The following is a 115,343-nucleotide window of genomic DNA, read 5'->3' on the forward strand; positions in this document are numbered from 1 at the left end:
TTTTAAAAAAAATTAAACTTTTTGCATTTTTTTTAAATCAATAGCAATTTCAATACCCAAAAGCACCGTTTATACAGCTTTTTCGCTACTTCATAGCACATCTACCTCGTTTTATAACATAATAAAATTTGAGCTGTAAAACATATAGAAATATCAATGCGCTTATGTAAAATGTTTTCAACTAGGTATTTTAATTAAATAATTAGGCGATGATAACTGTTAGTAATATAACCGACTTAAATATACTCAATATAATCAGTCAGTTAGCTTCGGATGTTACAAGTGATAGTATCGCCCCTTCGTCTGCTCAACTTGCCTGTGAAGTTAATGATTATATAACTACTCATGAGTTAAAAAACATTGATGTTATTAATTTACAACTTAAAACAACTAAGACACTTTATAAAAAAAGATTCATATCCATACTTGAATATAGGAAATATCAACAATACTGTAAACTTACTCAACTAAAAGACAGTATAGATCAATTTACATTATATTTTTCATCAAACAATAAAGATTCCAAAAGCCTAGAGTTAGCCATTTCAGAATTAAAGAAGTCATGTCAGTCAGATTTGATTCTTGAATTACCTTATGATTACATCAAAAAAATAGACAACCTCCTAAACATTATTGATAATGCAATTCAAAGATCTAGCTCTTTGAATAAAACTCTTCTAAAACAGTTTAATAAACTAAAAAATATTCTTTCAAAATATATTGCCTACAACTCAGTAATACAAAAACAAGAATTTGTAATAAATATAAAACCTATTAATGAAAGTTTTGAAGCTCAAAACATTAACTTCATATCTACAAATAACAAACAATACTTTAAACAAAATTCTCTTACACTCAAAAACTCACATATTAAAAATCTAAAAATATGTGAAAATATCTATGGAATAAGCGGAGATTTAACTTTTAACTTAGCATATGTAAATAACCATAAAGATTTTGATTTTTTGTTGACTCCAAATCAACCTATATTGATAGATATTCAAATTAATGATAGCTTCAATTTCTATAAAAAAGACTCTAAGAAAGAGCATCACGTTAGATCAAGTCGTTTTATTGTCATAGGATTTAATTCAAACAATATAGATATTAATGAAGATTTTGAGTACAGCATTTACTCTTACTCTAAAAATACCTCTTCAGGCGTCAAAGAATTTAAAATAAGATTTCACGATCCTTTGAAAGCATTTTGGTCAAAACATAAGCCTTCTTATATTGATATTAATAAAAGTTTGGATGATATCTTTAAAGACAACTTTTTCTTTAACAGTTTATTTTCTCTAGATACAAACAAAAGCGATAACTTGAAAAGCCGAATACCTCAAGTATTTATTTCAACAGTAAATAGAAGTTTTTATGATTTTTTTATTGATCAACTTGAGCAGAATAAAGCCTACTTAAAATATTTCTGTGACAAAAAAAATGGTAAGGTAACGTACCATGTTGCTGATAAGGTAGATAGCTCCTTACAGAATAGTATTTCAAACTCTGATGAGAATTTAAAAACTAAGCTGTCTCCTTATGATATAAGCTGTATTAAGAAACAATCTCTAATAGCTAATAAGCCAAATCTTTATATTAAAGAAAATGATACATCTCCTGATGTAACTATTAATAACAAAAGAAAAGAAGAACGAAAAACTTCTAATGCCTCAGCAAAACCCTTCTCATCAATATATAAAGATAATTTCCAAGCCGTACAATACCTACAAAATAGTAACAATGAAAATAAAGAAGTTAGCTCTTCAGAGTTTCAAATATTATTAACCTCAAAAAACACCCTTCCATTTATGGATAGTGAGGTTAGTTTATCCAAATTAGAAAATGATAATAGTTTTCTTTTAGGAACGACAGCTATAAAAAATCTACTTATATATGAAAGAAAATTATCATTTTCAAGAAGTAAATATACTACTAGAGAGTTATACAAGAATCTAGATAGATTACATTACAAAACTGATTCTGAATCAGATGTATATGAGAAAATAGCTTTTACAAAAATTCTTAATCGAACTCATGATAACTCTGTGACATATAGAATTAAAAGCTATAGCAATATAGCTCCAGAGTATCCCAACTATAAAACATTTGACAGATTTTATATTAACGGCAAAATAACAATCGGAGAAAACGTTAATAATGATTCAAAAAAAGCTTATAAATTCTTTAAAAACTATAAACCTGAAGAAAGTTCACTCTCAGAATTTCAAGAAAGTGGAGAAAAAGGAACCTCCATCATACAAAACAGTAAGACCAGTATTTTTTATGCAGTAGAAATCGCTAAAGAGATATTGCCTGATAAATCTTCTGAAAAGCCGATCATATATCTACCTATGAAGGTAAATATGAATTCTGCTAACAACCAATTTATGCCTCTAAGACATAATGATATTATCTTAATTGAGGTTCAATCACTTGAAAGTGTTGAGATAATCCAACTAATCTCAAATTCAGCAATTTCAACAGAAAAAGCACAGCAACAGCTTTTACAAAGGCAGCTTCTTGGAGCTAAAGAAAACTGTGAAATGGCATATACACAAACAAGTGATGGCGAGACATTCTCACTAACTCAACTTAATGAAGCTTGTGAGAATTCTTTTTTAATAAACAATAAAAAAGGGATCTTTCTTAGATACAAATCAAAAGGGAATTAAAATATGACTTTTATAAAAAATCATCAAGTATTAATAATTTCTCTAGCAATAATAGTAATTATCTTGTCAGTTATGGGTATTTTTTTTATAAGAAGATGGCTAAAAGCACCAAAATCTTCTAACAAAAAACCTATTTCAAAAATTGTAAAACGGGCAAGATCAGTTATCAAAACAAATAAGATAAAAAATAACTTGGGTGAGCTCTATATATTCTATGGAGACCATTTAGCAGCAAAAGATTATATAATGAAAATAAAGCCTGATGCTCAAATCATTGATAATGATGAATTACCTCTAATAGTTATTGATAAAAACAACCCTTCATTAGTATTTGCAAACAATGATCTTTCGAATCTATACAAATTTAAAAACAAGTTAAACTTACAATTTTATAAGCTTAATTTTTGTATTGATATTTCTAATACTCACGAAAATAACAATATAAACGAGATTTATAAAGAACTATCAAAACTAAGATTAAAAAACTTTATTATATCTTTCTATACATCATCTGAACATTACCAAAGCTATAATAATGCTATTGGTAAGAAGTCAATATTTAAATTAACTTCAAATGAAAATTCAAATAATGTTGATGAAGCCATACTCTTAAAAATCCTTAGCTCTAGAGATGATGTTGATGATAAATATCATAATACTAAAATATTAAATCAAATAAGAAAATCGTTAAAAAACATTTATCCTCAGTTAAAATCGATTGATAAAGAAATATTCCTTAACGTTGGTCTAAATATACCTGATAATATAATAGCGAAAAGAGACACAATCTTTTTTAGCAGTTCTCCTAAAGGTATTATCATAAATCTAGTATCTCTGCTATTTAGCTTTATATTTATTATTAATATTTTCCAAGAGATTGGACTTAAAGAAAAAGTATCCATAAAAGACTTAAAGCCACTCTCTGAGAGCAACTCTCACGAAATAATGAGAGAAACTAGAAAAAAAATTGATGATGCTATATTTCTGGATGTGTTATATCCAAAATCCATAAAGTACCGTTACATTTATGAACAGTATGCCGATACAATACTAAAGAATGTAATTTTACCAAAATATAATGACTCATATGATTTATCAATGGTCACATCATTCTTAATATTTTTTGAGTACTTAAACAATAAAGATGTAAATCAAGAAACTGATGGCATGCTTAAAATAATAAGTAGTTTCACAAACCTCTCTGAAAAACAGTTAGAGGTTGTAATCAAGTATACAAATCGCGATTTAAAAGTTGAAACGATTAAAGCTGCTATTGGTAGAGCTAATAAGCTATATACAAATCGCTTATTAGTTGTAGGGGAAGATTCTGAGAGTTATTTAAGTACACAGGGCTTCAATGCTGAGTATCTAGGAATATCAAATACTAAAAGAGCGAAATTCATCAATGATATATATATAAAGTATCTATATAAATGTACTATAGACAACTCTATATTAAATTTAAAAAATAATTATATAATACCCATTGAAGTAAACAATATTTTCTCAATGTATCAAGAACAATTTGACACATCTTCAAAGAAACTATGTAACTCATCATATATAAGCTCAGTTACAAAAAGTGTCTCTTTAATATTTAATCAAGAGGAAAGCGAAAGAAAATTTGAAAGCTTTAGTGATATGCTAGATCACATTTACTACTTGGTAAAATCCTTAGAAAAAAATGCTAATGACGTAACTGACGATGGTAAAGAACAAACTGGATCAATAACTGTTTCTCTAATAAATTATGTTCTGAATAGTGTCATCAACTCTACATATAACAAAGATGAACTTCCATTAATAAATCCCATAAGTAAGAAACTGTATATGGAGTTTGCACCTAATTTCTATAGTAAAAGAATATTAATATCGCCTATATATTCGAAAGAATATATTAAAGATAACATAGATCCTATCAACAAAAAGTTCGATAGACTTCTTAATAATCTTAAAAGTAACTTTAACATAGAGCCTGACTTTATGATTGCTATTTATAAAAGCTCTATAAACGACTACAATGCAAAATATATAAATTCTTATAATAGAATGATAGATCGACTCAATAATGATACTGAATTTAATAAAAACATCTCGAATAAAAATGCTCTAAATCTTTATTTGCTAGCTATGTCATCGAAAGACTCTTCTTTCAATAGTTTAATAGAGTTCTATAGCTCAAATACAGATTTAGTAAGCGATGAGTCTGAAACAAATCCAACTAAAAAAATTAATAAGCTTCAACAGTTCTATGGAAAAATAGTTAAATTAAGCAAACAAAATGATTCTAAAGAACAGAATGATGTTTCACTTTGGACACCTGTAGATAATTATTTTAAAGAGAATGACGAATACCTTAAATCAAAAAATTATACTGGCTATAGAGAAGTCTATAAACAGTTAAACAATTTAATAAGAGAGCAAGGTTATTCAGCTACTTATAAAGAAATTAAGCAAGGATATAAACCTCTACAAAAAGTTTATTCTGATCTTTCAGAAATAAATAATCCAAACAACAATAACTTGTATAAATTACTGAAAAAGCATCTCGATGTTGCTATTGACACTATCAAAACCATAGCTATACAAGATGCGATAACTAAACTTGATAATACTGTCAATATTGAGTATGAATTTATAAATAGTCAATTCCCATTTAATAAAGATAGTAATACTATAGCCACAAATGAAATGATAACTAAAGATTTTGATAGTAATGGTTATATATATTCAGCATTTGTAGAACAATTATCTCCACTACTATCTTATGATAAGACCGATGATAAGTGGCATAGTGAAGATTTTTCAACTTCTGAGCAAATAGATTACTTAAATAAATTTAATAAAGTTTACTTATTAAACAAATTATTATGGGATGAAAAAAGAAATCCTCAATCTATCAAGTTTGAGATAACTCCTATACCAAATAAGGATAATGATTATACCTTCTTTAGTATAATCCTCGATAAGCAAAATTATGTAAATTCTCTGAATATAGCATACTCAAATAGTATGGAAATTAATTACAATTGGAACTCACTTGAATCAACGACTATAACTATAAAATTTGAAGATGGCAGCACTGATCAAATAAGCTACCATGGTAAATGGTCTATATTGAAAGCAATTAAAGATGCAAATTGTGATGGAAATAATATTTGTACTTGGGAGGTTAAACATAATGGTAAAACATACCCCGTAAGCTTTAAAGTCGAATCAAAATTTTTACAAGTATTAGGTTGGCAAAAACAAGGAGATACTGATGTACAATAACTTATTTAAAAAAGTTTCATTAATATTAGTTATAGCCCTAGGGCTTAATAGTTGTGCAAGTGATGGTTTGTATATCAACAATAATGTGCCTAAAACAAAAATAGTCCTAGAGTCAAAACCTAACAAAAATACTTTCTACTCTGATAATTATCAATCAATTTCTCAAAGAATATATGATGATAATGTAAAAGTGTTAAATCTAAAAACTGGAGACAATGAATTCCCACTTGATAAAGATAGTAAAGACTACGCTTTGTATTTCATATTACCTGATAATAAGAGCATTGAGAACTGGAAATACATAATAAGCTCAGACTCTGTAAATGAATTTACTATAAAAAATGATAGTAATATAGAAAAAGACTAAGAGGATAGCGTTATGTCAAAAGCAGACCATATTTTTAACCTAGAAGAACAAGGTTTACTCATAGATATAAAAGATGAGTCAAAAGGCTGTACTACTAAATTAGAATCCTCAGGAAAAATTTCTCATAACGCGACAGAATCTATAGAGTCAACAGCTGAAAAACAAATAACTGAAAATGTCAAAGATTCAAAAATTTCTATAACTGAAAAAGAAATATTATTGGCTACTAAAAAATCAAGTATTATGCTCAACGATAGTAAAATCGTGATCAAAATAGGTAACTCGACTATTGTGCTTGATGACTCAAGTATTTCTATAGAGTCTGGAACTATTAATATAAAAAGCTCTGCTAATACAAATATCCAAGCATCACAAAATATTGGAATAAAAGGTTTAAACAATAGTATAAAAGCCGATGTAAATCTGAATGCTGAAGGTGTAAACGTAAACATCAAAGGAAGTGCAACAGCAAGCATAAAAGGATCTGCAGCAACAATGGTGGGATAATACTTATGGATAATACTGTCGATAAAGAGTTTAGAAATTTATTTGAAAATATCAGTATATACTATGATCAAGAAAGATCTTTTAGAATAAACAAATTTGACGAATGTATCGACAATATTATCAAATTTCAAGATAAAACTAGTTATACAAAATTTGATTTGTATAATCTTAAATATCTTATTGAAGATATTAAGTATTCAACAAATCTTATATTATCTGATACATCAAAAAGACTTTGCAAGCAAATACTGAAGGTTACAGATAATATTTTAGATTGTACTGATACTAAATTATTTATAAGTCACTTTAATCGTTTAAAAAAATTACTTAATGACTACAAATCAGTAATTAATAAAGATATATCATATAGAATAGAGCTTACAAAAACTAAAAAAATTAATGAATTAGAGTCTATACTTTTTAATATTTCAGAAACTGATGATTCAGAAAGTTATAGTGACAAGCTTATCCTACTATATACTAGAACCATTAATAATCCTGAATCTGAGAGTCTTATAGAGAAATATAAAGAATATTTTTATTCACTCAAGAATTTTATAAAAAATTATCAAGGTATAAATAACCTTCTTCCTTTTAAAGAAAATCCTCTACTAAGCTTATTAGACTTAGCTTATGTAATCAAAAATGGAATTTACAAAACAGATACCCTCTTAGCTAGTGATCTTATACTTTTAAGAGCTTTTTATTCGACGATACAGGATACTACAAAATTAAATATCATTAATAATAAAACAAATACAAACTTTATTACTTCATTAGCATCTATAAAAGAAGAACAACCTTCAGAAAATTTAGAAAAAATTGTCGGTTTTATAGATTTACAAATTTTTAGCATATCTCGATATTTTGATGATTTTGACCTAGATGATATTTTTTTTTACAAAACTATAAAAAAGACTCCCAAACCAGAATCATTTGAACAACTAGTATTAAATCTAAAAAATATCCCAAACATTATTTTTGATGAAGAAACTTTGTACAAAATGATTAATCAAGAGAGTGATCTTTACAAAAAATTATTCGTAAATGACAATTACAATAGTTCCATAGAAAAAATCATAGAAGAATCGCCTGCAAATTTACTGACTAAAATATTTAACAAATATTTCCAAGCTTTATTAGAAATAGCTACATCGATAAACCTTGCATTATTTGATGAAGATTTTGAACTGATATACCCTTTTGTCGAATTTGAAAAACATCTAAAAATAATTGCTATGGAAATAGCAAACAAATCCAATTTTAATCGAGAAAAGATAGAGAAATCTATAAAAGAAATTCATAAAACATATTCCCTACTAAAATCCAATTACTCCTTATTGGAGGCTAGAGAGCAAAAAATAATTAAAGAAAAAAATGGAAGAGAAAAACTTAGTCTTTTTATTGATAAAAAAAACTTTTTAACATATAAGCAAATCAAAACATCTATACCCAACAATAAAGGAATAAACATAGATAAGCACTTAGTAAAAATAAATAAAAATATTTCTAACTCGAATTATGCAACAGCTACAGAAAAAGCTAAAGAGTTAACTATCTTTCTTTTAAATCAAACATACTATGAATGTCCTTCTCTCATCGGAGTATATGATTTACCCCCGTTTTCGAATAATTACTTCTTAGCACTTAAAGAGATTACAGATAGTCCAATTATAGATAAACTAAAAAATAAGCAAGAAGCTTATTGGAGTGTGTAATGCTAGATATTATAAATGACTCACTAAAACGATTGGAAACAATATCTAACAATGATGAAAATATTAAAGGCTCAATATCTAATCTGGTATCAGAACTCAATAATATAAAAATATTACTAAGTCCAACAAAACTTAATCTGTCCAGTAGTGCTTCTACGTTGACACCTTCGATGTCTGCGCAAATCAAATGCTCATTTAGTTTCGCACCTGGAGTCTATTTAAGCACTAGAGTAAAAACACTGGCAGGTAATTTACCAGCTTCAAATATTACTGATTCTAAACTTGGGGCTAATATACTTCCTTTTGCAGGATGTACCAACCCAGCAAATCCAACAATGAACCCTTTTGTTTTTCCTTGGGTTTGCATACCGAATCTTTCTCCTTTTATACCAACAAATCCAACTACTTTATTAGAAGGAGCACCAATAAATACTATGAATAGCAAAGCAATATGTACATTTGCCCCTGGAGGCATTGTTAACTTCATAAGTAGTGGACAAATTAATGTAAAAACATCTTAAAAGGTACCAACATGAGTGAAATGAAAAATAATCTAAGTACAAATGATGCTGCTATTTTAAAGAAAACTTTTGATAAATTAAGTATCGATATAAAAGGTGACTTTGATAAAAGAATTTCTGACTATAGCAATAGTCTCTTATTCAAATATTATAGTAGTTTATATTATTTTCTCCCAAAATCATGTTTATTAGAAATAAAAGATAAAGGTCATAATGGTTACTATATTCGTCCTCAAGAATATTTTTTTATTGAAGATAAGAGAACTAATAGATCTTTAACATATACAACCAGATCAGAAAGTCTTATCTTACCATTAAAAAATATAACTACAATCAAACAAAGCGATACTTTAATAAACGTATCTTTAGAGTTCGAGAACAATTTTGAATATGACTATATTACTATTTGGCTAGATCCTAGATTATGTGAAGAAGATCCATTTTTTGCAACATATATTTTTAATCAAATATTAGCAAGTAATAGCTCCGTCAAAATTGAATTTTCAGACTATTCCTATACGACTAAAGATATAACAACAGAGTCTATTAACCTACAACTTAAACCTACTGAGAAGTTAGTACTCAATATTCATTCCCCTAGCTTGATGTATGGATTCAATATAAGAATTAAAGATCTGTTTAAATATAAGCACAACAACTTAAAAAAAATAGATCTTAGCTTCAATATTAAAACCGATAATTTTAGTGAAGAAAAATTATCTTCACTGTTTAGAGTAAACTTAGTACCTATATTTAATAGTTTTGATGATTATTCAAGTGCTACATTTACTACATTGAACTTATCAGATAGTAAACTTAAACATCATCAAACAGACAATGCTCAAGCGATAGAAGTATTGTCTGTATATGAAAATAATAACCCCTGTTCCTTCGATGGTTTTCTTTTTTCAGGTCAAAATGAATATTACCTTAATAGAAATACTCAATCACTAAATTACAGCATCGTTTTTCCTGAACTTGATAATAAAATACTAGAAACAAAAATCCATACTTATACAACATGGACACAATTAACTGAGGTTTCAGATCTTATTGAAATTAATTCAAATGCGATAACATCTATAAACTCAAGTATCTCACCAATATTTATAAATAAAGCTATAGAAAACTACAATAGCAACTCTAGAGATATGTTTAATATGGTAGATATGATTATATCTAGGAATATGTACTCAAAAACAACATTTCTAGCTATAGCAAAACTTTTAAAGACTGATGATGATGATATATCATTACTATCAAGCCTATTGGATAAAGTGGAATTAGACTCGGTAATTAACGAACTAATTCTAACTACAAGCGATAGATATAATGAGAAATATAAATATTTCTTAGATTTTTTTATAGGTATTATATGTAAGTTCATAAACCAAAATACCTTTAGCTTTATAAAAAAAATTGTTTTGAATAACTCTTGATAAAGGATATAAAAATGGCAGATTTTGTAGAAGTAGAAATTATTCTAGACATTATAAAAAGTACAAGAGAAATCACTAAAGAAAAACACGTTGATAATGAACAAATTGCGTACTATCGTAACAATATTAGAAAAAGTATATTTTTTCTTCAAGAAGAGCTATTAGAAAAATATAGTGAAACAATATGTAAATACATAACATTTCCAATAATTGCGTATGTCGATGAAAAATTAATGATTCTAAAAGAGGAATCAGGAAGTGGTATTTCTTGGGGATTATTACAATTAGAATACTACGATAGAAAAGATGGTGGCGAATATGTTTTTGAAATAATTGATAACCTATTATCAGATAATATTTATCCACAATTATGCTATCAAACAGTGTCACTGATTCTCAACAATGATTTTTATGGTAAATACTATGAAAATATTTATAACCATAATTTCCTTGCATATAAAAAAGAAGTTATTAAGCATATAGATAGATCTGTAATTGACTCAATTAGTTTTATTGATACTTCCAATAGCCCAACTCCTCCCAAAAGATATCACAAAATTGCAAAATTCTTATTAAGATTTGGTGTTCCTGTTGCCCTATTCCTTATAAGTTTATTAATTTTTTTAAGTTGGTAATATAGGAGACTGTTGTGAGTAAGTTAATATCAGTTTTAAATAACATAGAGCTAGAAACTCAAGATAGAATAAATCTTATCAGTAATATGCAAATTCATGCAAAATATGAAAACGCAGAGTATGATCAATTTATAGAGAAAGTAGTTACTAATACTAATGACACAAAAAGCATAGATATATACACTTTATTCCTTTGCTTAAACTCAGAGATATGTTTGACTTTAGATCAAATTGACAAAATTCCTGAGATTATTGAGAGTTATTTTTCAATTTTAGAAAGCAAATTTTCTAATATTAGTCCCTCAGACTCTAAACAAAAAAATGAACTAGCGGAAAAAGGTATAAATAAGTTCTTAATTATAATGGATGCTAACCTTAGTGAAATTAAAAATTTAGAAACCATATCTTCTACCAAGATAGTCAATATTATAGACCTAATAAATAAGCTAATAGCCTTTTTTAATGAGAATAGTCTAAATTATGATTCTGATTTAAAAATACAACTTAGTAAAACATTAAATAAGCTCAAAAACACACTTACTCTTGAGGAACAAAAAAATCAGAATGAGGAACAAGAACCTATTCAAACAACTGAAAAGGTAACAACGAATAGTAAACAAGCCAAACCAGCTACAATGGCAAATACTCAAGGTTCTGAGAAGTGGCTGTCTCTAGTTGAGAAAATAGAAGTACTAAAAAGCCTAGTAGATAGTCAAAGAATATTTGAGACATCCATAGTTTATGATGATATCCAAAATTTATTAGCCAACTTTGATCCTAAAGAATATTTCCCTGAAGTTTTTTTCCCATTATACAAAAAGATCGCTCCAATCATTGGCGATATACATAAGAATATAGACTATTACTCATCTAGTATCCAATGGAGCGTAGCAAAAAAAATGTATAAAATTGACTATAACCAGTTTTTAGATAATCTTGAAAGAATGTCTGAAAATAGTTTTCTCAATAGCTCATCATCACTAGCTCAAGATCATTTTTATGAAACAAACTCTGAAGCAAAAAAGCAATATAGAGAAAATAATAAAATATTAGAAGATAGTGAGGCCCATAAGTCGAATATAAATATAAAAACAAAGATTAAGAAAACTACGAATGATCCTCAAAATATTATGGATTCGGAGGATGATATTCAAAATACTAATAATGATAATATTAGTGATGATGATTTAAATAAACTATTTGACTTTTAAAAGCATATAAATAATTTATGAATATAGAAAATTTAAATAGAATATGTCATAAACTTTCTCTGAATCATCTTCTTAGAATTTTTTCAGTCTACAATATTCAAACTAAAAATATGAGATTTGAACCAATCTTAATGGATAGCACAGCAGCAGCTACTATCCTTAGAATCTCGAGAAAACAAGAACATATATATATTGATATAAATGTTTTCAAACTCAAACCTTTTGCGGGATTAGAGGTAAGATATCAGGAGTACATCCATGATAATAACGATTTAGCTCTTGAAGTATTAGAGTATGGTATTAGATCCTTATTGTATAGATATATTATAAGAACTAAGGAATTACATAGGTTAACTCAAAACAACTCTTATATTAAAGCAGCTCCTAAGTTTACTATTGATAATACAATAAATGCTTTATATAAAGCCTTAAGTGAAGATTACTGTACTATCATAAACTATGAAAAGGAACTAGTTAAAATCAAAAGATCTCCTTCTCTTGTTGGGCAAAAAAATATTGGCAATATCTATCTTGGTGGATATATAACTTCTTTTATATATTTAATTAAAGTAAATATAATTCTTTTAAATAAAAATCATAAGGATGTAAAGCGAATAAAGACTAGAATTAAGATAATTAAAAAAAATATTAGAAATAACTCAATAAGAATAAAACTAAACATAACTGTAGAAAATAATAAGCCCAATAACAAATATATTGGTAACACATACCTATAACAAAAACTTCTATTAGGTAAATGCTATAAAGAAATCAAAGTTTTCACTACCTTCAAAAGCTGTAAAAACCGCACTACTATCTGCAATTATAAAGTCCCATTCCGAGCCTTTTTGAATTTCATATATTGCATCAATATTATCAACCCGTGTTGTGAAATTCATCATAGAGTGCTCAACTTCAGCGAGTTTCACTCCAGAAAGAGAGAGAGTTACAACGTTTTTATTTCTACTTATACTTGTTATTCTCATAGCTTTTTTATTTTCAAATTTTACATTAGCTGGAGCTGTTGCCTTTCTTTTGATGAAAATATAATATCTAGTAGCAACGAAAAATTCTTCGGGGAAGTTTTCACATAAATATTTTTTTCCTTGCAGTTCAAATTTAATAAAGTTATTAATTTTTCTATATTCACAAAGAGTCAATAATCTATCAGCCAATAAGTTTATCTTCCTTATAGGTCTATAAAAATTAAACTCAATATTATCAACATCCTCAACCTTATCTAAGTTAAGCTGGATTAAACTATAAATATCATGAATTAGATCAAATATTTGCTTAGGAGAACCATTTAACTTATTAGATTCAGCAAATTTAAGTTCTCTTTCTAATTTATTAATTAAGAATACAAGTAAAATTGCAGCATATGATCTTGAAGTTGAGAAAACAAAACGATTGAAAGATTTTAATTCAGAAACTATTCTATTGAGCTTTATAAAAGTATCATGCATCGAATAGTGATTAAGAGTTAGTAAAGGAAAATCATATGTATCTGATATTAACTTGCCTCTATCTAACTTAAATAATGCAATTTGCGTACTATACTTAACACTATAATCATGCTCTAATGAAAGTGATAGTTGATTATATATGTACTTAACACCTTCTTTTTCAACTATCTTCTCCTTAACATTCAAGAATAGAGGGATATCATTAGTTAACTCATCTGTCATTACCTGCAAAGATAGAGGATAGCATTTATCATAAAAAATAAATGTTTTTTCATCTAAGTACAATACAAGATCTTTTATCAGAATAAGTCCCGTCTGCAAACTCTCCATATCTAAATCAAAACTAACGATACCTTTATTAAGATTAGCTGGCAAATAATTTGCAGGCTTTGACCTTTCTAAAATAGACAAATTTGATTGATCTAAGATATCTCTGTCTAATCTTAGACCATCTTCCCAATATATCCTTTCGAGAAACATTTTAATAATATAACTCCTATTTGCTATGCAGCTGCTATGTACCCTATTTTAGCAACTCCTTTATCAGTACTTGCAGCACCGCATACAGGCAAGCTACCTTGTGAGGTTGTGAGTCCATCAATAGATATTATATGATATCTCATACCATCCTTAGATACACCCATAAGCTCTGTTGGTTCTATTTTTATACTAAATGCTTCAGAACTGATAGGATATAACTCTAGATTAGATATATCAATCATGATACCCCAAGCTTCATCAGTTTTATACTCCTGCTTTTTATTAGAGTTCCCAAGCTTAATTTTCATATCTGTTGCACCTGCTTGTAATATATTAGAAACAGCTCCTTCAAGCAAAGTCCTAACACTTGATTTAATTAAAGCCCCAAGTGTAATACTTATTGTTGGATTTATAGAACCTGGAGTTATAGATAAGCGTATAACACTGGCTGCAGCAGTTGCTGAATCAGCTTTTGTGACATCTTCTCCTCCTTCTATAGCAACAATATTCTTATCAAGATTAACTCCTGCCATAGTAAACGAGTCTATAAACAATCTACGGTTTGGATGGGAGCCTATACATGCTGTAGGATCAGTCCTAACATGAATAGTTTCACCACTTGTTACTTGCTGTCTTGTTATCATTTCGCTCATAATCATTCTCCTTGTTTTTAGTTATTATTCGCACCGAATAATTCTGGTTCTAACCTAGTATCAATAGTCATTGTAGTATCCATACCTTCAAATTGAATGTGAGGAATCACATTTATTTTGCATGAGTACCACCCTGGTTTACCCGGTATAGTTTTAACATCAATAGAAACATTTCTAAAAGGATATCTCGCCATCTCTAAAGGTGTTGGTTGATATACTGTAGTAACAAACTCTGATATCCAATCTGAAAGAATATTTTGAATTTGCTCAGCACCAACAACACTTCCTATCTTATCTCTGATAACACACTTAATATAATGTGAAATTCTAGATATACACATAGTATAAGAAAGATTAGCAATCAGCATTGAATTAGCAGAATCAAAGTTATCTACAAATTCTTCGACTTTCTTAGCTGAATTCACACTAAAGAAACAAGCATTACTTGTACCTTTTTCACTCACAAATGGTATTAAACCAATATTTGCAAGTGATAGCTCCATATAATCTGCAAATAAAACATTCAGTGGCGACTTTGTTTCTAAGACACCTTTATTATCATAAACACATGACACTAAGTTTCTTACATAACCACCACTTTCAACACCTCTTATATATTGAAACCATCTAGTTTTATCATACGATCTCATCATATTTTTAGCTAGCTGAATAGACGAAGGCCCCCACAAATAACTATCATTATTCTCATAATCAACAAATTCATTGAAGCCTTCCATAAGCTTATATTGAACTGGATTATTTTCAGGATTATATGGCTGACGTAGCATAAAATCTCCAACTGTCAAACCAACATATGCAGCAACGTCAAGATTCCTAAAGTCATTCCATTCCTTGTATCTAGGGTGTTCTAATAACGATTCAAAACTCTTTATATGAGTTATTTCTGATAAATCTTTAACACCAAAAAATGACTTGTCAATCGATGCTATAAACGGTGCATGAGAGTTCTTTGCTACCATGCCCATCCCCGTTAACCAAATTATATCATTTGTAGTGTTTTCAAAATTATACAGTCCTAGTATTGCACCATACGGTTCACCACCATATTGATCAAATTCTGCGACATATACTTTCTTAAAAAAGTCACTACTAGATATGTCATACAGATTTCTCTCAAAATCATATTGTAACTCTTCTTTCTTAACATCTAATATACTTACTTCTACATTATCATAATCATCTTGACAAACCTCTTGCACCTTCAACCATTCTTGCTCAAGAGATCTAAACTCATCATTTGATATAATAGCATTAACTTGTAAATCAATAAGTTTATCAATTACCGTAATAACTTTCTGGATGTACTTTTGGTTATAATTATTTATACTTTCATTATTTGCTAACACAAGAGATAATGCCATAAGATTTCTAGCATTATAATCTGAAGATAAAGAAAGAACTTTAGATGCATCACCAGAGACATCAAAATCTATATTTTTAAGTACGCTATCAACCTCAGCTGAGCCACCAAAATTGTTTAAAAGTTCATCTGTAAGACTTAAACTATTTTCTGACATTCTAAAATCCTCCTATTTACCCTCTATTGTCTTTTGATTATTTGACTCTTGCGATTCTGCAGCTTCTGCATCATCAGAATCCTTAATCGTATAGTTTGTTAAAGCAGGAATCTTATTCTTCAATGCTTCTAGCTCATTACTATCTGAAAAAATCATATCTATAGTCTTTTTAAGATTGCGATTATTTTCAATATCCTTAGCAAAAGATGCTAATATTTCTTTCATTTCAAGCAAAGCTCTAATCTCGGGAACTTTCTTAGCAACAGCATCAGGCCTAAAATCTTTTACACTTTGAATTCTATAGTTAACTTTTAAATTACTAGGGTCTTTGGAAACAAAATTTGGTGCTTCAAAATCAAAAGATATACTCATATCTTCTAAGGCTCTATCAACACCATTATTTACTCGTCTAACAGCTCTATCAGTAAACTCTTTTTTAGCATCTACCGATCTTCCTTTCGACAAATCACCAACTACTAAAACTCTGTAAGGTAATTCTTTTTTCTTTAGAACCCCATCCACATTAGTTTCATAATTTATCATCAACCTTGAATTTGGAATCTTATTTTTTGCCATTATCACTATCTCCTGTTTTAAAACTTTCTAATAGAAAAACTACATTATCATCTGCTGTAAAACAATTCTTTCTACAGCTAAAATCAAACCCAAATCATTGGTCTATAAATTCTATTTAAATCATCAATAGAAGACCCTTTAGCAGGTATTGTTGCTAAAACACTAAATCCTTGCGAACTTCTCACTTCTTCATGTTCAAAGCCAAGATTAAGCGCCACTTTTGCCTCTACGATATTTTTAATTTTCTTAACGTATTCATCTTTACTCATATTGCTATATGAGTACAAATTTTCATTGTCTTTATTAACGTCAACAGATACATCATTAGTTATTGGGTCATATGTTAATCCTATGTTAAAACCAGTTTTATCGGTATTTGTTGAATTTTCTTGTTTTAATATCCTAAAACCTCTAAATAATCTGTCTAAATCTTGCTCATCAAGCTTAGCGATGTTATCGTAAATATTCTGCAATACTGCTTCAGTATTAGCATCTCTATCAATGCTGGTAAACTCATTTACTTTACCATCACTAGATTTAATAGAAGAACTCTTAATGTTAAGTTTCATATCTTGATTATTTGAGCCAAAAAGCTCTGAAGAATAGCTAAAAGTTGATTCAAATACAATTCCTGTAACTCCACTTTTTTCAACCGTATAACAAATATCTCTCAATAAGTCTTTATTATCATTGACTAAAGCAAAGAAAGAATCACTAGGTACACATATTGAAGCACATAGTCTTTGTACCTCAACAAAACTATCCATAAAATTCAACATATTAACTAATGCAGACAAGAGTTCTGTATCTTCAACCTTTTGTGTAAAGTTTTTATACGGTTCACATAACGATGTTAATATCTGCTTAACCATATTAAGATGACTTTCAGAAACATCATGAGATCCAACTCTTGAGTTTCTATTTTTTGCCATTCTTCTCAATAGCAAATAGAACCCTCTTGTAAGCTTATCTAAAGATCTGATAATACTACAAAGTTTAATTACTGTTTCAGATGATGAACTATCTTCTTCAATAGAAAAATTGATTACTAAACCTGTAAAATATGCATACTCTTGAGATAATTCGAAATCAAAACCGGGAAGTCTATCTTTCAACCATCCAGTAAAACTGAAATTATCACTACTTGAGAATACACTTTTAAAAGACGAGCTACTCTTCCATTTAGCTTCTTTATTCAAAATCACTAGATTATCTAGCAATTTCTTTTGACACTCCATCATTGGTGATACAAATGACCTGATGAAATCAGCTTCATCATCCACACCCATAACTTCAATATATCGCTGAACTGTAAGCTTTGTAAAATACTCTTCAAATGTTACTTTATACTTATTTTTTCTAGTTGAGAAGCTTGATAACTCTTCCAAGGGAGAAGCACCAACCCTTGATACTCTAGAATTAAGCGCGTACATTCTATTGAATTCTGCCAAACTCACAGTAGAACCCAAAGAAACCGAGGATGCTTTATTATTGTCTGTAATAACAGAGCCAGCTCCTTTATTACACAACACATTTATTGAAGTATAACTAATATTTGATTCTGGACTTATTACAGTTGCTCTATTTTCTAAAGATTCAACAAATTGTTTTGTCTTTTCCGCATTTTCTTTTTTACTAAGAAAATTTTTAGCTTCTTCCTTTCCTGACTCACTAGTCATCATTTTACAAAGATTGAATAATATAGGTAAGTCACTACTATCATCAAACTCTACTACATTTATTACAGACATCTGATCTTTAAATTCTTCTTTTTTCAGATTTTGCGAGTAGTTAATCAGAGTATCTTGGACATAAAACGAGTCTGGGCTACTAAATGTTTTAGCTTTATTAAAACTAGGATTATACTGTTGCTGACTAGTTGATAATATTGCCTCAGAAGCTTTTTTCTTTATATCTAAAGATGCAATGTCTTTAAACTTCGACTTAAGCTCATTTAAATCCGCTCCAACATTACCAGATAAATTAGCTAAAGAGGAATTTTTTGACAATACATTAAGAATTTCATTAGAGTCAATACTAGTTAACTGACCTCCTTTAAGCTTATATATTTCACTTAGAGACCCTATTACCGAATCAAAAGTACCCCCTTTATCATATATGCTAGACAATATATTTTGAGCACTTCCATACGCACTTGTTCCTGTTGTTTTAGCAAGATCAAAGTCTTGTTGGGCCGCAGATGAAACACTCTCCATCATCGATCCAGCCTTATTCTTTGCATAATTACCAAAATCAACATAGTCTTTTGTCAAATCTTTAGCTGTTGATGTCAACTGATTCTTTAAATCTAAATTCTCACCTGTTAATAGTCTCTGTGCTGAACTTTCTAATAATCCTTGCTTATATGCAATAGCTCCTTTCAAATCATTTCTTTGAGCCATCGAATATCCCATCCCAGATTTTATATCATATGATCCAGATGTTTGATTAAAATCTAACATTTTGGTAGTCATAGGTATAGAAATTCTTAGCGTTCTAAGCTTGGATGCTGACTGTTTAGAATATAGTCCAAATCTTGCCTTAATCTCCATATCACTAAACTCAGACAAGTTTGGTATCTTAAAAGGTGACTCATAACTTTCACCTATGTTCTTTTTGATGATTGAATCAACCTGATTTCTAAACTTATTTACAGAACCTTTAGCATCAGCAAAACCTATCAAATTATCTGCCAAAATCTTACCTTTTATTTCGCCAGATAAAAGATCAAAACTTGCAGTATTAGTAGAAGTCTTTACTTGAATTAATGGATTTTCATAATCTTTAGAGCTTACTGCAAGAGTCATGAGTCCTTCACCATTTTTCTCAATACCCAGACTCTGTTTTTCATAATTACTTTTTGAATAACCAGAGAGTGCACTTCTACCAAAATAAATCTGCTCAATCTCAGGGTATGTATACTCTCTAATTAAATCAAGACCATCTCTAGTTTTAGGAACTAGGTATCTATATGAACCATCAGGAGTATTCAAAACAAAGCCTAATTCATTCAAGAGTTTATAGTCTTCTTTAAATTTAGGCGTATAAACAAAGCTTTTAGCCTCTTTTGAGCCTTTTGCTGTTACTAGTTTAAGATTCACATTCCCTTTAAAATTATCTAGCAATTCCAAAGATTTCGAATCTGTAAAGTTCAACTTACTTGCATTTGCACCAATATCAACATTGTAACTAAACATTGCTGATGATGCTTTACCACTCATTCTAAGATATAGAGGTATAAATGATTTAACATCTCCTCTTTCACTATCGAATATAGGTAAGTTAGACCAGATATTTATACAAGAGCTACCCATAAAGCTTTTTTCACCAGCAGCAGCAAGACTCGCAGCAGCCGAAGCATTTTCACTATTAATAGATGCTGTTAATTTGGCATTAAACTTAAATTTTGGCAGCGAAGTTAATTGTGCTACATTTCCACCACCAAGCATCTGGTTGACGCTTGATTTTATGAAAAAATTATAAACTTCCGTATCAGTAATACTACTCCACAATTTAACTCTAGTAGGATCTTTATAAAAAGCAAAATCTCTATCTTTAATTCTTGTAAGAATTCCTTTTTGTTTATGAGAGTCCTTCAAAAATTTTTCAAAATATTTTTTTCTTTCTACAGCATAAGTATTAGCCATGACATCTATTGTTTTTAGTTTTTGAGCAACAATAATCTCATCCTCAAAAAACATATGCCTTTCAATGTCATTATAAAACCATGCTTTTATAAAATCAAAAAAGCCTCCATTAACCTTTTCTTTCTTTAGATCATCTGTATCATATAATATATCATTAATATCTTCAGCCATGTAAACCCCAAACAACAAAACATCTGTATTTGTTATTTTTACATGAACCTTGCTACTAATTAAATTGTTTTACAGCACTTCTAATAGATGTTAATCTGCCCCAATATCACTCTATCTTTTGCACCTGTTGCCGATGGGAGATTATTATAGCTATTGTTAAGAGTTTCATTTCCTAGCACGGCAAAGGCTATAGCTTCTTTTGCGTCACTATTATGACCAATATCTTCAAATGTTAAGACTTCAGTTTTGACTAATTTTTTAATAGTTTCTATCAAAAACTTATTATATGCCCCTCCTCCAGTGAAAATTATTTGATCAAGCTTAATTTTATCAAATACAAAATCTCTATAAGCTTTTATTATACTCTCTGCTGTAAATATAGTTAGCGTATGGACTATATCTTTAGGATTGCTTTGCTTATATTTATCAAGAATATAATCCGTATACTCAATACCAAAAAGCTCTCTACCTGTTGACTTTGGAGGCTTCAGAGCTAAATATGAATTTTGCAAAAGCTCTTGCAACATATCTACAATAACTATCCCAGAGGCTGCTATTTCACCATTTTTATCATAATCTCGATTAAACAAAACTTCCATTGCTCTATTTATCATCATATTGCCTGGACCAGTATCAAATGCATATATATCATCAATATTTGCATTTTTAGGGATAATTGTAGTATTAGCTATTCCACCAATATTATGTAGAGCACGCGACTTATTTTTATCACTATACAGGATATAGTCCACATAAGGTACCAAAGGTGCTCCATCTCCTCCAGCTGCGATATCTCCTGCTCTGAAATTTGACACAACTGTTGTTCGACATTCATAAGCTATCGTCGCAGCATCTCCTAACTGTAATGATGATTTAATAAAACCATCTTCATTTTTTGCTTGATGGTATATAGTCTGCCCATGATTTGCTATGAATGCGATATCTTCTAATTTTAGGCCATTTGCAGTTACTAATTTTTTTACTGCATCAGCATATTCAATACCAAGTTTTACATTAAGGCTACATAATAACTGAGCATTACTTCTTGTTAAATCTAAAGACTGTTTAATATCATTTAATAAATCTTCTGAGTATGAGTATGTTCTAAAACTGACTAATTTAATATCAGTATCCAGTCCATGACCTTTAATCTTACATAAAGCCACATCAATTCCATCCAGCGAAGTTCCAGACATAATTCCAATACAGTATTTATACTTATTCATCATTACCATCCCAGTAGTAAAATCTTAATTTTATTATAACCCACTAGCTAATTCACAAACACTGATTATTTCAATTTTTGAAGTCCTATTACTTTTTAGAATTACTCTTTCTTAGACTTGTTTACATATATAACTTTGTTTATCCTAAAGTTAGAAACAATTTTTTGTTAATCATATGAAATATTTTCAACTTAAACTTTCGCTATTTCTCATTTTCTTTATTAGTGCTATTTTACTTAACAGTGTTGGTATTGTGATTCTACAATCAGTTACTCACTATCAAGTCACAGAAGTCCAAGCAAGTATTCTTGAGGCATGTAAAGATCTTACTATAGCAATAGTTTCATTTGCCATTTGTTCATTTATTCCAAGATTTGGTTATAAGAATGCTATGCTTTTAGGACTAGCAATTATTGCTACTGGTTGTATTGCTATGGCTACTTTAGATAGCTTTTTAACAGCTAAAATACTATTTATTCTAATAGGTGTCGCTTTCGCTCTAATAAAAGTTTCTGTATATTCAACTGTTGGTTTAATCACAGATGACTCAAAAGCACATGCTAGTTTAATGAGTTTACTAGAAGGGGTCTTTCAGATAGGTGTTGTACTATGCTTTTTTGTATTTAGTATTTTTATACACTTTGGTAACTGGCTTGGTACTTACTGGCTACTAGCTAGTCTATGTGTTGTAGCATTCTTACTACTTCTATTTACTAAACTTGATGAATCAGCTGTACAAAAATCAAAAGACTCAAACTTCTTAGCAGATACCTTAAGCATGCTAAAGCTCATAAAACTACCTATTGTGATGTTATTTATAATTAGTGTATTTTTTTATGTATTTATAGAGCAAGGTGTACAATCTTGGCTACCTACTTTTAATACTAAAGTTCTTCACTTATCAGCTTCCACTAGTGTTTTTATGGCCAGTGTTTTTGCCTTAAGTATTGCTGCTGGAAGGATCACTTTTGGTTTTATTATGAAGAAAGTTGACTGGAAAAAAATTATTATCATAGGTCTTATATGCTGTGGAATATTAATAGTATCAACCTTACAGCTATCTAAACTAATAAACCCTAATCAAACAGACTCTTCTATGGCTATAATTGTAGCATTACTGTTTCCTATGATTGGTTTTTTCATGGCTCCAATATATCCAACATTATGTTCAAGTATTCTTAGTAGCCAACCTGAAAACTTACAAAGTGCTATGGCTGGTTTGATAATCATATTCTCTGCTCTAGGTGGTACTATTGGTTCTAGAATAATTAGTGAAATATTTGCACACTTTGGTGGTGTAACCGCATTTTACTGTGTACTTATACCTATAGCACTTTTAGTACTATTAATACCTCCTTATGCTAAACTCCATAGGAATAAATAATTATGTCTAATAATCAAGAACAACTAATACAACTATCTGGTGAACTTTTTGAAGCAGTTCAATTAAAACCATGTTTTAATGACTCAAAATACTTTGTTGATATGACTCCTAAAAGATCTTCTCAAGATATCTTAAATGATTACAAAAAGCTCAAAAACTCTGATGATTTTAATCTTAAAGCTTTTGTTGAGAGTAACTTTTACCCTCCAGTATCAGAAAAAACTTTTGATAACAGTAAAGAATTATCTCTATCATCGTATATTAAGCAAATGTGGCATTTTTTACATCAATCATCTGACAAACAAAATTCTCTAAGTTCTCTTATACCATTACCAAAGTCTTATATAATTCCAGGCGGTAGGTTTAGAGAAGTTTATTATTGGGACTGCTATTTTACTTGTGAAGGTTTACGAGTTGATGATGAAATACAGATGATTAAAGATATTGCAAATAACTTTGCATATTTGATAGATACTGTTGGCTTTGTACCAAATGCAAATAGAAAATACTATCTAACTCGCTCTCAACCACCTCTATTTTACTTAATTGTAGATATCTTATATCAAGAACTGGGTATTTCTGCTATTGAAAAATATTTACCAACTTTAGAAAAAGAATATTCATTTTGGATGAATACACAAAGAAAGGTAAATGGTTTAAATAGATATTGGGATGAGTCTGCTACCCCTAGACCAGAGTCATATCGCGAAGATATTGAGCACGCGCAAAATATAGCAAACAAACCAGACTTCTATCGTAACATCCGTGCAGCTTGTGAATCTGGGTGGGATTTTTCTAGTCGTTGGTTTGCTAATACAAATGATTTTAGTACTATTCAAACAACAGATATTCTACCTATTGATTTAAATAGCTATCTATATGGATTAGAGAGTTTATTAGGTAAATGGTTTGCTGAAGTTTTAGAACAAGAAAAAGCATCTCAATATATAAAACTGGCTGAAAAAAGAAAACAGCTTATCCAAAAAAACTTTTGGAATACTGAAAAAGGATTTTTTTATGATCTAAATAGTAAGACAAATAAGATTACTAGCATTACAAGCTTAGCAGGAATAACACCGCTATTTTTAAATATAGCCACTCTAGAACAAGCTCAAAAAGTAGCTAAGATTATAGAAGATCAATTTTTAACAGACCATGGACTTATTACAACAACTGTAGATACATCTCAACAGTGGGACTCTCCAAATGGCTGGGCACCATTACATTTTGAAGCTGTTATAGGTTTAAGAAATTATGGCTATGATAAGCTTGCAGAAACTATTGCTAAAAGATTTGTAAATACAGTTAATGAAAAATTTAAAGAAACTGGAAAAATCCGTGAAAAGTATGATGTAGTCAGCCCTAAAGCAAATGCTGGTGGTGGAGAGTATATAGTACAAGATGGCTTTGGTTGGACAAATGGAGTAGTTGCAACATTTAACAAACTTTATAATTTATAAACTATCTAAACATAACATTATTCCTAATGTTATGAATATAAATAAAATACTAGGATATAAACATGACAAATGTAGTTTCAAGAAAAGAAGCCTTTGCATATTTTTGCTATGGAACAGGACAATGCATTAGCTTTGGATTAGCTGGTTCATTCACTCTCATTTTTTATACAGATATATTCGGAATTACAGCTGCTGTAGCAAGTATAATCTTTCTCTTAGCAAGAGCTTGGGATGCTGTTATTGACCCTCTTGTCGCAGGTTTTATGGATACTGCTCATACATCTACAGGTAAATTTAGAATTTACTTAAAATATATGCCTTTTATTGTAGCTGCTACAACTATCTTATGTTTTATAAAAATAGATGGTTCAGACATTACAAAAATTGCTTACGCTGCTATAACTTATATTTTGTGGGGAACAACTTATGCAATGTCTGATGTTCCTTTCTGGTCTATGTCAGCAGTTATGACATCAAACCCATTAGAACGTTCAAAACTAATTAGTTATGCGGGTCTTGCTGTTTCTGTTGGCATTGCCTTCCCACTGTTTGCTTTTCCAATATTAGTTGAACTTTTTGGACATTCAAGCAAAGCAGTTGGATACCTATCTGCAACTACTCTACTAATGTTTCTTGCATTATTTCTTATGAATTTTGGCTACAGAAATACTAAAGAAAGAATATCTCATAAAGGAGATAAAATAAGACTTAAAGATGTTTTTAAAACCATTCTTTCAAATAAGCCTCTTTTTCTTATTCTACTAGCTTTTTTCACAAACCTTTTTACAAATGTTTCATCTGCTATAGCTGCATACTTTTTTATGTATAATATGCACAAACCAGAATTTCTTTCTATTTATGGTGCTTTAAACATTATATGTGCTGGCGGACTACTAATTGTACCTTTTATCCTTGGAAAAATAAGTAAGAAAAAACTTATTATATATATGTGTTTAGCAGACATAATCCTAAGAATTTTATTCTTCTTCGTTATAGGATATAGCAATGTCTACACATTTTTTATCTTTGTGACTATAACTGGTATCATTTATGCTATTACATGGCCAATGCTATCTGCGATGATTGCAGATACTATAGATTACGCAGAAAAAGCTACGGGAAATCGTTGTGAAGCTATAATGTTTGCTGGACAAACTTTCACAGGTAAATTAGCTATAGCAACATCTGGCGGAGTTGTCGGTTTAATTCTAATATTAATCGGATACATTCCTAACCAGCAGCAAAGTAGCTTTGCCTTAAGTGGTCTTTTTTTCAGCATTGCCTTACTGCCTGCAGTAGGATCTATACTAAAAATAATTATTCTTAAATTCTATACATACGATATTAAATAGGAGAAATAAATAATGAAATGGTCAGAGAAAAAAGCTAATGACTGGTTTAATCAATTTCCTTGGTTAATTGGTTTTAACTATCTTCCAAGAACCGCTGTCAATTGGACAGAAATGTGGCAAAAAGAAACTTTTGATTTACAGACTATTGAACAAGAGCTTTGCTGGGCTGCAAAATATGGTTATAACACTTTGAGAACTAACCTACCTTTTATTGTATGGCAAGATGACAGAAATGGATTAATAGAAAGAATAAATCAGTTTCTTAATATTGCTTCAAAAAATAAAATATTAGTAATGCTTTGTCCATTCGATGATTGTGGCTTTTCAGGAGAAGAACCTTATTTTGGTAAACAAAAAGATCCAATACCAGGACTTCATAATAGCCAAGCAGCCGCAAGTCCAGGTAGAAAAACAGTTATGGATAAATCAAAATGGACTGAATTAGAAAAATATATTAAAGACATAATTTCTAATTTTAAAAGTGATGAGCGCATATTCATTTGGGATCTTTATAATGAGCCTGGTAATACAATGGTATTTACATTAGAAGGCGATAAACCTGTTTCTTCAGATCTTGAGAATTTTTCTCTAGAACTAATGAAACTGACATTTAAATGGGCTAGAGAAATAAATCCTATTCAACCTCTTACAGTAGGCGGATGGCACGTCCCTGTTTTAGAAAACGCAGAATATAATGATATACTTGTTCATCCTATAGATATAAAAGCTATGGAACTCTCCGATGTAATATCTTTCCATGCGTATTGTGTTATGGATCGCATGGAAATGGTTCTTGATATAGTCAAAAAGTACAATCGCCCGATGTTTTGTACTGAATGGCTAGCTCGTCATGTTAAAAGTTGCTTCGAAACTCATTTACCATTTTTTAGAAAAAATAAAATAGTACCTTATCAGTGGGGACTTGTTGAAGGTAAAACTCAGACAACATATCCATGGCCAATTGTAGTAAAGAACGATCCTAACTATCGTAGAATGCCATTTCATGATGTATTAGATAAAAATGGAGAACCTTTCTTTTCATCAGAAATGGATTTAATATCATTACTTAAAAATACATAAAAGCTTACTCTTCAAAATTTATTTATCATGAAAATATTTTTTATATAAATTTGAAATAATAAGAATCAATTTCGATTAGACTAAAATTATAGAAATATTTTATTTAACTATTGGATCTAATTCACCATTTTCATAACGCTGAAACATCGTTTCAAGAGAAAGAGGCTTAATTTTACTAGCCATACCAGCACTACCAAATGCCTCATATCTAGCTTGGCAAATTCCCGACATAGCTATTTTTGCTACAGCATTGTACTTACGTGGATCAAATTCAGCTGGGTTTTCAGCCATGAATTTTCTGATTGCTCCAGTCGCAGCCATACGTAAATCAGTATCAATATTAACTTTACGTACACCATATTTAATAGCTTCAACTATTTCTTCTACTGGTACACCATAAGTCTCACCCATAGCTCCACCATAAGTATTGATAACTTCTAGCCAATCTTGTGGTACAGAAGATGATCCATGCATTACCAAATGAGTATCAGGAATTCTTGCATGAATTTCTTTTACTCTTTTAATAGATAAAACATCGCCTGTAGGTGGTTTAGTAAACTTATAAGCACCATGAGAAGTACCTATAGCTATTGCTAAAGCATCTACTTTTGTTTTCTTAACGAAATCAGCTGCTTCTTCTGGATCTGTAAGCATTTGATCCATTGATAAAGTACCTTCAGCACCAACACCATCTTCTTCACCAGCTTGTCCAGTTTCTAATGAACCAAGACATCCAAGCTCACCTTCAACCGATACACCACAAGCGTGAGCCATATCAGAAACAGTTTTTGTAACATTAACATTATACTCATAATCAGAAGGAGTTTTACCATCTGATTTTAATGAGCCATCCATCATTACAGATGAAAAACCTAATTGAATAGATCTTTGGCAAACAGATGGAGATGTACCATGATCTTGGTGCATACAAACTGGAATATGAGGATACTCTTCAATAGCTGCAAGAACTAAATGTCTAATAAACGGAGCACCTGCATACTTTCTTGCTCCCGCAGAACCTTGTAGAATAACTGGTGAATTAACTTTATCAGCAGCTTCCATAACAGCTCTTACTTGCTCAAGATTATTTACATTAAACGCTGGCAACCCATAACCATGCTCTGCAGCATGATCTAATAGTTGACGCAATGAAACTAAAGCCATGTTTATCTCCTTATCTTACTTGACCTGCAATTATTACTTTAATTTTGTTTGTACTTCCATGTACACCCATACTATCACCACTTGTTAAAACAAGAATGTCACCATCCTTGGCCAAGCCTCTGCTTTCCAACTCCATAGAAGCTGATCTATTGACATATAACTTAGACATTCTAGTAGAGTCAAAATACAAAGGAACAACTCCTCTAAACAATGTCATTGCTCCTAGTGTTGTAGCATTACGTGATAGTGCATAAATAGGTAGCTCAGAATTTACACGTGACATCCAACGCGAAGTATTTCCACCTTCTGTCAATACTATTAAGCCTTTAGCACCAATATCATTGGCAATTTTAACAGCCGCAACTGAAACAGCATGATCAACTCTATCACAATCAGCAATTTTCTGTTTTTTAGTAATATGTGTATATTTGCTTCTTTCTGCAGATTCACAAATTCTTGACATAGCAGAAATAGTTTCAACAGGATACTTACCTACTGCTGTTTCAGCTGATAACATCACAGCATCCGTACCATCAAATACAGCATTTGCCACATCAGATGCTTCAGCACGAGTTGGAGATGAGTTTTCAATCATTGATTCCATCATTTGAGTAGCAGTAATAGAACCTTTCTCATTTCTTCTAGCTGTGCTGATAATTAATTTTTGTACAGTTGGAACATTTTCATCACCAATTTCAACTGCTAAATCGCCTCGAGCCACCATCACAAGATCTGAAGCATCTACTATACTTTTCAGATTATCTTCTAATACAGCCTCTGCTCGCTCAATTTTAGCAACCATTGCAGGCTTCCAACCAGCTTCATTTACAAGCTGACGTGCATACTCCATATCTTTGCCATCTCTAACAAATGAAACTGCTAGGAAGTCTACCTGAAGCATTGCTGCTACTTTGATATCTTGCTTATCTTTATCTGTTAAAGCAGGAGCAGTCAAGCCACCGCCTTTTTTGTTGATTCCTTTATTATTGGAAACTTTACCTCCGATAACAACTTTTGTTACCGCTTTGTTACCTTTAACAGAATCAACCTCTAGAACAATTTTACCATCATCAACTAATAGTATATCGCCCTTCTTAACGTCTTGAATAAGCTCTTTATAGTCAATACCAACTGTATTTTCATCACCATCTTCGATACCAAGATCTGCATCAAGTGTAAATTTTTGACCTTTCTTGATTATCGCAGAACTATTTTTGAACTTCGACAGTCTTATTTTTGGACCTTGTAAATCTGCCAAAATACCAACATAAGTATCTTGCTCTTTTGCTATTTGACGTATAAGATCAACTCTTTTACGATGATCTTCAGCAGATCCATGCGAGAAATTACATCTTACTGCATTAACACCTGCTTTAATCATCTCTGTCAACGCTTCTCTAGATTCACTAGCAGGACCAAGAGTAGCTAAAATTTTCGTTCTTCTCATATAAATAACCTACCGTTATATAGTTGCTTTCTCTTTCAATATTTCTACAGCAGGTAGTTTCTTACCCTCAAGAAACTCTAAAAATGCTCCACCAGCAGTTGAGATATAAGATACTTTATCCTTAATATCAAATTTCTCAATCGCTGCGATAGTATCACCACCACCAGCAACAGAGAAAGCATTTGACTCTGCTATCGCTAAAGATAGAGCTTTTGTACCTTCTGCAAAATTATCAAATTCAAACACTCCTACAGGACCATTCCATAGAATAGTATTAGCAGATTTTAAAAGCTCTGCAATATTCCTTTCAGACTTCGGACCTATATCTAGTATCATTTCATCATCAACAACATCAGCAACATTTTTAACTATTGCAACAGCATTCTCGTTAAACTCTTTTGCAACTCTTACATCTACTGGTACAGGTATGTTTACACCAAGCTCTTTCGCTTTTGCCAAGATATCTTTAGCTTCACCAACAAGATCTTCTTCATATAGTGAATTACCAATATTAAATCCTTCGGCTTTTATGAAAGTGTTTGCAATACCCCCACCAACTATAAGTATCTCAACCTTATCAAGAAGATTGTGCAAAACAGATAACTTTGTTGAAACTTTAGATCCACCAACTATAGCAGCCATTGGTTTCTTAGGAGCCTTCAAAGCTTTTTCTAGTGCTTTGATTTCATTAGCTAGAAGTAGACCTGCACACGCTACAGGCACATACTTAGCTACACCATAAGTCGATGCTTGAGCTCTATGAGCTGTAGCAAATGCATCCATAACAAATACATCACCAAGACTTGCTATTTTTTTTGATAGTTCATCGTCAGACTTTTTCTCACCCTTATTGAAACGTACATTATCGCACATAACAATTTCACAAGCTTTAGCATCAACACCATTTAGCCAATCTTTAGCAAATCTAACTGGTTTTTTGATGATTTGAGATAATGCTTCAGCAACAGGTTCAAGTGAAAATTGAGAGTCATACTCGCCTTCTGTAGGACGACCAAGGTGTGACATTAAAATCACAGCTCCACCTTGATCTAAAATATACTGAATAGTTGGAATAGCCGCCTCAATTCTGACTTTACTTGTAACCTTACCATCTTTGACAGGTACATTAAAATCAACACGAACTAAGACTCTCTTATTCTTAAGATCAACATCTTTTAATGTTAGAAAACTCATTTATACCACCTATAAGTGTTTACAGAGCTCCAAAGTACTCTACTACTCTTACCATTTGATTTGTATATGACATTTCATTATCATACCAAGATACAACTTTAACTAGAGACTTATCTCCAAGTGAGGTAACTTTAGTTTGAGTTGCATCAAATAATGATCCTTCAGAAATTCCTACGATATCACTAGATACTAATTCTTCTTCAGTATAACCAAAAGATTCATTAGCAGCAGCTTTCATAGCAGCATTTACATCTTCAGCTGTTACACTCTTAGATACTACAGCAACTAATTCTGTTAATGATCCAGTAGGAACAGGAACACGTTGAGCAGCCCCATCTAACTTACCTGCAAGATCAGGAATTACTAAACCAATAGCTTTAGCAGCACCAGTTGAGTTAGGCACAATATTTACAGCTGCAGCTCTTGCACGACGGAAGTCATTTTTAGCATGAGGTGCATCTAAAGTATTTTGATCACCAGTGTAAGCATGAATAGTTGTCATAAAACCACTTTCAATTGTTGCTAAATCATGAAGACCTTTAGCCATAGGAGCTAAACAGTTAGTTGTACAAGAAGCTGCTGAAATAATTTTCTCATCTGCAGTTAATATATCATGGTTAACACCAAAAACTACTGTTGGTAAATCATTACCAGCAGGAGCTGAAATAACTACTTTTTTAGCACCAGCATCAATATGAGCTTGTGATTTTGCTTTTGATACATAAAAACCTGTACATTCTAATACTAGATCTACCTTCAATTCACCCCAAGGCAAATTAGCTGCATCTTTTTCAGCATATATTTTAATTTCTTTACCATCCACAACGATAGCATCATCTTTTGCAGTTGTAACAGCTGCTTTTGAAAATCTACCTTGAGCAGAATCATATTTTAATAAATGTGCTAACATTTTTGGATTTGTTAAATCATTGATCGCAACAATTTCTATACCAGCTTTGTCAAACATTTGACGAAAAGCTAAACGACCAATTCTACCGAAACCATTAATTGCAACTCTCATTTTAATCTCCTTAAGATATTATCTTTCGAAAGTTTATTACACATATTTAGCAACTATGTTGCTGATATTTTCTACAGTAAAACCGAAATGCTTAAATAAATCCTCAGCTGGTGCAGATTCACCAAAACTACAAATCCCTTTTACTTCACCACCAGCTTTAGGCATATACTTATACCATCCATCAGGCTGAGCCATCTCAACAAAAATTGCTGGGATATCATCTCTTATTACTGATTTTTTATACTCTTGAGTTTGAGTATCAAAAACGTCAACACATGGAATAGAAGCGACATTAACTTTTATTCCTTTGTCTTCATATTCTTTTGCCACTTTAATTGCTAGCTCGACTTCTGAGCCAGTAGCTACAATAGTTAATCTAGCATCATTATTATTTCTGGCTAAATATCCACCTTTAATAATACCAGAAACTTGTTCTTTAGTCTGAACCACAGGCTCCAAACCTTGACGCGTTAGCACCATAACACTTGGAGTCTCATTAGACTTAACCGCTTCATTCCAAGCAACCATTGTTTCAATAGTATCTGCTGGTCTCCAAACATTTAAGTTTGGTATCAATCTTAAACTAGGCACATGTTCTACAGGTTGATGAGTTGGTCCATCTTCTCCCAAACCGATCGAGTCATGCGACATTACATGCACCACAGGCTGTTTCATAAGAGCAGACATTCTAATAGCATTTCTAGAATAATCACTGAACACCAAGAATGTACCTCCGTATGGTCTTAAACCACCGTATAAACTTAGACCATTCATGATAGCAGCCATACCAAACTCTCTCACGCCATAAGAAAGATAGTTAGCTCCTTTATCAGTATTGTTCAACCAAATTGAACCACTCCAATTTGTATTATTTGATCCCGTTAAATCTGCTGAACCACCAAACATTTCTGGCATATTCTTGCACAACACTTCTAAAGCCATCTGAGATGCTTTACGCGTAGCCACTTTTGCAGGATTCGCTAACTGCGAAACAATATATTGATCAACTTCTTGCTCAAGGTTTGCAGACAACTGTTTTTTCAGCACTCTATCAAATTCTTCAAATTTAGGATTATTCTTATATAAATCATATTGCTTCTGCCAATTTGCCTCTAAAGCTTGCCCTTTTTCTTTAGCGTCCCAGTATTTATATACATCATTAGGAATTTCAAAAGGAGCATAGTTCCAATCAAGCTCTTTTGCAGCTGAAGCTCTTTCTTGTTCACTCAAAGGCGAACCGTGTACAGAAGCGGTACCAGCTTTTTCTGGAGAACCAAATCCTATAATCGTTTTACAACAAATCAAAGTTGGCTTATTTTGTTCAGATTGTGCTTTAGCTATAGCTTTTTCGATAGCTTCAAAATTATGACCATCTACATCCTCAATCACATTCCAGCCGTAAGCTTTGAATCTCTCAACTGTGTTATCAGTAAACCAGCCTTTTGTATTCCCATCTATAGAAATACTATTATCATCCCAAAATGCTATTAGTTTATTTAGACCTAATGTCCCAGCTAATGAACACGCTTCATGAGATACACCTTCCATTAGACATCCATCACCCAAAAACACATAAGTGTGATGATCTATTACTTTTAAGTCAGGCGTATTATATCTATCTGACAATAACTTTTCACCCAATGCCATACCAACAGCATTAGCCACGCCTTGACCAAGAGGCCCTGTTGTAGTCTCTACACCTGGCGCATAACCATATTCAGGATGACCTGGAGTTTTAGAATGAAGTTGCCTAAAATTTTTAATATCATCAATACTTAAATCATAACCACTAAGATGCAGCAAAGAATATAAAAGCATAGAACCATGACCATTTGAAAGCACAAATCTATCACGATTTATCCAGTTTGGATTTTGAGGATTATGTTTAAGAAACTTGGTCCACAAAACCGTAGCGATATCGGCCATACCCATAGGCATACCCGGATGTCCTGACTTTGCTTTAAGTGTTGCGTCGATAGATAAAAATCTTATAGCATTTGAAAATTCTCTAGGGATAGATAAAGACATTATTACTTGATCCTTTTACTATGTTATCAATTTAAAAAAATATAACTAGTAAGATGATACAGTAGAGGCTTTCATAAAACAAGAAATGTATATAGAATAGTATCACAATACAATAATGAAAGCGCAATGTATGAAAGGCAAACATAGCCAAATAAACTATAGCATTTATGCAAAACAAAAAAGAGAGTTAGAAAACATACAAATAACTATAGAGAACTTAAACAACATCTCAGTACTCATAGCCAACACCACACACACATTTAGCTGCTCATTCTCTTTTTTTGAAGAGAAAAATCACGCATGCATTAAGTACAACATAAATGGCACAATCAAACTAATATGCCAAGACTCTCTCGAGCCATTTAACTATCCTATCACAGTTACAAATAGCATAATAATCACTGAAGATGATAGACTAGTTCAAGATAGCTTACACGAGCCTTTTATCTGCGAAAGCGCATTAATAGATTTACAAGATATTATCAAAGAAGAAATACTTCTAGAACTACCATTAGCGCCAAAAAAAGATGCTAGCTCTTGTAAAAAGACAAAAAAACATTCATACTATAGCGAGCGAGAAACTGTTACTGAAGAAAAACCGAATCCTTTCGAGATTCTCAAAAAACTTAAGTAACAAGACATTTAGAATTTAAAATACATAAAAGAGGTTATCTAAAATGGCTGTACAACAAGTTAAAAAAAGCAGATCAAAAAGAGACATGAGAAGATCTCACGATTCTTTAACAGGTCCAACATTATCTACTGACAAATCTACAGGTGAGTTACACTTGAGACATCACGTGTCACCTAATGGATTTTACAAGGGTAAAAAAGTAGTAGACACAAAATCTGAAGACTAATATTACTCCAGTCAAATCTTAAAATCATCTCACACTATATTTATGCCTTGGTTAGTGAGTATTTACAAATATATCAATTAGCGACATAGGAAGTTTTATTTATTATGGGTTACAAAATATCTATAGATGCAATGGGTGGCGATAATGGCTTAAATACCACTATCCCAGCAGCTCTTGAAGCAGTAAAAAAAGACTCTAACTTACAAATAGTATTAGTTGGAGATCATCACAAAGTCAAAAGAGCTTTAGACAGATATTCAAAAGTCAAAAAAATAAAACTGCCTGTTTTACAGAGAATAGCTATTCACCACGCTAGTGAAACAGTTGGCATGGATGAGTCTCCTTCAATAGCAGTAAGAAAAAAGAAGGACTCGTCAATGCGCGTAGCCATAAATCTTGTCAAAGATGGAACAGTAGATGCTTGTGTAAGTGCTGGCAATACCGGCGCGTTAATGGCAACTTCAAAATTTGTCCTTAAAACTGTAAATGGTGTTGATCGCCCTGCCATAGTATATGCTTTACCTGCATTTAATAGAGATACCAAGCAACTAAGCAAAACATACATGCTTGATCTTGGTGCTAACGTTGTCTGTTCTTCTGAGCAGCTTTTCCAATTTGCCATCATGGGATCGATACTTGCTGCTAGCTCAAAAGGCTTAGCCGAGCCAAGAGTCTCTTTACTAAATATTGGTGAAGAAGAAATGAAAGGCTTAGACAATATTAAGAATGCTTCAAAATTATTACAGGGTTGTGATTTCATTAACTATCAGGGATATATTGAAGGAAAACATATTTTTGATGATACAACAGATGTAATTGTATGTGATGGCTTTGTTGGCAATGTTTCTTTAAAAACAATGGAAGGTAGCTTAAGACTTATAGAATCTTTAATTAAAAAAGCTATTACAGAGACATCATTACTAATGAAAATACCAGTAATCATGTCTTTACCATTATTCAAAAAAATGAAAAAAGGTATGAACCTAGATAGCTTTAATGGCGCATCACTCCTAGGTTTGACAGGCATTGTTGTCAAAAGTCATGGTAGCGCAAGTGCAAATGCATTTGAAACTGCTATTTATGAAGCTATAAAAGAAATCAAACATAACATTCCTAAAACTATTCAAGAATCATTAGAAAAAGTTCTTTAATCTCTACCAATCATGATACAATGTTTTTAGACAGTAGGCTTTCTTAGCGATCGCCTATGATAATAACTTTTGTTACTAATCTAACTAAATAGGTATAACTATATAATGTTTGCACAAATACTTGGTACAGGAAGTTACTTACCTGAAAAAATCTTAACCAATGAAGATATAAGTAAGTTTGTTGATACTTCAGATGAATGGATCAAACAAAGAGTTGGTATAGAAAGACGCCATTGCGCGAATGAAACAGAAACAACAAGCTTCATGGCTACAGAAGCAGCAAAAAAGGCACTAGAGTCTGCCAAAATTAATGCTAATGATATTGACATGATAATAGTTGCCACAAGCACTCCAGATTTTATCATGCCATCGACAGCATCTATGGTGCATCAAAATTTACAGATTGATCATTTTAATGTTAGGTGTTTTGATATATCAGCAGCTTGTAGTGGTTTTGTGTATGCTCTTGATATAGCAAAACAATATATAGAAACAGGCATATCAAAAAATATATTAGTAGTCGGCGCTGAGAAAATGACTCGAGTGCTTGACTGGAGTGATCGTTCGACATGTGTGCTTTTTGGTGACGGCGCTGGAGCTGTAGTTATCTCAACAAGTCCAGAGAAAAAAATTCTATCTTCTTTACTTTATACTGACGGTTCATGTTTAGATATGCTTAACGTACCTAACAATCTTCCTACTTCAAGAGGAGAAGCTATAAACATAGATCCATATCTAATTATGGAAGGAAACAAAGTTTTCAAATTCGCTGTCTCAAGGCTTTCATCTCTTGCTGATGATCTAATCAAAGAAGCAGGGATACAAGCTAGTGAAATTGACTGGTTAGTACCACATCAAGCAAACTATAGAATATTAAATTCGACTGCTAAAAAGATAGATATGCCAATGTCAAAAGTAGTAACAACACTTCAAGATCATGGTAATACATCAGCAGCCTCAATACCATTAGCGTTAGACCATGCCGTCAGAACGAATCAAATCAAGCCTGGAGATACTATTATCTCAGAAGCATTTGGAGCCGGTTTCGTCTGGGGTGGATTTATCGCAAAAATTTAATCGTTTTTTTTTGAAAGTTACTTCAATATCTTAAAGGAGAATTGTTATGTCAAAAATAGCTGTGGTTTTCCCGGGTCAAGGGTCACAAAAGCTAGGAATGCTTCAAGATTATTATGAAAATTTTGAGACTTTTAGAAGTATCGTAGATGAGGCAAAGACACACTTAGGTTACGATTTATGGGACATCATACAAAATAATGAGTCAACTTTAAATAAAACCGAGTTCACTCAACCGGCATTACTTGCTACAAGTTATGCCATATACAAAGTATTAAAAGAGCAAAAACCAGAGCTAAAAGTAGAATATTTCGCTGGTCATAGCCTAGGAGAATACACTGCTCTACTAGCGGCTGAGTGCATCTCATATAAAGATGCTCTACAACTAGTATCAACTCGCGGCAAGTTAATGCAAAACGCAGTTACCGATAAAGAATGTGCTATGAGTGCAATCTTAGGACTATCAAATGAAGATGTTATAAGCAGCTGTCAAGAAGCATCTGATGTAGGGGTTGTAGAAGCAGCTAACTTCAACTCGACTGGTCAAGTAGTAATATCAGGTGAGAAAGCTGCTGTAGAAAAAGCTAATGAAATAGCAAAATCAAAAGGTGCTAAAAGAGCTCAAATTCTAGCTGTAAGTGTACCCTCGCACTGCTCACTTATGAAAGCCGCAGCTGATAAATTTGAAGTAGCACTTAACAATGTCGAGTTTAAAAAACCTACGACTGCCATAGTACAAAATTTCGATGCGATGTCGCATGAAACGCCAACTGAGATAAAAGATGCAGTTATCAAGCAACTTTATAAACCTGTATTATGGACTCAATCAATAGAAGAATTAGTTAAACGTGGAATTACAGAAGTTATTGAATGTGGACCTAATAAAGTCTTATCTGGATTAATAAAAAGAATTGATAAATCACTAGCTATCAAAGATACAAGTGGTATTGATAGTTTAGAAAATATTTAAAAGGAGATAATATATGTCTTTAAACGATAAGATTGCTCTTGTTACAGGAGCTAGCAGAGGAATTGGTTTTGAAGTTGCTCAAGCAATAGCTAACAAAGGAGCTATGGTAATAGGCACAGCTACTAGCCAAGGCTCTGCAGAAAAGTTTGAAAATTCCATGAAAGAAAAAGGATTCAAAGCAAAAGGATTAGTTCTAAACATTTCTGACATTGAAAGTATTCAAAATTTCTTTGCTGAATTAAAAGCTGAGAATTTAGCTATAGATATTCTAGTTAATAATGCTGGAATAACTCGTGATAATCTAATGATGAGAATGTCAGAAGATGAGTGGCAATCAGTTATAAACACTAATTTAAGCTCTATTTTCCGCATGTCAAAAGAATGTGTAAGAGGGATGATGAAAAAAAGATGGGGTAGAATAATTTCTATCGGATCTGTGGTAGGCTCTGCTGGCAACCCAGGACAAACAAACTACTGTGCTGCTAAAGCTGGGGTTATTGGATTTTCAAAATCATTGGCTTATGAAGTTGCAACTCGCAATATTACAGTAAACGTTGTTGCTCCTGGCTTTATAGCTACAGATATGACAAATAAACTTACAGATGAGCAAAAATCATTCATAGCAACTAAGATACCATCTGGCCAGATGGGTGAACCTAAAGATATCGCAGCGGCAGTAGCTTTCTTAGCTTCTGAAGATGCAAAATATATAACAGGACAAACTATCCATGTAAATGGTGGAATGTATATGGCTTAAATTTTGCAAAGTTATTGCAAAATTGATTAAAAAATAATATTATTGGATGTGAATAGTAATTTTAATTTTTTCAAAACAAAAATAAGAAGGAAAAAAATATGAGCGCAAATGAAGTATATGCTAAAGTAAACTCTATCATCGTTGAGCAATTAGGCGTTAAAGAAGAAGATCTTAAACCAGAAGCTTCTTTCATTGATGACTTAGGTGCTGACTCTTTAGATACAGTTGAACTTGTAATGGCTCTAGAAGAAGAATTCGATACTGAAATCCCTGATGAAGATGCTGAAAAAATCAAAACTGTTAAAGATGTTTACGACTATATTGATTCTAAAGTAAACTAATCAAAATTAATCTCAAAGTCAGTATGATTGATTAATTCATACTTTTTCTAAATGTATATAAACAGGTTAATTTAATATGAAATCTAATCGTAGAGTAGTTGTTACTGGCCTAGGTATGGTAACACCTTTGGGAAATGATGTCCCTACGACTTGGACTAATATCCTAGCTGGTAAAAGTGGAGTTAAAACAATAACTAGTTTTGACACCCCTGCTCCTGATATTAGCGAGTTTAAAGTTAGATTTGCAGCAAGAATTAAAGATTTTGATGTAAATACGCTTGTAGGTAAGAAAGATGCAAAAAGAGTGGATCCTTTCTGTTATTATGGTATCGCGGCAGCTAATGAAGCTTTAAAAGATGCTGGAATTGACAAAGTATCCGAAGAAGACTCTTATAAGTTCGGAGTTTGTGTTAGCTCTGGAATTGGTGGAATAGAAACTTTAGAAGCTACTAAAGCAACTATTGATAAAAAAGGTCCATCAAAGATTTCTCCTTTTTGTATACCTTCATCAATTATCAACATGCTTTCTGGGATTATTTCCATAAATCATGGTTTACGTGGTCCTAACGTTCCTATAGTTACAGCTTGTACTACTGGTACTCATAACATAGGTATGGCTGCTAGACTAATCGCTAGTGGTGATGCAGATGCTATGCTTGCTGGTGGTTCAGAAAAAGCTAGTAATGCTATTGGTATGGGTGGATTTGCTGCTGCCAGAGCATTATCAACTCGTAATGATGATCCTCAAGGCGCTTCTCGTCCTTGGGATAGAGATAGAGATGGTTTTGTGCTTGGTGATGGTGCTGGTGTTGTTGTACTTGAAGAATATGAAAAAGCAAAAGCACGTGGTGCTAAAATATATGCTGAAGTAGTAGGTTTTGGTATGTCAGCAGATGGCTATCATATGACCATGCCATATGCCCCTGGTCAAGAAAGATGTATACAAAATGCTTTGGCAGATGCAGGTCTTGAGAATGATCCTGATGCTATTGACTATATAAATGCTCATGGTACTTCTACTCCTCTTGGAGATGTACAAGAATCTCAAGTAGCTGAAAAAGTAATTGGTCAATACAGAAAAGATCTTGTAATGAGTTCTACAAAATCTATGACAGGACACTTATTAGGTGCTGCTGGTGCAATTGAATCTATCTTCAGTGTGTTATCAATAAGAGACCAAATAGCTCCTCCGACAATTAATCTACATAATTTAGATGATGGTTGTAACTTAGATTATGCTGCTAATGCTGCTAAGAAAATGAAGATTGATTATGTACTTAACAACTCTTTTGGATTTGGTGGTACTAATGGATCTGTAATTTTCAAAAAGATCTAATCGATAAACCTATAAGACTAATTTAAGGCCACAATCGTGGCCTTTTTTATATAAGGAATATAATAATCATGCAAATCCACATTATAAATTTAAAATATTTAGTCAATGAAGATAAGGTCGCATCTATAAGACCTCTTCATAGGGAGTTTCTAGATATAGGATATGACAAAGGTATCCTTCTAGCTTCAGGACCTAAATCAGATAAAACTGGTGGAATCATCCTTGCTAAAGGAAATATAGAAGATGTTAAAAAGTTTATTGAAAATGATCCTTTTTATACAAATAATATAGCTCAGTATAGTTTTAATACTTTTGATGCTGTCAAGCATATAAAAGAATTAACTAATTAATAAAAGTACCATACATCATTTCTCTCTTCTTACCGAAGCCCGTGTCTTTATTAACTCTAAAACCATATTTCTGCAATAATTTTCTAATTTTTGATGCTGATGTAAAAGTTGCGAAATTACTTTGATTTTTTGATAATTTCATCATATTTGCAAAAAAAGTTTCTTCCCAAATGCTAGTATTTTTTGCTGGAGAAAATCCATCAAGAAACCATGTATCTACAACATCTAAATCATAACCGCTAATATATCTGGTATCATCAATAATCAATTTTAGAATTACATTATTAAATTTGTATATATTTAGTCCAGGTTTAGGATCGTAAACACTCAGAAGTTTTTCATGCCCTGCTATACCATTTAGTGATGTAAATATATCATTTAAATCACTTGGTGAAATAGGATATTTCTCAAATGAGACAAATTCTAATTTAGCATTTTTAGGAGCCATTTTTCCCCAAAGATTCATAGTTAGAATAAAATTTAATCCACTGCCAAAACCAGTTTCACAAATTCTATAGATCTGATAATCAGCTAGCTTTTTAAATCTCTGTTCCAGAAAATTATGCTCTAAATAGTTATATGAGCTTTCATCAATCCCAGATGTACTAGAAAAATAAAAATCATCAAACAATTCTGATTTTGGAGTATTATCTTGCCATATTATTTTTGTATACATTATATCACTTATATTTAAATAAATTAGTCCGAATAATTAACAAGATTAGTATCTTGCTAAAAATAACTACTTATGCAAAAATAATCATTCTATATCCTCACAATATAAAATCAACATGGAAAGTGGAACAAACAACTTATCATCATTTAAAAATAAACTGCTTATAACTTTTATATGTTACCTTTGTTACTTTTATACAGCTAATGTAGTACTAGTTACTGGGGCTGTCATGAAACCCCTGTCTGAATATTTTAATAATAGTAATATAGGTTTTGCATTCACATTTATTAACGTTGCAATGTGGTTTGCCATATTGATTATTGGTATTTTGATGAATAGATTTTCAATAAAACTACTACTTATAGCAGCTGTGGCTATTGGTGTCATTTCATCACTCATAACTGCTATAGTACCTTCCATGTTTACACTTAAAATACTACTAACTTGTGTAGGTATAACAGGTGGATTATTTATGGCAATAGCAAGCTATATGATTGTACATATCTATAACGATCATAAAATTAGAGCTATGAATGTAATTTTCACAGATTTCTTTTTTAGCTTTGGTGGAGCTTTAATTCCAATATTTGCAGCTTATTTGATTACCCAAAACTTTCAATGGTATACTATTTACTCAATCCTACAAATAACTGCTGTTATTATTCTAGTTTTAGTTATTTTTTCTGATTTTTCTATACTGAATAGACACAAAACAGTAAATGACATAAATACAAAACTAAGTTTTTCATCTTGGAATTTAAGCTTATATTGTATTGCTTTTGCAGCATTTTTGTTTCTACTAGCCCAATTAATAATGACTAGTTATGCTCAATCATATTTCCAAGAAATATTAGGTTGGGGCACGATTGATGCAAATAAACCACTTTCTTATTTCTGGACTGCTCAATGTGTAGGCTTATTCATAAGTCCTCTTATAACAAGATTCGTACCATTAAGGTATATTTTGCCTACATTTATGTTAGTTGGATTAATCGCATTATCTGGCATATTATATATCCCTGATATGAGTACAGTAATCAAAGCAGCTATTATATTTGGTTTATTTAACTGCTATATATATGCAGGTTTACTAGCTTATGGTACTTTCCAAATGGAGAATGCTCCTCCAACTCTTATTACAACTATTCTTTTATTTGGCACAACAGGTACAGCGCTATCTACAACAACGGGTGCTTTTATAAATAAATATTTCGGACTTACTAACGTAATGCACTCTGTAGTTATTTTTTATGTAATATCGTTCATACTTGTAATATCAGCTGTTCTATTCTCAAAAGAACAAAAAAACGCATAAGTCTCAAGATATAAATTTTTCTAATAATAGATATAAATACTTTTAGTTATAAAATAGTAGTCTGATAGTATATATTTATACAAAACTTATTTTAATTAAAGATAGAAAATCATGAAAAAACATTTTACTCAACCAATGATTCTAGGCGTGCTCTTAGTAGCGATTCTTGCTGGCATAGCCTATTTTATAGCAAAGATCCCAGCTGTTGAGGATCTTGGAATTAGCCCATTAATTATAGGGATTGTGCTAGGTATGGCATTAACTCATACACCAGCAAGTAAAATTATTCATAAATGGAAAGAAGGCATTGTATTTAGTGCAAAGAAAATCCTTAGATTTGCAATAATCTTTTATGGCTTCAACCTAACTTTCCAATTAATAGCATCTGTTGGCTTAGCTGGGCTTTCAGTATCAATAATCATGCTAGTTTCTACTCTAGTAATAGGTATTGTGCTAGGTACTAAAGTATTTGGCTTAGATAGAGATAGCTCTATTCTAGTAGCTGCTGGTAGTGCTGTATGTGGCGCTGCTGCTGTATTAGCTACCGAAGGTACATTAAAATCAGAACCTTATAAGGCAGCTATGGCTGTAGGTACAGTTGTATTATTCGGGACTGCTGCGATGTTCTTGTACCCTATTCTAATGAAAGCTGGTCTCTTAGGTCATATGACTGATGCTCAGTATGGCATTTTTGCAGGTGGTTCAATACATGAGGTTGCTCAAGTTGTAGCTGCTGGAAGTGGTGTAAGTGCTCATGCTGAAGAAGTTGCTGTGACAGTCAAAATGATCCGTGTAATGATGTTAGCGCCTATGCTAATCGTGATTGGTATATGGATTGCTAAATCTGCAGCAACTGTAGGTGGAGTAAATGGATCAAAGCCTGAAAAAGGATCAATTAAAAAAATCATTCCATGGTTTGCTATTGGTTTTATAATAGTTGCTGGATTTAACTCTTTAGATTTACTACCAGTAACAACTGTTAGTAGTATTAGAATAGCTGACCAATTTTTATTAGCTATGGCGATGACTGCTTTAGGACTTGAAACTCATGTATCTAAATTTATCCAAGCTGGAATAAAACCTTTAGTCTTAGCATTAATATTATTCGCATGGTTATTTTTCGGTGGTATAGCAATCACTTATGGTATTACTAGCATAATATAGTCTCTTATTTGACCAAAGCTATCCTATTTTGAAACTAAATAATGTATCATATCTAAAAATAATAATCTTATAAATTTTCACAACTAATGAAACCTATTCTTAACGCCGTAACGACTATTGCTAGAAAAGCAGGTAAAATTATTCTACAAGCTCAAAATGATCCTAGTACTATCCAAATTTCTCAAAAACCTGATAATACAACTGTCTCAAATGTTGATGTAGCTGTAGAGAACTTCATCATCGATAATATCAAAAAATCTGGATTTAATGACTATTTCATAACTGAAGAAAGTGGTGAATTTGGTAATAAAGATAGTCGCTTCACATGGATTATAGACCCTATTGATGGTACTAATAATTTTGTCCATGGTCTGCCACACTGTTGTATTTCAATTGCAGCAAAAAAAGACAATGATATCGTCTTGGGTGTTATTTATAATCCATTCTTAGATTTAATGTTTTGTGCCTATAAAGGACAAGGCGCCCTACTTAATGGTAAAAAAATTAGAGTTGCGCAAAGTCAAGACTTAGAGAAGACTTTAATTTCAGCGTCTCTAAAATACTCACGTAGAATATTCAAAGATACTTATGTTGCTGAACTTATCAAACTTCAACAAGTAATTTCTGGCTATAGATATTCTGGAAGTATAGCTATGGATATGGCTTACTTAGCGGCTGGTTATATCGATGGATTATGGGCTTGTGGTAGTGTCAAGATATGGGATCTAGCAGCTGGATATATAATCATGAAGGAAGCTGGTGCTATAGTTACCGACATTCATGGTAGTAGCAATCTTGAATCTGGTCTAATCGTAGCAGGCAACAAAAAAGTTCAACCTAAACTTATCAAAATTTTAGCAAAACATATCAAATAATGAATACCCGTGCTGTTGCAGCTAAGTCAATTTTAGATATCATTGATAACAGATACTCTCTGTTAACTATAGAACATAAGCTTATTGAACATAAGCTTATTGAACATAATTTATCAGATAAAGATAAATCGTTCGTAAAACTATTATGTTATGAATTCTTTAGAAATTATTATTCTTTAGAAAATGTAGCTAGTTTATATTTAGCTGAAAAAACTAAGCTAAAAGCTAAGATACTAATAATGCTTGGTATCCTACAGATTTTTGAGATCAATCAACCTCATTATGCCAGCATTAATGAAACTGTAGCAGCTTGTAAAAATCTAAAGATACTATGGGCAAAGAAACTTGTTAATGGCGTACTAAGACAAATAGTTCGTGATTTAGAAGATATTAGACCTAATTATACAGAGCATAAAAACCATGATCTTGCACCATGGCTTAGTAATATGCTTAAAGAACAATACCCTATTGATTATCAAAAAATAGCCAAAGCTGTAAACTCAAAAGCACATATGTTTATTCGCCTAAACGAAGCAAAAGATCCTCAATATGTTATTGATTATTTTGATAAAAACAATATTAGCTATTCAAAAACTGAACTAAAGAACTGCATCAAATTAGATAAAGCCATTGATGTTAAAAATAATACTCTTTTTCAACAAGGTTATTTTAGTGTTCAAGATATATCCGCTCAGTATATGGGACATATTATTAATGTCCAAAATAATGATATTGTACTAGATGCTTGTGCTGCTCCTGGTGGCAAAACAACTCATATCTTAGAATTAGCTCCACAAGCTAAAATTACAGCTATAGATATTATTGATAAGCGCTTAGAGTTACTTAAAGAAAACATAGCAAGGGTAGCTAAGAATAATCACGTAAATGTAATAAAACATGATTTGACACAACCTCTAGCTGGACAATATAACAAAATTATCCTCGATGCTCCATGTTCTGCTCTTGGCACACTTAAGAGAAACCCTGATATCAAAGTATTAAGAAAGCCTCAAGATATAAAATCTATACAAACACTTCAAGCTCAAATACTTGATAATCTATGGTGTAATAATCTTCTGACTAATGGCTATCTGCTATATATTACATGCTCAATATTACAACAAGAAAATCAATTACAAATAAAAAATTTTCTATCCAGACATAAAGATGCTGAAATTATAGAAATTAAAATTCTAGAAAATTATAAAACTAATTATGGTTATCAGATATTACCAACAGAAGATAAAGGTGACGGATTTTATTATTGTTTAATTAAGAAGATTTCTTCTTAGCTGCAATTCTCTCAGCAGCTTCTTTTGGAGATATGGATAATTTTAATCTATTTAATTTATATCTATTATCAAAGAAAATATCATCTATTCTGTCATCGATAATAAACCCTAATGCTGTATAAAATGCTAAAGAGTGCATATCCGAACAATATACATAGGCAGTATCTATATCGTAATTTTCGAATAAATACTTAACCATTGCTTCACCAAGACCTTTACCAAAGAAGCTTGGTAATACAGGGGAAAACAATAGTTCTTTATCTCTAATACATGCAAAGCCTACATTCTTATCATCCACAACTTGTACAAAACACTTAGTTTCTGGAATATTGAAATATTTTTGTTCTAAAACTTCTACTTCTCTATCTATTTCACTTGTTGTTAAAAATTCACAGGTTGTAGATATGCACTCCTTCCATATATGTAACATATCTTTGAAATCTTTAGATGTCGCTTTTCTTATTTTCATAGTAACCCTTCAATAATTTTGTAAGTGATTTAATAAAAAGTATCCACAATTTAATTCTATGATAACGCACAGAAGTTGTAAACTGTTATTAAATACTACCTAAAAAAGTTCTATGAGTAAACTTTTTATCTAATGACAAATTATTAGGATGTGAACCAGGCTCTCCTTGAGGAACCTTTAAACCATGCTCACCATAGAAATCAAGCCAGTATTTCGACACAGCAACATCATCAATTGCAATATAATTAAGCGTATGTTGACTGAAATATTTACCTTTACACATACTATCAAAAACCTCATGAATCAACTGCGAACAATAAAGTTTGTCTTTTAAATCTGGCAAAAATAAATCATTATAAGCAAAACCTATAAACTCACGTGCATTATTAACTACTTCTTGTAGAAACTCTTCACTCTCAGATACACGAGATATTAGAGTTTTTTTATTTGAATATTTAGATAATTTAGTTTGTATAACTCCCGCAACAGGAATAGCTTCTATAATATCTCCATTGCCTATATACAAAGCGCAATGATAGTAACTATAACCACCAAATCCAGTAGATAAATTAGAAATATTCTTCTCAGCTTCATCTACTATGAAAATAACATCGCCCTTTTTTAAGTTATTAATATTCATAGCAAATTCTGTAAATCTTGTTCTAATATAACCGTAACTCCTAAATCTTGAGCTTTTGTAAGTTTGCTACCAGCATTATCACCACAAATAACCATATCCGTTTTTTTAGAGACACTTGAGGTAACTTTTGCACCCATTGATTTAAGAAGTTGTGTCAATTCTGTACGATTGTAGTTTTCAAAAGTTCCTGTAATAACAATTGTTTTATTTGTAAAACTCTCATTATGTGCTTGCTCAATTTTTTCCGGATTTTGGATATTAATAGAATTACCCAATAGTTCATCAACAATTTGTATATTTAGGGAGTCTTGCCAGAATGAAACAATATTTTTAGCAATAATTTCACCAATATCATTAATCTCTATTAATTGCTCAAATTTAGCTTCACGGAAACTTTCTAAACTACCAAAATGATTGGCTAAAGCTTCTGATGATACCTCACCAACATCCTTAATACCTATTGCAAAAATAAATCTTGCTAAGCTTGGCTCTTTACTTTTTGTGATAGAGTCTAAAACATTTTGTGATGATTTATTTCCCATTCTTTCTAAGCCTGTCAGCTGCTCAAAATTGAGTTTGTAAATATTAGCTGGATACTTGATCAAATCTGCAGCAACAAGTTGCTCAATTAGTTTAGCTCCAAGCTTATCAATATCCATTGCTTTACGTGAGACAAAGTGCTTCAATCGCTCAGTAGTTTGAGCCTGACAATGCCATCCTCCTGTACAACGATATATAGCCTGATCGTTAACATTCTCAATTGCTGAATCACAAACTGGACAGTTTGTTGGCATCTCAACCATCTGTGCATCAGACTTACGATATTGTGGTAAGCTTTTGACCACTTCTGGAATTACATCTCCTGCTCTACGTACGATTACTCTATCACTGATTCGGATATCTTTGCGTTTAATTTCATTGATATTATGCAAAGTTGCATTTGAAACAATCACACCGCCAACTGCTACTGGCTTAAGTCTTGCAACTGGTGTAATTGCTCCTGTTCTGCCAACTTGAAACTCTACATTTAGAACTTCTGACTCTACCTCTTCAGCTGGGAACTTATATGCTATAGCCCATTTAGGTCCTCTAGCGGTGTAGCCGATAGTATCTTGTAGTTTAATATTATTAACCTTAAAAACTAAACCATCAATATCATAAGCTAAATCGGCACGCTGATGGCTCATTTTATGATGATACTCCTCAACTTCTGAGAAGTTTTTTGCCAAAAACATATTATCACTGATAGTAAAGCCAAAACTCTGTAATAGATTCATAAGCTCGAATTGAGTTTCCGGATGTACAAAGTCTTTTGAAAAATAGCCAATACCATAGCTAAAAAGTTTAAGTGGTCTTTTAGCTACAACTTTTGAGTCAAGCATACGGATACTTCCAGCTGCTGCATTACGTGGGTTTGCAAAAGTTTTATTCTCATGAGTCTGCATATACTCATTAAGAGATAAAAAACTTTGTTTATCTAAGATAATCTCACCACGAACCTCTAGTTCTTCTGGAGGGTTTGAAGTATTTAGTTTAAGTGGGACATTACGGATAGTTTTGACATTTTCAGAGACTTTTTCACCCTGAATACCATCACCACGGGTAACAGCATAATCAAACTTACCATTTTTATAAAAGATACTAATAGCCAAGCCGTCCATTTTAGGCTCACACTCGAGCTCAATGTCATACTCTATTTTGTCATAAAAATCACGCAACTCCTCTAGACTAAAAACATTGGCCAGAGATGTCATTTTCTTTTTATGCTTGATAGTTTCAAATCCTGCTAAAATTTCTCCACCAACACGGTCTAATACTGAATTTGATGGCTTAAGCTGCGGATTATCATCAACTAAATCTTGTAATAGTCGAAATAACTTATCATAGTCTGAGTCAGTAATAACTGGCTTATCTATAGTATGATACGAATAGCTTTGTTCGCCTAGATACTCTGCAAGATCATCAATATATGATTTTAATTGTGCTTTAGTTAAAGTTTTATAGTCTGTAGAGATAAAAACACTCGGAGTCATTACAAGAAAAGTTTATCATAATTTTTTATAGTGCTTATTTTATACTAATTTAGTAGCTTTTGCATAAGAGAAAGAGCTCTAGATTCATGAACTTTCTTATTTATCTAACTTAGATAAATAGAACAATAATGCTATCAAAATATTGTATGATTTATTGCAATATGTTATAAATCTGCATTACAAAAATAAGACTGTATACAATTTTGTAACGGTACTTATGATTTGTAAATAATATTGACCTTTTAAAAAGGCAATAATCACAGTTTTAGTTTAATTAAAAAATGGACTTGATTTATGCAACAGGTACCTAGATATGTCATTGTCGGCAACGGCAATGTAGCGGCACATATGTGCTATTATTTTAAATGCTTAAAACTAGATTTCAGACAATGGTCTAGAAATGAATCGTTGTATCAGCTTGATAAATTATTAAATAATGCAACTCATGTTTTAGTCTTAATCAAAGACTCAGAGATACAAAATTTTGTAGATAAATATCTCACAAATAAATCAAAAAGACTCATAGTGATTCACTTCTCTGGTCTTTTGGATATCGAAAATGCTTATTCAGCACATCCTTTACAAAGCTTCCCCGATAAGAACTTATACTCCTTAGACGAGTACAAATCGATCGCATTTGTAACTTGTGATAGAGATATTGCATTTAGTGCGCTTTTACCTAAGCTACCTAACGCTAATTTTTGTATCGATAAAAGTCAAAAAGCGTATTATCACGCAATGTGTGTTTTAGCTAATAATGTAAGCACATTAATCTGGCAGAAATTCTATACAGAAATGCAAAATCGCTTCGGTATAAATCAAGAGTATCTAACACCATTTTTAGAAACCACTTTTAAAAATATCAAACATAATCATCATGCCCTATCAGGGCCAATAGCTAGAGGAGATAGCCTTACACTACAAAAGGATCTCAACGCTTTAGTTAATGATGATTTCTATGATGTTTTTAGAGCCATTGTTAATCAGTTTTCAAACAAGGAGAAAAGATGAAATGAAATCAGTTTTAGGCTTCAAAAAAGCTAAAGCGAATCGAGAAAAAATCTCGATGGTAACATGCTATGACTATACTTTAGCTAAAATTATAAACTCAACAGATATAGATTGTATACTCGTTGGAGATAGTGGTGGTATGGTATTACTGGGTAAAAAAAATACTACCTATACAACTCTAGCTGATATACAGTTCATGACTCAAGCGGTAGCTAATGGTGCTACAGATAAATTCATAATCGCTGATTTGCCATTTATGAGTTATCGCCAATCATTAGAAACAACAATGCAGGCTGTAATGGCTTTGATTCAATCAGGAGCTCATGCGGTTAAGCTTGAAGGTAGTTCAGGAAATTTAGATATTATCAAACATATCGTAGATTCTGGTGTTCCAGTCATGGGACATATTGGTATGACTCCTCAATTTATAAATAGTTTTGGTGGTTTTAAAGTTCAAGGTAAAACTGAAGAAGCTGCTAGGCATTTACTTGAAGAAGCTAAGCTTCTTGAGCAAGCAGGATGTTTTGGGATAGTTCTAGAATGTATACCAACAAATATTGCTAAAAATATTACACAAAATTTGAATATCCCAACAATAGGTATTGGAGCTGGTAGTGATACTGATGGTCAGATTTTGGTTCTCCAAGATATGCTGGGTATGAATACTGACTTTCAACCAAAATTTGTAAAGAAATATATAAGCGCATCTGAGATATTTTCTGAAGCTATAAATACGTATGTAAAAGAGACAAAAGCTAATATTTTTCCAACTAAGGAGTATAGCTATGATTATTGCTAAAAATATTGAGCAATTTAATTTGCTAAGAGAAAGTTTCACTAAAAATCAAAAAATAGGCTTTGTCCCAACAATGGGCGCGTTACATAGTGGTCATATAAGCCTAATCAAAAAAGCTAAATCAGAAAATGAAATTACTATTGTCAGTATATTTGTAAATCCAACTCAATTTAATAATCCAAATGATTATCAAACATATCCAAACCAACTACAACAAGATATACAAATATTAGAATCACTCGATGTTGATGTGTTATTTAACCCTAGTGAAAAAGATATCTATCCAGATGGTAACCTATTGAGAATACAATCTGAGCTTGAAATTGCGAATATCCTAGAAGGTAAAGCTAGACCTGGACATTTCAGTGGCATGTTAACTGTGGTACTAAAGCTACTACAAATAACTAAGCCTGATAATCTCTACTTAGGTGAAAAAGACTATCAACAAGTTATGCTAATCAAACAACTTGTTAAAGATTTTTTTATCAATACAAAAGTTATAGTTTGCCCAACACAAAGAGAACCAACAGGACTTCCTCTTAGTTCTAGAAATAAAAATCTAACATCTGCTGACATGGAAATTGCTAATAAAGTATACGAAATACTTAGACAAGATGATTTCTCAGACTTAGAAGAACTAACGAATAAAATTAATTCTACTGGTGCAAAACTGCAATACGTTCAAAAACTTAATAACAGAATATTTTTGGCACTTTATATTGGTAAAGTACGTTTGATTGATAACTTCCTAAAGGAGACAAGACCATCATGTTAATTTCAGTTTTAAAATCAAAAATCTCATACGCGACCGTAACTGGCAAAGATTTATTTTATGTAGGTAGTATCACTATTGATAGTGAGATAATGAAACAGGCAAATATTATTGAAAATGAGAAAGTACAAGTAGTAAACTTAAACAACGGTGAGCGTCTTGAAACTTATGTAATCAAAGGCGAACCAAATAGTAGAACTATCGCACTAAACGGCCCTGCTGCTAGAAGATGTGAAATAGGTGATCAGCTGTTTATAATTAGTTATGCGCAAGTTGATCCTACTAGAGAAAATATAAAACCTAAGCTTGTTGATCTAAAAACTGGAGAATAATAAATGATAGTATGCATAGATATTGGTAACTCACATATTTTTGGTGGAGTATTTGTAGGAGATCAAATTAAGCATAACTTTCGCTACCCTTCTACTACTCCGTGTACCTCCGATACGCTAGGCATATTTTTATTATCATTCTTTGAGAGAAAAAAGCTTGATATAGAAGCTATTGAAGCAGTTGTACTTTCATCAGTTGTTCCTCATCTAGAGTATTCTGTCAATTCTGCTTGCAAAAAATATCTAGGGATAACACCTCTTGAGTTAAAACCTGGCATAAAAACAGGGTTAAAACTTGATATAAAAAATCCTCTAGATTTAGGTGCCGATCGTGTTGCAAACTCAGTTGCAGCAATTTCTAATTTTCCATCTAAAAATATTATTATTGTTGATTTTGGTACTGCAACAACTATATGTGCTATCAAGCAAAATAAATCTTATATAGGTGGTGCAATTCTACCTGGAATTAATCTATCAATGGATAGCCTATCGCAAAAGACTGCAAAACTATCAAATGTGACTATAGCAAAACCTAGCTCTGCCTTAGGTAAGACAACTATATCTCAAATTCAATCTGGTCTTATATATGGTCAATTAGGAGCTATAAAAGAGATAGTTAGTAGAATCTCTCAAGAAAATTTCTCAGATAAACCACCAGTGTTAATCGCAACTGGAGGATATGCTCACTTATTTGAGAAAGAACAATATTTTGATGTAATTATCTCTGATTTATTACTTCATGGGCTTAGAATAATCTGGCAAATGAATAAGTAATCTCTGAGCGATAACCTACTATGTTTAAAAAGTTAGTACGTCATTGTGTCAGGCTTGACCACACAATCTAGCAAATAGCTTAAATCTAAGCTATTTGATCAAGTACTACTTTTATATAATTCTAGGCGTATATTAATTGCTCAAGCTAACTAATTCACTAATATTTGAATTTCTCTTAATATCTTTCTGAGCAATATCTCTTAAACTACTTTGCTCAGAAATAATCGTTAATTTATATTTCGCTCTAGTGATAGCTGTATACAAAAGTTGTTTACTTAGCGCTTCATTATCTTCTAATGGAAGAATAATCACGATTTCATCAAACTCTGAACCTTGAGTTTTATGAATTGTCATCGCATAAACACTTTCATATTTTGGTAGCATATTTAGACTAAAAGCCTTAGCATCTTTACCATCAAAATATGCTCGAAGCTTACCAGTATCATCTGGCCAGATAAGCCCTACATCTCCATTAAATAATCCTAATGAGTAGCTATTTTGAGTTATCATAATTGGCTTACCCTTATAGTTAGAATCTATAGGCTTAGACATAAATTTCTCAATTTTCTGATTTAACTTATCTGTACCAATTTCTAGATTTTTGTTAGCTACAAGTATTCTAAATTTATTTAGCTCAATAAGAGCCTCTTTGTAGTCACTACATTTTTCAAGCTGTGAATATCTCTTTGCATACTTTTTTAAATAAGTATCTAAATTCCTTAAGCTATGAAAATTAATATTCTCATTTTGATGAGTATCAATATTAATATCACCTTTTAGAACTGAGGCTGCAAGATTATTTATATATTGTTGTGAACGATAGTTTTTGATAAGCAATGTTGTATATGGTGTAATATCGCTATCTCTGTGGTGTGTAAAGTTTGCCAGCAGACTACCAGCCTCAACTGATGGTAACTGATTAGTATCTCCTATTAATATCAACTTGGTATTATCAGCTACTGCTCTAATCAGCTTGATAAAAATATTCATATCAAGCATCGAAGCTTCATCAACAATAATCACATCGTATGGTGCTTTTGATTGTTTGTTATATTTAATATAATTAGAGTTTGGTCTTAAGCCTAAAAATCTATGTATAGTTTGGGCTTCTAGATTAGATAATCTTAAATAACTATCATTGTCTACCCTTTTACTTAATGCACTATTTAAGGATTCTGTCATTCTCTGAGCAGCCTTACCCGTTGGTGCTAAAAGAGCTATTCTTTGCTGATTTTGATTAAGCATTTGTATAGCAAGCAAAAGCTTCGCGACTGTAGTTGTCTTACCTGTACCAGGTCCACCTGAGATAATACTAAAATTATAATTTAAACTTTTTATAACAGCCTGTTTTTGCCAATCTATCTCATTAGCAGGTTCAAATAATTTATCTACAATTTCTTCAATGCTGTTATCTTTTTGGGTATTTAGGATTGTTCTTGATTTTATAAAGTTAGCTATTTCAATCTCATGATTCCACAATCTCTTGATATATAGAGAATCATATTGTTTGGTAAAATGTATAGGTAATTTATCATAATCTAAAGACTCTAAAATAATTACAATTTCATCAAAACTTGGCATTTTAAAGCCTACTTTAGCATCGCTTTGATTAGTTTGCTCTGAAGCAAAAATAATTTTATTTGATATATCTGCTATCTTCAAACAGCTATGACCATGGCTATACACATGCATAAGCTTTATCAAAATATGAAATAAAATTTCATTACTTTTTTGTTCTAAATCATTCCCTTTTGCTCCGTGAAGGGGTGGATATGACTCACTTGATAAAGTGGTCATAGACGGGGTAGTCTTTTTGACTAAATCAAACACCTCTTTAGCAAAGAAAAAATCTATAGCTCTAATATCTGCTAATTGCTCACAAGCTTGATGGAAAGTCTTATACATGATAGTCATCTCCATTAAATAGATTAGCGATTTTGTTAATAATCTCTAAAGTTGGTCTAGCTCGATAAACCCCATAACCATCTTTCATACCTCTGAGATAGAAATAATATACTCCACCAAAATGCTTTTCATGATTATAACTTTCAATGTTTTGTCGCAGGTACTTATCCAAGGCAATGCTATATATTAGATATTGTAAATCATAAAAACTTGACTGGTTTTTCTCTTGCATAGCCTGCTGATTATAATCTTCTAATTTATCACCTAGATAATTTGACTTATAATCCGCCACATAAAATTTGCCATCATGTTCAAAAATCAAATCAATAAAACCATGAAGCATACCAAAAATCTTTTGACTTGCAAATTCATCATAATCAATAGTTTGATTACGATATTCTGCTAAAATTTTGACAATATTTTTCTTATATAGTTTTTCATTTACTATAGGAAAATAAAATTCTGCTTCTTTTAAGGTTTTTGTATTAGAGATGTCTTTTAAGCAAAAGCCTTTATCCTTGATATCAAACAAGCCATATTGAATATCATTAGAACTAAAATCTTCAGTTTCTATAGAAGGTATAGACGCGACTAAGCATTCTTCTAACCAAACTTTAAGCTTATCAAAATCATCTGCAGCAACTACTTTATATCTATCCATTTGCTCTTGTAAAAGATTATCATCTATCTTGCCTAGGCTAAAATCAGTATGCTCTAAAACATTATGCAAAATATTACCAATATCTGCTCCTTTGGGAGCTGTAAATCTAAACTCTAACTCCTGCTGAGACTTTTGAGTACTATCATCCTCAGATTCATCATTTTCTTTTTCTAATGTAGTATTTTGCGACTTTGATTTTGATATTTTTGAGAAAGACAACATCTCCCAATTATCATTTGCTAACTTATTAATATTATTTGCTTTGAGGTTTTGTAAAGTATCATAGTCAAATTGGTCATTTGTAATTAGATTCTCACTTTCATAACAATGACTTGTAGTTATATCTATAAGCGAACTTTGATTAGCATGGTTTGCTGTTATATTTTGAATTTTCTCTAACCAATCATCATCTTTTTGATAATCTAAAAATCTTGCTAGCGGACTTCTAAATGAAATATCGGATTTTTTATCTTGGTATTTTGCAACTCCAATATAACATCTATGCTCTGCACGCGTAACAGCCACATAAAATAGACGCATTAATTCCTCTATAACCTCATTTTCTATCTGTGGTTTTATACCGTCATCTTTACCAATTTTATAGACTGTCTGTTTAATATTTTTATCATAGTATTTAGAGAAATCACTCGCCTCAAATTTCTTTTTACTTACATAACTTGCAAATGGTATAAATACAACTGAATACTCAAGCCCTTTTGAACCATGAATTGTAATTATTTTAATCAGGTTATCATCATTCTCTAATCTAAGTTCGCCCTCAGTTGTAGCTGTACTATTTAGCTGTTGGCGATACCACTTAATTAATTGATTTGGGTGTTTATATTTATTCTCAGCTATTTTTATAAGCTCGGCTAAATGGAGAATATTTGTGATAACACGCTCTTTTGAATCAGTTCTTTGAGTGAAGTTCTCATGTATTACCTGCATAATAAATGCCATAAAACCATATTTATGCCATTGTTGTCTTAGAGATTTGGCTTTTTCTATCTCTTCATCCCATGCTGAGACATCATTTTCATCAATATAATTAATAAACTTATCAGTACTACCACCAAGTAAACTAGTTGATAATGCTCTTTTTAGCATAGATTTATTTTCGAGATCGTTTATACCTTCCATAAGAGCTAATATCTCTTTAGCCTCTTGACTATGATAAACATTATCGCGCTGGCTGAGATATACTGAGCTTAGTTTCTTAGCTTGTAGAGCTTTTTGAATAACCTTTGCTTGCTTACCATTCTCTACCAAAATTGCGATATCACTTTCTACAACTTTTTTAGAATTTAATAATCTGACAATTTCATTTGCAGTCCATGCTGATAAATTATTATCAATATCACTTTTATTATCATCTTCAGCCACTTGATAATAAAAATAATTTATTGGTTTAAGGTTATCATCAAAATCTTTTGCTTTCTTATCAGCATTTGGTGATGCTTTGACAAGTTGATAACCTATACCATCGCTAAAAATATTAGCCCCAACTTGCCCCTCTTCTTCTGGCTGATAATCTTGTTTATAAAAAAGTCTATTGTAAGCCTTTATCATCTCACTAGTTGAGCGCCAGTTAGTGTCCATGCTCCACTGATTGTCAGTAGAGCAACTATCTTTAGCCTTTAGATATGTAAAAATATCACCACCTCTAAAACCATAAATTGCCTGCTTTGGATCGCCTATCATTAGTAATAACAAATCATCTATTCCCCTTTGGGACGAAGAGGTGTCAGCCGAAGACTTATGGGGTAGTTTATTACTCTGAGGATAGATAGTATCTAATATCTGATATTGCTCAGCATCGGTATCTTGAAACTCATCAATAAGAGCAACTGGATATTGATGTTGTAATGTCTTGACTAAATCTGGAGATTTTTTGACACTATGACAAAGTTTAGTAATCAAATCATCAAAATCTAAAACACCCTTTTGTTCTTTTGCCTTTGCAAAACCTTGACGTATTTTTAGGCAGGCTTGTTTGATAAATTGGGTTGCATCTGCTCGCTTTATCTCTACCTGCAAATCTCTTAAGTCTTTTACTCCAACAAGAATTGGTTTTATTAGCTTTGCACTTGTTTTCCTGCCATCTGTAATTATAGATATATCGTCTGGAAATAATGTTTCATTATCTAATTTTAACCATTCTAAAACTCTATGATATTCATCTACTCTCTTACCCTGCGGCTCGCCATTTCCTAATTTAGATAAGAAATCATCTACGATATCGTGGTTATTAATAAATAATTCTAACTGTTGTTTTTTAAGTATCTTAAATTCGTCTAAACTTATAGCTTGCTTTGTTAAAATCTCATAATTAGCTCTAACAACATTTCTTAGCTTATCCAAAAACTTCTCTGGAGTATGTAGCTTATATGCTTGCAAATATTCAAAGTTTGTTTTGTTTTTATTGATATGTTTTCTAAAAAAATCCTCTACTACTTTTTGCAAAATATCTGAAGTATCAACCTCCATAGAGACATCCATCTCCATACCGCTTGCAAAAGCTTGCTCACTTAAGACTTTTTTACAAAACCCATGGATAGTAAAAATAGTTGCCTCATCTATCTCAAGTAATGATCTTTTTAGATGCTTATAATTCTCATCACCTTTTTGTATCAGTGTTTCTTGTCCTTTTATAGAAACTTTGACCTCTTCCCCTTCAGAAATATCCTCTAATACATCTCTAATCTTAGCCTCAACTCTACCGATAATCTCTTGGGTAGCATCTTTGGTAAATGTCATAACCAGTATTTGGTTTGGCAAGAGCTTTTTCTCAACTAATAGACGAATATATAACTCTGTAATATTAAAAGTCTTACCAGTACCTGCACTAGCCTCGATAATATGGCGACCTTGTAAAGTTATTGTGTTTGCATCTAGATTAGTCATATTAACCAATTATAATTTTCAAAAAAGTCTTTGAGATATTTTAGCAAATTACTAATTTAAAAATTATCTATCTTTGAAACTTTGAAGATTTATTGAAATCATTTACTCATACATATAAATCAAGTTTTAATTTATTATGACTCAAAATATTATTTCTTGGCTAAATATCCACATGCTAAAATAGTTTCATCCGATTCGTTATTTTAATATGGAGATTATTTATGGCTGATAATTATGTTCGTGGGGGAACTATTCTAGCATCTGTTCTAAAAGAAAAAGGTGTTGAAAATGTCTTTACTCTAGCTGGAGGATTCTGTAATGCTGGGCTAGAGGGCATGATGAAATATAATATAAGAACAATTAACTGTCCACACGAGCAAGTAGCTGGTTTTCTTGCAGATGGCTATTGTCGTTTAACACGTAAGCCCACTGTTTGCTTTGTAGGTCCTGAAGGCTTTGCAAATACTATAGGAGCAATGATTGAGGCATGGGGTGAAAGAACTCCAATAATATATATCACATCATCTAGTACACTAAGAAGAAAAGGTGCTGGAGGATTCAAAGAGATAAATGATGTTGCAATCGCAGAACCTCTAACAAAATATAGCGTAATGGTAACAGATGGTCTAAGAATTAGAGAAGTTGTTGACAGAGCATGGACTATAGCGACTAATGGTTATCCAGGAGCTGTTCATATTAGTATTCCTGTTGATATTATGTTTGCGTCATTCCCAGAAGATGCTGGTAAAGATGAAAGACCAATCAAATGGCATAATAAACCAACTCATAGAGCATGGCCGGATCCTGAAAGATTAGCTAATATTTTAGATATAATTCAAAATGCAAAAAGACCTGTGTTTGTAGTCGGACACGGTGTATGGTGGTCTCATGCTGAGAAGGCTCTAGAGCAAGTCAGCTCTGAGCTAAATATACCTGTATTTAATATGTCTGAGCACAAAAAAATATTACCACAAAATGCTAAAGCATATATAGGGTTTACAGATGAGCATCAAAATCCAGCTGCTAGTTATGCCTTTAATGAATGTGATGTAATTATTGCTCTAGGCTGTGTATTAGATAACACTTTGGAGTTTGGCAATCCTCCTCTATTTTCTAAATCAAGTCACCTAATCTGCATAAATGGTTCTGATGAAGAAATCATCTTTAATAAAAATGCAGACTCAGCTTTATTAAGTGATCCTAACGCATTTTTATCTAGCTTAATGAAATTAAAAACTGATAACAAGTGGACATTATCTTCACAATGGCTAGATTCTATTCAGCAACATCGTAAAGATTGGGCTAAGAAAGTTTTAGCTGAGTTTGAAAATGAAACAGGTAGAGAAGATGGTACAAATGAAAAAGTACATCCTTTAAGACTTTCTTTAGAAGTTCAAAAAGTCCTAGGAGAGAATGACTGGCTAGTTTATGACGGTGGTAATACTCACTTTTGGGCTGAAATTGGCGTTAATATAGCAGGTGCTTTTGATCAGAAATTAGCAGGTATACTAAATGTTTCTAGCTATAGTATGCTTGGTGTTGGAGTTCCTTTTGCTATAGCTGCTAAAGACACATATAAAGATGCTCGTGTTGTTGTAATCAGTGGTGATGGTGCATTTATGGCTGGTGGAATGTCGATAGAAGTAGCATTTGAACAAAATATTCCTATAGTTGTTGTTATCGATAATAATATGGGGCTAGATTGTATTTCTGAACAACAAGAACGTATGTTTCCTAACAAGGCTCATTTTGCAACTGATTTTAGAAACATTCCTTTTGACAAGATGATAGAGGGACTAGGTGGATATGCTGAAACTGTTGAAAAATATCAAGATATCGTACCTGCTTTAGAAAGAGCTTTTGCCAGTAATAAACCAGCATGTATAAATGTTTTGACGAAAGGTGTTATAACTCCTGTGATAGAAGATATGACTATGCGTAGAGATGATGCAAGTATTGAATAAGGATTTATTATGAACTTAATATCATGCCATATACTAGACTCTACTTTTGGTAAAAATGCTTCCGAAATAAGAGTAACTCTTAGATCTTTAAATGATAATGAGCAGATCTTTGTAACTAATGCTACTTCTGACGGAAGGATAAAAGAATCTTTTGAGAGCCAAGAGAATCAATTATTTGAATTAAATATAGCTTCTAATGATTTTTTAAAAGAATACTCTAATATGGATTTTTCAATTATTCCGGATATTCCAATAAAATTTATGACAAAGAAACAAAACTCTCACTATCATTTTTCGGTTGTTTTTTCTCCAAGTAGTTATTCTGTAATCTCGGTTGTAAGTGATCTAGATAATAGTATTTAAGTTTCTGACTAATTGTATCATTATGAAATACAAACCTAATCTGCTAATACTTCATGTATTAATTCTTTTATTAATCTTTTTAAATGTATTTTCTATAATTAACCGCCAACCCAAATTATGAATATATACCCATAACCATATTTACTTAAGGTTTTGTCATGATATACTTTATTATGCATATATATTCATAATGGAGACAAAATGCCAAGACCAAGAATCAAAAGATGTATAGCAAATGAGCCATCGTCATTATTCTATAAACCTCAAGCGATTAGAATGAAAGATTTACAACAAATAACTCTTTCTTATGATCAACTTGAAGCACTGAGACTGGCTGATGTTGAAAATATGAAGCAAGCAAATGCTGCTGAACGTATGAATATATCTAGCTCAACCTTTTCTAGACTTATAGCTGAAGCAAGATACATTGTCGCGAGTGCTCTAACAAAAGGCTGGGCATTAAAAATAGAAGGTGGGAATTTTGAAATTTCTACTAATATAAAAACTCATAAGGAGAAACAAAATGAGCAAACATAATCATTGTTGTAATAATGAAGAAAGAAAAGATTGTTGCAAAAAGGAACATGAAAATATGCATAAATGTCACAAACATAATAAAGGCAAGTGCCATAAACATAAATGTCATGAGTTTGATTTCACCCTTTCTAAATATGATGAAAAAATATTTTTAGAGGAAAAAATTTTACGTACTGAAGAAAAATTAGCTATGATGAAAAGAAGATTGGCTGAATTAAACGAATGATTTTTATTATAAATATTTAATACCTTCAATTTTTATTTTATAAGAATATCAAATATATCCAAAATTTTAGGAGTCTATCAAACATTTACAATAATAAATCATAATTTTTTAGTATTACAAAAAGTTAACATCTCCCAAAAAATACTGTAGTATTATGCAATTCCTCAAGTAAGGGCTTATTAATCCTCATTATGAGACAATTCATTTTAGAACTTTCTGATACTATCAAATCAAATAAATATATAGTAATACTCACTGCAATATCTGCATTCGCAAGTTATGCTTACTTTATATTTTCGTGGAACATCACTATAGATACTGAACTTGCAACCTACGATATAGGAAACAGTGATTTCTTATACCCGTTATATATACAATTTATAAAACTAGGTAGACCAATACTAGGTATTTTCACCTTTTTTTTAAGTGAACCTACTCCATACTTCAACTCTCTATTTGCGGTTATATTTTTGTTCTTCTCATATTTAATCTGGATATTAATCATAACCAAATTAAACTCTGACAAGACACTAATTATTATTTTTGGAGTATTTTATCTAATATCGCCGATCTATATTTTTCAATTTAGCTTCTTTAATCAAAGCATGTTTGTAGGTTTAGGGTTTATTTTTTCAGCTCTATCACTTTATTACCTAACCTTAAGTTACAAAAACTCAAATAGGTATAGATCTATTATTATAAGCATTATATTTCTATATTTAGCATTAGGTATATATCAGGCTTTTATAATTCTTTTTCTTGAAGGTGCTATATTTACCCTGATAGTTAGTGGATTAAATACCGATATTAATACAAAGACTATACGCAATCATCTTTCACTAGTTTTTGTGGTAATACTTATAGCTTTAATTGCATACTTTATAACAACACATATCATATACTTATTCATCCCAAAATCTAACTATCTGAGTTTGACTTTTGATGGTTGGTTAAATAATCAATCATTGTGGGACAATATAGTTAGACTTACTGATTATTTATATAAATTACTAACATCACAATTTACTATACTATATGGCTTGTGCTTTATCTTACTAATTAGTTTATTATTTAAAATAAGATTTTCTAGTTTCTTACTTGTATTAGCAAGCTTGATCATACCGATATTAATGCCACTACTATTTTTATCTCCAATGCCTCTAAGAACCTTATTCGCAATTCCTTTTAGCATCGCATTAATGGCTGTGGTATGCTACAGAGCCTTTCAATACAAAAAGATAATCCTTACTGTAAGCATTTTTATTTCATTAATTAACTTCAATCAAATATCCAAGTTAACATATAGTGAAAATATGGCTCAAAAATACAATGAAAGGATTGTAACATCAATTTATCAAGATATTTATCATACCTATGGAAACAGTACTTACCATACTACTATAGTATTTGTAGCATCAAAAAATATTGAAAATAACTATTTTATAAAAGAAACTCTTAAACAACCGTTTCATACATCTAACGATTTAGATCTTTTTAGTAATATTTTTCCTGATCAATCATGGCAAGATAGTAATCTTAATCACAGAGCATACTATTTCATGCACTGGCTAGGTTTATATTATCAAATGCCCACTCATGAACAAATAAAACAAGCAAAATATTTAGCTACTAATATGCCAATCTACCCAGACAAAGGAGCTATTGAACTGAAGGACAATATTATAATAGTGAAATTAAGTAATTAATCAACTACGAGAAATTCTAATTTAAGCAACTATATCATGTTATATTCTAAGCTGATATTAAAGAGCTAGTTATGTCAGACTTTGGATATGGTAGTTGCTTAATATTTTTAACAAAAGCTTTTGTATGATTCTTATCTAAAGTATCTAAATTTATAGATACTGAATTAAGCGGATTATTATAAATATTTATATAAACAGTATCGTTTGTTAGATCTTTGATACTAGTAAATACTGTATGATCATAATATGTTTTACCACCTATGTTTTCAGCTACTACACCTTTAGGTATATCAGCATTATGCAAGATGTGAGCTACTCTATTTAGAGTACTTTCATCCTTGATATTATCATTATTAGAATAATAGCCTAATACTGCTGTTCTAATAAACCTAGATGGTGGAGAGTAATCACCAGGCATACCCAACATCCCATTGCCTTGACCTAATGCATCCATAATTTTATAAGTATGATTTGGCACTACATCATTCTCATTATAAAGTTTCATACGTGATACAGTCTTATTTGACAAGTTCAGATAATTTCTAATATTTACTAAATGCCAATCATAAGTAGGAGCATTTGTCATAACCTTCAGATCTAACTCTAACTGATAGAAATGTACTTCACCTTTAACATACTCTACGACTATCGCGCTTCCACTTTTATCTGATATCAAAAAGTGAAGTTCTGGAACCACTCCATTTACATCTGTAGACTTATCATTCCAAACTTTGATGTTTTCTAAACCTTTCTTAGCTTCATTAATACTATTATATTGACTTAAAATATAAGTTGCTATTTCTAAAATTGAAGCGTAATTTTTATCATCTTTATCAACTTGTTGATACTGAGTAAAACCAGGTAGATAATTAGCACTAAGACTAAGCCCTTGATTATTTTGTCCATCAAGTATCGCAAAGTTATCTTTATTTATCGCTAATCCTATTCCTAATATAGAATATTTAGATAAATATTTTTTTGCTGGTAAATTTAGATCTACAGGTGCAGTCAAGGTATGTGAAGTTCCTGCTGGAATATATGTTAGACTCCAATCCCAAGTGAATCCCCACTCCATTGTTCTACCTGCGACAACATCTCCATCATTACCTTTGAGTGTAATAGCTGTACACGCCATTGCAGAACTTGCTAACACAGTTGAGAGTAGCAAAGCTGATTTTAAAAATTTTTTCATTTTAAATTTCCCATATAAAAATTAACACTAAACCAAATCATTTAAGCATAGTTTCATGAAATTTAAAACGATATATATTATAAGTAACAAAAGTATTAATATTTAATCAGTTCTTACTTTAAGAACTCTACTAATAAATATAAAAAACAATGCTATTGCTGTACCACTAAATGTTTCTATCAAGCGTAAACCAGTATTTAGAAAAGGTGAATAACTTGGCTGATATAATCCTAATGCAACAATCACCCCTGCATTTGCACTGCTCATTTTGATAGCATTTTCAAGATGTAAAATAGCTGTAATAAGAACGCTAATTGCCACAGCCAAAATCATAACATAATAATGATAACCCAAAATAGATGTGAAAATAAATGCTGTAATTCCACCAATAACCGAACCTGTCAATATCTGAAAAGCTGCCAAATAAGAATCTCTAATACTTAATTGTAAAATTGTAGAGACTGTTATCAAACACCAAAAACCCCCAATTACAGACTGACCTCGGTGCAACAACTCAGATAGATAAAAACCAAACAAAAAACATATACAAGCAGCTATTGCAATTTCTAAACTTATATAAATATCTTTATATATTTTTTTTATTTCTGTAGTTCTATTTTCCATATGATCCTAGACCTTAAAACTATTGATCTCAAAATAGCTCTTTATTTCATGAAATTAAAACTGTATAACATAATTCTATATAAATAATTATCTTAGAAGGAAATCTTTTGATATGTCTACGCAACAAAATCAACACCAAACAATATTTATATCTCACGGAGGAGGACCTCTTCCTTTACTAGGTGATAAAAACCATCAAGAACTCGTTAATGCTCTACAAACATTATCTCAAAAATTCAAAAAGCCTGAAGCAATAATTGTTATTAGTGCTCACTGGGAAGAGCCTATAGTAACAATTACAGCTAAACAAAATCCCTCCTTGATATATGATTACTATGGTTTCCCTGAGGAATCTTATAACATAAAATATCCAGCTTTCGGAAATCCTGAATTAGCAAATAAGTTATATAACATTTTTAATAACCTTAAAATACCAAGTAAACTTGATTTTGATAGAGGTTTCGATCATGGCCTTTTTGTACCTCTTAAAATAATGTATCCCAATGCTGATATACCTTGTATTCAAATATCTTTAAACCAAAACTTAGATCCCTCTCAACATATAAATATAGGTGAAGCAATTTCACAATTAGATCAACCTAATTTATTAATTATTGGATCAGGTTTTTCATTTCATAATATGAGAGCCTTTTTTAATACCTCTTTAGACAAAAATAATGAAATGAATAAATCTTTTGAAAAATGGCTAGTCGATACTTGCTCAAATAGAAATTTGACAGAACAAGAAAGAACCCATAAATTGATTAACTGGGAGGATGCTCCAAATGCAAGATACTGTCATCCGCGTGAAGAACATTTAATTCCCTTACATGTTTGCTATGGTGCAAATAAGACAGCTTGCAAAGAATATCAGACATTATCAATTTTGAATAAAGAGTCTAGTATTTATATATGGTAGAACGTAGAACTTATTTATATCTAATTTACAATACTCTCTCTAGCTTAATATTTTTATATTCCATGCTCTTAAAACCCTTATAATTCAAATCGAATGAAACTTTACCATATACTGAATTAATAGAGTTATCAGCATACTTATACTCTACTCTAAATTTTGAAAAGCTTTTATTTATACTAGATATTAATCCAATTATCTTAGTCTGCAGTGAACTTTTGATGATTCCAACAGGTAGAAAATCATCAAATAAAACTCCATCATTATTAATATATGGTATTCTCGGAGCTAGTATGAATAATTGCTTTAAATAAGAATCCTTACCAATATAATTATAAAAATAAAACTCATTTATATCATTATAAAAATATAACTGATTCTTATGCTCATCTTCTAAATAAAATTCTCCCATACTACTCATCTTAACAGTAAGAATAATCTCCTCCTTAAACAAGCCTTTTTCAAAAACATCATATCTAAATTTATCATCTAAAATAAAATGTAATTTTGCACTAACTCCCCTATCTATTATTACAGAACTAATTTCCTGATATTTACTAGGGCAAGAATTTAAATGTAATCTCTGACCATTAAGATACTCTCTAAAACAAAATTCTCTAGTAGCGCTTCCAAGAGTAGCATCGCTCTGAACTTGAATATGTATATGAGGCTCTGGAGAATAACCACTATTACCACACTTTGCCAAAATATCATTTACTTTAACGTAGTCACCTATTTTAACTTTAAGAGAAAACTGCATAATATGACTAATCTCAACAAAAAATCCTGAATTACTCTTAAGAAGAATATAGTTCCCCCAATTATTGACTTTATCAACCAGACCTATTGGATTATCAATCAAATCATGTCTACATGCTATGACATAGCCTTCTACCGGAGATAAAATAGATTCACCAAAACTTAAATAATTCTCTAAGTATGTTTTATCATTTATATATGTTTTTCCATCTTTTTGTTTAACAAAATCATAAGCAAATTTATATGGTCCTTTATGAGTCCAATCATCATCAAATGACTGATACACAGTCCACTTACCTGCAAATGGTAATGATATCTTTGTATAAACTGTTCCAAATCTAAAGATAGTATTTAAGTAGTACAATAAAGATTTCTCTGGAGTTGTTTCAATTTTGTAGTTAAATTCTTTATAACCTATTAAATAAAGAATAAATATAAAAGAAATGACAACTATACTAAAAGGCAATGTAAACACAGGAATAGAATGATAAAAAAATGCGCTCAAACCATCTGCAATGATAACAGAAACTGCTACTGCTATAAGGGCTATTAAAAAATTCCTCAAAGTTGCTATCAAAAAAATACCACAAATAGCTATAGAAACTAAGATATAGTTGAAAGCATACATATCGTGAAATGCTAGAGTATATGAATTTATCAATGTTCCATGAATAAAAACACCAAAATAATATCCAACTAAAGCCATAGTAAACATAATTCTAGAGAAGAATAAAATAAGCAATAGTAGAACTAAACCAGCAATATTATTTGCTAAAAAGAAAATACTACCTAAAGATTTCAAAAAACCACTAATTTCTAATGGTAAATTAATATCATATTTAGAAAAATCATGGATAAAAAACCCTAAATGCCCATGATATTTAGTGCATGCTAAGTAGACAATTATAGATCCAATTGCAAATGGTAATGACAATACTGGCAACCTATACACACTTAGAAGCTTATTAAATAAAAACGTTAGTATAAAAGTAATAATTGCAGATATAACTATTAGACAAATACTCTCTAATGATAAAGGGAAGATAAATCCAACTGCCATACCTGACAAAAGTGGATTATAGATAAATGCACTTGTTAAGTATTCTCTATTAACACAGACTAATTTTCTAAAAAAAACTACTGTGATTATTGCTAAAACACCACTAATTGCAATATTTGGATTTATAAAGGTTACAAATAACACAATCACTGCAGCAACACGGCTATCTAAAAACAATATAGAGCTATATGATCTTAGTATACCTATTAATGACTCTTTCAATCTTCAGCCTTTCATTAGATTTCTCTAAAGTTAACAGTTTCTAAATTATCCACTTCTTTAATAACACGTGGTTGAGAATTCTTATCAATCAAAATTACAGCTGGTTTATATCTAATAAACTGCATTGATTGGGTATAATTATATGCGCCAACAGGTGATATAGATATGACAGTACCTCTATCTAATGGCGGTAGCATTAAATTTTCTTCAATAATATCAATATTCATACACAATGGACCATTTAATAGTGATGGCTCATTCTCTCCCATATACTCTTTATCCAACTCGACATTAAAGTTATACCATGTTGAAGTATATAGATTATTAACACCTGCATCTAATATGTATCCTTTTTTACCATCAGGAAACCTTTTCCAGCCACACACAGAAGTTAACAAAAATCCAGCCTCATCTATTAGATATCTTCCGGCTTCTATATATAATTTTGGAAATTTGTGACTTTGATTAAGTTCATAAATAGTATCTGTAATTGCCGAAGCGTATTCATCAGCAGATGGTACAACTACTTCTGGGGACTGATATATCCCTTTAAGACTACTTTTACTCGCAAAACCCCCACCTAAATCAATATACTCTATCTCACAATCAAAATTATTTTCTACTTGAGATTTCAATTTCATGATTTTACTAGTTGCTATCTTATAAGCATTCACATCTAACATAAAGGTACCAATATGCGCATGTATTCCTATTAAATATAGCTTATTATTATCATATATACGTCTAACTGCATCTAGAGCATCACCATTTTCGTAATTAAAACCAAATCTACTCCATAAAGGATATATACCAGTATCCATATTTATTCTAATTGCTACTGGGATTTTCATACCTAATTCATCAGCTATCTCTTCTAAGTCATTTAACTCAAATAGATTATCTATATGTATTTTTGCTCCTTCCCTAACTGCTATTTTTAAGCTTTGTTTAGGCTTGTAAGGTCCATTAAAAATGATATCTTTACCAGCTATGCCTAAAGCTCTAGCTTTTTGATACTCAAATTCACTAACTACCTCAGCAGAAGAGCCAAGCTTATGGAATATCTTACATATCTGATTTAGATAATTAGTTTTATAACTCCAGCTAAATTCGACATTGGAATACCTACTTGAAAAAGCATTATAAAGAGTGTCATATTTTTCTATTATTTTCTTCTCAGAAAATACAAATATTGGGCTACCAAATTTTTTTACTAAATCTTCAATTAAAACGCCATCGATATCTTTTCTGACTTTTTGTTTTTTAAAAGTACACCCATATTTTGATGACATTGAAAAATCAATTTTGTTAATGCTTGGTTTGTTATATGCTTTTTTCACAATCATTTATTTCCTTTGCTAAAAACAACTTTTTATAATTATCAAAATCTGTAACCAATTCTTCTACGTACCGAACATACATTTTATTTATTGGATAATCCAAATTTTGCTTAACTTGTTTACCACTCATGATATCTACTACCATTTTAGGTAAATTCACACCTATTTCAGTAGCAAAATATACCCATGATGGAAATCTTGGATTTATTTCTATCAAATGTATATCATTGTCTGAATTTACCATACACTCTAGTTCAAAAGGTCCATTCCATAATGTTTGCTTGACAAAGTCTTTTGCTACTTTTAATAGCTTCTCATTCCGAATAGTCAATCCAAGCCAAATTTTTCCTATATTTGTAGTTGTAAGTTTTTTTATAGCTACTGCACCTTTGAGTTCTCCTTGACCATCGCCAACACCTACTAAATTAAGCTCTTCACCATAAACATGTTTTTGTAGTAATACTGGGAACCCCCATTCATTTGAGATCTTTATAAAAGCATCAATCGCACCATCTAAATTAAAAGCTTCTATAGATTTATAATAAGCTCCTTTAATCATTAATGGAAAACTATGCTTATATGATATTTCTTGAAGGTCTGATATAGAGTTTATCTCCCAAGTTTGTGGATACTTTATATTTAATCGATTCGCTAATTCACTAAGCTTACTTTTATTTCTAAGCTCAAAACTTTCCAGCGATGGTACACAAAGATTTATACCTAGTTTATTAATTTCTTTTTGGTATTTAATATATAGAGGTAGCTCAGAATCAAGATTTGGAATAATAGCTCCAATATCATGATCTTTTTTAATGTGTTGGAGTCTAGATTTTAACTCTTCAAAACCAGATGATGGATAAGGCATGATATATATGCTATCAAACATTTTTTGATAATTACCCGGCTCATTTGCATCATAGCTTAGACCTATTAAGTTGTACTCATTTTTTAGACTCTTTGCGACAGGAATACCTGGGGCAGGATTATCTGTATTATTTAAGCCACTTATCGCTATTTTCATCTAAATTAATCCATAAAACTTTAGCTTTGATATAAAATCACTCACGTCTATATATAGCTCTTCTAAAGAGATATCATACTCTTTACTTAAATGTTTAACTATTTCCATCTTGGTCTTATCTATTTGTAATAACTCTATTATCTCTTTAGCTACACTATTTAGCTGATAACTATTACCAAGATTTGGGTGAAATGCTACATTATCATCACTAAGCAGTAAATTTTCTATAATTGCCATAAAACTAATTTTTAAAGTATTTCTACAAATCACATGAAAATCTATTTTAGTTACAAAACCTATTTAGGTCTATATACATTGAAATTATAATCAAAATTTATTAGCTGTACTTGTACTAGCTTAGACTCAATCTCTATTATTGATGATCTCAAAAAAGTCTCTATAAATTCTTTCACCATCAAAATCATCTATCTTTGGATGCTCACTATAAAAAAGTTTGAAATAACTATTATTCTCTAATGCTTTGTAATTAGACTCTGAAGATTTGATTGCACCCTCCCAAGCTTGTTGTTTTTGCTTAGTTGTTTTTTCAACAAGATTTGCATCTTTTTTCTGACTTTCTTTTATATGCTCTATTATAGCTTTGGCTAAATCTAAATGTACTAAGCTTGGTTTAGATACTATCTTTTCCGCATTTAATAGGTATTTCTCTAATAACTCTTTTGCACCTAAATAACTTATAGCAAAAGTAATATCATCTGCTTGATTTTTGTCTTTATCAAAATAAACATAAGTAGCAGAGATATCTTGTTGCTCTGATAATGCCACTAATAGTGTTGTCAAATACAATTCAAATTGATGCTTAATACCAAGCTTTGAGGTTGTATATAACAAAATTTGATTATCTCTAATATAACAACTAGCTTCTAACTCATATCCTAATATCTCTTGATGAAAATATTTAGACTCATAATTTGCTAAACTCGCCTTATCTAATAACTTTTGAATATTTTCGACTTCGTTATTAATCTCATTTTCAGTAAGTACAGATTCTGGAAGCTTCCCACTTAGCTTAGCTGTTTTTATGGTTAATTCTTTGTCTTTCTCACTCTCAAAGGTCTTTAATAAATCTTGTTTAAATTTATGTTTATCTAAACTATTAATATCAAATGGCTCACTGTCTTCTAACTCTTCGAAGTCGTCTTCTAAATATAGTTCTAAGCCGTAATTTGTATAAGCCTTAATAGGGTCATCAAAGATTTTGACAAGTTTTGAGATACTTAAACTCTTTGGTAGATTAACACCATTATTTAATAACTTTGAATCAAAAAACACCTTAGGCTCTGACTGTAACAACTTCAGCCAAGCCTCATCATAACTTCTGTATTCATCGGCATAGCATTTAGAACTAAAAGGATGTAATGGATATTCTTTAATATCCGCCTTTTCCCAACCATAATTCAAATCCAAATAGCTAGTCAACTCTTTGAGTATTAGACTTGGTTGTTGCTCAACATTAGTTTTAACACTTCTGCCAATATAACTAAGATACAAATAATCACGAGCAGATGTAATAGCCTCTAAAAATAAATATCTATCATCATCTCGTTTAGTTCTATCACCTTTGACTCTACCAAGTCTTGCCATCAAATCAAAGCTAATCGCAGATTCTTGGCGTGGGAACTTACCATTATTTAAACCCAGCATCGCTATCACTCTAAAAGGGACATTACGCATTGGTGTCATTGAGCAGAATGTTACCTTACCATTTAAAAAATGATTATTGATAATTGGTTCAGATAACTGCGAAATCAGACAGTATCTAATTGTATACAAATCAATCTCTTCCTCTAGCAATACATCTTTAGCTGTAGTAACTGTCTTTACGATTATATCTTTGATTTTCTTAGCAATATATTGCTCATCACTAGTTACATCGAAAACATCTTCAAACATCCCCAAAAGATAGTCTTGCCATGCTTCTAAGCTTCTTGGCTTAAGCAGCTCTTGTGAATATTTTTCTAACAGCTCTAGCAACTCATACAAGCCACCAAGTTCGACAATCTCACTACCTTCAATCACAGGTATAGTCATTAGTTTATCATCGATAATATGATTGCTATCACTATAGCTAAACCCTAGCATCAATCTCTTAAGTCCCCAGCTCCATGAGAATGTCTGACCATTATTACCATGATGAATACATGACTCTTTTAACCAATAGCGAATAGTTTCTAATTGCTCATCGGTAATTTTAAACTTTTGCTGAATTGCTGGTACAGCTAGATAATCAAGTATCTTATTAACTTCAAAGTTACTCTCTGGTAATTGCAATAATTCTATAAAACTAGTAGCTAAAGGCTCTGAATCAAGTAGCGTTCTATCAGCTATAGAACAAGGGAGCTTTTTATCTGTTGGAAACCTTGAGAACACACTATCAATATACGGCGAATAATCCTCAATATTTGGACACATTACCAAAATATCTCTAGGCTTAATACTTGGATCTGCTTTGATCATATCCAAAAGCTTATCATGTAGAATCTGTACTTCTCTAAGTGGGCTATGGCATGAGCTAATACTGATGCTTAAATCTTTTTGCTTAGCGTGGTTTTGACAATCTAGTTCCAGTAAATTTCGCTGTAGACTTACTAGCTGTGTTTGGTCATTATCAGCAAGTTTCTCAAAATCTAACGAATTTTTATCAAATTTTTCAAAGATTTCTAACTCTTGCTTTTCTTGATTTTCTAGAAGCTGGTTAAAAAATTCTTTACCTTGTTGACCTAGATTTGCCAAAAGAGGTTGAAGCTCATAATCATCACTATCTAGCCAAGCTGAAATTTTGCTCTTGTGTAAATCATACCAATACTCACTACATGGATTAATATACAAAATATTAACATCAATATATTTAGCCAACTCAAATACAAAGCCAAGATTTTTGGGAGATATGGTATTAACCCCAAATATATAGATATCATTTGGTATATTTAGTTTTTCTAAGTTTTGTCGACTGAGCTTTTGGAGTGCTTCTGCTTGGACTTTGTATGGTGTCTCAGAGACATCTTCAACAAGCTTCTGCCAAAGTAGCATTTGCCAATCTTCATCACTCTCTGATTTAGCAGGATTTATATACTCGCCCTGCTCCCACTTTTGCAACCACTCACTTCGATATGATATATATTTTGAAAATGTTTCTGCTATTTTAACGGATAGTTGATATTTCTTAAGATCACTATTGTAATAATACTCTTGAAGTTTAGGATTATTGATACTATCTAAACTTCTAAAAATTCTCCAAGCTAAAATATTTTTTGTGTATGCTTTTTTAAATTCTTGTTTCGCTGTGAGCTCATAGCAGATATCAAGTATATAACCATTTATCATGTCGTATTTAAGATTCATGGCAATATTACGATATTGTGCTAATTGCATACTTAACCAATGTTGCATACCACGACTACCAACTATTAGCTGTGTCGGTGTAAATAAATCTTTTTTTTCAACATCTAAAAGTTTTGCTAAAACTTGAACTAGATACTCAAGTTTATTTGATGGATAGGTATATAACGCCATATTTAACTAACAAGAATATTTATACTAGTTATTTTAGCAAATCAATATAACAAAGATTAAACATTTATATTGATCTTATATTTAATATTCTAACTTTTAGAAAAAATAAAATAGTTGACCAATTTATTCTTAATATATAGTATTTCGTCTGTATTAAATGTATTTTGGATAATTTCTAAATTACATTTAGCATTGATTTATATCATTTACTATTCACGAAATATACATTATATAGAGGAATTAATTTAAGTGGAAAATTTAAAAATTGATGAAACACATGGAAATATTGCAGCGGAAGAATTTATGCAGCAATATTTTGATATAGAGAGGCCCTTAATTATCCGTGAATTTGCTAAAGACTGGGAAATCTTAAAAAAATGGGATGAAAATTATTTAAGAAATGCTCTACAAAAAGATCCTCGAGTAAAATCTACTAAAGTATACTATACAGCTACTATTGACTTTTTAAAAGATGATTATGAACTTCCATCATTTATTCTTGATCTTATTGAAAATGAATCATCCTTTAAAAATAGTCATCCTGTCAGATTTTGGCTTAATTCTCGCAACAATATTAACCATTTACATTATGATAGTAATTTAGAAAACGTTTTCACTATTCAAGTCAAAGGTGAAAAAGAGTGGCTTTTAATCTCCCCAAATACTCATGTTAGAAATTATCCCATGTCTAATTTCACAATATTTAATCCAATGAAAAATAATTTACGCAATAAACATTATTATAAAATTACTCTTAATGAAGGAGATTTGCTATACGTACCTCCATTATGGCAACACATGACTACATCAAAACATAAAGAGAATATCAATATTAACTGGACTTTAACAAAAAAGCATACGAATACAATATCCTTAGCTTTTAAAAGAGAAATTGAGAGATGTTTAATTCATTTAAAATTCAAAAATAGCAAATTTCAAAAAATTTATTTATCTGTAAATAAGAAACTACCTAGTTTTGCTCGAGTACATTGGAAATATAGTAGCTTAACAGAATCTTCATATAAGCCATCTAATAGCCAATTAATTTTGAGAGTCTTTAAAGAACTATATTCATTAATACCTGCCGCAATATCTTATCCTTACATAAAAAAAGTTTATAAAAATGTCGATAAAGTAAATAAAAATAATTGTAATTTGTAAATATAATTTCTTAATGTATCGAAATTTACTAAAAAGAATCCGCTCGAGCTTTTTCCCAAGATCTTGCAAAACTAGCTGGCATATTACCATCTATCAGACTATTCTCAGGAATAAAATCATACAAATCTATATATGACTTAATCTCATTTACAGATACGCGTTTTTTGAGGTTTTCTGGACCAATATCATTTGTAGATGTTAGACCCATTGCTCCAACGATTTCCAAGCATGAATTAATCGTAGCCTTATGGAAATTATACACACGATACATTTTGTCCTCTACAACTAGTGCTTTTGCAAGACGCTCGTTTTGGGTTGCCACACCAACTGGACAAGTATTGTTATTACATTGGCGTGACTGAATACAACCTACAGCCATCATCATTGCTCTAGCAGAATTACAAGTATCTGCTCCCATAGCAAATAATCTAACCATATCAAAACCTGTTGCTACCTTACTACTTGCAACAATACGAATCTCATCGCGTAAGCCACAACCAACCAAAGCATTATGCACAAATATTAGACTATCTTCTAACGGCATACCTATATGATTAGAAAATTCTAAAGGCGCTGCACCAGTACCACCAGCTGCTCCATCTACAGTTATAAAATCAGGTTTGATACCTGTCTCAAGCATTGCCTTACATATAGCCAAAAATTCTACATGACTACCAATACAAAGCTTAAACCCTATTGGCTTACCATTTGATAAATCTCTTAACTGCTTGATGAAGTGACAAAACTCAATTGGTGTTGAAAAAGCACTATGAGCTGGTGGCGATAAGACATCTTTACCCATAGATACTCCCCTAATTTCTGCGATTTCTGAAGTTATCTTAGCCGCAGGTAACACACCACCATGAGATGGCTTAGCACCTTGAGACAGCTTAATCTCAATCATTTTAACACTATCTAGATTTGCTTTTTCAGCAAATTTCTCAGCAGAAAAATTACCATCTTCAGTACGACAACCAAAATAAGCTGTACCAATCTGAAATACAATATCGCCACCTTGTAAATGATACTTTGTCAAACCACCTTCACCAGTACAATGACAAAATCCACCCAACTTAGCACCCTTGTTCAAAGCCATAATTGCATTAGCTGACAATGCTCCAAAACTCATCGCTGATATATTCAAATGTGATGCCATATATGGTTGTTTACAATCAGAACCACCAAATTTAACCCGAGTTTCAACTTCATCCAAATGCTTCGGCACTAGCGAATGTGTTACCCACTCATAACCGACTCTATCAATATCTTTCTCAGTACCAAATGCTACGGTGTCATTTAGACCCTTAGCTCGGCGATAGATTGTAGATCTTGTCTCTCTACCAAAGGGCTTTTCACTTTCATTATCCGCGATAAAATACTGCTGAATTTCAGGGCGAATAAACTCAAGTATAAAACGCATATGCCCAACTATAGGAAAGTTTCTCAAAATAGCATGTTTGGTTTGGGTAGCATCATATATTGCAATCACTGCCAAAACAGCTATAAAGCCTATACTAACCCAAATTGATGCGTGTAGTAATGAAAGTGATAATAAAACTATTATCACAAAAATAGCAAAGCCTATATACCATTTACGGCGCTCACTAATATGCATAGATTTTGACCTTAAAATTTATTTAAAGAATTAACTCTAAAGCTAATTTAGCATGTATCTCATAAAGTTAAAATCTCTAAGTTTAGATAACACTAGTATTTATACCTTTAATTATCACAAGTATTTAGCTAATTTCATGATATCATCTGCTTAATAGTCATTTATTTAGGACAAAACTATGAATAGAGATTTTTTTATAATACTGTTTGCACTTTCTAATCTTATTGTAGCATCAGTACTCATTAGATATTCAGAAGTTGGTCCTATTGCAAGTTTTGGTTATAGATTATTACTACCTTGTATATTTTTATATTCATTTTTGGCAATCACCAAAGATGAAGAAAAACTATCAAAAAAATCGCTCTATATCGCCGCGTTAACAGGATTTTTCTTAGCTTTAGATTTAGCTTTTTATAGTATCTCTTTGATTTATACATCAATAGCAGAAGCTAGTCTTCTAACCAATCTTTGCCCATTTATTACAACTTTCATAGCTATCATATTTCTTAAGGAGAAAGTATCTCTTAAATATTACTTAGTTTTATTGGTGGCATTTATTGGTTTATTACTTCTTATGAGTCAGGCTGGCCTAAGTTCTCAACACCTTTTAGGTAATTGGCTGGCGATTATATCTGCAGTATTCTATGCTCTTTTTATTATCTTTTCTAAGAAACTTAGAGACTCTTGCTCAACTTTTAGAATGATGTTTATCGCTTCATTAAGTGGTTCAATTGTACTATTTATACTAGCTTTTATTTTCAATGAACAGATAATTCCAACTACTGCTAGAGGTATTGCAATTTTATTAGCTATAGCTCTATTTGGACATTTATTAGGGAATATACTATATATCAGTCGTATCAAACACATATCGTTAGCAATGAGTTCTTTAGTATTACTAGTTGGTCCAGTATTTGCATTGTTATATGGCTATATTCTATTTAGAGAAACATTCTCAATACAACAACTTGTCGGAATGTTTATAATTATACTATCAGTTTATTTAGGCAAAAAAGTTCTCGAAAAACAGGTAATTAAGTAAACTCTACGAGAAAGAAAATTCTCTTATAATTATATCTATATTAGATACTTTTTTGATTGAATCATGTAGATCTTTTGATGAATCATCAGGTCGAGTTTTAATCACAAAATTTAGATCACGAGATTTTTTGTATAATTTATTGATGATACTCTTATTATAGTTATTTTCTAGAAGTGTAACTTGATGCCCAACTTTAGTTTCTAGAACATGCCAACGATCAGCTATATATTTCCTTACATCGTCTTTATACACTCTATTCACGACATGGTTCAAACTAACATCTTGAATAGTATTTTTATTATCAGATACATAGTGTTGTTTGATAACAGATAATAAATCTTTAATTTCTTGATTTTCTACTAAAATACTTTTTCTTATCATTTTTTTAACTCTCTTATTTTATAAAAGTGCAGTTTTATTACACCTTCAATACTATCTACTTTTTACACTAAAGGGAAGTATTATTGCACCATTTTTTAAAAATTTATTGAATTGATGCTTTCATACAAATATACTTAGACTTAGATTATTGTATTTAGGATTAGAGATGTTTGATTACAAAACCGATCTAAAACCAGCCTTAAAAAGAATAGGCATGAAACAAATTGAGTTGGCCCAAAAACTTGGTAAAAGTGATCGCACTATCAAAGGCTGGGTTGCTGGTACAAACTGCCCCTCCTATGATGGACATATTGAAGTTATGAAAATACTAGGTCTAGAAGATAATTACCATCCTAATGATACATCTATAGTAGCTATTGCTAATGTACCAGTATTGAGCTATGTTCAGGCTGGTGAATTTACCGAATCTCAAGAAAGTATAGATCCTATTGACTACTTACAAATTCCTCATTCTCTTGTACCAAAAAATGGTTTTTCATTGAGAGTACAAGGTGAGAGTATGCTCTATGACTCTTCAGAATCTCAACTGCTTGGTCCTAAATATGCTAAATATACTCTCTACGAAGGTGAGAATATTTTAGTTGACCCTAGCGAAATTAGTCCTCAAAATCTAGTAGATAAGATTGTAGTTGCTAGAAACTCCGATGGAGCTACAGTTAAACTATTATTTAAAGATAATAACCGCTTATATTTGATGCCACTAAACTCAAAATTTCAAAATAATGATGAAATCAAATCACCAACTGATGCAGTAATAATCGGTAGAGTCATTAACTCTTTTAATGTTAGAAATTTTTAATTCATCTCTTTTTCATAGTCAAGTAACTACTTAAAACAAATAGTCATATAGCCACATATAAAGTTTTAAAAGTAGATAAGACTTTGACTTAATAGCAGTAAATATAGAATGGTGTGTTTTACTGACCTAAATAACCTGATTTAACCTTACATTATTACTTTTTGAAATAGTTAATATTACAAATTGTCTTGTTCTTGAAGCATAAATTAAATATAGAAATATTAAAATACTAAGTATCAATAAAAGTTTATAACCCCATGACTTTAACCATTACTTGTTCAGTCGCAGTGTCTTCAGCCTGAGATGTTGGCCATAAACCAAGTCCAGCAAAATTAGTTAAGTATTTAGATGTTGAACTAGGTTTAACTATATCACTAGGATTAACTGTTTGCTCAAAACCTATAATAAACTTAGTAGTTAGATTAGGATTATTTGCTTGACTTATAGCTGTTACTACCTGATCCCAACCATACTGTACATTATTTTGATTACTATTATTGTAATTTTGGACAAAAACAGCATCTAAACAATCTTTAGTACCACATGCACCATCTTTCAATAGTGGAACAATAGTATCTACACCACTAGTGCTTGCCCATGAAAGACCATTATATGCTTGTGGAGCTGCCATTATTATTAGACTAGGATCAATATTCCTTATTGCAGGAATGATTTTAAGAAGTTGTGAATTAGCTGCTGCGCCTTTTACATTTTCTAAATCAAAATCAATACCATCAAAGTTATATTTTGTTGCATATTCTACAATTGCCTGTGCTACACCTTCAACGTTATTCATATCAGGAGAAAATACTGTTGTCTGTCCACCAAAAGCTAATATGTTTGTTGCTCCAGAAACTTGGACTTTTGACCACGATGAATATTCTGTATCCAAAGCCGGTCCACCAATAACTTCTCCAATAGATGTTCCATCTATTCCCGCAAATGCTGAATGTACAACATTTACACCTTGTGCTACAGTCTCGGGAGACCATGTAGTATTATAAATAGATACTACTGGAGATGGATATAAGCTAGAATTAACCTCTGTGCTTTGATCTGCAACCGCTACTACAGAAGCACCTAGCAACAGTGTAAACAATATAGTTTTTTTCATATTTTAAGTTCAACATTTTTTAAAAACGTATAGTTGAGTATACCTATTTTTCTGAAAAAATCTATAAACCTAAATAATTACTTATTTGTACAACGGAATTTAATATACTTAAACAATATTGAATTTTTAAAATTTTCTTAAAATATTTTTGTATCACTTTTGCATGTAAATTAACCCTTATTCATATATATAAATATTCATCAATAGTACAAACCAGTTTAATCATTCCTAAATATGCTGGAATGGTTTTATCAAATCTAGAAAACACTCTCCTAAAATGCTTAATTTTAGAAAAGAATTTCTCGATCTAATGTCTTTCTTCTATACATAGTTAGCTATAAATACACTCTTTGGTTGACCCTAGCGAAATCACAGTCCTCAAAATTTCAAAATAACGATGAAATCAAATCACCAACTGATGCAGTAATAATTGGTAGAGTTATTAACTCTTTTAACGTTAGGAGTTTTTAAGAAACTTAAACAAGCACTCTTAATAGTTGTTTATTAAATAAAACAACGTAGTAATTTAGTAGATATTATAATTTATCTATAACTAAAGAATCCATAAAAGCTACTTCTTTTTTGTATGAATATCTGCTGAATCCTACTGAGTTTTCACTAGTTCTGAATGTCTCAGCTATTATATATTCTCTATTTTCAGTATTTGCAATATTATTAGGAGAAATATCAAGAGCTGCTGCATCGATATCATTTCCTTGATTACGAATATTAACTATAGGAGATATTTCAAAGCTTTGCTTATCAAATGTACTCGTATAAATATTATTAGTATCTGTAGCATTAGCAACAATAGCAACATTATTATTTTGCAACAAGCTAGCAAGAGTTGGATTTTCAAAATTACCAGTTTCATTAATACTATTACACTTAACATCATTAAATAGTCCTGGTGTCAAAATACATGCCTTAATATCATTAGTATCGTCATTTTTATATATTAATGTAGACAAAAAGTCATATCCCCTTCCTGGAGTAGGATTTGGACTACTAATTGTACCTAACTCTATATGTTTAGCACTTATGTTTGGCATTTTAAACTGATTTAACTCTTTAAAATCAGAATATACATTATCATTTTTACTTGATTGTAATAAGTATACAGATACTAAAGATGAACCTAGTTTGTCTTCAGTTACTGCAAATGTAAAGTATTGAGCAATATGATTGGACCAATTTTCACCATTATATGTAATTGTAGGATTATAACCATTTGGTAACTTTAATTTGATAAAGTCCTTACTTTTTTCTTCATCTAATAAATCATTAATTGAGAAAATATAAGCAAAATTTGAATTTGATTGCTCATTTGTTGTCAATATAAGTATATTGTTATAACCAATATTTACTAACTGATCCAGCTTTTCTCCTTTATTAGAAATATCTTTAGGAAGCTCTACATCTGTAATAGCTAGCTTATCATTAACTAATACTGCTTTATTCTCTTTGCCAGCATCATAGATTACAAGAAAATCTTTACTGTACTGAGTCTGCTTATCTTGATCTCGACTAAAATAAGCATAAGGATCATCTAAGTTAACTACAAATTGCTCTTTATCGGCATATACAAGACTTATCCCTATAGATAAAAAAAGTATAATTAAATATTTTTTAAATATATTTTTCATATTGAATTTAAATAAAACTTACATTTTGATGCTATATTGACACAAATAAACAAAATGTCAAGATAAATTAAATAAGGACTAAATAGACTCAAATTAATTGGAATAATAAATGGTGCCCGGGGCCGGACTCGAACCGGCACGGAGGTTAAGCTCCGAGGGATTTTAAGTCCCTTGTGTCTACCAATTTCACCACCCGGGCAGTTAGTGGAGGCTGAGGCCGGAATCGAACCGGCGTCCAAGGCTTTGCAGGCCTCTGCATAACCATTTTGCTACTCAGCCACACAAACCTAAGAGTATGGAGCGGGAAACGAGGCTCGAACTCGCGACCCCAACCTTGGCAAGGTTGTGCTCTACCACTGAGCTATTCCCGCTTTATAGGGTGATATATTACCTTATTTTGAGAAGTTGTCAATAGAGATATAGCTTTAATTTTCAAGAAATATTAATTTTTAGTTCTGATTTACATCAAAACTAATCTTAAATAGATTTTGTATATTATTTATAAGCTTAACATCAGGACTCTTACTTAAATCAACATTACCATTATTCTTGATAGGATTATTTCTTTTTAGAGTTTTAGCATCATTGGCTAACATGTTTAATAATGCCATTTCATTAACTGGCTTGTTCGCTTTAGCATGGATACTTATATTCTTAGGGTTCTGTAAGAACATTGCAAATGATGACAGTACCTGCTGTAAGAATCTATCTTGTTGTTGTACTGCAAAAAGCTGTAACAATGCCCCATATGATCCAAGTATTTGCTGTGGAGTAGTATTCGGATCTTGATTTGCAAGTCTAGCTATTTTTTCAAGCAGTCCATAGTTAGCAAATGTAACATTTACATTTTTTAGACATAGTTCATTATTGCAATCATATAAATCTTTTTGATCTTGTGCACCCACACCTAGGTATGGTAGCAAGCTTAATTTATCATTTACCATAGCTTCAGCACTACCATTCAAACTTGCCAACCCCGCCACCTGTATATCAAAGTTAGTATTATATTTATTATTCTTAAATTGACGGTCTGAATTAATTTTCATATTAATATTATTAGTATCAAGTATTGAAAATATCTCTCTTATTGGTGATTTCTCAGGGAAGAAGTCCTTTTGGAAATTAAGCTGAATTTTTGAGTCAGCAGTATTTGACTTCACATAAGCATTATCTAATGCTTTGCTTGTGCCATCAATGATTTGATTGATAGTACTATCATTTAAGTCTATACCATCAATTACAATATTATATTTACCATAGTTATTGGCACCCAATTTTCCATCAAAGTTCAATACTAATTCACCAGATCTCTTACCTAACTCACCATTAAAATCTAATATCGGATCTTGCTTGTACTCTTTACCTAAGTATTTATCTGTTATTTCTTTTAAAACTTCTGAAAAGTTTGCATCAAAACTAAGATTTTGTATCTTCGAGTTCATACATTCTGTCATCAATGCTGCTAAAAAATCCATATCAACACTAGTTCCAGACAAATCTATACCTTTTAATTTAGCATTTGTTTTTATAAATGTCTTTTTATCTATAGTTGAATTTAATACAAAGTCAATCGTACTGTTATTATAGCTGTAGTTAATATCAAGGTTATATAACGCCTGACCTATACTGTTCATTAAAATAGCAAACAAACCTTGATTATTTGCAAGATCTTTTGGATCTGTATTTGAGCTAACCACATTGCTATTAGCAACTGCCGTAGCTAAATTTGCTATACTTAAACCTTCAATTTTTATATGAAAATCATTTTTAACAGTCTGTCCAGCTTTTAAACCTTCAAATGTAGCTTTATTAATACTTATATTTGGATTTTTTGGATCACTACTTATTATCATAATATCTGTTGCTACTAGACTACCACTTTTATCCTGAGAAACACTACCTACTGTTATCTTTGTAGGATATGGAAATAGCGAGTCTAAATTGCTAATGAGCATTTTCTTATTATCATATTTCTCTTGACTAGTTAACTTAGTAGCTTCAGTTGCTGTTGTTGCATATAAATTAGTTGTTGCAAAAGTAGCTAAGCATATTGATGTTAATAATATTTTTTTCTGCAAGCGCATTGAATGTCCTCTTTTTTTAAATTTTTAAAATCTAATTTATAAACTACGATAAACTAAAATTCACTTCAAAAATTCACAAACTCTTTAAGAGCTAATTATAATGCTTATCGATTAGTCTTCAATAATTACAATATTTATTTATTTCAATAAATATACTATTTTTGTTATAACTAAGAATAAAACTCTATATATTTACATAAGTATTAATTATAATCTTTGTTTAGTATAACATTATGCTATTAAACACTTAGCAAAGTTTAATAGATTTATTAAAAAAATTACACTTATGAAAGATCTATCAAGATTAGATATACCTAAAAAATCAACAAAAGAAAATCCTCAAGAACTGCAAAAGCCCAAAGGCCCTAGCTCTAAAAAGAAAAAAATAGTAATTGCTGCTGTAGTATGCTTATTGGTAATAGCTGTAGCATCTAAACTTATAAATAAACATCTAAAAAAAGTAAAAGCTGAAAAAGAAAAAGCAAAAGCTGAGCTACAAGTAGATCAAAGTAACAATTCAACAGAAGCTCAAGATAATAATGATACTACTCAAACAGATGCCACAAACAGTGATCAAAACCCTGATTTCTCTAAAAAAAATAATAATGATAAAATGGTATTTACATTCTACAATAGCCTTAAACATGATAGTGTAGAAGTTGATGTTCAGCCTGATGCACAAAGAGCACAATACAAATACACATACATATACCAGATCGCTTCGTTTAGGAATATGGATGAAACTTCTTGGTATGTCAAAAAGATGAAAGAAGATGGCCTTAACCCACAGTTTCAGCGTGTAGGTAACTGGATTAGGATGTATATAGGACCTTATGATAGCAAGCGTGCTATGGCTCCAGATATAATCAAACTTCAAAGAATCGGCTTAAATGGTGGCTTCCCTCGTGAAATTAGTCGTACAAAAATAGAACCTACAGATACTAAGAAAGATTCAAAAAATGAATCCACAAGCAATCCAAAAGACGCCACTAATGATAAAAATCTTAAAAATTAAACTTAATTTAAAAGTTATTCTTTAACTCTCTAAGCTTAACAAACATTTCTCTCCCTAATGAATATTTAGGTAAAGCCTGTAATAGAGACTTATCATTTATAGATCTGATAAAGATATTAAGTTTACTTTCCTCTGCCAAACTCACTTCAGGTTTTTGCTCAGCGGTAAGCTCCGCAACTTGACTTCTATAGTATTTAAAAGAGTCATCATTAGGCAGTATACTAAGTGCAAAATCAAGATTACTCTGCCAATAATCATGAGCTGGATATGGCTTTATATTTCCATCTAAACTAGAAATTTTGACTACTGAATCATACAGCTGATTTACATCAGCCGAAGTAGCATGTACACCACCAACTCCAGCATTAAACAAAGTATCACCACAGAAAAGAGCTTTCTCTTTTTCAAACAAAAAGCACACATGATCATCTATATGGCCAGGGGTATACATCACCTTACAGCTTGTAAAACCAAAATCTATAAAATCACCATCAGCAACATAGATACTTGGCTTAAAAAGCTCATTATCTGCATAAGCATACACCAAAGCATTAGGATAGATTTCAAGCAACTTCTTAACCCCTGCAATATGATCGCCATGCCTATGTGTAATAAGTATTGCCTCAAGCTTTAGATTTTTTTGTTTGATAAATTCATCAAATATATCTGCTTTAAGAGGATCTATAACTATGGCGTAATTCTCATCATATAATAAATATTGATAATTTCTTAAGCTGTTATTCAAAAACCATCTTTTAACTTGCATCTAACATACCTTTTAGTTATTTTGATAAACTAATTGTGTTGCTGAGATATCTATACCAACCACATCACCATTTTTTATAAAAAACTTACATAATATATGATGATATCTCTCTAACTGTGTGATAGTCAGTAATTCCTTAGTATGCCTTTCAATATAGTCATAAGCCATTTTGAAACTATGATTATCTGACTTGACTACAGCGAGCTCTAGCAACATAAGGATACTATTATAATCATGGTTAGCTCTAGTAAGAACTTTTTCAGATAGTTTAGCTACTGGGATACTAAATGCATTGACATAAATTTTTAGCATTTCTGGCAAGATATTATTTGCAGCTAATTGCTTCTTAGCAAACTTTTCTGCCAACACCATTTCTTCAAAGCCAACAAGTTGCTCTAAATAGACTCTGCTTAGTAGATTTGTAGTATCTGCTTTATTGTATATATCTGATAATTTATCAACATTTTTTGCTTTTCTTAATGCTAAGATAATTAGCTTTTCTCCCAAGTCCTGCTTCAGATAAACATCGTATTTTTCTAAAATTTTGAGAGCAAAAATATCATCCTCATCATCTAAAACAATACTCGCTGCCAAATTTACAATATTAGGCAAAAATCTACTATCATTTTTTTCTAAAAGTAAAGTTACTTTAGAACGTGCTTCTGAGAGTTTCTGTACAAGATAGAGCTTATAAACCTCAAAAAATTTATATACAATTGTATTATTGTTAATCTGCTTAAGAGCTTTATCTAATTCTTTAATGTCTTTGGAGTTTGCGATCATACAAATCTTTTTAAAAAGTACATACTCCTTAAAATGTCTTGGAGATATTTTAGAAATATTCGAAACACTTAGCTTATTGGTTAATCTATTATTTTCCAGAACCATATCAGCAAGTAAGTCTGTAAATCTCTCCTGTTTATCAACCTTAAATAAACCAATAAACCAGTTAAATAATAAATATGGAAGTTGAAAACTTAACTTAATTACCCTAAAGCCAAAAATTAATACAAATAATAATGCAAAAACTATAAATACAAAGGCAACCAAGTTTACTTTGATAGCTTTATCAGCCATCACTAACATAATATATCCATGATTTTTAGTTGCCCATATACCAATCAAAGTAGCTAGAACAACAACTATTATAAGCTTAAAAATCCTTATCATTTATCACTTCCTTGTGCACTTATATTAGTTTTAGTCAAGTTCGATTCTTTTACCAAAAGTTTATTTTGCTGCTCAGATAACTGATTAATCACCTTATCTAAACTACTATTTATATCATCAAGATTTTGCGATCTAATATTTTCTATACTCGTCTTCAACTCTTTTGCATTGCTATCTTGCACAAAGTATCGATCGACAATATTGATCAGGTTATCTTTAGCTTGATCAATGCTATCTTGATCATTACTATACATAGCACTCTGTAGCTGTATCAATGAGTTATACAAATTACTTGCAACAGCTTGTTTAGCTTGATTAGTTGCAACAAGAGTCTGATTCTCTGGTATATTTTGTATTTCAACTACAGAATTTAAAATTTTCATATAATTATTTTGAGAAGATGTATTAACCTCCATAAAAGCATTCTCAGGAGTGATATATTTAAGCTTAACAAACTGCTGTTGAATAAAAGCGAACTGCTTAATAACATCACTTCTTGAAAGAGCCTTTCTTAAAGAATCTTTTACTTCCTGACGCTCACTAACACTTATACTTACAACCCCACTAGCCTCTATTTTATCAAATGCATTATCAACCAGTTCATTAGCCTTTTGAGCATTACCATCAAAAATTGCCACATCTTTCGCTAATACTAAGTAGTTAATAGCTGACTGAATATTTACTATACTCATCTGCAAATACAAATCTTTAGTTGGGACTGCTACTTGATTACCCAATGTTGTAACTTGAGACTGTGTAGCTTTAAGACTCTCTGTTAAAAAATCATTTTGTGCACTTAAATCTTTTATTGCTTCTTTTTGTTCAGCTTGCATTAATTTAAGTGATTCAAGTTGATTTTGTAAACTATTTAAAGCTTGATCGTTAGCACCAAGTTTATTATCACTTCTTTCAAAATCAATAACAGAATAACTAGCCAAACCAATAGCTACTAAAGATATAGCAATACTAGCTTTAGAAAAGATATTAAATGACGTTTTGTTCTTATTTGGTTTTGATTCCTGAGCAACATTATCATTAGTGTTATTGGTTTGCTCTTGTTGAATATTTTTTTCCTGTGACATTCTTAGCCTCAATATGTTCTAGTACTTTTTGATAGATACAGTTATTATCTAATCTCTCAAGCTTCAAAGTATTTCTAAAGCCTTGTTGATTAACAAATTCTAACATTTTTGGGCTTGTTATGGTAATAATTGCAGCTGAGGGAGCTACTATTTCGTCAAAAATCCTATTCAAAGATCTAAAAACATCTATACTTGTTGCAATGATAACATCAGGATGTATACCATCATCAATCACTTTCAAATACGATTGACTAAGCGCAGTAATACTCTCAAAAACTCTCTGATAAGTTTCAAATTTATCGCACTTTGTTAGTTGTGATATTTCTTTAACAAGCAATTCATTTCCAGAAACTCCAGAAATGACTGCAAAACTATCTTCAGAAACATCTTCTTCTATAATTAACTTTAGAAGCTCTTGTGAACCATGATCATGTGGATATATAGCGTCTAAACCATATCTTTTTAGAATTTTTGCAGTGCTTTGACCTACGCTATAAAGCTTTTTATCATGAAACAATACAGGATTATATTGAGCAAACAAACTTTCAATGGCATACTTGCTAGTAAATATGTAATTTGTATAATCCAGTACTGAACTTGCTATTCTAATATAATCTATATTAACACACGGCAAACTTATAGCTGTATACCCTTCAGATCTTAGTAATTGTGAAAGCTTATCAGCATCATCCTTAGGGCGACAAACTAGTATTTTCATTTACTGATTTTCTTGTGCAGTAGCATAGATATAATTTAGCATCGACTTCAGACCATTAGCTCTCGTCGAGCTCAAATTATTACCAAAACCAATTTCCTTAATAAAATTAGTATCTGAATTAAGTATATCTGCTGAAGTTGCATCACTATATACTCTTAACAACATTCCAATCAACCCCGAAACAATTAATGCATCACTAGTAGCTATAAAATGTAACTTACCATCTTTTATACTACTGTCGAACCAGACTTGGGATTGACAGCCTTTAACCAAATTCTCCTCAGTTTTTTTATTTTGAGGAAACTCTGGTAATTGTTTACCCAATGATATGACATAGTCATACTTATCTTCCCAATCTTCAAAGAAAGATAATTCTTCAACTAATTCTTGCTGCCTTTGTATAACTTGATTTTCCATACTAACTATTACTATTTTAAATAATGATATTTTGAAACTTATGATATGTTATCACACACTAAAATTCATATAAACTTGATAAAACATCATATTTTCTCAAAAAATCTAAAAATACTGTTGACAGCATCACAAAACAACCCTATAATACCTCACAAGTTCCCCGATAGCTCAGTCGGTAGAGCAGTTGACTGTTAATCAATTGGTCGGCGGTTCAAGTCCGTCTCGGGGAGCCAACAAATTCAAGAAAAATTTTCCACTATACTAAAGAGTTTTTTTACTTAGGGCTGTTTGGTAGTTTGTATTTTTCTCCTCCTTTCTTATCTCTAAATTTATGAATTCTGAATAGCCCTAAGTGTGCTTATCATCATGATATTAGTTTTAGTTATAATATAATTTAGAAATTTCGATTTCACTTATAGTTAAATTTTGACTATACTCGTTAACATCAGTATTTATAAAGTTTGACAATATGATATTTTTAATCTTTCTAACAACATTTCTTAGCTTGATATTTGCTATAACAAATAAACATAAGCTGGCTATTACTCTTTTTCTTATATCATTGGGATTATTACTAATAGTATTTATCCCTCATACAATTCGATATATAAATATCCAACTTTAAGGGGCTAACTATGAAAGATAATATTTTAGATTTATTCGACTCTTTAGCTATTATTGGTATAAGTATCGTGTTAGCAATGGCTTTTTATTATCAACTTTATTTCCAAGAATTGCCTTGTGCCTTATGTGTATTCCAAAGAATGTCGCTGAGTTTATTAACTTTTGGGTTACTACTAAACTTAGCTCATGGCAATAAATACAAGAACTATTTGTTCGTAACATTAGTAGCTATTTTAAATGCCGCGATGGCAATGACACAAATACTTTTACACATTGTTCCTGGTACTGGAAATTATGGAGATGCTGTATTTTCATTACATATGTATACTTGGAATTTTATTGTAAGTATTATTTTCATAATATATGCAACTGTTTGTGGATTCTTTACTCCAAATGAAGACAAAAAGAAAAATTTAAGCCTATTTGCTAAATTAGCAATATTTTTGATACTAGCTTTAACTCTTGCTAATACGATAAGTGTATTTGTTGAATGTGGTCCTCATCTTTGCCCATCTGATCCAGATAGTTATTGGTTATTAAACCTATAAAAAATAATTGACATAAAATTTATTCAGTATAGAATATACACTCCTAAGCAAAATCATATCCAGCAAGTAACAAAGTTACGCTTTAGGGTTTGATTGAGTCTTAATATATAAAGATTACTCTAGGTGATACTCCTTAGTTTTTTCATATCTCCTTAACTTCCTTCATCTAGAGTCAATTTTTATATTTTATAATTATTTTTTTGCTATAATTTAGCTCATATTTTTATTTTGAAATTTAGATAATCATGAAAGCTACACAAACCCTTATTGCTACTACAAAAGAGCTTCCTAAAGAAGCCGTACTTACTAGCCATCAATACATGCTAAAAGCTGGTTTGATAAAAAAACTTGCTTCAGGAATCTATACATGGATGCCTGTAGGATTAAAAGTTCTACAGAAAATCCAAAATATAGTCCGCGAAGAAATGAATAAAGCTGGAGCAAGTGAGTTATTACTGCCAAGTGTCCTACCTTCTGAGTTATTACAAGAAACTCATCGCTGGGATAAGTTTGGTCCTGAGCTTCTGAAGCTAAAAGACAGACATGAAAGAGATTTTTGCTATGGTCCAACCCATGAAGAACCTATTGTAGATATGGCTCGTGACACTATCAAGAGTTACAAACAATTACCTCTAAATCTTTATCAAATTCAAACAAAATTTAGAGATGAAATCCGCCCTCGTTTTGGTGTGATGCGTGCCCGTGAATTTATCATGAAAGATGCCTACTCATTCCATGAAAATAGCGAATGCTTACATAATACTTACAATAAGATGCATGAAACTTATTGTAACATCCTTGATAAAATTGGCTTAGTATATCGTCCTGTCCGCGCTGACACTGGAGCAATCGGTGGTGATAATAGTCATGAGTTTCAAGTATTAGCTAATGCTGGTGAAGATATTATATGCTATAGCAATAGCTCTGATTATGCTGCAAATATTGAGCTAGCAACCTATGCAAAACCAGATTTAAGCACAAGAGCAATTTCTGAGAATACTATAACAAAAATTCATACTCCAAATATTAAGACTATCGAAAAACTTTGTAGCGAACTTGATTTTGATATCAAAAAAACTATTAAAACTATGGTTATAAAAGATGCTAAAGGTAATTTCTTCGCTTTAGTTATCCGAGGCGACCATGAACTTAACGAGACAAAAATTAATAAACTTGAACAAATTGTAGCTCCATACACTCTTGCAACTAGAGATGAAATCTTCTCTATTTTTAATGCTAATCCAGGTTCATTAGGGATAGTCAACTGTCCTGTACAAATCATAGCTGATTATAGTGCGATGATGATTGAAGATATCTGTTGTGGAGCAAATGAAGATGATTATCATTTTACAAATGTGAATTGGGATAGAGATATCACTAATTATCAAATTGCCGATATTAGAAATGTAGTTACAGGAGATATCTCTCCAGATAATAACGGAACTCTAGAGCTCACAAACGGTATCGAAGTTGGACATATTTTCGAGCTTGAAGATGTTTATTCGAAACCAATGAATGCCAATATAATTGGCCAAGATGGCAAACCTAAACCTATGCTTATGGGTTGCTACGGTTTTGGAGTATCTCGTGTAATGGCTGCTGCAATTGAACAATCTCATGATGAAAATGGAATCATTTGGCCAGAGGCTATCGCTCCATATCAAGTTGCAATATTACCAATCAACTACAATAAGTCAGATAATGTCAAACAAATATCTGATAAACTCTATCAAGAGTTAGTTGCAAAAGGGATAGATGTGCTTTTAGATGATAGGGGCGCAAGACCCGGTGTGATGTTTGCTGATGCAGATCTTATAGGCTACTCACATCATGTAGTTATTGGTGATAGACTGTTAGAACAAGGTTTGATTGAGTATAAAAATCGTAAAACTCAAGAAAAACAAGAAATTACATTAGAGAAATTATTCGACATTCTAGCCTAATTCTTTTCCATAAATCTTACCTCTAAAATTAGAGTTTATTCAAAAATAGAATAAAATATCTAATCTAAATTATATTGTATTAACTGTTGATAAAAATGTATCATAATACAAGTAACTTTATTAGAGAATATTTATGAATAATATAAAATATAGAAGTGATATAGATGGTCTTAGAGCACTAGCTGTAGTATCAGTAATCTTATATCATTTAGAAATTAGTTGGGTTAAATCAGGCTTCCTTGGTGTAGATATATTTTTTGTAATTTCTGGATACTTAATTACATCTATAATTCTTAGAGACCTACAAAACAATTCATTTTCTATCAAAAGTTTCTACCTAAGGAGAATGCGCAGAATCCTTCCTGCTTTGATTTTTGTTTTAGTATTTTCAAGTTTTTTTGCATGGCTAATACTTTTACCACAGGACTTATTAAACTATGCAAAATCAATGGTAAGTGTAATCGCTTCTATTTCAAACCTTTTCTTTTTTAAAACACTAAGCTTTGGCTATTTCGCAACTGACTCCTCTACTATACCACTTTTGCATACATGGTCACTAGGTGTTGAAGAGCAATTTTATATCGTATGGCCAGTGATTTTGATTATTTTGTTCAGACTAAATGCTTCATCTAAGAAATACTTATTAACTATCACATTACTATTTATTACTATTTCAATAGCCATATTTTTTTACAAACATTTTCCAAAGTTTTACTATATACCACTTAACAGAGGATTTGAGCTCTTATTTGGCTGTTTTCTAGCCATTAGCCTAAATAATAGAGAACTTAAATTACCAAATAAGATTCTTTTAAATATTTACTCAATTTTGTCATTAATACTTATGATAATTCCAATATTTTTTATATCTGTAAGCTTTCCAAGCTTTTGGATGATATTGGCTTGTTTGGGCGCTACTCTATTTATCTATTCAGGGAGTTTTGGTTATACTCCCGTTGTTAATAGATTATTTTCAATAAAGCCTTTTGTTGCTATAGGTCTTATCTCATATTCTTTATATTTATGGCATTGGCCAATAATAGCTTATTTAAACTATTTAAGTGTTACTATTACTACCGATATTGCTACGATGGTTATTCTTTTGAGCATTGTATTAGCAACTACATCTTATTTATTTGTAGAGAAACCTTTTAGGCATAAATTTAAATTTGGCTTCTCAAAAAGTTTAATTATCTTATGGATTATACCCTTAGTTATATCAATGGGATTTTACACGGCTGCTAAGTATCAAGAATTTGGTTTTAATCATCCAAATATTGATCAGAATAAACTTACATTCAAATATGGTTTTGAAAAAATAGACAACAATGGTTGCTTTTATAACTTTGCTCAAGACTCTGAGATTAATCGTAATGGACCATACTATGTTTCATATGAAAAAAATTATGATAGTACAAAGTGTAGGATTTTTGATAATGAAAAATCTCATATTCTAGTTTTAGGTAATTCTCATGCGAGATCCGATTGGCCAATGATATCTGAATGGCTAAAAAATATTCATACAAACGCAACTCTTTTAGCAATAACGCCTAATGATAATGAAAATACTGCGCCATATGCTCCATATCCAAATGACCTAAATCAAAATATAAAAAACGATGCTATGAAACAAAGATTTGACTTTATAAAAAAAGCAATAGCAAAGAATAGTTCTTATAAGACTATTATTATTGCGAATATGGGAGGTATAGGAAACAAAAATGAACTAAATATATTTGGTTTAATCATAAAAGAAGCTCTGACGAATAACAAAAATATTATTTTAATAGTTGATACTCCTTACTTGGGTCAACCTGCTTCATATCTACCTGAAAATAAAAATATATCTAACTTATGTGCTATAAATAGAATACATCTTGATTGTAATATAGACTATGGTATATATAGAGAATGGATTAAAACTCAAACTGAGCTATATAAGAAATTTAAAAATCAATATCCTGAACAAGTAGAGATTATAAATCCTAGTAAAATAATTTGCTCTAAAAATGAATGTAAAACAACTATAGAAGGTATACCCATATACGCTGATAGTCATCATCTTAGTTATATTGGTTCTAAACTTATAGGTCAAAAGTATCTAGAAGAATTTGGTAATCCAATAACTAATGATAGATAATTATAATTATATTTCAAAAAAATGTATCATATGTAACAGCTGATTGTAAAAACCAAATACCTCATGAGTAATATTCAGTATAGAAAGGATATAGATGGTCTTAGAGCATTTGCTGTATTATCAGTAGTTCTATTTCACCTTCAAATAAATTGGATTAAATCAGGTTTTCTAGGTGTAGATATATTTTTTGTAATTTCTGGATACTTAATTACATCTATAATTCTTAGAGATCTACAAAACAATTCTTTTTCTATCAAAAATTTTTACCTAAGAAGAATTAGAAGAATTTTACCAGCACTAATAGTTGTGTTATTATTCTCTAGTTTTTTTGCTTGGTTAATATTATTACCCCAAGATTTACTAAATTATTCTGAGTCTCTTATAAGCTCTATTAGCTCCTTAGCTAATATCTATTACTTTATAAAACTTAATTTTGGCTATTTTGGAGCTAGCCCACAGATTATACCTTTATTACATACATGGTCTCTTGGTATTGAGGAACAGTTTTACCTGATTTATCCATTATTTTTACTAGCTTTATTTAAGTTAAATTTCAATCAAAAGAAACTACTATTTTTTTCTATTATTTGTTTAATTATTTCTTGCATACTTTTTCTATCTGGTGAGCTAAATATTCATATTATAGACTCTCCCAGATGGTATTATTCTCCAACACATAGAGCTTTTGAATTGCTATTTGGATGTTGTTTAGCTATTTTTTTATCAGTTCAAAATACAAATAAAATAATTTTAGATAATAAAATAGTGCTTGAGGCTTTATCAATAATCTCTGTGTTCTTGATGATTATACCTATCTTCTTTATTGATGTCAGATTTCCTAGTCTATGGACTATTACCACATGTGTCGGAGCTACTATATTTATTTATTGTGGTAATAATAATCATACTCCAATAGCAAATAAGATATTCTCAATAAAACCTTTTGTAGCTATAGGTCTTATCTCATATTCTTTATATTTATGGCACTGGCCTATCATAGCCTATATAAACTATCTTAGTATTGAAAAAACTACTCTAGTTTGTGTTGTAATATTCATTAGTAGCATACTATTAGCAACATTGACGTATATATTTATTGAAAAACCATTCCGATACAAGATTATTTTTAGTTTTAAAAAAAGTATTTTTATATTATGGATTATACCTTTGGTTACATCAGTAGGATTTTACACAGCGTCTAAGCATCAAGGATTTGGTTTTAATAAGGAGGCAGTCAATTTAAATCTAAATTTTTATAGTAGCCAATCTTTAAATCTAGATCAGTGCAATACCGGTGAAAATTATAATCTAAATGAAATAAATAATAACTGCTTCTTTGGCGCAATTAATAAAGATCACACAGACATTTTAGTTCTAGGAGATTCTCATGCTATGGCATATGAGGGTATGATAAATGTTTGGTTAAAGAATTTAAAACTTAAAGGGTATATTTATACTAAGTCACTGACAGGTGATCCTAAACTCTATAAGTATATGATGTATAGTAATTCATTTGATAAAAATACTGAGTATTACATACACAAATTAAAACCCAAAGCAATTATTCTAGCTGGATATTGGAATTACGATACATATCTCAAAACTGATGCTTTTGAACAAATTGACAGTTCAGTAACGAATTTCATCAAACAAGAAATAATACCTATTATCATGTACGATGTATATGGAGGCCCAAAGTCAACATGTGGATTTACAAAATTAGATAAAATTCTTGACAGACAATGTTATAGTATAATAGATAGCAGGAATGATTTTATAAAAAAATTAAAACATAAATATGGAGAAAAGCTCATTGTAATAGATCCCAATAAACTTATAGAAAAAAAGGATTCTAAAACCGAGCTTCTTACATCTGTCGGCAATACTCCTTTGTATACCGACAATACTCATCTGAATAACATCGGATCAACTCTTTTGGGTAACCTTTATTTAGAGAGGTATGGTAATCCACTATCAATAATTAATACAAAGGCACAATCTTAATGAGCAATATAAAATATAGAAAAGATATAGATGGATTAAGGGCTTTTGCGGTATTATCCGTAGTTCTATTCCATTTAAATATAAGTTGGATTAAATCTGGCTTTCTTGGTGTAGATATATTTTTTGTAATTTCTGGATATTTAATTACATCTATAGTTCTTAGAGATCTACAAAATAATTCTTTTTCTATCAAAAATTTTTACCTAAGAAGAATTAGAAGAATTCTACCTGCATTAATAGTTGTCTTAGTTTTCTCTACTTTTTTTGCATGGCTTATATTACTACCACAAGATTTAATAGACTACGCCGAATCACTTGTTAGTGCAATTGCTTCTTTTTCTAATATATATTTCTTTGTAAAACTTGATTTTGGTTACTTCGGACAAAACTCACAGATAATACCATTACTTCACACATGGTCATTAGGTGTAGAAGAACAATTTTATATGATCTGGCCATTAATCTTAATATTATTATTTAAACTGAAATTTTCAACAAAAGTAAAACTTCTAACTACTTCAATAATATTGCTAGTTATATCTTGCTTGATTTTCCTTTCTGGTGAATTTAATTTATATATTCTAAGCTCTGACAGATGGTATTACTTTCCAACTCATAGAGCATTTGAACTTTTATTTGGTTGCTGTTTAGCTATATATCTTAATAATTCAGCTATTTTAAATAATAACAAACTGACCCTTAATATACTCTCTGCAATAGGTGCTTTAATGATGATAGCCCCTATATTTTTTATTAATGTAAGTTTCCCTAGTATTTGGACTGTTATAGCATGTATTGGAGCAACTATTTATATATATTCTGGTGCCAATACTAATCATATACCTATTATAAATAGAATACTTTCTCTAAAACCTTTTGTAGCTATAGGTCTTATCTCATATTCTTTATATTTATGGCACTGGCCTATTATTGCTTATGTCAACTATTTAAGTATTGATAAAACTGCCACTATTTGTATCATGATTTTTACTACTAGCTTATTTCTTGCTACATTAACATATTTATTTGTAGAAAAACCTTTTAGGCATAGATATAAGTTTAGTTTTACTAAAAGCTTCATATTGCTATGGATAGTACCTCTAATTTTGGCTTGCTGCTTTTACATAGCCTCAACTAATAATAAATTTGGTTTTAATTCCTCAAACCTTATTGATCAAAATAAACTAACTTATAACTACGGGTTTAATAAAATTGATCAAAACAATTGTTTCCTTATGATTCAATCTGCTAGCTTCCAATCAAAACAGCTTCCTAATATTGATGTCTGTTCAATCGGAAGCCCTAAAGCTAAAGATACAAATTTTCTGTTGGTAGGTGACTCTCATGCAAGATCTGAAATACCGATGATAACTACTTGGCTTGATAACATAAACCAGAAAGCTTACGTTGTAACCCAAAAATCCACACCCTTCTTACCAACTTTCAAAAATGTTGTTGAATATGTTTCTGTTACTGATAGAAACAAGGCCATTGCTAATTTGATAAAATCAAAAAAATATAAATATGTTATTCTTGCTGGTGAATGGTCAAATGCCCTCTACTCTAGTTCGGTTAATTCAATACAAGAATCCATCAAGTTAGTAATGGACAATGGTAGTATACCTGTACTTATTCTGGATACTCCAGCACTTAATACTGATGTTACGAATCTTTGTCCATTAGAAAAAAATAAACTACCACTTATTTTTGGAGAAAATTCATGCAAATTAAACATAAAATTCGTCACACAACAACAGTTGATATTTTCTAACCTTGTTAAAAAACTTAAAAAAGAATTTCCTACATTAGTAGTTATAGATCCTAAAAGAGTGATCTGCAATGACAGTTACTGTAATATTGAAATAGATAATATTCCAATCTATGCCGATTCAAATCATCTTAACTATATAGGCTCAGAACTATTAGGAAAAAAATATTTATCGACGTACGGCAACCCTCTTGAATTCACTATAAAGCATTAATATATCTCTATTATTTAGTATATTTTTCGCACAAAATTCTACTTAAAATATATATTTATATTATATACTGTAAATACACTAATAATTTACAACAAAGACTATGATCAAAGCTAAACCTTATATAGATACATCTCCTTCTGTTTATGGCAGATTTGCTACGTTAGCTGCAGAATATAAAGCGCTTAATTTCACTCAAGGAGCTCCTGCATTTGATACTCCTGAATGGTTAATTGATAGAGCACTGTTTCATATGCAGCACGCAAAAAATCAATACTCTCCAATTCCAGGCACTATTGCATTGCGTGATGCCATCGTCACAAAGACTAAAAAATGCTACAATGCAGAAATAAATATTGAAAATGTAGCTATCACTGCAGGAGCCCAAGAAGGTTTATTTACTCTAATATCTGCTTATATCGGACAAGGTGATGAAGTTATCATGTTTGATCCAGTTTTTGATACTTATGTTGGAGCTACAAAACTTAACCAAGGTAAATGTGTAAGACTAAAACTACTAGCAGATGGTAGAATTGATATCCCAGCTATTGCAAATGCAATTACAGATAGAACAAAACTTATTATCTTGAACTCTCCTCATAACCCTATGGGTACTGTGATATCAGAAGATGAATTTAAAGAAATTGCTAAAATTATTAAGAATAAAAATCTTCTAGTAATTTCTGATGAGGTATATGAACATATCTATGCTGGAGAAAGTTTTACAAGTGCTATTGAAATACTTGAGTTAAGAGATAAGCTCATTGTTCTTCAATCTCTAGGAAAAACTTATAATGTTACTGGATGGCGTCAAGGAGTAGTTATAGCTCCAACAGAGGTTATTAGAAATATCTTAGCTGTAAAACAGTTTGCAACTTTCTCAGCAGTACATCCCCTACAACTAGCTTTAGCAGAGGGAATTATTGAACATCCTGAGTATTACATTAATCTCAACAAACTATACAAAAAACAAAATCAGCTTTTAAGAGATAACTTAAAAGGTACTAGATTTAAAGTTCTTGAATGGTATGGTTCCCCATTCCAGATGCTAGACTACAGTAATATTAGCAACGAGTTTGATGAGGATTTTGCCTCTAATTTAATCAAAGAACATGGCATTGGCTTAGTTCCAATCTCATCATTATTTGAAAAACCACAAAATGGGCTACTAAGACTTTGTTTTGCTAAAAAAGATGATGAGATAATCAAAGGTGCAAAGATTCTTGCAAAAATTTAGAATAAAATTTATCTATTAACCGTATTTAATGTTACCTTCAATGATTTGAACTTCTGCAGAAGATCTGATAGAGTTTCCATCTTTTCCATACTTAATCGCTACTTTCGTGAGCTTATCTGATAACTTAACAATCTCTATACGAATAGTATCTTTAAGATCATTATCATTAACACCCTCTAAAATCGCCTTACCATTAGCATTACTGTTTATCTTAAGATCGTATGGAACTCCATTTATAGTATACGTTTCTCCCGTTTTTATTGATTCTAGTGCAGCATTATAAACCTTGTCAAAACTATATGGCATTTCTATTATGTAATAACCCTCTACATACTTTATACCATTACTATTTTCGATGCTTGAACATCCAGCAATCAAAGCTAATATAACGACAGATAATATTGCATAAATTTTTAATTTTATAGTCTTCATAATTTCCTTATATAAGTGTTAAAACAAATTATGATTATTATGTTATTGAGTTATTTGTTTGTCAACAAATTATACTTCATTATATATAGCACTTTGTCCTTAACGATTTAGTAAAATATTGATAAACTCTCAAAAGAGACCTAAACACCAAAATAAGGATAATATATGTCAAAGCTAAAAGTCAGTGTAATTCAATCAGATATTGTTTGGGATGATAAGCAAGCAAACTATAAAGCCATTGAAAATAAAATCGCTAATATTGATAAACATACAGATCTGGTAGTGCTCTGTGAAATGTTCAACACTGGTTTTATAATGAACCCTACTAATGAGGCAAGCTCTGAAAAAGATATTATCAACTGGATGTACAATCAGGTAAAAGATAAAAATTATGCTATCGTTGGTAGCGCTGCAACTTTTACAGAAAATAAAATTGCCAATAGGCTTTATTTTGTAACTCCTGACAAGCAAGTTTATACTTATGATAAAAATCATCTATTTATACATGCTGGAGAAGATAAAAAATATACCAATGGAAATAAACGTCAAATCATTAACTATAAAGGGTTTAATATACTTTTGACTATATGCTTTGACCTAAGATTCCCTGTATTTAATTGTAATAATAATGAATATGATGTACTACTAAATGTTGCTTGTTGGCCAGAGTCTCGCCGTGAACATTGGAAATCATTACTAAAAGCAAGAGCAATAGAGAATCAAGCTTATGTTATCGCTTGTAATAGGGTTGGAAATGACCCTAACTTTAGTTATTCTGGAGATAGTATGATCATTGACTATAATGGAGATATTTTAGCTCATGAGCAATATAAAGAAACTATCCTAACGGCGACTTTAGATAAAAACAAACAGCAGGAACATCGTAATAAGTTTAATTTTCTTGCATCACAAGATAACTTTACTCTTCACCTCTAATCGACTTAGCTAGGTTTTGTAGAACTGCGTTAACAAATTTATACCCTTCTTCTGTCCCCATACTATAACAAATTTCAACATACTCTTTTATAATAATCTGATATGGATTCTCTAGACATTCTATAAGTTCTGCTATAGCGACCTGCAATACAGCATAATCTACATAATTTATAGACTCAATACCATTTTTTGAATTATCTTGTATGTAGTTGTTTATAGCATCTTGATTCTCTCTAACTGCATCCATTAATCTATAAAAAAGATCCCAGTCAGTATAATGTCTCTCTGCATTATCTGCATAGTATTGAGTTTTTAGTTCAGAAAATGTATGATCAGCAACCTTTTTTTGGTACAAAGCTTGCACAGTATATAAACGAGCGTTATTCCTAGCTCTAGCAGTAGTTTTCATAATTGTTATATAGATAATATTTACTAGCGAATTTTATGATTTTAATTATACATTATTAACAATGATATATATAGATCTCATAAGCTATTAATACTTTTAAAATCATGAAGTTTTAGATACCATTATTATGATATCTGTAATAAAATATCCTCGACAAATTACTCCTCATAAACCATAGAGACTATTATGAAATTTAAAACTATATGTCTGATAGGAACAGTATTTATCCTTAACTCTTGTGTAAGTAATACTAACCCACAAGATGTTGGATTTGTAAAAACTCCTTACACTTCTGGTAATGTTTCTTTAACACTTAAAAAAGGTGTAACAACCAAAGATGAGGTTATAAATGCTTTTGGCTCTCCTAATATAGTTACTCAAAATGCAAGCGGAGAATCTGTATGGACATATCAAACAAATGCAACTGTTGAGAATAATGCTTCTAGAGATGGTTTCTTAACACTACTGATAACAGGTGAAAATACTCAAGAATCCGGATTCATGCAATCACAAAAAACTATGACTATTATTATCACATTCAAGGGTAATATTGTCTCTAACTATAAATCATTATCAACTAACTTCTAGATGAGGCTTTTATAATATGCATAAGAAATTTAGGCTTTTAGTTTGCTTGGTTGTTTTAGCTTTATCTGGATGTATATCATCAGGACCACAACAACCAAATTTAACACCTCTACAAATTCAACTTATGCAAACAAAAGTTTTTGATGTTAATTTACGAACAGCTTTTGATGCAACAGTTACTGTTATGCAAAATCTCGGTTATATCATTCAAGATGCTAACTTCAATACCGGTATAATTACCGCTAAAAGTACAGAAAATGCTAATGACTGGGGACAATCTGAATATACTGAAGCTACAGCATTTATTCAGCCTTATAGACAATCAGCTAAAGACTCTAGTATACGAATTAACTTTGTAGTCTATCAATCAACTCCTGATCCTAATCAAGGAGCTGCTCCAATAAATACATCTTATGCAATCCTTAATCCTCAGTCCTACGAAAATGCTTTTGCAAAAATTCAACAGCAAATTTTTGTACAAACAGGTATTTCTCCAGTGTTAACTCAACCAGTTCAACAAGTTTCTTAAATATTCTCTATTAAAACTCAAAATATCATACTGAATTTATAACTATTGATTTTATAGGAATGTTAAGAGTTAACTCAGGATGATAAAATGTATTACTTTTCTTTTTAGACTATATTTTTCTTAAATAATTTAGTTTAATACTTCTCAAATTATCATAGATGAATAAATTATGAGTAAATGGTGGCAAGAAATTGATCTAAAAGATATGAGTAAAGAGCAATGGGAATCTATTTGCGATAGATGTGGTATTTGCTGTTTAAATAAGCTTCAAGATGATGAAACTGATGAAGTATACTATACAAAAGTTAGTTGTAAGCTTTTAGATATTGGAAAATGCCAATGCAGTATGTATGAAAAAAGAAAGCAAATTGTACCTGACTGCATAAACCTAACATATAAACAACTTAAAAATCATGCACACAAATGGCTTCCTAATAGTTGTAGTTATAAGCTTTTACTACAAAATAAAGACCTTCCTGACTGGCATCATTTAAACACTGGCTCTACAGATGAGATGCACAAACAGAAAAAATCTGCTAAACATCTTGCTATTTCTGAATATGAATTAGATGTTGATGAGTATTTAGAAGACTTTATCATAAAAATAGATAACTGATTTTTAGTTTCTGATATATAATTCCTTACTCTTTACTAATTGGGCATTGTATGTCTGATTTATTCGAAATTAATCCTTTTTATGAAAAAATAATTAGTGATTATCTTAGCAATGGTTTCTGTATTATTGATAGTTGGCTAACGAATGATGAAACTACTCAACTACGCAAAGAACTTAATCATTTTTATGATACTGATTGCTTTAAAAAATCAGCAATTGGTAATCGCTTAAATGAAAACTTGGAAAGATCTATACGTAATGACTTTATTTTTTGGCTAGATGAAACAAAACATGCCTCAGTCTTTTTTAAAAAGATAAATAGTTTTATTGAGTATCTTAATAAAACATGTTTTGCTGGAATTGTAACAAAGGAATTTCACTACGCAGTTTATCCTCAAGGATCATTCTACAAAAAACATATCGATACCTTTCAAAATGATGATCGCAGAACAATATCTATAGTTTGCTATCTTAATGAGATTTGGAATGAATCTTTTGGTGGAGAGTTAAAACTATATCTTAATAATCAAATATTACAAATATTTCCAACTAATGGAAAGATAATCCTCTTTGATAGCAAAACCATTGAACACGAAGTGTTATCTGTACTTACAGAAAATAAAAGACTGAGTATTACAGGTTGGCTAAAAACTAGTTAACAAAAATTAAAGTTTTAAACGTTGTAGCCTAATTTATAAAATAAATCACTGCTCCAAGCACAACCAACATAATAGCAAATAATGTCTGTAAGATTTTATCATTAAGCCTCTTTTTAAGTTTAGTAGCTATTAACATCGCAATTACACTGCCAATTATAAACATACCAGCCACATACCAACTCATATGCTCTTCTTCGTAATGCGATATAAACCCAGATATTGATACAACAAATATTACCAATAAAGAAGTATTTATAGCTCTTTTAATTGGCATAGCTGTTATAAACACCAATGCTGGCACTATCAAAAATCCGCCACCAACTCCAAAGAATCCGGTCAAAGTACCAACAATTGCTCCACTTACTAATAATGCAATAATACATTTCGGAGCGATACTCTCACATATTGATTTCTTAGCACCTGACATTACTTTAGCCTTTATCAAGCTCCAAATACCTATTGTAATCATAAGTATAGAGAAACTAACCATTAGCACTTTGTCTGATAAGCCTTGAGATATGTAGCTACCAATTGGAGCAAAAATAACTCCTGTCGTAATCATTATAGCAGCCGCTAAATAATTAATATCATGCTGCTTATAGTTAACTACAAGACCAAAAATAGCTGTAAATCCTACTACAAGGAGAGAAATAGGAACTGCTATATGAAAGTCTAAACCTACACCATAAGTAAGTAGTGGAACTGCTAATATAGATCCGCCACCACCAGTTAAACCCAAAGCAATTCCGCAGATAAATCCAAATATAATCAAAAACATATTACTCTTCTTCTATACCACATTTTAGGTTAGCTGGAACTGCAATATCTATATAGTTTGGTGGAGGTAATTTTAAATCATCCATTATCTTAGCATACTCTTCTGGAGAGTTTATCTGTAGTCTTGGATTATTTCTCTTTTCTTCGGCAACACTACTACTAGTAACACCATTATAATCATGACCAGGATATATTATTGTGCTACCCGGTAAAGTCATAAGTTTAGTCATAATACTCTCATACGCAGCATGAGAATCGCCATTTTGAAAATCAGTTCTACCAGACCCTCTAATCAGCAAAGTATCTCCAGTGAAAAGCATATTCTCTGTTATAAAGCAGTAAGAGTCATCTGTATGACCAGGTGTATATATTGCCTTAATCTGATAATTACCAAATGTTAATATATCTCCATCAAATACTCTTTTAGTTGGGCATTGCGCTTTAGTTTCACCACCTAGCACTATATCACAGCCTGTTTCTTTTCTTAAAATACCTGCTGCTGTAACATGATCTGCATGAACATGCGTATCCACAGCATAGATCAATTTAAGATCAAGTTCTTTCAATAGTTTTAAATATTGTTGAACATTAAATCTTACAGGATCTATTATTATAGTTTCCCTAGTTTGCTCACAACCCAAGATATAAGTATAGGTATAAGTATCTCTATCAATTAGTTGTCTAAAAATCATAGTTCCTCCTAGATATATTTATCTGTTCTAGTTTAAGTTATTGAAATATGACACTTGCCTGTAATGCGCTCAATAGTACCATAATAATTAGAAATCATAGCATAACCACCGGCAATATTATAAACATCATAACCATGATGTTGTAACATTAGAGTCACATTATATGATCTTTGACCTGATTGACAATGTACATATACAGGCTTAGTTTTATCAAGCTCTGACAATCTATTTCTAATCTCAGACATTGGTATATTTTTAGCTCCAACTAACATACCTTTAGATGTTTCACCAAGTTCTCTAACATCAATAATTTGAGCATTCTCGGCTAAAAGCTTTTCAACATCAGTAAATAAAACTTGTTTAAAATCTCCATTTAAAAGATTATTTGCAACATAGCCAGTATGGTTAACTACATCCTTACCTGTTGAGTATGGCGGAGCATAACATAATTCAAGATCTTGAAGATCTTCTACTGTCATACCTGCTTTGATAGCTGTTGCAAACACATCTGCCCTCTTATCAACTATACCTTTACCAATTGTCTGAGCACCTAGAAGTTTACCCGTATTTTTCTCAAACAATATTTTTGTAAATACATTTTGAGCATTAGGCATAATACTTACTCTATCAAATGGCGCTGTATATGCTACCTGATAATCGATATCTAAATTATGAAATTTAATCCAAGCTTCGTTCAAGCCTGTAGCCGCGCCAGTATAATTAAATATCTGGATGATCGATGAAGCAATATAGCCTTTGTTTACAATTTTTCTACCATTTATATGATCTGCGATTAAGCGACCTTGTTTATTAGCGGGTCCTGCCAAAGGCAAATTAAAATCTTGTCCAGTAAGAGCATTTTTAACTAATATAGCATCTCCTGCTGCATAAATATCTTTATCTGATGTTTGATAATTTTCATTAACAACAATATGACCACTCTTAGCTAGATCAATGCCCACATTTTTTAGAAATGCAGTATCTGGTGCTACACCAATAGCCAAAACTACTAGATCTGACTTAACTTCTTTACCTGATTCAAGCAGAACCTTATCAGATTCAAAACCAACTACTTTCTCAGATAACATCAAGTTTATATCATGGTCTAATAACTCTTTTTCTAGATACTTAACCATTTCATAATCAAACGGACGCATAATTTGATTAGCCATTTCAACTATAGTTACATTAAAACCTCTTTCTTTAAGATTTTCTGCGACCTCAATACCAATGAAGCCTGCTCCTATGACTGTTACATCTTTGACAGGTTTTTCACTATTGAAAACAGCTTCGTGAATTTTTTTGACATCGACAACATTTCTTAAGATGAAGTGATTAATTGTCTCAAGACCTTTAAAAGGAGGAACTATTGGCTTAGCACCTACTGCTAACACAAGCTTGTCATAGCTTTCAGTACACTCTTCTCCAGTTATATGGTTTATGACTGATACAGTTTTATTTGATTTATCAACACTAATCACTTCCGAATTTGTACGAGCCTCAATATTATATCTTGTATCAAACTTCTCTGGAGTCATTAATATCAGTTTTTCAGCCGGCTCGATATGCCCACCTAAATGATAAGGTAAACCACAGTTAGAAAATGATACATGCGGTCCTTTTTCAAACATTATTATCTCTGCTTTATCATCAAGCCTTCTTAGTCTTGCAGCTGCTGATGCGCCTGCAGCAACACCACCAACTATGAGATATTTTTTAGCCATTATAAGCTCCTCTAGAAATATTATATAAAGTGTTATTTTCTTTTATTATATGGTAAAAATTCTAACATTATTGCTAAACCACATGTGCCTGTTAAGCCAGCGAATAAAAGTCCTGCACCAAAGAACCCACTCAAAATCGCAAAATATTGCGATACTGTAAACGAAAGCACTACACCCAACAGTACCATAAAACCAACTATTATCTGTACTTGACGCATTATTGGTAGAGGCTCTTTAACATTTTTTTTTGTAGGTTGCTTGTGCTGTTTCCAAGCATTCAAACCACCTTCTAACAAGTATACTGCCTTCGCATTTAGGTCTTTTACCTTAGTTGCTGCTTGATTAGTTCTATTACCAGATTGGCAGTGAAGTACTACGATTTCATCAGGCTGAATGTCTGCATCATATATTTCATCGACCATTATATTCTCAGCGCAATCAATACATTCTCTATTATGTTCACCAGTTGTTCTGATATCTATTAATTTCACCTTTTCTTTCTTTTGTAATTCTAGAAAATCTTTAACTGAAATATTTTTTACTTTACTCATTTTGCTCTCCTTTATGTTAAGCTTTTTCTAATTTAGTTAACTCTAATATGTAATTTAAATTTTTTACTTTTTTTCTTCGCCGCAGTATATGCCATATAACGCTTCTAAGATTTTTATCACGGAAGAATCTTTAATAGTATAATAAACATTTTGCGATTCCTTTCTACATTTAACTAATCCTTTATTTCTAAGAACAGATAAGTGTTGAGAAAAAGCCGACTGACTTAAATCAGAATATTCTGCAAGTTCTCCAACAGTCATCTCTTTCCTTAATAACAAACAAAGAATCAACAATCTAGACTCATGAGATATTGCTTTTAATAAAGACGATGCTTTACTAGCGTTATCTTTCATCTGTATCAAATCCATAACTATGATAAATGTTTGTAATTTCTAATCATTAATATTAGCAAATTCTAATTTAGAAATCAATAATATAATTAAATATATAGAAAATAATTAGTTTGATTTTTTCTTAGTAAAGAAAATACTACTTACAAAACTAATTACTATTATTAATACGATAATAAACAAACCGCTATTAAACTTATGCCATTCATTATGAATGCCCGTGTCATATAGCCATCTTGAGTAAGGCGAAGATTGGTTAAAATAGTGTACAACCCTCGTTTCACCTATAATATACCCAGTCAATGGTTGTATAACAATACCATTAAATAAATAAGCAAAAGTTAATACTAATGAGTTAGCTAATGGTCTTATTGAGAACTGCTTAAATAACAACTGAATCTCTTGGAACGCTAGCATAGCTCCACCACATCCAACACCATATAAGAAATTAAACAAGAAAGCTATTTCAAATCCAAAACGCCTATCTGGCCATCTTATATACATAATTAGGCAAAGGAAAATAAGTGTAATTAAGCTAAAACATATAGCTGTTAGCCTATTATTTTGGTATCTTGATACCAAAAATCCAGCAATGACACCCCCTGTTGCTACTCCTATGGGTACTAAACCATTCATCATAATAGCCATATCATGTGGCACACCAAATACTTTCATTTCATAGGTGACATTATATAAGTCTGCAAATGTCAAAATTGATCCAAACAAACCTGTAAAGTAAAATGATGCTAACCAAAAGTTTCGTTTGGAAAGAATACTCCACATTCTAGATATTACTGGTTCTTGTGGATCACTGTCACTCGTAGTTCTTGTCTTATGAGGTAACAAGATACTAAGACCAATAGTACAGATAATAAACATTACTGCAAGAATATCAAAAACATAAGTATATGAGTATTGACTTAAAGCCTTACCTGCAAATAATGCCAACATCCCTGCAAAAATATTAGCTATACTCTGACTCAAGGATGAAAAAAATGCAAACTGATGCTCTGAAAAATTAGTCTGGACAACATAAAGTACTCCTACAAATGTACAACCTAAACCTAATCCAAGCATTATCCTAGCAACTACCAGTAACTCAAATACAGTAGTGTGTGCAAATAAAAATGCTCCCAAAGCAGATACAAATGCTGAACCACTAAGCAGTAATTTAGGTGATAGCTTATTTATTAATACTCCTGCACATACTTGAGAAAGAGCAAATACTACAAAAAAGACTCCAGATAATATTGACAAATTTGTATCAGTCAAATGATTACCTAACCTTATTGATAATGCATATGTTCCGAACAAAACCGCCGAAAAAACGCTCATTGTAAAAAACAACTCTGTAATAGCCCAGCGGGTATAATTTATAACTCTCATAGATATTCTCCTTAGGTACAAACCTACAAATCAAAACATTAAAAATGTGCCATCTACAAATAAGATATTACACTATTTATAATTATTGATTTAACGTTTTGTGATGTGAATTAGTTAATAATCGTAATTAATGAACTTTGCTACCATATATATATGTAGCATCAATTAAACGATCATCTCCTAAAGAAATAATTGAAAACATATAGTCTTGAAGATTGTGTACTGTTTCAAGTCTATATTTAAGCAGAGAGTTATTGTCAGTATTAACAACTATAAAATCAGCTTCTTTACCTTTTTCTAAGCTGCCAATTTTATCGTCTAAGCCTAGAGCTTTTGCACTACCTAGAGTAGAAGAGAACAGGCGAACCAAAGTTTCAAGTTTGTAGGAATTTAGTAATGCAGCCTTATAAGCATCATCCATTACACGAAGCATACTTAGAGTATTACCTGCTGCCCAGTCAGTAGCTAAAGTTAGCTTGATATCTTTTTCGATAGCCGTTTTATAGTCAAAATGACCACTGCCAAGGAAGTTGTTACTAGTTGGGCAACTTGCTATAACAACACCTTGATCTTTCATTCTATTCCATTCACTATCTGACAAGTGGATACAATGTCCTAAAATAGTTTTATCCGTAATTAATGAATAGTTCTCATAAACATTTAGATAATCAGTAGCATTTGGATACATCGCTAAAGTATCTTTGATTTCATTTAAATTTTCACTTAAATGTGTTTGCACATAAACATCTTTATGCGATTGCATGAACTCTTTGCATAAGTTAAGAGTTTCATCATCACAACTAAGAGCAAATCTTGGGGTAAGAGCGTAACTAGCACGTCCTCTATTATGCCACTTATTACAAAGCTTCTCAGAGATTTTCATACTGGTTTGAGCATCTGTAATTATTTCTTTATTACCTTTAGTCATAATAGTATTTCCAAGAATTACTCTCATATTATATTTTTGAGCTATTTCAAAAACTATATCCGTACCGTCATAAGCACTTGGAGCGTATCCGCATATAGTTGTAGTTCCACTCTTAAATAATTCTTTGAAAAGTATCTCAAACTCCTTATGAGCTAAAGAGCTACTATTAAAACTAGCTTCACTTGGGAAAATATATCCATCTAGCCACTCTAAAAGCTTTTCACCATAGGCACCTACAGCTTTTGTTTGAGTTGTATGCATATGTGTATCGATAAGTCCTGGCATAATTAATTTACCAGAGTAGTCTATCAACTTATCATTCTCACCTATGTTAATCTTATGAAAATCGTTAACCTCAGTTATCAAACCATTTTCCACAACAACTGCACCATCTCTTAGAAATGTATAGTCTTTTGAATCAGAAAATAAGTTGTCAACCTTATGACCTAATAATGACTGAAGCGTTGCATTTTTGTTGAATGTAAAGATACTTGCACGATATATTGTTTTCATAATTATTATCCTCTTGTTGATTTATCGTTATTAAACTAAATAAATCCATTCGGGTCAATTGAGGATTATATAACCAGCAGATAAGCACCGGGCCTAATTGAATTATCTAACCAAATAGACAAACGATTAGATGATATGGTAAAAAAACAGTAAAGTCAAGTTTTTTAAAAAACTTTTCTAAACTCTTCAGCGTAATAAACTGTCTGACCATTTAGTTTAGCTAATTTGTTTGATATATCTAGCACCATAAAAACATCTTCTGGCACATCATACTCACATTTTATTTTGTACTCTATGGTCGCTTTAAAACCAAACTTCTGATAATAACTAGGATGCCCTAAAACAAATATTGCATCAATCTTATTTTTCTTAGCTTCGTTTATCATCATTTCAATAAGCTTAGTGCCTATTCCTTTATGTTGATATTTGGGTGCTACAGACATCGGAGCTAATCCATATATTTTAAGCTCATCAGCTTCTTCAGCTATCATTTTCGAGAGAATTACTTGACCTATTATATTGCCATCATTAGTCTCAGCAACCAAAGATATTAAACTTTGATGATCCGTATGTAACAACCTAACCAACCTTTCCTCATCACTGGTATCAAATGCTTCAGATATTAGCTTATATATCTGCTCTTGATCCTTTAAATTTTCATACCTGATTTTTACGTGCATATACTAATCCTTGATAACTAGATCACGTGTTGAACGAATTTCTAAATTTATAAACTTGCCAACTTTTTTGAATTTACCAAATACAGCAAATTTAGCTCTTTTACCCTTTTCAAAATCAAGATACTTAATCTGACTAGGTACCACAAATATCGAAAATCTAGAATCCTGATCTGCCTTAAAAAACAGTTTTTTACTCTCTCCAATATCAGAAAGTGTAATTCCTGCAATACCATAAATTAGACAATATTTATTATTAAGCACATGAGTATCAATGGAATTTAAATCAAGAATATTAATAGTTAAAATATCTTGTCTTGAATACTCTCTAATACGATTTTCCGTAAGTTGCTGCTTCTTTTGTGGCATCAGATTAAGCTCTTCTTCTTTGGAAAGCTCACCATTATTCTCTAGCTTAGTAACAAGATTTATACATTTTTCTAAATTCTTGTTTACTAGAAAATTCAACTTACTCATATCTTTTTTTGAATCACTTAAAACTAATTCTTTGATTTTTTCATCCTGAATTGGTTTGGCAGCCCTTGGACAAAGCTCATCATGATGTTGATCTGTCATAAAAGCAAAATATGCTTCTTGATCAGCTTTACGTACTAATTTTAGTTTAGCTTTGCCGCAATCTGGACAAAAAATATTATCAAAATGGAGTTTACTATTATACTCACTGGCTTTTATGAACCCTCTTTTATATCTAGCTGTTTTCACTTTTTATCCCTAAATCTTTTCAAAAAGAATATCTGATATTGGATGATCAAGATTCTGACCTCGTTTCTCAAATTTTGTCAAAGGTCGCCATTCTGGTCGCGGTGCGAATCCATTATATAGATTTTTGTATTTATTATCATTTTCAAGAAGTTCTAATACTTCCTCTGCATATGGCAACCAATCACTAGCATAATGAAATACCCCACCTACTTTGAGTTTTTTAACAAATAAGTCAACATTTGATTGATTCACTAATCTACGTTTATTATGCTTTTTCTTATGCCATGGATCTGGAAAATATATCTGCATTCCTGACAAAGAATTATCAGATATCATATTTTCTAATATTTCTACGGCATCATGACTCATCACTAAAAGATTAGAAATATTTTGATGCTCAATTTCATATAGAATATTACCAACTCCAGCTTTATGAACCTCAATCCCTAAATAATTTTTAGTAGGATTTTCTAAAGCCATTTGTACCAATGACCCGCCCATTCCAAAACCTATTTCTAATATTACATCATTAGAATTTTTGAAAATTTCAGAAAAATCTAAACTTTTATTTTGATCATATTCAATCATATATTTAGATGCATAATCATCGAGAGCTTGTTGCTGTTTTTTGGTCACTCTGCCGGCTCTTTGGACATAACTTTTTATCTGGCGTAAATTTTCTTTAGAATTATTACTCATTTTTCTAGATTTATTGCAATTTTATTACTACTATTCTATCGCAAGTCAAACAAAAATAAGAGTATAACAGTGCTAATCTTTTTAACTATTCTAGCTTTACAAATCAGTTGCCTCGTATTACCAGGTCCTGACTTCTTTATAACTATAAGTAATTCTATTAAATTTGGACACAGATCAGGAATTTATACTGCATTTGGCGTTGCAAGTGGGATTCTTTTAAACACTTTTATAGTCTACTGGTTTGGATCATTCCTCCTTTATAAACAGCCATTACTGTTCAAAACATTAATACTTCTGGGCGTCATTTATCTTGCGTACATAGCATATAACTTATACAAGAATATCTTTACAAAACAACAATTAAACCCTAATGCTAACGAGCATATAAAAAATCTCGATAACTTTGATAAGCCAGCTAATATTAGACTGTTTTTAAATGGTGCTTTTACAAACTTAGCCAATGCTAAAGTATTAGTTTTTTTCAGCTCAATGCTTAGTCTAGTTGCTCAACTTTCAAGCTTTGGCAAAATTGCTGTCTGGATTGCTATAGCACTTAGCACGTTTATTTGGTTTGCTATTGTTGCTACTTTTTTTGGCAATAATAAGCTTAGACAAGTATTTTTTAGAAATATCAAAAAAATTGAATTTGTATCTGCAATTTTTATAACTGTTTTTGTAGTAATTATACTAATTGAGCTTTTTTAGAATAGAACTTTGCTCCAACCTAACTTTTCTCTCAAAGTATCATAGTAATTATAATCTTTAGTATGCAAGACAGTGACTTTTTTTTGTGCTTTTTGGATAGTGACTTTCTGATGAGACCTTAGCATAGTATCATGCCTACCATCAATACTCAAAACAGGTTCTGGATCATTGTAATCTGTTATATAAATATCTATCACACTTGTATCTGAGATAACCAAAGGTCGACTATTTAATGAATGTGAACATACTGGTACTAAAACCACACTATTTTGATTAGGATTCAAAATAGGTCCCCCAGCAGACATTGCATGGGCTGTTGAGCCTGTTGGTGTCGCCACAATCAACCCATCACCTCTTTGATCAAAAGCATATCTACCATCTATGTAGACCTTTAAGCCAAACATTAATCCCCTACTAGAAGTTATCGCAATTTCATTTAATGCAATTGAGGCCTCTAGCGGTGCTCGTAAATTATCATCAACACGACACTTCAGCATACTCATTTTGGTAACTGAGCTGTCTCCTTTTAATATAGCATCTAGGTCCCTTCTTAAGGCATCATTATCTGCAGCAAGAGTTGTCAAAAAACCAAGCTTACCTTTATTTACACCAATAACAGGGATATCGCTATACAATGCTAAAACTCTAGAAGCCTTAAGAAAATTACCATCTCCACCAACAACTATAGCTACATCACATATTAAAGCTATTTCTTTTAAACTTGCTATTGCAATATTCTCTAATGTGGTATCAGAAGCCGTTTCATCTTCTACCACCACATCTAGATTTTGCTGTTGCAAATAAGCATACAGAACTTCAACTGTTTGACTTACTTCTTTTTTATAATGCTTACCGATAATCGCAACTCTGCTATATTTATAGACCATATTCATAGATTTTTACTAACATTGGCTGTAATTATACCAAAATACCTACTAGCATCTAAAATCTTTGGATTAATATTCACAATCATAGATTAACATTCTCATAGCGATCAAATATAAGTTGCTCAAATCTATTAATATATTTAGAATAAAGTATAAGATTAGTAAATTTAGATTAAGATATGGATAGTAAAAATAAACTAATAAGTATAGTTGTACCTGTAAAAGATGAATCTGAAGGTATTGATCATCTTTTTGATAGATTAATGCCAATTCTAGAGCAACTACCAACCAAGTATGAACTAGTATTTATAAATGATGGTAGTAACGATAATACTTTAGATCTTCTTCTAGAAAAACAAAAAAGTATTCCAGAAATTGCTATTGTCGATTTATCCCGTAACTTTGGTAAAGAAGCAGCGTTATTTGCTGGTTTTGCTAACTGCAAAGGCGATGCTGCTATTTCTATTGATGCTGACCTGCAAGATCCTCCAGAACTTATTCTAGAAATGGTTGAGCATTGGCTAGATGGCTATGAGGTTGTAACAGCAGTTAGAGAGAATCGTGATACAGATACCTCAACTAAAAAGCACACTGCTGGACTTTTCTACACAGTGATGAATAAAATTAGTGAAACTAAACTTACTCCTAATGCTGGAGACTATAGACTATTAAATAGAGCAGCAATCAATGCTTTTCTTGAGTTAAAGGAGAAGGTACGTTTCAACAAAGGTTTGCTAACTTGGATAGGCTTCAAAGAAAAAATCGTCTATCATGCTAGAGAAGAAAGAGTAGCTGGACAAACTAAATGGAACTACTGGAAACTATTTAAGTTTTCTATAGATGGTATTACAAGTTTTAGCCGTGCACCATTAGAAATATGGTCTTATATTGGTGTCTTTATTG

The 115,343-nt window shown here is 31.1% G+C and carries 102 protein-coding genes, 4 tRNA genes and 1 pseudogene (1 of these 107 running past the window's edge); 57 read left to right on the forward strand and 50 right to left on the reverse strand.

Annotation, left to right across the window (positions count from 1 at the left end; translation table 11 throughout):
• Positions 1-209 precede the first annotated feature (209 nt).
• The 10 genes from ACKTR7_RS05385 to iglJ are packed head-to-tail and all read left to right on the forward strand — an operon-like array spanning position 210 to position 13,080.
• Positions 210-2,672, forward strand: a complete 2,463-nt coding sequence (locus ACKTR7_RS05385; protein WP_407877357.1) for a pathogenicity determinant protein PdpA1 — start codon at positions 210-212, stop codon at positions 2,670-2,672.
• A 3-nt stretch (positions 2,673-2,675) separates the two neighbouring features.
• Complete coding sequence (locus tag ACKTR7_RS05390; protein ID WP_407877358.1) at positions 2,676-5,945, forward strand: hypothetical protein; 3,270 nt, start codon at positions 2,676-2,678, stop codon at positions 5,943-5,945.
• The gene (iglE, locus tag ACKTR7_RS05395) at positions 5,935-6,312 is read left to right on the forward strand and encodes a type VI secretion system lipoprotein IglE (RefSeq protein ID WP_407877359.1); all 378 of its coding nucleotides are present in this window, start codon (positions 5,935-5,937) and stop codon (positions 6,310-6,312) included. Before ACKTR7_RS05390 ends, iglE begins: the two co-directional genes overlap by 11 nt.
• Positions 6,313-6,324: 12 nt before the next feature.
• Complete coding sequence (gene tssI, locus ACKTR7_RS05400; protein ID WP_407877360.1) at positions 6,325-6,819, forward strand: type VI secretion system tip protein TssI/VgrG; 495 nt, start codon at positions 6,325-6,327, stop codon at positions 6,817-6,819.
• Positions 6,820-6,824: 5 nt separating this feature from the next.
• A complete protein-coding gene (locus ACKTR7_RS05405; protein WP_407877361.1) occupies positions 6,825-8,537 on the forward strand; it encodes a type VI secretion system effector IglF family protein in 1,713 nt (570 codons plus the stop codon).
• Entirely contained in the window at positions 8,537-9,058 is a 522-nt protein-coding gene (gene iglG, locus ACKTR7_RS05410; protein ID WP_407877362.1) for a type VI secretion system PAAR-like protein IglG, read from the forward strand. The genes ACKTR7_RS05405 and iglG overlap by 1 nt, the downstream gene beginning before the upstream one ends.
• A gap of 11 nt (positions 9,059-9,069) precedes the next feature.
• Complete coding sequence (iglH, locus tag ACKTR7_RS05415) at positions 9,070-10,497, forward strand: type VI secretion system baseplate subunit TssF/IglH (RefSeq protein ID WP_407877363.1); 1,428 nt, start codon at positions 9,070-9,072, stop codon at positions 10,495-10,497.
• Positions 10,498-10,511: 14 nt separating this feature from the next.
• On the forward strand, positions 10,512-11,132 hold the full coding sequence (locus tag ACKTR7_RS05420; protein WP_407877364.1) for a DotU family type IV/VI secretion system protein: 621 nt from the start codon (positions 10,512-10,514) through the stop codon (positions 11,130-11,132).
• Positions 11,133-11,146: 14 nt separating this feature from the next.
• The gene (locus tag ACKTR7_RS05425) at positions 11,147-12,343 is read left to right on the forward strand and encodes a type VI secretion system protein IglI family protein (protein WP_407877365.1); all 1,197 of its coding nucleotides are present in this window, start codon (positions 11,147-11,149) and stop codon (positions 12,341-12,343) included.
• A gap of 17 nt (positions 12,344-12,360) precedes the next feature.
• Positions 12,361-13,080 (forward strand): type VI secretion system baseplate protein IglJ, encoded by a 720-nt coding sequence (gene iglJ, locus ACKTR7_RS05430; protein ID WP_407877366.1) that lies wholly within the window; start codon positions 12,361-12,363, stop codon positions 13,078-13,080.
• A gap of 12 nt (positions 13,081-13,092) precedes the next feature.
• Here the strand turns inward: iglJ and tssK are convergent, their stop codons facing one another.
• The 6 genes from tssK to anmK form a co-directional block, all read right to left on the reverse strand.
• Positions 13,093-14,289 carry a type VI secretion system baseplate subunit TssK gene (gene tssK, locus ACKTR7_RS05435; RefSeq protein ID WP_407877367.1) on the reverse strand — a complete coding sequence of 399 codons (1,197 nt, stop codon included), beginning with the start codon at positions 14,287-14,289 and terminating at the stop codon, positions 13,093-13,095.
• 23 nt (positions 14,290-14,312) lie between these two features.
• Positions 14,313-14,942 carry a type VI secretion system tube protein IglC gene (iglC, locus tag ACKTR7_RS05440; protein ID WP_042517844.1) on the reverse strand — a complete coding sequence of 210 codons (630 nt, stop codon included), beginning with the start codon at positions 14,940-14,942 and terminating at the stop codon, positions 14,313-14,315.
• Between the two features lie 17 nt (positions 14,943-14,959).
• A complete protein-coding gene (gene tssC, locus ACKTR7_RS05445) occupies positions 14,960-16,480 on the reverse strand; it encodes a type VI secretion system contractile sheath large subunit (protein ID WP_407877368.1) in 1,521 nt (506 codons plus the stop codon).
• A gap of 12 nt (positions 16,481-16,492) precedes the next feature.
• Positions 16,493-17,056, reverse strand: coding sequence for a type VI secretion system contractile sheath small subunit (tssB, locus tag ACKTR7_RS05450; protein ID WP_407877369.1), 564 nt, complete (start codon positions 17,054-17,056; stop codon positions 16,493-16,495).
• Between the two features lie 83 nt (positions 17,057-17,139).
• Complete coding sequence (locus ACKTR7_RS05455; RefSeq protein WP_407877370.1) at positions 17,140-20,874, reverse strand: Pathogenicity determinant protein D; 3,735 nt, start codon at positions 20,872-20,874, stop codon at positions 17,140-17,142.
• Positions 20,875-20,954: 80 nt separating this feature from the next.
• Positions 20,955-22,100, reverse strand: coding sequence for an anhydro-N-acetylmuramic acid kinase AnmK (gene anmK / locus ACKTR7_RS05460; protein ID WP_407877371.1), 1,146 nt, complete (start codon positions 22,098-22,100; stop codon positions 20,955-20,957).
• Positions 22,101-22,275: 175 nt separating this feature from the next.
• Here anmK and ACKTR7_RS05465 point away from each other — a divergent pair, with 175 nt between their 5' ends.
• The 4 genes from ACKTR7_RS05465 to ACKTR7_RS05480 all read left to right on the forward strand — a co-directional run bounded on the left by ACKTR7_RS05465 (position 22,276) and on the right by ACKTR7_RS05480 (position 27,376).
• The gene (locus ACKTR7_RS05465; protein WP_407877372.1) at positions 22,276-23,484 is read left to right on the forward strand and encodes an MFS transporter; all 1,209 of its coding nucleotides are present in this window, start codon (positions 22,276-22,278) and stop codon (positions 23,482-23,484) included.
• A gap of 2 nt (positions 23,485-23,486) precedes the next feature.
• On the forward strand, positions 23,487-24,944 hold the full coding sequence (locus ACKTR7_RS05470) for a trehalase family glycosidase (RefSeq protein WP_407877373.1): 1,458 nt from the start codon (positions 23,487-23,489) through the stop codon (positions 24,942-24,944).
• Between the two features lie 62 nt (positions 24,945-25,006).
• Positions 25,007-26,296, forward strand: a complete 1,290-nt coding sequence (locus tag ACKTR7_RS05475) for a glycoside-pentoside-hexuronide (GPH):cation symporter (RefSeq protein ID WP_407877374.1) — start codon at positions 25,007-25,009, stop codon at positions 26,294-26,296.
• A gap of 12 nt (positions 26,297-26,308) precedes the next feature.
• Positions 26,309-27,376, forward strand: coding sequence for a cellulase family glycosylhydrolase (locus ACKTR7_RS05480; RefSeq protein WP_407877375.1), 1,068 nt, complete (start codon positions 26,309-26,311; stop codon positions 27,374-27,376).
• 99 nt (positions 27,377-27,475) lie between these two features.
• On the opposite strand, the gene fba is transcribed toward ACKTR7_RS05480, so the two are convergent.
• From fba to tkt, 5 genes are read right to left on the reverse strand one after another with little or no spacing between them, the layout of a single operon-like run.
• The gene (gene fba / locus ACKTR7_RS05485) at positions 27,476-28,540 is read right to left on the reverse strand and encodes a class II fructose-bisphosphate aldolase (protein WP_407877376.1); all 1,065 of its coding nucleotides are present in this window, start codon (positions 28,538-28,540) and stop codon (positions 27,476-27,478) included.
• A gap of 10 nt (positions 28,541-28,550) precedes the next feature.
• Positions 28,551-29,987, reverse strand: a complete 1,437-nt coding sequence (pyk, locus tag ACKTR7_RS05490) for a pyruvate kinase (protein ID WP_407877377.1) — start codon at positions 29,985-29,987, stop codon at positions 28,551-28,553.
• Between the two features lie 15 nt (positions 29,988-30,002).
• Positions 30,003-31,181, reverse strand: a complete 1,179-nt coding sequence (locus ACKTR7_RS05495; protein ID WP_407877378.1) for a phosphoglycerate kinase — start codon at positions 31,179-31,181, stop codon at positions 30,003-30,005.
• A 19-nt stretch (positions 31,182-31,200) separates the two neighbouring features.
• Positions 31,201-32,202, reverse strand: coding sequence for a type I glyceraldehyde-3-phosphate dehydrogenase (gap, locus tag ACKTR7_RS05500; RefSeq protein WP_012280713.1), 1,002 nt, complete (start codon positions 32,200-32,202; stop codon positions 31,201-31,203).
• Between the two features lie 36 nt (positions 32,203-32,238).
• Entirely contained in the window at positions 32,239-34,230 is a 1,992-nt protein-coding gene (tkt, locus tag ACKTR7_RS05505) for a transketolase (protein ID WP_407877379.1), read from the reverse strand.
• Between the two features lie 130 nt (positions 34,231-34,360).
• Here tkt and ACKTR7_RS05510 point away from each other — a divergent pair, with 130 nt between their 5' ends.
• The 9 genes from ACKTR7_RS05510 (at position 34,361) to ACKTR7_RS05550 (ending at position 41,069) form a co-directional block, all read left to right on the forward strand.
• On the forward strand, positions 34,361-34,864 hold the full coding sequence (locus ACKTR7_RS05510; protein ID WP_407877534.1) for a YceD family protein: 504 nt from the start codon (positions 34,361-34,363) through the stop codon (positions 34,862-34,864).
• Positions 34,865-34,907: 43 nt separating this feature from the next.
• On the forward strand, positions 34,908-35,090 hold the full coding sequence (rpmF, locus tag ACKTR7_RS05515; protein ID WP_004287375.1) for a 50S ribosomal protein L32: 183 nt from the start codon (positions 34,908-34,910) through the stop codon (positions 35,088-35,090).
• 104 nt (positions 35,091-35,194) lie between these two features.
• Positions 35,195-36,241, forward strand: coding sequence for a phosphate acyltransferase PlsX (gene plsX / locus ACKTR7_RS05520; RefSeq protein ID WP_407877380.1), 1,047 nt, complete (start codon positions 35,195-35,197; stop codon positions 36,239-36,241).
• A gap of 105 nt (positions 36,242-36,346) precedes the next feature.
• Entirely contained in the window at positions 36,347-37,318 is a 972-nt protein-coding gene (locus tag ACKTR7_RS05525) for a beta-ketoacyl-ACP synthase III (protein ID WP_407877381.1), read from the forward strand.
• Between the two features lie 46 nt (positions 37,319-37,364).
• Positions 37,365-38,285: an ACP S-malonyltransferase gene (gene fabD / locus ACKTR7_RS05530; RefSeq protein WP_407877382.1), complete on the forward strand. Its 921-nt coding sequence runs from the start codon at positions 37,365-37,367 to the stop codon at positions 38,283-38,285.
• Between the two features lie 13 nt (positions 38,286-38,298).
• Entirely contained in the window at positions 38,299-39,042 is a 744-nt protein-coding gene (fabG, locus tag ACKTR7_RS05535) for a 3-oxoacyl-ACP reductase FabG (RefSeq protein WP_407877383.1), read from the forward strand.
• Between the two features lie 98 nt (positions 39,043-39,140).
• Complete coding sequence (gene acpP, locus ACKTR7_RS05540; RefSeq protein WP_407877384.1) at positions 39,141-39,383, forward strand: acyl carrier protein; 243 nt, start codon at positions 39,141-39,143, stop codon at positions 39,381-39,383.
• Positions 39,384-39,459: 76 nt separating this feature from the next.
• Positions 39,460-40,719, forward strand: coding sequence for a beta-ketoacyl-ACP synthase II (gene fabF, locus ACKTR7_RS05545; RefSeq protein ID WP_407877385.1), 1,260 nt, complete (start codon positions 39,460-39,462; stop codon positions 40,717-40,719).
• Between the two features lie 68 nt (positions 40,720-40,787).
• Complete coding sequence (locus ACKTR7_RS05550; protein ID WP_407877386.1) at positions 40,788-41,069, forward strand: YciI family protein; 282 nt, start codon at positions 40,788-40,790, stop codon at positions 41,067-41,069.
• Here the strand turns inward: ACKTR7_RS05550 and mnmD are convergent.
• Complete coding sequence (gene mnmD, locus ACKTR7_RS05555; RefSeq protein WP_407877535.1) at positions 41,062-41,748, reverse strand: tRNA (5-methylaminomethyl-2-thiouridine)(34)-methyltransferase MnmD; 687 nt, start codon at positions 41,746-41,748, stop codon at positions 41,062-41,064. The genes ACKTR7_RS05550 and mnmD overlap by 8 nt on opposite strands.
• Before the next feature lie 112 nt (positions 41,749-41,860).
• On the opposite strand from mnmD, the gene tsgA reads away from it, so the two are divergent.
• The 4 genes from tsgA to rsmB all read left to right on the forward strand — a co-directional run bounded on the left by tsgA (position 41,861) and on the right by rsmB (position 46,391).
• Positions 41,861-43,060: an MFS transporter TsgA gene (gene tsgA / locus ACKTR7_RS05560; RefSeq protein WP_407877387.1), complete on the forward strand. Its 1,200-nt coding sequence runs from the start codon at positions 41,861-41,863 to the stop codon at positions 43,058-43,060.
• Between the two features lie 111 nt (positions 43,061-43,171).
• Positions 43,172-44,224, forward strand: a complete 1,053-nt coding sequence (locus ACKTR7_RS05565; RefSeq protein ID WP_407877388.1) for a YeiH family protein — start codon at positions 43,172-43,174, stop codon at positions 44,222-44,224.
• Between the two features lie 86 nt (positions 44,225-44,310).
• Complete coding sequence (locus tag ACKTR7_RS05570; protein WP_407877389.1) at positions 44,311-45,099, forward strand: inositol monophosphatase family protein; 789 nt, start codon at positions 44,311-44,313, stop codon at positions 45,097-45,099.
• Positions 45,099-46,391: a 16S rRNA (cytosine(967)-C(5))-methyltransferase RsmB gene (rsmB, locus tag ACKTR7_RS05575; protein WP_407877390.1), complete on the forward strand. Its 1,293-nt coding sequence runs from the start codon at positions 45,099-45,101 to the stop codon at positions 46,389-46,391. Before ACKTR7_RS05570 ends, rsmB begins: the two co-directional genes overlap by 1 nt.
• On the opposite strand, the gene ACKTR7_RS05580 is transcribed toward rsmB, so the two are convergent.
• The 3 genes from ACKTR7_RS05580 to ligA form a co-directional block, all read right to left on the reverse strand.
• Positions 46,372-46,860: a GNAT family N-acetyltransferase gene (locus ACKTR7_RS05580; protein ID WP_407877391.1), complete on the reverse strand. Its 489-nt coding sequence runs from the start codon at positions 46,858-46,860 to the stop codon at positions 46,372-46,374. The genes rsmB and ACKTR7_RS05580 overlap by 20 nt on opposite strands.
• 88 nt (positions 46,861-46,948) lie before the next feature.
• Positions 46,949-47,500 carry a YiiX/YebB-like N1pC/P60 family cysteine hydrolase gene (locus ACKTR7_RS05585; protein WP_407877392.1) on the reverse strand — a complete coding sequence of 184 codons (552 nt, stop codon included), beginning with the start codon at positions 47,498-47,500 and terminating at the stop codon, positions 46,949-46,951.
• On the reverse strand, positions 47,497-49,533 hold the full coding sequence (ligA, locus tag ACKTR7_RS05590) for an NAD-dependent DNA ligase LigA (protein WP_407877393.1): 2,037 nt from the start codon (positions 49,531-49,533) through the stop codon (positions 47,497-47,499). The genes ACKTR7_RS05585 and ligA overlap by 4 nt, the downstream gene beginning before the upstream one ends.
• A gap of 294 nt (positions 49,534-49,827) precedes the next feature.
• Between ligA and panG the strand changes: the two genes are divergently transcribed.
• From panG to ACKTR7_RS05615, 5 genes are read left to right on the forward strand one after another with little or no spacing between them, the layout of a single operon-like run.
• Positions 49,828-50,544 (forward strand): 2-dehydropantoate 2-reductase PanG, encoded by a 717-nt coding sequence (gene panG / locus ACKTR7_RS05595; RefSeq protein ID WP_407877394.1) that lies wholly within the window; start codon positions 49,828-49,830, stop codon positions 50,542-50,544.
• Between the two features lies 1 nt (position 50,545).
• Positions 50,546-51,343, forward strand: a complete 798-nt coding sequence (gene panB / locus ACKTR7_RS05600; protein WP_407877395.1) for a 3-methyl-2-oxobutanoate hydroxymethyltransferase — start codon at positions 50,546-50,548, stop codon at positions 51,341-51,343.
• The gene (panC, locus tag ACKTR7_RS05605; RefSeq protein ID WP_407877396.1) at positions 51,330-52,115 is read left to right on the forward strand and encodes a pantoate--beta-alanine ligase; all 786 of its coding nucleotides are present in this window, start codon (positions 51,330-51,332) and stop codon (positions 52,113-52,115) included. The genes panB and panC overlap by 14 nt, the downstream gene beginning before the upstream one ends.
• Positions 52,109-52,444, forward strand: a complete 336-nt coding sequence (gene panD, locus ACKTR7_RS05610; RefSeq protein WP_407877397.1) for an aspartate 1-decarboxylase — start codon at positions 52,109-52,111, stop codon at positions 52,442-52,444. The genes panC and panD overlap by 7 nt, the downstream gene beginning before the upstream one ends.
• 3 nt (positions 52,445-52,447) lie before the next feature.
• On the forward strand, positions 52,448-53,218 hold the full coding sequence (locus ACKTR7_RS05615) for a type III pantothenate kinase (RefSeq protein ID WP_407877398.1): 771 nt from the start codon (positions 52,448-52,450) through the stop codon (positions 53,216-53,218).
• A gap of 132 nt (positions 53,219-53,350) precedes the next feature.
• Here ACKTR7_RS05615 and recD read toward each other — a convergent pair whose 3' ends face one another.
• Positions 53,351-55,123 (reverse strand): exodeoxyribonuclease V subunit alpha, encoded by a 1,773-nt coding sequence (gene recD, locus ACKTR7_RS05620; protein ID WP_407877399.1) that lies wholly within the window; start codon positions 55,121-55,123, stop codon positions 53,351-53,353.
• On the reverse strand, positions 55,116-58,688 hold the full coding sequence (gene recB / locus ACKTR7_RS05625) for an exodeoxyribonuclease V subunit beta (RefSeq protein WP_407877400.1): 3,573 nt from the start codon (positions 58,686-58,688) through the stop codon (positions 55,116-55,118). Before recB ends, recD begins: the two co-directional genes overlap by 8 nt.
• A 221-nt stretch (positions 58,689-58,909) precedes the next feature.
• On the opposite strand from recB, the gene ACKTR7_RS05630 reads away from it, so the two are divergent.
• The 5 genes from ACKTR7_RS05630 (at position 58,910) to ACKTR7_RS05650 (ending at position 63,484) form a co-directional block, all read left to right on the forward strand.
• The gene (locus ACKTR7_RS05630; RefSeq protein ID WP_407877401.1) at positions 58,910-60,652 is read left to right on the forward strand and encodes a thiamine pyrophosphate-binding protein; all 1,743 of its coding nucleotides are present in this window, start codon (positions 58,910-58,912) and stop codon (positions 60,650-60,652) included.
• A gap of 9 nt (positions 60,653-60,661) precedes the next feature.
• Positions 60,662-61,015: a hydroxyisourate hydrolase gene (locus ACKTR7_RS05635; protein ID WP_407877402.1), complete on the forward strand. Its 354-nt coding sequence runs from the start codon at positions 60,662-60,664 to the stop codon at positions 61,013-61,015.
• Between the two features lie 201 nt (positions 61,016-61,216).
• Positions 61,217-61,552: a DUF134 domain-containing protein gene (locus ACKTR7_RS05640; protein WP_407877403.1), complete on the forward strand. Its 336-nt coding sequence runs from the start codon at positions 61,217-61,219 to the stop codon at positions 61,550-61,552.
• Positions 61,539-61,778 (forward strand): hypothetical protein, encoded by a 240-nt coding sequence (locus tag ACKTR7_RS05645; RefSeq protein WP_407877404.1) that lies wholly within the window; start codon positions 61,539-61,541, stop codon positions 61,776-61,778. Before ACKTR7_RS05640 ends, ACKTR7_RS05645 begins: the two co-directional genes overlap by 14 nt.
• Positions 61,779-61,969: 191 nt before the next feature.
• Positions 61,970-63,484 carry a glucosyltransferase domain-containing protein gene (locus tag ACKTR7_RS05650; protein ID WP_407877405.1) on the forward strand — a complete coding sequence of 505 codons (1,515 nt, stop codon included), beginning with the start codon at positions 61,970-61,972 and terminating at the stop codon, positions 63,482-63,484.
• 46 nt (positions 63,485-63,530) lie between these two features.
• Here the strand turns inward: ACKTR7_RS05650 and ACKTR7_RS05655 are convergent, their stop codons facing one another.
• Positions 63,531-64,676 (reverse strand): choloylglycine hydrolase family protein, encoded by a 1,146-nt coding sequence (locus ACKTR7_RS05655; RefSeq protein ID WP_407877406.1) that lies wholly within the window; start codon positions 64,674-64,676, stop codon positions 63,531-63,533.
• A 102-nt stretch (positions 64,677-64,778) separates the two neighbouring features.
• Complete coding sequence (locus ACKTR7_RS05660) at positions 64,779-65,300, reverse strand: FUSC family protein (RefSeq protein ID WP_407877407.1); 522 nt, start codon at positions 65,298-65,300, stop codon at positions 64,779-64,781.
• A gap of 112 nt (positions 65,301-65,412) precedes the next feature.
• Between ACKTR7_RS05660 and ACKTR7_RS05665 the strand changes: the two genes are divergently transcribed.
• Positions 65,413-66,219, forward strand: coding sequence for a DODA-type extradiol aromatic ring-opening family dioxygenase (locus ACKTR7_RS05665; protein ID WP_407877408.1), 807 nt, complete (start codon positions 65,413-65,415; stop codon positions 66,217-66,219).
• Positions 66,220-66,244: 25 nt separating this feature from the next.
• On the opposite strand, the gene ACKTR7_RS05670 is transcribed toward ACKTR7_RS05665, so the two are convergent.
• From ACKTR7_RS05670 to recC, 5 genes are all read right to left on the reverse strand, one after another.
• Entirely contained in the window at positions 66,245-68,257 is a 2,013-nt protein-coding gene (locus tag ACKTR7_RS05670) for an urea transporter (RefSeq protein WP_407877409.1), read from the reverse strand.
• A gap of 14 nt (positions 68,258-68,271) precedes the next feature.
• Positions 68,272-69,603, reverse strand: a complete 1,332-nt coding sequence (locus tag ACKTR7_RS05675) for an alanine racemase (protein ID WP_407877410.1) — start codon at positions 69,601-69,603, stop codon at positions 68,272-68,274.
• Entirely contained in the window at positions 69,581-70,618 is a 1,038-nt protein-coding gene (locus ACKTR7_RS05680; RefSeq protein WP_407877411.1) for an ATP-grasp domain-containing protein, read from the reverse strand. Before ACKTR7_RS05680 ends, ACKTR7_RS05675 begins: the two co-directional genes overlap by 23 nt.
• Positions 70,619-70,855 carry a PqqD family protein gene (locus ACKTR7_RS05685; RefSeq protein WP_407877412.1) on the reverse strand — a complete coding sequence of 79 codons (237 nt, stop codon included), beginning with the start codon at positions 70,853-70,855 and terminating at the stop codon, positions 70,619-70,621.
• A 126-nt stretch (positions 70,856-70,981) separates the two neighbouring features.
• A complete protein-coding gene (recC, locus tag ACKTR7_RS05690; protein ID WP_407877413.1) occupies positions 70,982-74,152 on the reverse strand; it encodes an exodeoxyribonuclease V subunit gamma in 3,171 nt (1,056 codons plus the stop codon).
• A gap of 249 nt (positions 74,153-74,401) precedes the next feature.
• Here recC and ACKTR7_RS05695 point away from each other — a divergent pair, with 249 nt between their 5' ends.
• The gene (locus tag ACKTR7_RS05695; protein ID WP_407877414.1) at positions 74,402-75,313 is read left to right on the forward strand and encodes a cupin-like domain-containing protein; all 912 of its coding nucleotides are present in this window, start codon (positions 74,402-74,404) and stop codon (positions 75,311-75,313) included.
• A gap of 28 nt (positions 75,314-75,341) precedes the next feature.
• Here the strand turns inward: ACKTR7_RS05695 and ACKTR7_RS05700 are convergent, their stop codons facing one another.
• Positions 75,342-76,928 (reverse strand): FMN-binding glutamate synthase family protein, encoded by a 1,587-nt coding sequence (locus ACKTR7_RS05700; protein ID WP_407877415.1) that lies wholly within the window; start codon positions 76,926-76,928, stop codon positions 75,342-75,344.
• Between the two features lie 178 nt (positions 76,929-77,106).
• Here ACKTR7_RS05700 and ACKTR7_RS05705 point away from each other — a divergent pair, with 178 nt between their 5' ends.
• Positions 77,107-77,970: a DMT family transporter gene (locus ACKTR7_RS05705; RefSeq protein WP_407877416.1), complete on the forward strand. Its 864-nt coding sequence runs from the start codon at positions 77,107-77,109 to the stop codon at positions 77,968-77,970.
• 3 nt (positions 77,971-77,973) lie between these two features.
• Here the strand turns inward: ACKTR7_RS05705 and ACKTR7_RS05710 are convergent, their stop codons facing one another.
• Complete coding sequence (locus ACKTR7_RS05710; RefSeq protein WP_407877417.1) at positions 77,974-78,351, reverse strand: normocyte binding protein 2b; 378 nt, start codon at positions 78,349-78,351, stop codon at positions 77,974-77,976.
• A gap of 166 nt (positions 78,352-78,517) precedes the next feature.
• On the opposite strand from ACKTR7_RS05710, the gene ACKTR7_RS05715 reads away from it, so the two are divergent.
• The gene (locus ACKTR7_RS05715; protein WP_407877418.1) at positions 78,518-79,171 is read left to right on the forward strand and encodes a LexA family protein; all 654 of its coding nucleotides are present in this window, start codon (positions 78,518-78,520) and stop codon (positions 79,169-79,171) included.
• Between the two features lie 247 nt (positions 79,172-79,418).
• Here ACKTR7_RS05715 and ACKTR7_RS05720 read toward each other — a convergent pair whose 3' ends face one another.
• A complete protein-coding gene (locus ACKTR7_RS05720) occupies positions 79,419-80,285 on the reverse strand; it encodes a glycosyl hydrolase family 18 protein (protein WP_407877419.1) in 867 nt (288 codons plus the stop codon).
• A gap of 375 nt (positions 80,286-80,660) precedes the next feature.
• Here ACKTR7_RS05720 and ACKTR7_RS05725 point away from each other — a divergent pair.
• Positions 80,661-80,756, forward strand: a pseudogene (locus ACKTR7_RS05725) (LexA family protein); the annotation flags it as partial.
• Between the two features lie 65 nt (positions 80,757-80,821).
• Here the strand turns inward: ACKTR7_RS05725 and ACKTR7_RS05730 are convergent.
• From ACKTR7_RS05730 to ACKTR7_RS05750, 5 genes are all read right to left on the reverse strand, one after another.
• Positions 80,822-81,931, reverse strand: coding sequence for a hypothetical protein (locus ACKTR7_RS05730; RefSeq protein ID WP_407877420.1), 1,110 nt, complete (start codon positions 81,929-81,931; stop codon positions 80,822-80,824).
• 110 nt (positions 81,932-82,041) lie between these two features.
• Positions 82,042-82,130: transfer RNA gene (locus ACKTR7_RS05735), tRNA-Leu, on the reverse strand.
• Between the two features lie 6 nt (positions 82,131-82,136).
• Positions 82,137-82,210: transfer RNA gene (locus ACKTR7_RS05740), tRNA-Cys, on the reverse strand.
• A gap of 17 nt (positions 82,211-82,227) precedes the next feature.
• Positions 82,228-82,302, reverse strand: a tRNA-Gly gene (locus ACKTR7_RS05745).
• Between the two features lie 78 nt (positions 82,303-82,380).
• A complete protein-coding gene (locus tag ACKTR7_RS05750; RefSeq protein WP_407877421.1) occupies positions 82,381-84,015 on the reverse strand; it encodes a hypothetical protein in 1,635 nt (544 codons plus the stop codon).
• Positions 84,016-84,301: 286 nt separating this feature from the next.
• On the opposite strand from ACKTR7_RS05750, the gene ACKTR7_RS05755 reads away from it, so the two are divergent.
• Positions 84,302-85,030 carry an SPOR domain-containing protein gene (locus ACKTR7_RS05755; RefSeq protein ID WP_407877422.1) on the forward strand — a complete coding sequence of 243 codons (729 nt, stop codon included), beginning with the start codon at positions 84,302-84,304 and terminating at the stop codon, positions 85,028-85,030.
• Positions 85,031-85,037: 7 nt separating this feature from the next.
• Here ACKTR7_RS05755 and ACKTR7_RS05760 read toward each other — a convergent pair whose 3' ends face one another.
• The 5 genes from ACKTR7_RS05760 to ACKTR7_RS05780 are packed head-to-tail and all read right to left on the reverse strand — an operon-like array spanning position 85,038 to position 89,183.
• Complete coding sequence (locus tag ACKTR7_RS05760; protein WP_407877423.1) at positions 85,038-85,796, reverse strand: MBL fold metallo-hydrolase; 759 nt, start codon at positions 85,794-85,796, stop codon at positions 85,038-85,040.
• 12 nt (positions 85,797-85,808) lie between these two features.
• The gene (locus ACKTR7_RS05765; RefSeq protein ID WP_407877424.1) at positions 85,809-86,966 is read right to left on the reverse strand and encodes a heme biosynthesis protein HemY; all 1,158 of its coding nucleotides are present in this window, start codon (positions 86,964-86,966) and stop codon (positions 85,809-85,811) included.
• Positions 86,963-88,048: a hypothetical protein gene (locus tag ACKTR7_RS05770; protein ID WP_407877425.1), complete on the reverse strand. Its 1,086-nt coding sequence runs from the start codon at positions 88,046-88,048 to the stop codon at positions 86,963-86,965. The genes ACKTR7_RS05765 and ACKTR7_RS05770 overlap by 4 nt, the downstream gene beginning before the upstream one ends.
• Complete coding sequence (locus ACKTR7_RS05775) at positions 88,008-88,766, reverse strand: uroporphyrinogen-III synthase (protein WP_407877426.1); 759 nt, start codon at positions 88,764-88,766, stop codon at positions 88,008-88,010. Before ACKTR7_RS05775 ends, ACKTR7_RS05770 begins: the two co-directional genes overlap by 41 nt.
• Positions 88,767-89,183: a SufE family protein gene (locus ACKTR7_RS05780; RefSeq protein ID WP_407877427.1), complete on the reverse strand. Its 417-nt coding sequence runs from the start codon at positions 89,181-89,183 to the stop codon at positions 88,767-88,769. It lies immediately after the preceding gene.
• A 157-nt stretch (positions 89,184-89,340) separates the two neighbouring features.
• Between ACKTR7_RS05780 and ACKTR7_RS05785 the strand changes: the two genes are divergently transcribed.
• The 7 genes from ACKTR7_RS05785 (at position 89,341) to ACKTR7_RS05815 (ending at position 99,658) form a co-directional block, all read left to right on the forward strand.
• A tRNA-Asn gene (locus tag ACKTR7_RS05785) sits at positions 89,341-89,416 on the forward strand.
• A gap of 402 nt (positions 89,417-89,818) precedes the next feature.
• Positions 89,819-90,355, forward strand: a complete 537-nt coding sequence (locus tag ACKTR7_RS05790) for a disulfide bond formation protein B (RefSeq protein WP_407877428.1) — start codon at positions 89,819-89,821, stop codon at positions 90,353-90,355.
• A 245-nt stretch (positions 90,356-90,600) separates the two neighbouring features.
• Positions 90,601-92,298, forward strand: a complete 1,698-nt coding sequence (locus ACKTR7_RS05795; RefSeq protein WP_407877429.1) for a proline--tRNA ligase — start codon at positions 90,601-90,603, stop codon at positions 92,296-92,298.
• A 133-nt stretch (positions 92,299-92,431) separates the two neighbouring features.
• Complete coding sequence (locus tag ACKTR7_RS05800) at positions 92,432-94,438, forward strand: acyltransferase family protein (RefSeq protein ID WP_407877430.1); 2,007 nt, start codon at positions 92,432-92,434, stop codon at positions 94,436-94,438.
• Positions 94,439-94,501: 63 nt separating this feature from the next.
• Positions 94,502-96,442, forward strand: coding sequence for an acyltransferase family protein (locus ACKTR7_RS05805; protein WP_407877431.1), 1,941 nt, complete (start codon positions 94,502-94,504; stop codon positions 96,440-96,442).
• Positions 96,442-98,424 (forward strand): acyltransferase family protein, encoded by a 1,983-nt coding sequence (locus ACKTR7_RS05810; RefSeq protein ID WP_407877432.1) that lies wholly within the window; start codon positions 96,442-96,444, stop codon positions 98,422-98,424. Before ACKTR7_RS05805 ends, ACKTR7_RS05810 begins: the two co-directional genes overlap by 1 nt.
• A 100-nt stretch (positions 98,425-98,524) precedes the next feature.
• Entirely contained in the window at positions 98,525-99,658 is a 1,134-nt protein-coding gene (locus ACKTR7_RS05815; protein ID WP_407877433.1) for an aminotransferase class I/II-fold pyridoxal phosphate-dependent enzyme, read from the forward strand.
• 15 nt (positions 99,659-99,673) lie between these two features.
• Here the strand turns inward: ACKTR7_RS05815 and ACKTR7_RS05820 are convergent, their stop codons facing one another.
• Positions 99,674-100,090, reverse strand: a complete 417-nt coding sequence (locus ACKTR7_RS05820) for a DUF3568 family protein (protein ID WP_044526643.1) — start codon at positions 100,088-100,090, stop codon at positions 99,674-99,676.
• 165 nt (positions 100,091-100,255) lie between these two features.
• Between ACKTR7_RS05820 and ACKTR7_RS05825 the strand changes: the two genes are divergently transcribed.
• Entirely contained in the window at positions 100,256-101,026 is a 771-nt protein-coding gene (locus ACKTR7_RS05825) for an amidohydrolase (protein ID WP_407877434.1), read from the forward strand.
• On the opposite strand, the gene nusB is transcribed toward ACKTR7_RS05825, so the two are convergent.
• Entirely contained in the window at positions 101,010-101,435 is a 426-nt protein-coding gene (nusB, locus tag ACKTR7_RS05830) for a transcription antitermination factor NusB (protein WP_222831037.1), read from the reverse strand. The two genes, ACKTR7_RS05825 and nusB, sit on opposite strands and share 17 nt — an antisense overlap.
• A 186-nt stretch (positions 101,436-101,621) precedes the next feature.
• Here nusB and ACKTR7_RS05835 point away from each other — a divergent pair, with 186 nt between their 5' ends.
• From ACKTR7_RS05835 to ACKTR7_RS05850, 4 genes are all read left to right on the forward strand, one after another.
• The gene (locus tag ACKTR7_RS05835; protein WP_159184940.1) at positions 101,622-102,023 is read left to right on the forward strand and encodes a hypothetical protein; all 402 of its coding nucleotides are present in this window, start codon (positions 101,622-101,624) and stop codon (positions 102,021-102,023) included.
• Between the two features lie 16 nt (positions 102,024-102,039).
• Positions 102,040-102,552, forward strand: coding sequence for a hypothetical protein (locus ACKTR7_RS05840; protein ID WP_407877435.1), 513 nt, complete (start codon positions 102,040-102,042; stop codon positions 102,550-102,552).
• A 169-nt stretch (positions 102,553-102,721) separates the two neighbouring features.
• Positions 102,722-103,168, forward strand: a complete 447-nt coding sequence (locus ACKTR7_RS05845; protein ID WP_407877436.1) for a YcgN family cysteine cluster protein — start codon at positions 102,722-102,724, stop codon at positions 103,166-103,168.
• A gap of 50 nt (positions 103,169-103,218) precedes the next feature.
• Positions 103,219-103,827, forward strand: a complete 609-nt coding sequence (locus tag ACKTR7_RS05850) for a 2OG-Fe(II) oxygenase (protein ID WP_407877437.1) — start codon at positions 103,219-103,221, stop codon at positions 103,825-103,827.
• Between the two features lie 28 nt (positions 103,828-103,855).
• Here ACKTR7_RS05850 and ACKTR7_RS05855 read toward each other — a convergent pair whose 3' ends face one another.
• The 10 genes from ACKTR7_RS05855 to trmB all read right to left on the reverse strand — a co-directional run bounded on the left by ACKTR7_RS05855 (position 103,856) and on the right by trmB (position 112,848).
• Positions 103,856-104,605 carry a sulfite exporter TauE/SafE family protein gene (locus tag ACKTR7_RS05855; RefSeq protein WP_407877438.1) on the reverse strand — a complete coding sequence of 250 codons (750 nt, stop codon included), beginning with the start codon at positions 104,603-104,605 and terminating at the stop codon, positions 103,856-103,858.
• A gap of 1 nt (position 104,606) precedes the next feature.
• Positions 104,607-105,296, reverse strand: coding sequence for an MBL fold metallo-hydrolase (locus ACKTR7_RS05860; protein ID WP_407877439.1), 690 nt, complete (start codon positions 105,294-105,296; stop codon positions 104,607-104,609).
• A gap of 32 nt (positions 105,297-105,328) precedes the next feature.
• Positions 105,329-107,020, reverse strand: coding sequence for an FAD-dependent oxidoreductase (locus tag ACKTR7_RS05865; protein WP_407877440.1), 1,692 nt, complete (start codon positions 107,018-107,020; stop codon positions 105,329-105,331).
• 32 nt (positions 107,021-107,052) lie between these two features.
• The gene (locus ACKTR7_RS05870; protein WP_407877441.1) at positions 107,053-107,571 is read right to left on the reverse strand and encodes a rhodanese-like domain-containing protein; all 519 of its coding nucleotides are present in this window, start codon (positions 107,569-107,571) and stop codon (positions 107,053-107,055) included.
• Between the two features lie 63 nt (positions 107,572-107,634).
• Positions 107,635-107,940: an ArsR/SmtB family transcription factor gene (locus ACKTR7_RS05875; RefSeq protein ID WP_407877442.1), complete on the reverse strand. Its 306-nt coding sequence runs from the start codon at positions 107,938-107,940 to the stop codon at positions 107,635-107,637.
• Positions 107,941-108,030: 90 nt separating this feature from the next.
• The gene (locus tag ACKTR7_RS05880) at positions 108,031-109,308 is read right to left on the reverse strand and encodes an MFS transporter (RefSeq protein WP_407877443.1); all 1,278 of its coding nucleotides are present in this window, start codon (positions 109,306-109,308) and stop codon (positions 108,031-108,033) included.
• A 127-nt stretch (positions 109,309-109,435) separates the two neighbouring features.
• Positions 109,436-110,749: a guanine deaminase gene (gene guaD, locus ACKTR7_RS05885; protein WP_407877444.1), complete on the reverse strand. Its 1,314-nt coding sequence runs from the start codon at positions 110,747-110,749 to the stop codon at positions 109,436-109,438.
• Positions 110,750-110,913: 164 nt separating this feature from the next.
• Complete coding sequence (locus ACKTR7_RS05890; RefSeq protein ID WP_407877445.1) at positions 110,914-111,429, reverse strand: GNAT family N-acetyltransferase; 516 nt, start codon at positions 111,427-111,429, stop codon at positions 110,914-110,916.
• A 3-nt stretch (positions 111,430-111,432) separates the two neighbouring features.
• Complete coding sequence (locus ACKTR7_RS05895; protein ID WP_407877446.1) at positions 111,433-112,149, reverse strand: hypothetical protein; 717 nt, start codon at positions 112,147-112,149, stop codon at positions 111,433-111,435.
• Positions 112,150-112,158: 9 nt separating this feature from the next.
• Positions 112,159-112,848 (reverse strand): tRNA (guanosine(46)-N7)-methyltransferase TrmB, encoded by a 690-nt coding sequence (gene trmB / locus ACKTR7_RS05900; RefSeq protein ID WP_407877447.1) that lies wholly within the window; start codon positions 112,846-112,848, stop codon positions 112,159-112,161.
• A 69-nt stretch (positions 112,849-112,917) separates the two neighbouring features.
• On the opposite strand from trmB, the gene ACKTR7_RS05905 reads away from it, so the two are divergent.
• Complete coding sequence (locus tag ACKTR7_RS05905; protein WP_407877448.1) at positions 112,918-113,553, forward strand: LysE family translocator; 636 nt, start codon at positions 112,918-112,920, stop codon at positions 113,551-113,553.
• On the opposite strand, the gene ACKTR7_RS05910 is transcribed toward ACKTR7_RS05905, so the two are convergent.
• Complete coding sequence (locus tag ACKTR7_RS05910; RefSeq protein ID WP_407877536.1) at positions 113,550-114,440, reverse strand: NAD(+)/NADH kinase; 891 nt, start codon at positions 114,438-114,440, stop codon at positions 113,550-113,552. The genes ACKTR7_RS05905 and ACKTR7_RS05910 overlap by 4 nt on opposite strands.
• A 179-nt stretch (positions 114,441-114,619) precedes the next feature.
• Between ACKTR7_RS05910 and ACKTR7_RS05915 the strand changes: the two genes are divergently transcribed.
• Positions 114,620-115,343 carry the 5' portion of a glycosyltransferase family 2 protein gene (locus tag ACKTR7_RS05915; protein ID WP_407877449.1) on the forward strand. It continues 221 nt past the right edge of the window, so 724 of the gene's 945 nt are visible here — the first part of the coding sequence; its start codon is at positions 114,620-114,622; the stop codon falls past the right edge of the window.

Origin of the sequence: Francisella sciaenopsi (assembly GCF_045862875.1) — a bacterium.
Taxonomy (GTDB): domain Bacteria; phylum Pseudomonadota; class Gammaproteobacteria; order Francisellales; family Francisellaceae; genus Francisella; species Francisella sciaenopsi.

What these genes read in the sequence shown, in the direction of transcription:
- ACKTR7_RS05385 (WP_407877357.1), top strand. Translation starts at nt 210, where the DNA reads ATGATAACTGTTAGTAATATAACCGACTTAAATATACTCAATATAATC.
- ACKTR7_RS05390 (WP_407877358.1), top strand. Translation starts at nt 2,676, where the DNA reads ATGACTTTTATAAAAAATCATCAAGTATTAATAATTTCTCTAGCAATA.
- iglE (WP_407877359.1), top strand. Translation starts at nt 5,935, where the DNA reads ATGTACAATAACTTATTTAAAAAAGTTTCATTAATATTAGTTATAGCC.
- tssI (WP_407877360.1), top strand. Translation starts at nt 6,325, where the DNA reads ATGTCAAAAGCAGACCATATTTTTAACCTAGAAGAACAAGGTTTACTC.
- ACKTR7_RS05405 (WP_407877361.1), top strand. Translation starts at nt 6,825, where the DNA reads ATGGATAATACTGTCGATAAAGAGTTTAGAAATTTATTTGAAAATATC.
- iglG (WP_407877362.1), top strand. Translation starts at nt 8,537, where the DNA reads ATGCTAGATATTATAAATGACTCACTAAAACGATTGGAAACAATATCT.
- iglH (WP_407877363.1), top strand. Translation starts at nt 9,070, where the DNA reads ATGAGTGAAATGAAAAATAATCTAAGTACAAATGATGCTGCTATTTTA.
- ACKTR7_RS05420 (WP_407877364.1), top strand. Translation starts at nt 10,512, where the DNA reads ATGGCAGATTTTGTAGAAGTAGAAATTATTCTAGACATTATAAAAAGT.
- iglJ (WP_407877366.1), top strand. Translation starts at nt 12,361, where the DNA reads ATGAATATAGAAAATTTAAATAGAATATGTCATAAACTTTCTCTGAAT.
- tssK (WP_407877367.1), bottom strand. Translation starts at nt 14,289, where the DNA reads ATGTTTCTCGAAAGGATATATTGGGAAGATGGTCTAAGATTAGACAGA.
- iglC (WP_042517844.1), bottom strand. Translation starts at nt 14,942, where the DNA reads ATGAGCGAAATGATAACAAGACAGCAAGTAACAAGTGGTGAAACTATT.
- tssC (WP_407877368.1), bottom strand. Translation starts at nt 16,480, where the DNA reads ATGTCAGAAAATAGTTTAAGTCTTACAGATGAACTTTTAAACAATTTT.
- tssB (WP_407877369.1), bottom strand. Translation starts at nt 17,056, where the DNA reads ATGGCAAAAAATAAGATTCCAAATTCAAGGTTGATGATAAATTATGAA.
- ACKTR7_RS05455 (WP_407877370.1), bottom strand. Translation starts at nt 20,874, where the DNA reads ATGGCTGAAGATATTAATGATATATTATATGATACAGATGATCTAAAG.
- anmK (WP_407877371.1), bottom strand. Translation starts at nt 22,100, where the DNA reads ATGAATAAGTATAAATACTGTATTGGAATTATGTCTGGAACTTCGCTG.
- ACKTR7_RS05465 (WP_407877372.1), top strand. Translation starts at nt 22,276, where the DNA reads ATGAAATATTTTCAACTTAAACTTTCGCTATTTCTCATTTTCTTTATT.
- ACKTR7_RS05470 (WP_407877373.1), top strand. Translation starts at nt 23,487, where the DNA reads ATGTCTAATAATCAAGAACAACTAATACAACTATCTGGTGAACTTTTT.
- ACKTR7_RS05475 (WP_407877374.1), top strand. Translation starts at nt 25,007, where the DNA reads ATGACAAATGTAGTTTCAAGAAAAGAAGCCTTTGCATATTTTTGCTAT.
- ACKTR7_RS05480 (WP_407877375.1), top strand. Translation starts at nt 26,309, where the DNA reads ATGAAATGGTCAGAGAAAAAAGCTAATGACTGGTTTAATCAATTTCCT.
- fba (WP_407877376.1), bottom strand. Translation starts at nt 28,540, where the DNA reads ATGGCTTTAGTTTCATTGCGTCAACTATTAGATCATGCTGCAGAGCAT.
- pyk (WP_407877377.1), bottom strand. Translation starts at nt 29,987, where the DNA reads ATGAGAAGAACGAAAATTTTAGCTACTCTTGGTCCTGCTAGTGAATCT.
- ACKTR7_RS05495 (WP_407877378.1), bottom strand. Translation starts at nt 31,181, where the DNA reads ATGAGTTTTCTAACATTAAAAGATGTTGATCTTAAGAATAAGAGAGTC.
- gap (WP_012280713.1), bottom strand. Translation starts at nt 32,202, where the DNA reads ATGAGAGTTGCAATTAATGGTTTCGGTAGAATTGGTCGTTTAGCTTTT.
- tkt (WP_407877379.1), bottom strand. Translation starts at nt 34,230, where the DNA reads ATGTCTTTATCTATCCCTAGAGAATTTTCAAATGCTATAAGATTTTTA.
- ACKTR7_RS05510 (WP_407877534.1), top strand. Translation starts at nt 34,361, where the DNA reads ATGAAAGGCAAACATAGCCAAATAAACTATAGCATTTATGCAAAACAA.
- rpmF (WP_004287375.1), top strand. Translation starts at nt 34,908, where the DNA reads ATGGCTGTACAACAAGTTAAAAAAAGCAGATCAAAAAGAGACATGAGA.
- plsX (WP_407877380.1), top strand. Translation starts at nt 35,195, where the DNA reads ATGGGTTACAAAATATCTATAGATGCAATGGGTGGCGATAATGGCTTA.
- ACKTR7_RS05525 (WP_407877381.1), top strand. Translation starts at nt 36,347, where the DNA reads ATGTTTGCACAAATACTTGGTACAGGAAGTTACTTACCTGAAAAAATC.
- fabD (WP_407877382.1), top strand. Translation starts at nt 37,365, where the DNA reads ATGTCAAAAATAGCTGTGGTTTTCCCGGGTCAAGGGTCACAAAAGCTA.
- fabG (WP_407877383.1), top strand. Translation starts at nt 38,299, where the DNA reads ATGTCTTTAAACGATAAGATTGCTCTTGTTACAGGAGCTAGCAGAGGA.
- acpP (WP_407877384.1), top strand. Translation starts at nt 39,141, where the DNA reads ATGAGCGCAAATGAAGTATATGCTAAAGTAAACTCTATCATCGTTGAG.
- fabF (WP_407877385.1), top strand. Translation starts at nt 39,460, where the DNA reads ATGAAATCTAATCGTAGAGTAGTTGTTACTGGCCTAGGTATGGTAACA.
- ACKTR7_RS05550 (WP_407877386.1), top strand. Translation starts at nt 40,788, where the DNA reads ATGCAAATCCACATTATAAATTTAAAATATTTAGTCAATGAAGATAAG.
- tsgA (WP_407877387.1), top strand. Translation starts at nt 41,861, where the DNA reads ATGGAAAGTGGAACAAACAACTTATCATCATTTAAAAATAAACTGCTT.
- ACKTR7_RS05565 (WP_407877388.1), top strand. Translation starts at nt 43,172, where the DNA reads ATGAAAAAACATTTTACTCAACCAATGATTCTAGGCGTGCTCTTAGTA.
- ACKTR7_RS05570 (WP_407877389.1), top strand. Translation starts at nt 44,311, where the DNA reads ATGAAACCTATTCTTAACGCCGTAACGACTATTGCTAGAAAAGCAGGT.
- rsmB (WP_407877390.1), top strand. Translation starts at nt 45,099, where the DNA reads ATGAATACCCGTGCTGTTGCAGCTAAGTCAATTTTAGATATCATTGAT.
- ACKTR7_RS05580 (WP_407877391.1), bottom strand. Translation starts at nt 46,860, where the DNA reads ATGAAAATAAGAAAAGCGACATCTAAAGATTTCAAAGATATGTTACAT.
- ACKTR7_RS05585 (WP_407877392.1), bottom strand. Translation starts at nt 47,500, where the DNA reads ATGAATATTAATAACTTAAAAAAGGGCGATGTTATTTTCATAGTAGAT.
- ligA (WP_407877393.1), bottom strand. Translation starts at nt 49,533, where the DNA reads ATGACTCCGAGTGTTTTTATCTCTACAGACTATAAAACTTTAACTAAA.
- panG (WP_407877394.1), top strand. Translation starts at nt 49,828, where the DNA reads ATGCAACAGGTACCTAGATATGTCATTGTCGGCAACGGCAATGTAGCG.
- panB (WP_407877395.1), top strand. Translation starts at nt 50,546, where the DNA reads ATGAAATCAGTTTTAGGCTTCAAAAAAGCTAAAGCGAATCGAGAAAAA.
- panC (WP_407877396.1), top strand. Translation starts at nt 51,330, where the DNA reads ATGATTATTGCTAAAAATATTGAGCAATTTAATTTGCTAAGAGAAAGT.
- panD (WP_407877397.1), top strand. Translation starts at nt 52,109, where the DNA reads ATGTTAATTTCAGTTTTAAAATCAAAAATCTCATACGCGACCGTAACT.
- ACKTR7_RS05615 (WP_407877398.1), top strand. Translation starts at nt 52,448, where the DNA reads ATGATAGTATGCATAGATATTGGTAACTCACATATTTTTGGTGGAGTA.
- recD (WP_407877399.1), bottom strand. Translation starts at nt 55,123, where the DNA reads ATGTATAAGACTTTCCATCAAGCTTGTGAGCAATTAGCAGATATTAGA.
- recB (WP_407877400.1), bottom strand. Translation starts at nt 58,688, where the DNA reads ATGACTAATCTAGATGCAAACACAATAACTTTACAAGGTCGCCATATT.
- ACKTR7_RS05630 (WP_407877401.1), top strand. Translation starts at nt 58,910, where the DNA reads ATGGCTGATAATTATGTTCGTGGGGGAACTATTCTAGCATCTGTTCTA.
- ACKTR7_RS05635 (WP_407877402.1), top strand. Translation starts at nt 60,662, where the DNA reads ATGAACTTAATATCATGCCATATACTAGACTCTACTTTTGGTAAAAAT.
- ACKTR7_RS05640 (WP_407877403.1), top strand. Translation starts at nt 61,217, where the DNA reads ATGCCAAGACCAAGAATCAAAAGATGTATAGCAAATGAGCCATCGTCA.
- ACKTR7_RS05645 (WP_407877404.1), top strand. Translation starts at nt 61,539, where the DNA reads ATGAGCAAACATAATCATTGTTGTAATAATGAAGAAAGAAAAGATTGT.
- ACKTR7_RS05650 (WP_407877405.1), top strand. Translation starts at nt 61,970, where the DNA reads ATGAGACAATTCATTTTAGAACTTTCTGATACTATCAAATCAAATAAA.
- ACKTR7_RS05655 (WP_407877406.1), bottom strand. Translation starts at nt 64,676, where the DNA reads ATGAAAAAATTTTTAAAATCAGCTTTGCTACTCTCAACTGTGTTAGCA.
- ACKTR7_RS05660 (WP_407877407.1), bottom strand. Translation starts at nt 65,300, where the DNA reads ATGGAAAATAGAACTACAGAAATAAAAAAAATATATAAAGATATTTAT.
- ACKTR7_RS05665 (WP_407877408.1), top strand. Translation starts at nt 65,413, where the DNA reads ATGTCTACGCAACAAAATCAACACCAAACAATATTTATATCTCACGGA.
- ACKTR7_RS05675 (WP_407877410.1), bottom strand. Translation starts at nt 69,603, where the DNA reads ATGATTGTGAAAAAAGCATATAACAAACCAAGCATTAACAAAATTGAT.
- ACKTR7_RS05680 (WP_407877411.1), bottom strand. Translation starts at nt 70,618, where the DNA reads ATGAAAATAGCGATAAGTGGCTTAAATAATACAGATAATCCTGCCCCA.
- ACKTR7_RS05685 (WP_407877412.1), bottom strand. Translation starts at nt 70,855, where the DNA reads ATGGCAATTATAGAAAATTTACTGCTTAGTGATGATAATGTAGCATTT.
- recC (WP_407877413.1), bottom strand. Translation starts at nt 74,152, where the DNA reads ATGGCGTTATATACCTATCCATCAAATAAACTTGAGTATCTAGTTCAA.
- ACKTR7_RS05700 (WP_407877415.1), bottom strand. Translation starts at nt 76,928, where the DNA reads ATGCATATTAGTGAGCGCCGTAAATGGTATATAGGCTTTGCTATTTTT.
- ACKTR7_RS05705 (WP_407877416.1), top strand. Translation starts at nt 77,107, where the DNA reads ATGAATAGAGATTTTTTTATAATACTGTTTGCACTTTCTAATCTTATT.
- ACKTR7_RS05710 (WP_407877417.1), bottom strand. Translation starts at nt 78,351, where the DNA reads ATGATAAGAAAAAGTATTTTAGTAGAAAATCAAGAAATTAAAGATTTA.
- ACKTR7_RS05715 (WP_407877418.1), top strand. Translation starts at nt 78,518, where the DNA reads ATGTTTGATTACAAAACCGATCTAAAACCAGCCTTAAAAAGAATAGGC.
- ACKTR7_RS05720 (WP_407877419.1), bottom strand. Translation starts at nt 80,285, where the DNA reads ATGAAAAAAACTATATTGTTTACACTGTTGCTAGGTGCTTCTGTAGTA.
- ACKTR7_RS05730 (WP_407877420.1), bottom strand. Translation starts at nt 81,931, where the DNA reads ATGAAAAATATATTTAAAAAATATTTAATTATACTTTTTTTATCTATA.
- ACKTR7_RS05750 (WP_407877421.1), bottom strand. Translation starts at nt 84,015, where the DNA reads ATGCGCTTGCAGAAAAAAATATTATTAACATCAATATGCTTAGCTACT.
- ACKTR7_RS05755 (WP_407877422.1), top strand. Translation starts at nt 84,302, where the DNA reads ATGAAAGATCTATCAAGATTAGATATACCTAAAAAATCAACAAAAGAA.
- ACKTR7_RS05760 (WP_407877423.1), bottom strand. Translation starts at nt 85,796, where the DNA reads ATGCAAGTTAAAAGATGGTTTTTGAATAACAGCTTAAGAAATTATCAA.
- ACKTR7_RS05765 (WP_407877424.1), bottom strand. Translation starts at nt 86,966, where the DNA reads ATGATAAGGATTTTTAAGCTTATAATAGTTGTTGTTCTAGCTACTTTG.
- ACKTR7_RS05770 (WP_407877425.1), bottom strand. Translation starts at nt 88,048, where the DNA reads ATGTCACAGGAAAAAAATATTCAACAAGAGCAAACCAATAACACTAAT.
- ACKTR7_RS05775 (WP_407877426.1), bottom strand. Translation starts at nt 88,766, where the DNA reads ATGAAAATACTAGTTTGTCGCCCTAAGGATGATGCTGATAAGCTTTCA.
- ACKTR7_RS05780 (WP_407877427.1), bottom strand. Translation starts at nt 89,183, where the DNA reads ATGGAAAATCAAGTTATACAAAGGCAGCAAGAATTAGTTGAAGAATTA.
- ACKTR7_RS05790 (WP_407877428.1), top strand. Translation starts at nt 89,819, where the DNA reads ATGAAAGATAATATTTTAGATTTATTCGACTCTTTAGCTATTATTGGT.
- ACKTR7_RS05795 (WP_407877429.1), top strand. Translation starts at nt 90,601, where the DNA reads ATGAAAGCTACACAAACCCTTATTGCTACTACAAAAGAGCTTCCTAAA.
- ACKTR7_RS05800 (WP_407877430.1), top strand. Translation starts at nt 92,432, where the DNA reads ATGAATAATATAAAATATAGAAGTGATATAGATGGTCTTAGAGCACTA.
- ACKTR7_RS05805 (WP_407877431.1), top strand. Translation starts at nt 94,502, where the DNA reads ATGAGTAATATTCAGTATAGAAAGGATATAGATGGTCTTAGAGCATTT.
- ACKTR7_RS05810 (WP_407877432.1), top strand. Translation starts at nt 96,442, where the DNA reads ATGAGCAATATAAAATATAGAAAAGATATAGATGGATTAAGGGCTTTT.
- ACKTR7_RS05815 (WP_407877433.1), top strand. Translation starts at nt 98,525, where the DNA reads ATGATCAAAGCTAAACCTTATATAGATACATCTCCTTCTGTTTATGGC.
- ACKTR7_RS05820 (WP_044526643.1), bottom strand. Translation starts at nt 100,090, where the DNA reads ATGAAGACTATAAAATTAAAAATTTATGCAATATTATCTGTCGTTATA.
- ACKTR7_RS05825 (WP_407877434.1), top strand. Translation starts at nt 100,256, where the DNA reads ATGTCAAAGCTAAAAGTCAGTGTAATTCAATCAGATATTGTTTGGGAT.
- nusB (WP_222831037.1), bottom strand. Translation starts at nt 101,435, where the DNA reads ATGAAAACTACTGCTAGAGCTAGGAATAACGCTCGTTTATATACTGTG.
- ACKTR7_RS05835 (WP_159184940.1), top strand. Translation starts at nt 101,622, where the DNA reads ATGAAATTTAAAACTATATGTCTGATAGGAACAGTATTTATCCTTAAC.
- ACKTR7_RS05840 (WP_407877435.1), top strand. Translation starts at nt 102,040, where the DNA reads ATGCATAAGAAATTTAGGCTTTTAGTTTGCTTGGTTGTTTTAGCTTTA.
- ACKTR7_RS05845 (WP_407877436.1), top strand. Translation starts at nt 102,722, where the DNA reads ATGAGTAAATGGTGGCAAGAAATTGATCTAAAAGATATGAGTAAAGAG.
- ACKTR7_RS05850 (WP_407877437.1), top strand. Translation starts at nt 103,219, where the DNA reads ATGTCTGATTTATTCGAAATTAATCCTTTTTATGAAAAAATAATTAGT.
- ACKTR7_RS05855 (WP_407877438.1), bottom strand. Translation starts at nt 104,605, where the DNA reads ATGTTTTTGATTATATTTGGATTTATCTGCGGAATTGCTTTGGGTTTA.
- ACKTR7_RS05860 (WP_407877439.1), bottom strand. Translation starts at nt 105,296, where the DNA reads ATGATTTTTAGACAACTAATTGATAGAGATACTTATACCTATACTTAT.
- ACKTR7_RS05865 (WP_407877440.1), bottom strand. Translation starts at nt 107,020, where the DNA reads ATGGCTAAAAAATATCTCATAGTTGGTGGTGTTGCTGCAGGCGCATCA.
- ACKTR7_RS05870 (WP_407877441.1), bottom strand. Translation starts at nt 107,571, where the DNA reads ATGAGTAAAGTAAAAAATATTTCAGTTAAAGATTTTCTAGAATTACAA.
- ACKTR7_RS05875 (WP_407877442.1), bottom strand. Translation starts at nt 107,940, where the DNA reads ATGGATTTGATACAGATGAAAGATAACGCTAGTAAAGCATCGTCTTTA.
- ACKTR7_RS05880 (WP_407877443.1), bottom strand. Translation starts at nt 109,308, where the DNA reads ATGAGAGTTATAAATTATACCCGCTGGGCTATTACAGAGTTGTTTTTT.
- guaD (WP_407877444.1), bottom strand. Translation starts at nt 110,749, where the DNA reads ATGAAAACAATATATCGTGCAAGTATCTTTACATTCAACAAAAATGCA.
- ACKTR7_RS05890 (WP_407877445.1), bottom strand. Translation starts at nt 111,429, where the DNA reads ATGCACGTAAAAATCAGGTATGAAAATTTAAAGGATCAAGAGCAGATA.
- trmB (WP_407877447.1), bottom strand. Translation starts at nt 112,848, where the DNA reads ATGAGTAATAATTCTAAAGAAAATTTACGCCAGATAAAAAGTTATGTC.
- ACKTR7_RS05910 (WP_407877536.1), bottom strand. Translation starts at nt 114,440, where the DNA reads ATGGTCTATAAATATAGCAGAGTTGCGATTATCGGTAAGCATTATAAA.